The following is a 98019-nucleotide window of genomic DNA, read 5'->3' on the forward strand; positions in this document are numbered from 1 at the left end:
GCGCGGGTAGCCAACGGGGTATCGCCGGGGCCCGCCCGCGCTAATCGCGGGGGGGGGGGGCGGTTGGGGGCGCCCGACGTTCCGTAATGGCCGGTAAATATCTCCATATTGGCTGTAACCTACCCGACATTCCTTTTTCCTAAGCTGCAAGGGTATGCATCCCTTCTGATGCCCGAAAAAGGATCGCGCCTTGAAACAGTCATATGAAACCGTAGCCGAGCAGCCGATCCAGGTGCGCGGCTGCCGCGTCTCCGCGCCTATTCGCCAGCCGTGGGGCGGCGCCTGCCGGATCGTCGAATGGATCGACACGGCGGGGCAGATCTCGCGGCGGGTCGTGGCCGAAGACGCCACGGCCGCCGAAGTCCGCGCGACCATCAACCGTCATGTGGAAGGCCGCAAGCATGTGCTGTACGACGACGAAAAGACGCCGCGTCAGACTTTGCCGCGGCAGACGGTGGCGCGGCGCTGAGGGCTTCTGGGGCGCGGCGCGGACCTGCGCGGCGGGGTTAATGATTGGTTTTGTGCCCCAGTTGCCGCTCATGCCACATGAGGCCAATGCCGCAAATGGCGCGACGAGGCCAGCGCCGCCAACGCCGCCAATGCGGCCAATGAGGCTGACGGGAGCGAACGCGCTTCGTATCAAGCGCCGTTTTGCCGACCAGCCTGGACTGGCCCGCCGAACAAATTCACCCGCGCGCTACCTGATCAACCTGTCTTTCTCGTCTGCACCGTCTGCACTCGCCGCATCGTAAGCCTGCGGATTGAACAGCGGATGCCGCGCGGCTTCGGCCGCCGTCAGCACCGGCGAGACACAGCAGTCGAGCGGCTCCAGCAGCAAAACCCATTCTTCCAGCGGACGCTTGCCGATCACGTCGGCGAATTCCTGGATGAGCGCGGCGGCGTCCGGGCCGCCGATGGCCTGGCCGAGACTCCAGTGGCGCGTGGCCCATTCGGGCCGGTCGAGCGCCATGCAGAGCGTCTCCCAGAACTTCAGTTCGAGCGCGCCGACCGCGAGCCAGCGGTTATCGAGCGTGCGATACAGGTTGTAGCAAGGCACGCCGCCATTCAGCAGACCGGCGCCGACGGCAGGCGCCACGCCTTCGTTAGCGAGCGCGACCTGAGCCACGACGTTGTGCGCGTAGGTGGCATGCGTCATGGAGACATCGACGAAGCGGCCTTCGCCGCCGCGCGACACATGCCATAGCGCCGCGAGAATCTGCGTGACCGCGCTCAAGGCGCCGCCGAGCAGGTCGGCAATCTGGAAATTCGGCAGGATCGGCGCACCGTCACGGCCAGCCAGTTGATCCAGCACGCCCGCGTAGCCGATGTAGTTCAGATCGTGTCCGGCATGATCGACGAACGGACCGCTCGCGCCGTATCCGCTGATCGCGCAGAAGACCAGCCGCGGATTGAGCGCGCGCAGCGTTTCGTAACCGAGGCCCAGCCGCTCCATCACGCCGGGCCGGAAACTCTCGATCAGCACGTCCGCTTCCGCCGCGAGCGCGCACAGCACGTTGCGTCCCGCTTCGGACTTGAGGTCGAGGCGCGTTTCGCGCTTGCCGCGATTCACCAGCCGGTAAAACGCGCCGGGCCGCCCCGCCACGCGATCGCTCGACGACTGCATCATCGTGCGTGTGGGGTCGCCGGCGCCGGGCGCTTCGATCTTTAGCACGTCGGCGCCCAGTTCTGCGAGCCGCAGGGCGGCGACCGGGCCCGGCAGCAGGCGCGTCAGGTCGAGCACGCGCAGCCCTTGCAGTGCGGGCGGCGCGGAGACAGCCGACGAAGCGGCCGAACTCGCTGCCCGTGAAGTAGCCGATGACCTGGCCAAAGCGGCAGCCGGAGATGCGGCCGAAGTCGCCGCCGATGAGGTAGCGGATGAGTTGGCCGAAGTCGCCGCCGGTGAGGTAGCCGAAGACTTGGCCGAAGCCGCCGCCGATGACCCAGCCGATGACCCTGGCGTTGAGACGGATGATGTCGCGGATGACAAAGCCAGCCTCCCGTCGATGCCGGCGCGGACCTGAAACAGCGTGCCGCTAGCCGATTTGTTCGAGTTCCTCATGAGTCTCGAGCCATTCGGCTTCGAGCGTTTCGAGGCGCGCGTTCACATCTGCCTGACGGCGGATCGCCTCCGTCAGTTTGCTTTTCTGCTCGGGCTCGTAACTCGCCGGATCGACGACGAACGCATCGAGCGTCGCCTTCTCCGCGTTGAGCGCGTCCATTTCCTTTTCGATCTTCGTGATCCGGCTTTGCAGCGGTTTTTTCAGGTGCGCGAGCTTTTGACGCGTTTCCGCTTCCAGGCGCCGCTGTTCCTTGCGGTTCACGCCGTTGTCCGCGCCGGCGTCGCCGCCATTGCCCCCGCTCGACGCCGCGCCCGCCTTGAGCGCCGCGCGCTGCTCGGCCGCATGCTGGAGCAGCCAGTCGCGGTAGTCATCGAGGTCGCCATCGAATTCCTGCAGACGATGTTTCGCGACCAGCATGAATTGATCCGTGGTGGCGCGCAGCAAGTGCCGGTCGTGCGACACCAGAATCAGCGTGCCTTCGAACTGCGCGAGCGCCATGGTCAGCGCGTGACGTGTTTCGAGATCCAGGTGGTTCGTCGGTTCGTCGAGCAGCAGCAGGTTCGGCTTTTGCCAGATGATCAGCGCGAGCGCGAGGCGGGCTTTCTCGCCGCCGGAGAAGGGCGCGATCTTCGAGGTCGCCATCTCGCCGGAAAAATTGAAGCTGCCGAGGAAGTCGCGCAATTCCTGCTCGCGCGTGTCCGGCGCGAGGCGAGCGAGGTGCTGCAACGGCGTGTCGTCCGGGCGCAGGGTTTCGAGCTGATGCTGCGCGAAGTAGCCGATGCGCAGCCCCTTGCCTTCGCGCACGTGGCCGCCGAGCGCCTCGAGCGTGCCGGCGAGCGTCTTGATCAGCGTGGACTTGCCCTGGCCGTTCGCGCCGAGCAGGCCGATGCGCTGACCGTTCTGGATCGACAGCATGACGTGATCGACGATCGGAATCTCGACGCCGGGATCGACCTCGCTGCGGTAACCGCAGCGCACGTCTTCCATCACCATCATCGGGTTCGGCGCGGAATCGGGCGTGCGGAATTCGAACGTGAACGGCGAGGACGCATGCGCCGGCGCGATCAGTTCCATCTTTTCCAACGCCTTGACGCGGCTCTGCGCCTGGCGCGCCTTGGTGGCCTGCGCCTTGAAGCGGTTGATGTAGCTCTGCAAATGCTCGACCGTGCGCTGCTGCTTTTCGTACGCACTTTGCTGCAACGCGATCTGCTGCGCGCGCAGCACTTCGAATTGCGAGTAGTTGCCACCGTAACGCTTGATCTGCTGCTGTTCCAGATGCAGCGTGACATTGCAGACCGAGTCGAGGAATTCGCGGTCGTGCGAGATCACGATCAGCGTGCCCGGATAACGGGCCAGCCAGTCTTCCAGCCAGACGATCGCGTCGAGGTCCAGGTGGTTGGTTGGTTCGTCGAGCAGCAGCAGGTCGGAGCGGCACATCAGCGCCTGCGCCAGATTCAGCCGCATGCGCCAGCCGCCCGAGAAGCTGCTGACCGGCTCGCGGGTCTGTTCGAGCGTGAAGCCGAGGCCGAGCAGCAGGGCTTCGGCGCGCGCGGGCGCGGTGTAGCCGTCGGCGTCGGCAAACGCGGCGTGCGCTTCGCCTTCGGCCGCGCCGTCATGCGCGGCGGAGGCGGCGGCAATCGCCGCTTCGATCGCGCGCAACGCGGCGTCGCCATCCAGCGTGTAGGCGAGGGCGGTTTTGTCCGCGGCAGGTGTTTCCTGCGCGACGTGGGCGATCTGCCAGTTCGGCGGGATCGAAAAATCACCGCCGTCCGCATGCAGTTCGCCGAGCAGCACGGCGAACAGCGTCGACTTGCCCGCGCCGTTCGCCCCCACCAGGCCGGCCTTTTCGCCGGGGTTGAGGGTGAACGTGGTGTTGTCGAAGAGCGGCTTGGTGCCGCGCGCGAGGCTGAACTGGTTAAAGCGGATCACGAAGAGGCCGGCTGAAGAAAACCGCTATTTTAGACTGCCGGGCCCGACACAGGGCGCTCAACCGGGATCGGCCATTCGGCCGACTGTACCGGCGAAGCTTTTGGCATAGACTGACGGCTTTCACGGGGGGAGCACATGACATCGATTTATTCGTTTTCGGCAAGCACGTTGGGTGGCGAGGAAGTCAGCCTCGGGCAGTATGAAGGTAAGGTTTTGTTGATCGTCAACACGGCGAGCGAATGCGGGTTCACGCCGCAGTACGCGGGTTTGCAGAAGCTGTTCGACACCTACGCGGCACGCGGGCTCGCGGTGCTCGGGTTTCCCTGCAACCAGTTCGGCAAGCAGGAGCCTGGCGACGCCGCGCAGATCGGCAGCTTCTGCGAAAAGAACTATGGCGTGACGTTCCCGATGTTCGACAAGGTCGACGTGAACGGTGCGAACGCGCATCCGCTGTTCCGCTATCTGACGGGTGAGGCGCCGGGCCTGCTGGGGCTGGAAGCGATCAAATGGAATTTCACCAAGTTCCTGATCGGCCGCGACGGCAACGTGGTGAAGCGCTATGCGCCGCTGACGAAGCCTGAGGCGATCACCGAGGACATCGAAAAGCTGCTGTAAGCCAGCGGCCGCTACAGGATCGGCGAAAAGAGACGCGCCACATGCATCAACACGCGTTTCAAAGCGGTAGCCTTGCGGTACTCGTTGCGGTCGATTTCGCGCGATTCGGCGAAGTCGGCCAGCAACATCGTTTCGACCTCCTTGGCGAAGCCGCGATCCACGGTCAGCACCATGATCTCGAAGTTCAGCCGGAACGAACGATTGTCGAGATTCGCGCTGCCGATTGCCGCGGCCACGCTGTCGATCAGCACCACCTTCTGATGCAGGAAGCCCGGCTGGTAGCGGAAGATCCGGATCCCCGCGCGTAGCGAGTCGTACGCATACAGTTTCGAGGCGGCGAACACCACAAGGTGATCGCGCCGGCTCGGAATCAGAATACGCACGTCCACGCCGCGCAGGGCCGCGAGCCGCAACGCCGCGAACACGGACTCGTCGGGAACCAGATAGGGCGAGGTGATCCAGATCCGCTCGCGCGCCGCGTTGATCGCTTCGACGAAAAAGAGCGAGCAGGTCTCCTGCTTGTCCGCCGGACCGCTCGGCACGACGAGACAGTGCATGCCTTGGCCCGCGGCGGGGTCGGCGACCGGAGCGGGCGGCATGTCGAACTCGGGCAACTGCTGAGTGGCCCAGTGCCAGTCTTCCGTGAACACGAACTGGATGCTGGCGACCGCCGGGCCTCGCACCTCGATATGCGTATCGCGCCACGGCGAGAGCGGCGGCTTGCCGCCGAGATATTCCACGCCCACGTTATGCCCGCCGACAAACGCGCGTTCGCCATCCACCGAAACGATCTTGCGGTGATTGCGGAAGTTTAGTTGCAGACGGTTGACGAAGCGGCGATTGGTGGCGAATGGATGCGTCTCCACGCCGCCCGCGCGCAGCGCCGCCACATAGCGGTGCGGCAGATCGAAGCTGCCGATGCTGTCGTACAGGAAATAGACGCGCACGCCTTGTTGCGCTTTGGCGATCAATGCGTCTTTGAGCATCTCGCCGAGCGCGTCGTCGCGCACGATGAAGAACTGCACGATGACATAGCGGCGCGCGTTCTCGATCGCGTCGAAGATGGCCTCGAAGGTCGCCGCGCCGTTCACCAGCGTGCGTACCGAGTTGCCAGGCAGAAACGGCATGCCGCCGAGGCGGGTGAGCGAATGCACGAGCCGGCCACCGAGCTCCAGCGTAGGCAGTCCCGCCGACGAGGCGCGCGTGTCCCATTCCGGCGGATGCGCGCGCGTGCGCAACAATTCGTTTTCGACGCGGCGTGCGTCCGCGTAGCCGGCAAACTTGCTGCGGCCAAGGAACAGATACGGCACCAGCGTCAGATAAGGCATCGCGACCAGCGACACGGCCCACGCGATCGCGCCTTGCGAAGTGCGGGTATTGAGAATCGCGTGGCATGCCGCGGCCACGCCGAGAATGTGGCAGAGGGCGACCAGCGTGCCGATGTGAAGCAGGTCGAATTGCATAGGCAGGCGTTGGGTTGGCGAAGCGCTGCCCAAGCCGGCTCGATGAGCGCCAGGCAGCTGACCGCGCTCATCTTACCGAACGTGCGTGCGTTGAGGGTGGGGAATGGTCAAGCCACGGTCAAGCTTCAGGGGCGCGTGCCTGAATGCAGTGTGGTCGACGTGGGCAAGACATTTTTTCTTTTTGCCAGGTCGGAAGCGCGCGAGTTGAGCTTGGGGAACCCGGTCGAGAGTTGGGCTCAAAGCGAGCGCTTGTGAGAGCGGCTTCGCCTTGAAGCGACACGCTGAGTTGAGCGCAAAGCGAGCGCCCGGTAAAGCGGCTTCGCTTGGAAGCGCTACGCACAGCGGGACAACTCCCGCCACGCGCACCGCATCCCGAAGAAGCGCTAAAACCTCAAACCGGCAAATCAGCCGCCTGGATCAGGAACACGTTATCGTCGCCGGCACTGGTCGACAGCCAGACGAGATCGAGCCCGCCGAACGCCGCTTCCACGTGCGCCCGCTCGTTGCCGATTTCGACGACCAGTACGCCTTCGTCGGTCAGCCAGTTGCGCGCTTCGGCGATGATCCGGCGCACGATGTCCATGCCGTCGACGCCGCCCGCCAGCGCCATGTCCGGCTCGTGCTTGTATTCGGGCGGCAGTTCCTGCATCGACGCCGCGTTCACATACGGCGGGTTGCTGATGATCACGTCGTAGCGGCGCTCGGCGAGCGGCGCGTACAGATCGCCTTCGAACAGGGCGACGCGGTCGTCGAGCTTGTAGTCCGAGACGTTGCGCGCGGCGACTTCGAGCGCGGGCGCCGACAGATCTACCGCGTCGATATCCGCGTTCTGGAACGCATGCGCGGCGAGGATCGCGAGGCAGCCGGAGCCGGTGCACAACTCCAGCACGGCGCTCACCTGTTCAGGATCTTCCACGTAGGGCTGCAAACCGTCCTGCAGCAATTCGCCGATGAACGAACGCGGCACGATCACGCGCTCGTCCACGTGGAAGCGGAAGCCGTGCATCCACGCTTCCTGCGTGATGTAGGCGGCCGGCACGCGTTCGGTGGCGCGGCGCTCGATCACGTTCAGCACGGCGTCGATTTCAGCCGTGGTCAAACGCGCGTCGAGAAACGGGTCCAGCAGATCGAGCGGCAGATGCAGCGTGTGCAGGACCAGATAGACGGCTTCGTCGTAGGCATTGGCCGAGCCGTGGCCGAACGACAGATCGGCCTGGTTGAAGCGCGAGACCGCGAAACGCAGCAGGTCGCGAACGGTGGAAAACGGGAGCGTCATCGCAAATAGTCCTTGGGTCACGCAATCAGTTGTTCGAGCACGCGGCGATACACGTTCTTCAGCGGCTCGATGTGTGCGACTTCGATATGTTCGTCGATCTTGTGGATGCTGGCGTTCAGCGGGCCGAATTCGATCACCTGCTTGCAGATGCGCGCGATGAAGCGGCCGTCCGAGGTGCCGCCCGTGGTCGACAGTTCCGTGCTCACGCCGGTTTCGTCCTTGATCGCCTTGGCGAGCGCATTCGACAGATCGCCGCGCGGCGTGAGAAACGGCAGGCCGCTCACGGTCCATTGCAGATCGTAGTCGAGATCATGCTTGTCGAGGATCGCGTGCACGCGCGCCTGCAGACCTTCCACCGTGCTTGCCGTCGAGAAGCGGAAGTTGAACATCACGTCCGCATGGCCCGGAATCACATTGGTCGCGCCAGTGCCGCTGTGAATGTTCGACACCTGCCACGTGGTGGGCGGGAAATATTCGTTGCCGTCGTCCCAGCGTTCGGCGACCAGTTCGGCCAGCGCGGGCGCGAGCAGATGCACCGGATTCTTCGCCAGATGCGGATAGGCGATATGGCCTTGCACGCCCTTGACGATCAGCTTGCCGGACATCGAACCGCGCCGGCCGTTCTTCACCATGTCGCCGAATTGCGCGCTCGAAGTCGGTTCGCCGACGATGCAGTAGTCCATGCGCTCGCCGCGCGCCTGCAACGCTTCGACGACCTTCACGGTGCCGTCGGTGGCGGGGCCTTCTTCGTCGCTCGTAATGAGGAAGGCGATCGAGCCGCGGTGCGCCGGGTGCGCGGCGACGAACTCCTCGCTCGCCACCACGAAGCCCGCGATCGACGCTTTCATGTCCGCCGCGCCACGGCCGTACAGCTTGCCGTCACGATGGGTCGGCTCGAACGGTGCCGAGTGCCATTGTTCGAGCGGGCCGGTCGGCACCACGTCGGTATGGCCGGCGAATGCGAGCAGCTTGCCCGCGGTGCCGTCGACGCCGCGTTTGACGGCCCACAGGTTGGTCACGCCGTTCGATTCGATCGTCTCGTGCTCGAAGCCGAGCGCGGACAGGCGCTCGATCAAAAGACGCTGGCAATGCTGATCGTCGGGCGTGACGGACGCGCGCGCGATCAGTTGTTCGGTAAGGGCGAGGGTGCCGGACATGGATTCGATACAGCCACTTTGAAATGAAAAAATGCCGGCTGGCGGTTGAACACCGCAGCCGGCAACAGCTTTTTGAGTCACGCGGCCGAGGCCGCGTTTTACTGCGTGTTGCGTTCGGCGCGAGCGCCGAGACTTGCGCCCGAGCCGGCCGCCCGCTCCGGCGTTCAGCTTCGCGCGCCGGATCAGACGGACAGCGCTGCTCTTACGCGAACAGCGCGGTGTACTCGTCCGCGGAAAAGCCGAGCGACTTGACCCGCCCGTTGACCACCAGCACCGGCCGCTTGATCACCGACGGCTTGTGGATCATCAACGCGATCGCGCCCGACTGCGTATCCGCGGCCGCTTTCATGTCGTCGGACAGCGCGCGCCACGTGGTGCCGCGCCGGTTCAGCAAGGCGTCGAGCTTCACGTCTTTCAGCCAGTCCTGCACGAGCGGTTCGGTCACGCCGTGTTTCTTGAAGTCGTGGAACTCGAACTCGACGCCGTGCTCTTCCAGCCACACACGGGCTTTCTTCACGGTGTCGCAGTTCGGGATGCCGTAGACGACGGTTTTGGTGCCGCGCGCCATCAGTCGCCTCGCAGCAGCTCGTTCAGGCCGACCTTCGCGCGCGTCTTGGCGTCGACCTTCTTGACGATCACGGCGCAGTAGAGGCTGTGCGAGCCGTCTTTCGACGGCAGGTTGCCCGCCACCACCACCGAGCCCGCCGGAATGCGGCCATACGTGACTTCGCCGGTTTCGCGGTCGTAAATCTTGGTGCTCTGGCCGAGGTACACGCCCATCGAGATCACCGAGTTTTCTTCGACGATCACGCCTTCCACCACTTCCGAACGCGCGCCGATAAAGCAGTTGTCTTCGATGATCACAGGGTTCGCCTGCAGCGGCTCCAGCACGCCGCCGATGCCCACGCCACCCGACAGGTGAACGTTCTTGCCGATCTGCGCGCACGAACCGACGGTGGCCCACGTGTCGACCATCGAGCCTTCGTCAACATACGCGCCGATGTTGGTGTACGACGGCATCAGCACGACGTTCTTCGCGATGAACGAGCCGCGGCGCGCGATGGCGGGCGGCACCACGCGGAAGCCGCCGGCGGCGAAGTCTTCAGCGGTGTAGTTGGCGAACTTCGACGGCACCTTGTCGTAGAACTGCGAGTAGCCGCCGGCCGGCATCGGCGCGTTGTCTTCCAGGCGGAACGACAGCAGCACGGCTTTCTTCAGCCACTGATTGACGACCCAGTCGCCATCCTTCTTTTCCGCGACGCGCAGCGCGCCCTTGTCCAGTTGCTCGATAGCGTGGGCGACGGCTTCGCGCACGTCGGCCGGAGCGGCCTTCGGCGACAGTTCGGCGCGGTTTTCCCAGGCGGTGTCAATGATCTGCTGAAGTTGTTGCGACATATGCGTGCTTTATCGAAGAGTTGAAGTCGGAAGAAGGGATGCGGTGCGCGGGGTTGCGATCAACGAAAATTCAACCCGCCAGCGCGTGGCAAAAATCGACGATCCGCTGCGCGCCCTGCGTGCATTCGTCGACGTCGGCGACGAGCGCCATGCGCACGAAATTGCGGCCGGGGTTCACGCCGTGCGCAGTGCGCGCGAGGAACGAGCCCGGCAGAACCGTCACATTATAGTCGGCGTAGAGGCGCTGGGCGAACTCGGTGTCCGTGAGGCCCGTGCGCGAGACGTCCGCCCACAGGTAGAACGCGGCGTCCGGCAGACGCACGTCGAGCACTTCGGCGAGCATCGGCGTCACGGTGGAAAACTTCTGCACGTACTTCGCGCGGTTCTCGCGCACGTGCGTCTCGTCGTTCCAGGCCACGATGCTGGCACTCTGGAATACCGTCGACAAGGCCGCGCCGTGGTATGTCCGGTATAGCAGGAAGTCCTTGAGGATCGCCGCGTCGCCCGCGACGAAGCCCGAGCGCATGCCCGGCACGTTCGAACGCTTGGACAGGCTCGACAGCATGACGAGACGCTCGAAACCGCGGCCGAGCTTGTGCGCCGCTTCCAGGCCGCCGAGCGGCGGGTTGGCTTCGTCGAAATAGATTTCGGAGTAGCACTCGTCCGAGGCGATCACGAAGCCGTAACGGTCCGACAGCGCGAACAGTTCGCGCCAGTCGTCGAGCGTGAGCACCGCGCCGGTCGGATTGCCGGGTGAGCAGACATAGAGCAGTTGCGTGCGCGCCCAGATGTCGGCCGGCACCGCCGAGTAGTCGCAGGCGAAGTTGCGCGCCGGGTCGCTATTCACGAAGTACGGCTGCGCGCCGGCCAGAATCGCGGCGCCCTCGTAGATTTGGTAGAACGGGTTCGGACAGAGTACGATCGCAGGCTCGCCGTCAGCATTCTTTTTCGGATCGATCACGGTTTGCGCGAGCGCGAACAACGCCTCGCGCGAACCCGAAACCGGCAACACCTGGGTGGCCGGATCGACCGGCGGCAGGTTGTAGCGTTGCGTGACCCACTTTGCAATCGACTCGCGCAGCGCCGGCGACCCGATCGTGGCCGGATACGAGGACAAGCCGCCGAGCGAGGCCACCACGGCGTCGCGAATCAGCGCGGGCGTGGGATGTTTCGGTTCGCCGATGCCGAAGCTGATATGCGCGAGGCCGGCGGTCGGCGTGACATCCGCGAAAAGCGCGCGCAGCTTTTCGAACGGGTAGGGCTGAAGGGAGTCGAGTAGCGGATTCACTGGGCGGATCGAGCCTGATCGAAGGTAGGCACAGACGGATGCGGAAAGAAGCGGGGCACGCGCGCCGGTGGTAAAGCGCACAACCGGCGCGAAACACATGGCAGAGCGGCAAGCGGATGATTATAGCGTGGCGCGCATGGCGTGGCGTGGCGCAGCCGCTCACGGGCGGGTATGGCACCGGCGGCACACACAGGCGATCCACGGCCGCGCCGTAAAGGCAAGTTGACGAGTTGAGCACGTGAGGGCATCGCGCCGTTGAGCAACGGCGCAACCCGCCAGGCGGCGCAGGCAATGCGCTGCAGCGGGAACGACGCGAACCGCCGACGGTTCGCGCAAAAAAGAAGCAGGAGCAGCAATGTACGCAGCAGTCTTGGAGACAACCGGACACAACAGGCGCAGGAGCCCCGGAGTCCTCGGTAGGAACGCCACTAGCGCCCTTGCGAGGACCGCCGCAGTCCTCGGCCTGAACGCCACCAGCGCCAGCGCAACGAGCACCGCAGTCCGCGACAGAAACACGCCGAACACCTCCGCAAGGAGCCCCGCACCATGACCAACTGGCTTCGCAACGGTTGGCCGACGCTCGCGATCATGCTGGGCGCGTCGGTGTGGGGCGTGATCTGGTATCCATTGCGCATGCTGGCCGCGCTCGGTGTGACGGGCACGGCAGCCAGTGCGCTGACGAGCGGCGCCGGCTGCCTGTTCGTACTGCTGGTGCGCTATCGCGCGCTCAAGACCGTACGCTGGCACTGGTTGCTGCCGGCGCTCGCGCTGGCAGCGGGCATCACCAACCTCGGTTTCGTGTGGGGCTCGATTCACGGCCAGGTGATGCGCGTGCTGCTGCTGTTCTATCTCACTCCCGCCTGGACGGCGCTCTTCGCGCACTTCATCCTGCACGAACGGCTGACGTGGTCGGGCGCGGGCCTGGCGGCGCTATCGCTGGCCGGCGCGATGACCATGCTGTGGTCGCCGCAACTGGGCATCCCCGTGCCCGGCAATCTCGCCGAATGGGCAGGCCTCGCCGGCGGCATGGGCTTCGCCATGAGCAACGTGCTGATTCTCAAGACCAGCCGCGTGTTGCCGGACATGAAGCCGGAAATGCGCACCGCGACGATCTTCGGCGGCGCGGCGCTGTTCAGTGCCTGTGCCTCGCTGTTCGAGGCGATGCCCACGCCGCCCACTGGCGCGCATCTCGGCACGGCCGCCTGGCTGGTGCTCGGCCTCGGCTTTCTGCTGGCGTCGAACAATATGCTGGTGCAATACGGGCTGTCGCGCGTGCCGGCCAATCGCGCGTCGATCATCATGCTGTTCGAGATCGTGGTCACGGCGCTGTCCGCGTGGCTCTTCGCCGGCGAGACGCCCGGTCCGCGCGAATGGGCGGGTGGCGCGTGCATCGTGCTGGCTTCGGCGCTGTCCAGTTGGGTGCATCGGACCAAGGCCATGCCGCCCGATCCGGCCATTCAGGAGGAGAGTCTCGCCGACGGACGCGCTACCGGCGTCGACGACCGTAAGGACGGCAAAAACCGCCCACGCGCGATGGTATGATTGCCCCTCATTAGCCGGCGCATGCCTCACCGCATGAAGCCGGCACCCGAGGCCCGAGGGTTCGCGGGCCGTGTCGCTTTATCGGCGAACGGCTGGCGTGGCCTTCACGAGCCACCTATTTTTTTCCCTTTTCAAACAGCGAAATCGCCGTGCGTCTGACCTCGATCAAACTCGCTGGCTTCAAGTCATTCGTCGATCCTACGCATTTCCAGGTCCCGGGCCAGCTAGTCGGCGTGGTCGGACCGAATGGGTGCGGCAAGTCCAACATCATCGACGCCGTGCGCTGGGTGCTCGGCGAATCGCGCGCCTCCGAGCTGCGCGGCGAGTCGATGCAGGACGTGATCTTCAATGGCTCAACCGCGCGCAAGCCCGGTAGCCGCGCCAGTGTCGAACTGGTGTTCGACAACGCCGACGGCCGCGCCGCCGGCCAGTGGGGGCAGTATGCCGAAATCGCCGTGAAGCGCGTGCTCACGCGTGACGGCACCTCGAGCTACTACATCAACAATCTGCCGGCGCGCCGCCGCGACATTCAGGACATCTTCCTCGGCACCGGCCTCGGGCCGCGCGCGTACGCGATCATCGGGCAGGGCATGATCGCGCGCCTGATCGAGGCGAAGCCGGAAGAGTTGCGCGTGTTCCTCGAAGAAGCCGCGGGCGTGTCGAAGTACAAGGAACGCCGCCGCGAAACCGAGAACCGTCTGCACGATACGCGTGAGAATCTGACGCGGGTCGAGGACATCGTCCGCGAACTTGGGGCGAACCTCGAGAAACTGGAAGCGCAGGCTGTGGTCGCCACGCGCTACAAGGAATTGCAGGCCGACGGCGAAGAGAAGCAGCGGCTCCTCTGGCTGTTGCGCAAGAACGAAGCCGGCGGCGAGCAGGAGCGCCAGCAACGCGCGATCGAACAGGCCCAGATCGACCTCGAAGCGCATACCGCGAAGCTGCGCGAAGTCGAAGCGCAACTCGAAACGCTGCGCGTCGCGCATTACTCCGCCAGCGACGCGATGCAGGGCGCGCAAGGCGCGCTCTACGAGGCGAATTCGGAAGTCAGCCGGCTCGAAGCCGAGATCAAGTTCATCGTCGAATCGCGCAATCGCGTGCAGGCGCAGATCGCCGCGCTGAACGCGCAGCGTGAGCAATGGCAGTCGCAGGCGCAAAAAGCGCAAGACGATCTCGAAGACGCCGAAGAACAATTGGCCGTCGCTGAAGAAAAAGCCGCACTCGCCGAAGACGAAGCCGCCGCCAAGCACGACGCGATGCCCGCGCTCGAAGCGCGCTGGCGCGATGCGCAGACGGAGTTGAACGCCGAGCGCGGTGGTATCGCGCAGACCGAACAGGCGCTCAAGCTCGAAGCCGCGCATCAGCGCAATGCCGATCAGCAATTGCAGCAACTGCAGGCGCGTCACGAGCGCCTGAAGTCGGAAGCGGGCGGTCTCGACGCCCCCGACGAAGCGCAGCTCGAAGACCTGCGCATGCAGCTCGCCGAGCACGAGGAAATCCTGCACGACGCGCAAACGCGGCTCGCCGACGCGCAGGAAACGCTGCCGCGCCTCGACGGCGAACGCCGCGCCGCGCAGGAGCGCGTGCAGGCGGAAAGCGCGCAGATTCATCAGCTCGACGCGCGCCTCGCCGCGCTCAAGCAGTTGCAGGAAAACGTCCAGACCGAAGGCAAGATCCAGCCGTGGCTCGAGAAGCACGAGCTGGGCAGTCTGCCGCGTCTGTGGAAGAAGCTGCATGTCGAAGCCGGCTGGGAAGCCGCGCTCGAGGCCGTGCTGCGCGAGCGGCTCGCTGCGCTGGAAGTATCGAACCTCGACTGGGTCAAGGCGTTCGCCACCGACGCGCCGCCCGCCAAGCTCGCCTTTTATGCGCCGCCGGTTGCCGGCCAGCCGGCCGCCACGCCGCCTGCGCTGCGGCCGCTGCTGTCGCTGGTGCGGATCGACGACGCGGGCATCCGCGCGGTCCTGAACGACTGGCTCGGCCTCTCGTTCGTCGCCGACGACCTGCAGCAAGCACTCGCGATGCGTTCGCAATTGCCGGAAGGCGGCTCGTTCGTCGTCAAGGCGGGACACGTGGTCACGCGCGTCGGCGTGCAACTGTACGCCGCCGACTCCGAGCAGGCCGGCATGCTGGCCCGTCAGCAGGAAATCGAAAATCTGGCGCGCCAGGTTCGCGCGCAAGCCTTGCTCGCCGACGAAGCGAAGGCCGCCGCGATCCGCGCCGAAGCCGCGCACACGCAAGCCGCCCAGGCGTTGACCGACGTGCGCCAGCAGGCGGAGCGCGCCACGCAGCGCGTGCATGCCTTGCAAATGGACGTGCTCAAGCTCACCCAGGCGCACGAGCGTTACACCCAGCGCAGCACGCAAATTCGCGAGGAACTCGGAGAGATCACCGCGCAGATCGAAGAGCAGCGCGCCATGCGCGCGGAGTCGGAAGCGAACTTCGAGCGTCACGATGGTGAGCTCGCCGAATTGCAGGCACGTTTCGAAGATCATCAACTCGCTTTCGAGGCGCTCGATGAAGCGCTCACCGTCGCGCGCGGCCAGGCGCGCGATCTCGACCGCGCCGCCACCGACGCGCGCTTCGCGGCGCGCAACATGGCGAACCGCATCGACGAATTGAAGCGCAGCATTCAGGTTGCCCACGAGCAGAGCGAGCGGGTCGCGGCGTCGCTTGAAGATGCGCGCGTCGAACTGGAAACCATCAACGAGCAGACCGCGCACACCGGCTTGCAGGACGCGCTCGATATTCGCGCGGTCAAGGAAGAAGCGCTGCACGCCGCGCGCCTCGAACTGGACGATCTCACCACCAAGCTGCGTGCCGCCGACGAAACACGTCTCACGGCCGAGCGCGCGCTGCAACCGCTGCGCGATCGCATCAACGAATTGCAGTTGAAGGAACAGGCGGCACGCCTGAACGGCGAGCAGTTCATCGAGCAACTGGCCGCGGCCGGTGTGGACGAGGCGCAGTTGCAGGCCAAGCTCACGCCGGACATGAAGCCGTCGTACCTGCAGGGTGAAGTCACACGCATCAACAACGCCATTACCGCGTTGGGCCCGGTCAACATGGCCGCGCTCGACGAACTGAAGGCGGCGACCGAGCGCAAGTCGTTCCTCGACGCGCAATCGACCGACCTGAACAGCGCGATCGAAACGCTCGAAGACGCCATCCGCAAGATCGACGCGGAAACGCGCACGCTCCTGCAAGGCACGTTCGACCAGGTGAACCTTCATTTCGGCGAACTGTTCCCACGTCTCTTTGGTGGCGGCCAGGCGAAGCTGATCATGACCGGCGACGAAATTCTCGACGCCGGCGTGCAGGTGATGGCGCAACCACCGGGTAAGAAGAATTCTACGATTCACCTGTTGTCGGGCGGCGAGAAAGCGCTGACTGCCACCGCGCTGGTGTTCGCGATGTTCCAGTTGAATCCTGCGCCGTTCTGTCTGCTGGACGAAGTGGACGCGCCGCTCGACGACGCCAACACGGAACGTTTCGCGAACCTTGTGCGGGCGATGTCGGACAAAACCCAGTTCCTGTTCATCTCGCACAACAAGATCGCGATGGAAATGGCGCAGCAGTTGATCGGCGTGACCATGCAGGAGCAGGGCGTGTCGCGGATCGTTGCCGTCGACATGGAAACGGCTGCCGGTTTCGCCCAGAATATCGTTTGAGTTTCATTTGAGTTTCATTTGAGTTTCGTTTGAGTTTCGTTTGAGTCGAAAATCGCGGGTGTCCGCGTTCAGCGCAGCGGCCGGTGGCCGCGCGGCACGTGGAGCGGGCGCTAAGCCCCGCAGATAAAAGAATTGCTGATGGAGCATGCATGGACGAGTTGACACTCGGTTTGATCGGCGCGGGTGCCGTGGTGGTCGGGGGCGTGGTCGTGTACAACGCGTGGCAGAGCGCGAAGGTGCGCCGCAAGATGCCGCGGCCGATGCCGGCCGATACCGCCGAAAATCTCGCGCGGGACGATCAGGAGGAACAGAGCCCGTTCATCGAACCGGCCCGGCCGACCACGCGCCGCGAGCCGGTGGTGGGCGCCGAAACGGCGGAGCAAACCACGGCGGCGCGCGTCGAACCGACGTTCGGCGGCCAGGCGGCTGGAACGGCGCCGCTCGACACGGCGGCCGATATTCAGGCCGAGACGACCACGCCGAACGGTTACCCGGAAGCCGAGGGCGTGGCTGAAGCTGAAGGCGGCGAGAGCGCAGAGGCCGGCAGGGCCGCGCAAGCCGCCCGCCAGGCCGGCGAACCGGTCGAACCGATTCTGCCCGCCGCTACGACGATCTCGTCGGCGCCGCCGGCTATCGTCGATCGGCGCATCGACTGTATCGTGCCGATCCGTCTGAACGGCCCGGTTGCCGGCGACAAGGTGATTCCGCTTGCGCAGCGGTTGCGCCGCGCGGGCAGCAAGCCGGTGCATATCGAGGGCAAGCTCGAAGGCGGCGCGTGGGAGCTGCTGCAAAACGGCGCGCGCTATGAAGAGTTGCGCGCGGCCGCGCAACTGGCCAATCGCAGCGGCGCGCTCAACGAACTGGAGTTCTCCGAGTTCGTGACCGGCGTGCAGCAGTTTGCCGACGCGCTGGATGCATCGCCGGAATTTCCCGACATGCTCGAAACGGTTGCGATGGCGCGCGAGCTCGACGGCTTTGCCGCGCAGTGCGACGCGCAGTTGTCGATCAACGTGCTCTCCGACGGCGCGCCGTGGTCCGCCAACTACGTGCAGGCGGTGGCGTCGCAAGACGGCTTGCTGCTCTCGCGCGACGGTACGCGTTTCGTCAAGCTCGACGCGCGGCAGAGCCCGGTGTTCATGCTGCAATTCGGCGACACCAACTTCCTGCGCGACGACCTCACCTACAAGGGCGGCCAGATGATCACGCTGGTGCTCGACGTGCCGGTGGCCGACGAAGACATCCTGCCGTTCCGACTGATGTGCGACTACGCAAAATCGTTGGCCGAGCGCATCGGCGGGCGGGTGGTCGACGACGGCCGTCGTCCGTTGCCGGAAACCGCGCTGCTCGCCATCGAAAAGCAGTTGATGACGCTCTACGCGAAGCTCGAACAGGCCGGCATTCCGGCAGGCTCGCCGGCCACGCGGCGTTTGTTCAGCCAGTAAAGTTTTTACGTTTTACCGGTGTCTCCGACGGCCGCACGATGTGCGGCCGTTGTCGTTTCAGGCGGCGGCTGCATGCCTGGCTTTCGACTGGACGCGCAACGCGCCGAAACTGGCCATTCGGCCGATGTAAAGGGGCACGCTTCCTGCGATAATCCAATGTCTGAACTTCACTGAAGAACCTTCCGACAGCATGGCCCGAACCTCCGTCTCATCACCTGCAACCAGCGCCCCGGCCGAGCGTGCCGCGTGGCTGCGCGCGGAACTCGAACGCGCCAACTACGCGTACTACGTGCTCGACCAGCCGGACCTGCCGGACGCGGAATACGACAAGCTGTTCAAGGAACTGGAGAGCATCGAGACGGAGCATCCGGACCTGATCGTGCCCGATTCGCCCACCCAGCGCGTGGGCGGCGAGGCGGCAAGCGGCTTCGAGCCGGTCGTGCACGACCAGCCCATGCTGTCGCTGAACAACGGTTTCACTGATGAAGACATCGTCGCGTTCGACAAGCGCGTCGGCGACGCGCTCGGCAAGAACGCAAGCGAGCCGCCGGTGCCGGTCGATTACGCGGCCGAACTGAAATTCGACGGCCTTGCCATCTCGCTGCGTTACGTTGACGGCGCGTTCGTGCAAGCCTCCACGCGCGGCGACGGCACAACCGGCGAGAACGTCACCGAGAACGTCCGCACAATCCGCTCCATTCCGCTCAAACTCAAGGGCAAACGCGTGCCGCATGTGCTTGATGTGCGCGGCGAAGTGCTGATGTTCAAGCGCGATTTCGAGCGTCTGAACGAACGCCAGCGGGCCGCCGAACAGCGGGAATTCGCCAATCCGCGCAACGCCGCGGCGGGCAGTTTGCGGCAGCTCGATTCGAAGATCACCGCGCACCGGCCGCTGTCGTTTTTCGCTTATGGCATCGGCGTGCTCGAAGGCATGGAGATGCCGGCCACGCACAGCGAACTGCTCGACTGGTACAAGGAACTCGGCTTGCCGGTGAATGGCGAGCGGGCGGTGGTGCAGGGCGCGCAGGGCTTGCTGGGTTTCTTTCATGGCGTCGGCGAGAAGCGCGACAAGCTGCCGTACGACATCGACGGTGTGGTCTACAAAGTCAACCGGCGCGACGAGCAGGATGCGCTCGGCTTCGTGTCGCGCGCGCCGCGTTTCGCGCTGGCGCACAAATTCCCCGCGCAGGAAGCGTTGACCAAACTCGTCGCGATCGACGTGCAGGTCGGCCGGACCGGCGCGATTACGCCGGTGGCGCGGCTGGAACCGGTGTTCGTCGGAGGCGCGACGGTCACGAATGCCACGCTCCACAACGAAGACGAAGTGCGCCGCAAGGACATCCGCATCGGCGACACGGTGATCGTGCGGCGCGCCGGTGACGTGATTCCCGAAGTGGTGAGCGCGCTGCTCGACCGTCGCCCGGACGACGCCCGCGAGTTCGTCATGCCCACGCAATGTCCGGTGTGCGGTTCGAATATCGAGCGGCTGCCGGACGAGGCGATCGCGCGTTGTACCGGCGGCCTGTTCTGTCCCGCGCAGCGCAAGCAGGCGCTGTGGCATTTCGCGCAGCGGCGCGCGCTGGATATCGACGGCCTCGGCGAAAAGATCATCGACCAACTGGTTGAGCAGAACCTCGTCCGCACGCCGGCCGATCTGTTCAACCTCGGTTTTGCGACGCTAGCCGAACTCGACCGCTTTGCCGAAAAGTCCGCGCAGAATCTGCTCGACTCGCTCGAAAAGGGCAAGCACACCACGTTGGCGCGCTTCATCTACGCGCTCGGCATCCGCCATGTGGGCGAATCTACGGCGAAGGATCTGGCCAAGCACTTCGGCTCGCTGGATCCGATCATGGACGCCTCGGTCGAAGCCTTGCTGGAGGTCAACGACGTGGGGCCGGTGGTCGCCGAGTCGATTCATCAGTTCTTCGCCGAGGAGCATAACCGCACGGTGATCGAGCAGTTGCGCGCGCCGGGCAAGGTCACGTGGCCGGAAGGGCCACCCGCGCCCAGAGCGCCACAGGGCGTGCTGGCCGGCAAGACGGTCGTGTTGACCGGCACCTTGCCGAGCCTCGCCCGCGAAGAGGCGAAGGAAATGCTGGAAGCGGCCGGCGCGAAAGTGGCCGGATCCGTATCGAAGAAAACCGACTATGTGGTGGCGGGCGCCGACGCGGGCAGCAAGTTGGCGAAAGCTGAGGAACTCGGCGTCCCCGTACTCGACGAAGATGGTATGCGTAAGCTCCTGGAGGGGCAGTTATGATCCGCGAAATTCTCAAGATGGGCGATCCGCGCCTTTTGCGCATTGCCGATCCGGTCGATCACTTTGACACGCCCGAGTTGCATGAACTCGTCAAAGATATGTTCGAGACCATGCACGACGCTAATGGCGCGGGTCTTGCCGCGCCACAGATCGGCGTCAATCTGCAGGTGGTGATCTTCGGCTTCGGGCACAACGAGCGCTATCCGGACGCGCCGCCGGTGCCGGAAACGGTGCTGATCAACCCGACCATCACGCCGGTCTCGCTGGACATGGAAGAGGGCTGGGAAGGCTGTCTGTCGGTGCCGGGCTTGCGCGGCGCGGTGAGCCGCTTTTCGATGATCAAGTATCACGGCTTCGATCAATTCGGCAAGCCGATCGACCGGGTCGCCGAGGGCTTTCACGCGCGCGTCGTGCAGCACGAGTGCGATCACCTGATCGGCAAGCTGTATCCGATGCGGATCAACGATTTCGCGAAGTTCGGCTTCACGGAGGTGCTGTTTCCGGATATGGACCCGAATAGCGACGATTGAGGCGGCTTGCGCTGCTTCGGTCACTGCGCTGGCATCGTCGGCTAGGCGCAGGGATAAAAAAACCCACGCATTGCGTGGGTTTTTTTGTGGAGCGTCTTCAGACGCCCGGCTTTAGAACGACTCGTCCGGCGCCAGATAGCGCCATTGGCCCGGTGGCAGCGCGCCCAGCATCACTTGGCCCATGCGCACGCGCTTCAGGCCGATCACTTCGAGGCCGACCAGTTCGCACATGCGGCGAATCTGGCGCTTCTTGCCTTCGCGCAGCACGAAACGCAACTGCTCGCCGTTTTGCCAGCTCACCTGCGCGGGCTTCAGCGGCACGTCGTCGAGCGACAGGCCGTGGCGCAACAGCGCAAGACTTTCCGGCGGGAAGTGGCTTTCGACGTCGGTGGCGTGCTCGCCAAACGCCACGCGCACCAGATACTCCTTGTCGATCTCCGAATGGCCGCCGATCAGTTGCTTGGCAATCCGGCCGTCCTGCGTCAGCACCAGCAAGCCGGTCGAATCGATGTCCAGACGGCCGGCCGGCGCGAGCTGGCGCAAATGCGCGACGGAGAAGCGGATCTCCGAGCGATCGCCTTCCCAGCGATTCTCCGGCGTGACCAGCGTGATGGCCGGCTGATAGCCGTCTTCCGCCTGACCCGAGACGAAACCCACCGTCTTGTGGATCAGCACCGTCACCTGGCTCGCCTGCGCGGCTTCGGCGGCGGGGTCGATTTCGATGCGCTGATCCGGACGAACCTTGGTGCCGAGCGTGTCGATGCGCTCGCCGTCCACCAGCACCCAGCCTTTTTCGATCCACTCGTCGGCTTCGCGGCGTGAGCACAGGCCAAGTTCGGACATGAGCTTGGAGAGGCGCAGCGTGCCGGGCGCATCTTCGTAGTCGCGACGCGGCGTGCGCGGAGCGGTATCGGTTTCGCTGGCGCGTTCGGCTCGGGCTGCGCCGCGCGGTTTGTCGGCGCGCGCGGGACGGTCGTCGCCGAAACGGCGGCCCGCGGCGGGCAGCGTCTTGTCGAAACTACGGGCAGGGCGCTCGCCACGGTCGGTGCGCTCGGTGGGTCCGGCGCTGCGGGCCGGACGGTCGCCGAATTCGCGTTTGGCCGGGGCGCGTTCGCCGCGCTCGTCGCGTGGAGCGCGTGCCGGCCGGTCCGTGCGGTCGCCGTAGCCGGTTTTGATGGGCTTCGCGAAGCTGCGTTCGCCACGCTCGGATGCACCGCGCTCGCCTTCGAAACGGCGTGGCGCGCTGTCGCTGCGCGGCCCACGCTCGCCGCCGCGGCGGTCTTGTGGAGCGCCTCGGTCGCTGCTGAAACGCGGTCGATCGGATGCGTCGCGTTCGCGGCGTTCCGGACGCTCGCCACGCGGACCGCCTTCCGACGGACGGCCTGCGCCTGGGCGCGCACCGCTGAACGGACGGCGTTCGCCGTCGTCGCGGCGCGGGGCGCGATCACCAAAGCTGCGCGGGGCGCGTTCGCTGCGATCCGTGTTCCCTTCGAAACGGCGGGGCGCGCCTTCGGCTCGGTCACCGGCTTCACGACGCGGCGCGCGGTCACCACGGTCGGCACCACTTTCGAAGCGGCGCGGAGCGCGCTCGCCGCGATCTGAATTGCCTTCAAAGCGACGCGGAGCACGTTCGGCTCGATCGCCTGCACCTTCAAAACGACGTGGCGCGCGATCGGTGCGATCACCACCGCCCTCAAATCGACGAGGAGCGCGTTCGCCGCGCTCACCACCGCCTTCGAACCGGCGCGGTGCCCGCTCACCGCGATCTCCCGCGCCTTCAAAACGGCGCGGCGCGCTACCGGCACGGTCAGTACCACTCTCAAACCGACGTGGCGCGCCTTGGCTGCGCTCACCATCGGCCCTGCGTGGCGCGCGTTCGCTGCGATCCGCGCCACCTTCAAATCGACGCGGTGCGCGCTCGGCGGCGTCCCGACGGGGGGCGCGGTCGCCACTACCTTCAAACCGACGCGGAGCCCGTTCACCCTCAGTCCTACGCGGCGCGCGTTCGCTACGATCACCACCACCTTCGAACCGGCGCGGCGCGCGCTCACCATCATCCCGACGCGGCGCACGATCACCGCCGCCTTCGAACCGGCGCGGCGCACCACCCGCGCCCTCGCGGCGCGGCGCCCGGTCCGACGCCGTGCGATGCGCGCCACCGGCGTCCCGCTCGCGCGAAAACGACCCTTCGGGTTTTGCAGAACGCGCAGGACGCGCGCCGCCACCAGCCGGCTTGCCGGCGCTTGGCCGCTTGCCGCCGCCCGCCGCGCCAGCGCCTTCACCCCGCGCCCCGCTCGATCCCGGCGTCGCCGGCCTGGGGCCCGCCGGGCGCGTCGGCTTACGCGCCGACGTGCTGCCGGTACGGACAGGGGCGCGTTCGGACGAAGCCGGCCGCGGGTGCTTGGCTGTTAATTTGACTCGCATGAAATCTCACACTGCGATCGCGCGCAGCAGTTCGGTCTCGACCTGAATTTGCAGGCGGCTGTCCGACAGACCGTGTCCATCCAGCAGGAACACGTCTTCGACGCGTTCGCCGAGCGTATTGATCCGCGCCGAAGCGACGCCGACCCGATGCTCGGCCAGCACACGCGCGATCGAATAAAGAAGGCCTGGCCGGTCATTCGCCGACACGGACAGGATGTAATATTGGCCGCGCTCGTCGGCCCGAAGGTCGACGCGCGGGGTAACAGGGAAGGTCCGCGACAGCCGCGACAAACGGCCTTTCGACGGTCCCGGAAGCAGGGTGCCGTCACCAGTGAGGCGGGCGGTCAGTTCCTGTTCGACCAGATTGGCAATATCGCGATAATGCACGTCTTCTTCGGTATGCGCGACGAGGAAATTATCGAGCGCGTACCCGTGACGGGTCGTGCTGACCCGCGCATCGAGCACCGACAGACCGTTGCGGTCGAAATATGCGCAAATGCCGGCGAACAGATCCGGCTGGTCCTTGACGTACACCAGCACCTGGAGCGCCTCGCCGATCGGCGACGGACGGGCCCGCACGATCGGCGTCGGCGTTTCGACATGGCGGTACAGCACGCGCGTTTGCCACGCGATATCCGCCGCATCGTGACGCAGGAAATAGCCGATGTCGAGCTTGTCCCACAGCGCCTTCTGCGCGCCTTCCGGCACGGTTTCGAGGCGTAGCAGTGCGAGCGCTTCTTCCTGGCGCGACTTCAGCTCCGAATGCGCATCCGGCCGCGCGCCGCCGAGCACGGCGAGCGTCGCGCGGTACAGGTCTTCGAGCAGCTTGCCTTTCCACGTGTTCCAGACTTTCGGGCTGGTCCCTCGAATGTCGGCCACGGTCAGCAGATAGAGCGCCGTAAGCCGGCGCTCGGTGCCAACCAGTTCGGCGAAGCGCTTGATGACTTCCGGGTCGCTCGTGTCCTGCTTTTGCGCGACCTGGCTCATCGTCAGATGTTGCTGGACCAGCCACACCACCAGTTCGCCGTCTTCGCCCGTAATGCCGTGATTGCGGCAGAAGCGCCGCGCGTCGGCCATGCCGAGCGTGGAATGGTCGCCGCCGCGGCCTTTGGCGATATCGTGAAACAGCGCCGCCACGTACAGCACCCACGGCCGGTCGAAGTTGGCGATCAACTGGCTGCAGAACGGATATTCGTGCGCGTGTTCGGCCACCGCGAAGCGGCGCAGATTGCGCAGCACCATCAGAATGTGCTGGTCGACGGTGTAGACGTGATACAGATCGTGTTGCATCTGTCCGACGATGCGCCGGAAGTTCAGCAGATAGCGCCCCAGCACACTGGTCTGGTTCATCAGACGCAGCGCATGGGTAATGCCGGCCGGCTGCTTCAGGATGTCCATGAAGAGGCGCCCGTTTTCCGGATCGCGCCGCCAGTGCTGGTCCATCACGTCGCGGGCGTTGTAAATCGCGCGCAGCGTGCGCGCCGACAGGCCCTTCACGCCGGGCGTCTGCTCGTACAGCAGGAAGGCCTCGAGGATCGCGTTCGGCTCGCGCTGGAACACGTCGTCACTGGCGATTTCCAGCATGCCCTGCTTTTCGACGAAGCGGTCCGACAGCACGCGCGTGATGCCGCTCGTGCTGGGGAAGAGCTGCGCTTCGATGTTCTGGATCAGGATCGTGGCGAGCTGCGTGACCGCCTTGGCGGACCAGTAATAGCGGCGCATCAGCTGTTCGCTCGCGCGCTTGGTGGCGGTCGGTTTGTAGCCGAAGCTCTCGGCCACCGCCGTTTGCAGGTCGAACACCATGATGTCCTGACGACGGCCGGCAATCACGTGCAACCGGGCGCGCAGCGCTTTCAGGAAACTCTCGTTACGGCGCAGTTCGCGCGCCTCGCGCTCGGTGATCAGGCCGCGCGCTTCGAGTTCGCGCCAACTGCTGCCGAAACCGGCCGCCTGGGTGATCCACAGGATCAACTGGAGATCGCGCAGGCCGCCCGGGCTTTCCTTGATGTTGGGTTCGAGCGAGTAGGGCGTGTCCTGGAACTTGGCGTGGCGCTGACGCATTTCCAGCACTTTGGCCTGGAAGAAGGCCTTCGGGTCGAGCGCTTCGCGGTAACGCTTCGTGAAGTCATCGAACAGCGCGGCGCTGCCGGTAATGCGCCGTGCCTCGAGCAGCGAGGTGCGCACCGTGACGTCGTTGGCGGCTTCTTCGAGGCATTGCGACACGCTGCGCACGCTGCTGCCAAGCTCCAGCCCCAAATCCCAGGCGAGGCTGATAAAGCGTTCGATGCGCGCTTCGAGATGCTCGATCGGCGCGTCGGGCAGCAGGACCAGAATGTCGATGTCGGAGTGCGGCGCCAGTTCGCCACGCCCGTAGCCGCCTACCGCTACCAGCGCCAGTTCGGCCGGCAGTTCGCAGGTGTTCCAGGCGGCGCGCAGGGAGTCGTCCGTGGCGCGCGCCAATGAGGCCATCAACGCGTCGACGTTGGTGGCCGTCTTGAAGCGTTCCAGCAGTTGGGCTTTGGCCACTTTGTACTCCGCCTTGAGCGACGTGGCAGGGGATTGGGCGACGGCTGGAACACTACTCATTGGCAGGGAGGCGGAGAGGTGGGAAGTCGGTCAGGCCGTGGCCGCGACGACCGGCGGACGCGCGGGCGTGCCGGCGGAAACGGTCAACACGTCGTAGCCGGTTTCGGTGACGAGGACGGTATGTTCCCACTGCGCCGACAGGCTGCGGTCTTTGGTCTTGACGGTCCACTGGTCCGGCATGGTGCGGATGTCGCGGCGGCCGGCATTGATCATCGGCTCGATCGTGAAGATCATGCCGGTCTGCAACTCCAGCCCCGTGCCGGGACGGCCGTAGTGGAGAATCTGCGGGTCTTCGTGAAATACCGTGCCGATGCCGTGGCCGCAGTATTCGCGCACCACGCTGTAGCCCTGGCCTTCCGCATGTTTCTGGATCGCGTAGCCGATGTCGCCGAGATGCGCGCCCGGGCGCACCTGGTCGATACCGAGCCACATGCATTCGAAGGTGGTCTGGACAAGGCGCTTGGCCAGGATCGAGCCCTCGCCGACGATGAACATGCGGCTGGTGTCGCCGAAATAGCCTTCCTTGATCACGGTGACGTCGATATTCAGCGCGTCGCCGTTCTTCAGCGTCTTGTCGCCGGGAATGCCGTGGCAGATCACGTCGTTGACCGAAATGCAGGTGGCTTTCGGATAGGGTGGGTAGCCGGGCGGCTGATAATTCAGCGGCGCCGGAACCGTGCCCTGTTCCTTCAGCATGTATTCGTGGCACAGACGGTCGAGTTCGCCGGTCGTGACGCCGGCCGTAACGAACGGGGTGATGTAGTCGAGCACTTCGCTTGCCAGTTTGCAGGCGACGCGCATCTGCGCGATATCGTGTTCGTTTTTGAGCGTAATAGCCATGAGTCGGGCCTGAAATGCGATTTATTGCAGGATTATCGCACCATATTCCGGCTGCCGCAGCCTTTTGCGACGGGGCCGGCGCCTTTCACGGGCTCCCGGCCGGGCTCGTTCGAGACGGGCGGGGCTCGCGCGGGTGCAACCCGGCGGCCGCGAACAGGGCTACCGGGCAGGTTGAGTCGTGCAATAGTCGCGTGCTATAATCTTTGGCTAAGTCGATCTCTGTCTTACTTTATTCGTCCATGTGGACAAAAAAGCGGCAAGAATGGCTTCTCATACGCCGGTTGCCTGCGCTATGAGGTAAATGCAGAAGCGAAAGCAGAAGCACCAAGGCAGCAGACTCGCAAGCCGGCGCACCCAGGGTGTCCGCCGCGTTCAGCCAGAGAGATGGCAACGCGGTCGATACGGCAGCCGGCTTAAGACCCAACCCTCGCGGAGATTTTCATGGCAGTTACCATGCGTCAAATGCTGGAAGCCGGTGTCCACTTCGGTCACCAAACACGCTTCTGGAACCCGAAGATGGCCCCCTTCATTTTCGGTCATCGCAACAAGATTCACATCATCAACCTCGAAAAGACGCTGCCGATGTACAACGACGCGCTGAAGTACGCGCGTCAACTGGCAGCCAATCGCGGCACGATCCTGTTTGTCGGCACGAAGCGTCAATCGCGCGACACGATCGCTGAAGAAGCGCAACGCGCTGGCATGCCGTTCGTCAACGCACGCTGGCTCGGCGGCATGCTGACCAACTTCAAGACGCTGAAGGTCTCGATCAAGCGCCTGAAGGACATGGAAGCAGCGCTGGAAGCAGGCGAAACCGAACGCATGAGCAAGAAGGAAGCGCTCCTGTTCGAACGCGAAATGGCCAAGCTGGTCAAGTCGATCGGCGGCGTGAAAGACATGGGCGGCATTCCGGACGCGATCTTCGTGGTCGACGTCGGCTACCACAAGATTGCCGTGACCGAAGCGAACAAGCTGGGTATTCCGGTCATCGCCGTGGTCGACACGAACCACTCGCCGGAAGGCATCGACTACGTGATCCCGGGTAACGACGACGCCTCGAAGGCTGTCGCTCTGTACACGGCTGGCGTGGCTGACGCGATCGTCGAAGGCCGTGCGAACGCGGTCAACGAAGTGGTGCAGGCTGCACGTGGTGGCGACGGCGACGAGTTCGTCGAGGTCAACTCGGAAGCGTAAAGCTGCCCCGTGTCCGGCAAAAAAGGGGGCTTTCTACAGGCCCCCTTTTTTTAAGTCGCGACATTGTAGTGGGGCGCTGCCGGCAGTGTCCGAAGCAGTGCTACAAGCGTTGCCCGTAAAAAAGTACGCGCAACGCTGAAACGAATTCTTGCCGCCGGCATCGAAGTCCGGGCGGCGTGTGACAGACGGAACTCAAGGAGCAAATGATGGCGGCAATTACCGCAAGCATGGTTGCAGAACTGCGCGCAAAGACCGACGCGCCGATGATGGAATGCAAGAAGGCGCTGACGGAAGCCGACGGCGACATGGCGCGCGCTGAAGAGCTGCTGCGCGTGAAGCTGGGCAACAAGGCCAGCAAGGCAGCGTCGCGCGTGACGGCTGAAGGCGTGGTCGCATCGTTCATCGGCGGCAACGCGGGTTCGCTGGTCGAGCTGAACTGCGAAACCGACTTCGTCTCGAAGAACGACGACTTCCTGGCTTTCTCGAAGCAGGTCGCTGAGTTGGTCGCTACGCAAAACCCGGCTGACGTCGCCGCGCTGGCGGCACTGCCGCTGGACGGCTCGACGGTCGACGCAGTGCGTCTGGCACTGGTCGGCAAGATCGGTGAAAACCTGTCGATCCGCCGTTTCGTGCGTTTCGAAACCTCGAACAAGCTGGCAGCGTACCTGCACGGCACGCGTATCGGCGTGCTGGTCGAGTACACCGGCGCGGACGAGCAGGTCGGCAAGGACGTCGCGATGCACATCGCCGCGATGAAGCCGGTTTCGCTGTCGTCGGAAGACGTACCGGCGGATCTGATCGCCAAGGAACGCAGCATTGCTGAACAGAAGGCCGCGGAATCGGGCAAGCCGGCTGAAATCGTCGCCAAGATGGTCGACGGCAGCGTGCAGAAGTACCTGAAGGAAGTGTCGCTGCTGAACCAGACGTTCGTTAAGAACGACAAGCAGACGATCGAGCAGATGCTGAAGGCCGGCAACTCGAGCGTGCAGAAGTTCGCGCTGTTCGTGGTCGGCGAAGGCATCGAGAAGAAGCAGGACGACTTCGCAGCTGAAGTGGCCGCTCAAGTCGCTGCTGCAAAGCAACAATAAGTCTCACCCGAGCTTCACTGCAATATCGTTGGACCCGCGGCGGAGCAAGACTTTGCCGCGGTCGGCAGCGCCGCAAGGCTGCGCGCGGGTTGACCCTCGCCGCGCAGCCGCCGCTGGCGAACCCCAGGGTTCGTCAATTTGGCGACGCTTGCCCGAATCAGCATTTCACCCCTACATTAGTCCCTTGTTGTTGCCCTGTTCTGCGCGATCTGGATACCCCTATGCCCACTGCCTATAAACGCGTCCTGCTCAAACTCTCCGGTGAAGCTCTGATGGGCGACGATGCCTTTGGCATCAATCGCGCAACCATCGAACGAATGGTGGCGGACGTGGCCGAAGTGGTCCGTCTCGGAACGCAGCTGGCCGTGGTGATCGGCGGTGGCAATATCTTCCGCGGCGTGGCGGGCGGCGCGGCGGGTATGGATCGCGCCACGGCTGACTACATGGGCATGCTGGCCACCATGATGAACGCGCTGGCGCTGCAGGATGCCATGCGCCACGCCGGCATCGAGGCGCGCGTGCAATCGGCGCTGCGCATGGACCAGGTGGTCGAACCGTACATTCGGCCCCGCGCGATTCGCCAGCTCGAAGAAGGCAAAGTCGTGATTTTCGCGGCCGGCACCGGCAACCCGTTCTTCACGACCGACACGGCCGCCGCATTGCGCGGTTCGGAAATCGGCGCGGAAGTCGTGCTGAAAGCCACCAAGGTGGACGGCGTCTATTCCGCCGACCCCAAGAAAGACCCGAGCGCGACGCGTTACACCACGATCAGTTTTGACGAGGCGATCGGCCGCAATCTGCAAGTCATGGACGCCACGGCATTCGCGCTGTGCCGCGACCAGAAGCTGCCGATCCGGGTGTTTTCGATCGTCAAGCCGGGGGCGCTCAAGCGCATCGTACAAGGCGAGGACGAGGGTACCCTCGTCCACGTGTAAACTCTCGTTCACATAACGTGGGCTTTAGCGCGAGCCCGGGCCGCCGCATCCTGCGCGCGCTGGCCGGCTCGCACCGTTTTGAAGGTTCGGAGGTTTAAAAATGTCTGTGGCTGATATCAGGAAGGGCGCTGAACAAAAGATGCAGCGCTCCATCGACGCGTTCAAGAACGACCTGTCGAAGATCCGCACGGGCCGTGCGCACACGGGCCTGCTCGATCACATCCAGTGCGACTACTACGGTTCGCCGGTGCCCATTTCGCAAGTCGCGAACCTGACGCTGATCGACGCACGCACGATCGGCGTGCAGCCGTGGGAAAAGAAGATGGTGCAGGTCGTCGAAAAGGCGATCCGCGAGTCGGACCTGGGTCTGAACCCGGCCACGCAAGGCGACGTCATTCGCGTGCCGATGCCCGCGCTGACCGAAGAACGCCGCCGCGAACTGACCAAAGTGGTCAAGAGCGAAGCGGAAACGGCCAAGGTCGCGGTGCGCAACCTGCGTCGCGATGCCAATGAGCAACTGAAAAAGCTCGTGAAAGACAAGGAAATTTCGGAAGACGACGAGCGTCGTGCAGGTGACGACGTTCAGAAGTTGACGGACAAGTTCGTCGCCGAAATCGACAAGCTCGTCGTGACGAAAGAAGCCGAGATCATGACGGTCTGAGGCCGGTCGGCTCAGCACTTTCACGTTCTCCACTTCTTTATTTGCAGTCACTGTCCCGACGGCCATGACCTATACCAGCTCAACCGTGCGCGTGCCTGATGTCGCCGCGGTGCCGCGACATATCGCGATCATCATGGACGGCAACGGCCGTTGGGCCACCCAGCGGCGCTTGCCGCGCGTGGCGGGCCATACGCGCGGCGTCGACGCGGTGCGTGCGGCCGTCGAGGCGTGCGCCCGTCAGGGTGTCGAATATCTGACGCTGTTCGCTTTCAGCTCGGAAAACTGGCGCCGTCCGAACGACGAAGTGTCGTTCCTGATGCGCCTGTTCGTGACCGCGCTGGAGCGCGAGATCGGCAAGCTGCACGCGAACGGCATCCGGTTGCGCGTGGTGGGCGATCTGTCGCGCTTCGATACGCGCATCCGCGATCTGATCAAGCGCGCGGAGACCAAGACCGCGCGCAACACCCGTCTTACGCTCACGATCGCCGCGAACTACGGCGGCCGCTGGGACATCATGCAGGCCACCCGCAAGCTCGCCGAACAGTCGGCGCTGGCGGGCAAGGCGGTCGAGGTGACCGAGGAATCGTTCGCCGAGCACCTGTCCATGGCTTATGCGCCTGAGCCGGATCTCTTCATCCGCACCGGCGGCGAGCGCCGTGTCAGCAACTTCCTGCTGTGGCAGCTTGCCTACACCGAGTTCTACTTCACCGACACGTTCTGGCCGGATTTCGACGCAGACGCGCTCGGCCACGCCATCGCTTCGTACGCCGAGCGTGAACGCCGCTTCGGCCGCACCAGTGCTCAACTCGAGCCGCAATCGCAAAACGTCGATTCGCTTCCATGCTAAAAACCCGTGTCATCACGGCGATCATCCTGCTGGCGGTGTTCCTGCCGGTCACGTTGTTCGCGCCGGTGGGCGCGTTCGGCGCGCTGATCGCCTTCGTCGTCGTGTTCGCCGCATGGGAGTGGGCGCGCCTGCTCAAGCTGGGCGGCGCGGGCCCGGTCATTTATGCGCTGGTGGCGGCGGTGGCGCTGGTCGCCAGCACGCGCCTCGGTACCGGGATCGAGCAGGCGCGGCCGCTCTTCCAGGCAGCCGCTATTTTCTGGGTGATCGCCGGTCCGTTCGTGCTGCTGCGCAAGCCCACGCTCGCGCAGGGCGCCTGGCGTCCCTTCCTGTTTCTTGCCGGCATTGTGGTATTCGTCGCGTGCTGGCATGCTCTCGTCGCCGCGCGCATGCAGGGCGTGCCGTTCGTGCTGTCGCTGCTCCTATTGGTATGGCTGGCCGATATCGGCGCATACTTCTCCGGAAAAGCCTTCGGAAAACACAAGCTGGCGCCTGCCATCAGTCCGGGTAAGACTTGGGAGGGCGCGATCGGCGGCTGGCTGGTGGTGATGATCGTCGCGGCGGCGGCGGTCTTTTTGCATGCGTTCGAGCCGACCCTGTATTCTGCGCTGCTGGCGCATTGGGGCGCCGTACGCACGCTGCTCGCGCTGACCCTGCTGGTGGCTTTCAGCGTGGTGGGCGACCTGTTCGAATCGATGATGAAACGCCAGGCCGGTGTGAAAGATTCAAGCGGCCTGTTGCCGGGGCACGGCGGCGTGCTCGACCGCATCGATGCCTTGTTGCCGGTGCTGCCGCTTGCCATGCTGCTGCTCGGCTAGAGAAAGAGATATGCAAAAACGTCTGACATTGCTCGGTTCCACGGGCTCGATTGGAGACAGCACGCTCGACGTCGTCGCGCGTCATCCCGAGCGCTTTTCGGTTTATGCGCTGAGCGCGCATCGCAACGGCGACAAGCTCGTCGAGCAATGCCTGCGCTTTCAGCCTGAAGTCGCGGTGGTCGGCGACGCCGGCACGGCCGCGAGCGTCGCGGCGAAACTGCGTGAGGCGGGTTGCAAAACCGAGGTCACGTACGGGCCGCAGGCGCTCGTCGACGTGTCGAAGAGCGACGGCTGCGATACGGTGGTGGCGGCGATCGTCGGCGCGGCCGGCCTCGCGCCGAGTCTCGCCGCCGCGCGCGCCGGCAAACGCATCCTGCTCGCCAACAAGGAAGCGCTGGTCATGTCGGGCGCGATCTTCATGGACGCGGTGCGCGACAACGGCGCCGTGCTCCTGCCGGTCGACAGCGAACACAACGCGATTTTCCAATGCCTGCCGCGCGAAGCCGCGCTGCACGGTGGCGTCTCCAAGATCATTCTGACCGCGTCGGGCGGCCCGTTCCGCACCCGCGAACCGGCCACGCTTGTCGACGTCACGCCGGAAGAAGCCTGTAAGCATCCGAACTGGGTCATGGGCCGCAAGATTTCGGTCGACTCGGCCACCATGATGAACAAGGGCCTCGAAGTGATCGAGGCGCATTGGCTGTTCGGTCTGCCGGGCGAGCGCATCGACGTGCTGATCCATCCGCAGAGCGTGATTCACTCGCTGGTCTCGTACGCCGACGGTTCGGTGCTCGCGCAACTCGGTAACCCCGACATGCGCACGCCGATCGCGCATGCGCTGGCCTTCCCGGATCGCGTGGATTCGGGCGTCGCGCAACTCGATCTCGCGGAAGTCGCTTCGCTTTCGTTCGAAAAGCCGGACTACACGCGTTTCCCGTGCCTCGCACTCGCCATGAAGGCGCTGGCCGAGGGCGGCGTGGCGAGCGCAGCGCTGAACGCCGCGAACGAAATCGCGGTTGAAGCGTTCCTCGCGCGCCAGATCGGCTTCATGACGATTGCGCAGGTGGTCGACGCGGTACTCAACGCGTTGCCGAACCGCAGCGCCCACGCGCTCGAAGACGTGATCGAAGCGGATGCCGCCGCGCGTCGCGCCGCTGCCGAATTCATCGCGCGTCTGCCCGACGGCGCCCGTCGCACGGAACGCGCCGTCCAGTGAGGCGCTCATGAACCTGCTGATCGAACTGCTCGCCTTCGCGGTCGCGATTGGCGTACTCGTGGTCGTCCACGAATACGGGCATTACAGCGTGGCGCGCCTGTGCGGCGTCAAGGTGCTGCGCTTTTCGATCGGCTTCGGCAAGCCGCTGTTCCAGTGGGTGAGTCCGAAGACGGGCACCGAATGGACCATTGCTGCGTTGCCGCTCGGCGGCTACGTGAAGATGCTCGACGAGCGCGAGACCGGCGCCGAGCCGATCCCCGCTGAAGCATTGCCGCATGCGTTCAACCGGCAGTCCGTGTGGCGCCGTTTTGCGATCGTCGCGGCCGGTCCGGTCGCGAACTTCCTGCTGGCCATCGTGCTGTTCGCGCTGGTCTTCGCCACCGGCGTGACGGAGCCGGCGGCGGTGGTCGCGGCGCCGGCGCCGAACACGCCCGCGGCCGTTGCCGGTTTCGACGGCGGTGAAACGATCGTCGCCGTGCGTGCCGAGAACGCCGGCGAATCCGAGCCGGTGCGCTCCTGGTCGGATCTGCGTTGGAAACTGCTGGGTGCGGCATTCGATCACAAGCGCGTCGTGCTGAGCGCGAAAGATGCGCACGGCACGTCGGATTTCCAGCTCGATCTACGCGGCCTCACCGAGAAAGATGTCGACGACGACTTCATGTCGCATCTCGGTTTCGAGCCGGGTGGTGGCAAGCTGACGGTGGCGGGTGTGCAGCCGGGTAGCGCGGCGCAAAAGGCCGGATTGGTCGCGGGTGATCGTCTGCGTGCCGTCGACGGCATTCCGACCGACAACGCCACGGCCTTCATCGCTTATGTAAAATCGCACGCCGGCAAAGCGGTGACGCTACAGGTCGAGCGTGGCGGTAAGGCGGCGGGCAAGCTCGAAGATGTGAGCATCGTGCCGCAGGCCCAGCGTGACGAAACGACAGGTCAGCAGATCGGCCGCATCGGCGCGGAACTGGCCACGCAAGTGCCGTCGATCGACGTGCATTACGGTCCGGTTGAAAGCCTGCAGTTGGGTGCGCGCCGCACGTGGGATCTCGCGGTGTACTCGGTGCGCATGTTCGGCAGGATGGTGGTCGGCGAGGCGTCGCTGAAGAATCTTTCCGGTCCGGTGACGATCGCCGATTACGCAGGAAAGAGCGCACGTCTAGGTCCTTCTGCATTCCTGTCGTTCCTGGCCCTTGTCAGTATTAGCCTTGGTGTACTGAACCTGTTACCAATTCCGGTATTGGACGGGGGTCATCTGTTATATTATTTGGTTGAAGCTGTGACCGGTAAAGTTGTCTCCGATCGCTGGCAACTCGTTTTTCAGAGGGCGGGTCTCGCCTGCATCGTCGCATTGTCGGCGATCGCGCTGTTCAACGATCTGGCTCGTTTAATCCATTTTTAAAGTGTTCGGCGGCGTTCACGATGGCGACCGCCCGACCTGATGCAGCTATACACACTGGGGAAGCACGTTGTTTAAACCTCATCGCTTTGTTCCAAAGACGGTTATAGCCGCGGCATTCGCCGCGCATGGGCTGGTTGCTCACGCAACGACGCCCTTCGTGGTGCAAGACATCCGGATCGAGGGATTGCAACGCGTCGAACCTGGTACCGTGTTCGCCTATCTGCCCATCAAGCAAGGCGACACCTTCAGCGACGACAAGGCATCGGAGGCCATTCGCGCCCTGTATGCCACGGGCTTCTTCAACGACGTCAAGATCGCGACCGAAGGCAACGTCGTCATCGTGCAGGTGCTGGAACGTCCGGCCATTGGCACGATCGACTTCGCCGGCATTCATGAGTTCGACAAGGAAAACCTGACCAAGGCGCTGCGCGCCGTGGGTTTGTCGCAAGGCCGTTATTACGACAAGGCGTTGGTCGACAAGGCCGAGCAGGAACTGAAGCGTCAGTATCTGACGCGCGGCTACTACGCCGCTGAAGTCACCACCACGATCACGCCGATCGACCGCAATCGCGTGTCGGTGCTGTTCTCGGTGGCCGAAGGTCCGAGCGCGAAGATCCGCCAGATCAACTTCATCGGCAACAAGGCGTTCAGCACGGGCACGCTGCGCGACGAAATGCAGTTGTCCACGCCGAACTGGTTCTCGTGGTACACGAAGAACGACCTGTACGCGAAAGACAAGCTGACCGGCGACCTCGAAAACGTTCGCTCGTATTACCTGAATCGCGGCTATCTCGAGTTCAACATCGAGTCGACCCAGGTGTCGATCACGCCGGACAAGAAGGACATGTATCTGACGGTCACGCTGCACGAAGGCGAGCCGTACACGATTTCGAATATCAAGCTGGCGGGCAATCTGCTCGATCGCGAGCCGGAGCTGGCCAGGCTCATCAAGATCAAACCGGGCGACCGCTTCTCGGCGGAAAAGCTGCAGGCCACCACCAAGGCTATCGTCGACAAGCTGGGCGAATACGGCTATGCGTTCGCCACCGTCAATGCGCAGCCGCAGATTGATCAGGCCAACCACAAGGTCGACCTGACGCTGCAAGTGGACCCGAGCCGCCGCGTCTACGTGCGCCGCATCAACGTGGTCGGCAACACGCGTACGCGTGACGAGGTGGTGCGCCGCGAAATGCGCCAGCTCGAAAGCTCGTGGTTCGATTCGAACCGCCTCGCGCTGTCGAAAGACCGGATCAACCGTCTCGGCTACTTCACGGATGTGGACGTGACCACGGTGCCGGTCGAAGGCACGCCGGACCAGGTCGATGTCGACGTCAAGGTGGCCGAAAAGCCGACCGGCGCGATCACGCTGGGTGCGGGCTTCTCGTCGACCGACAAGGTGGTGCTCTCGGCCGGTGTCTCGCAAGACAACGTGTTCGGTTCGGGTACGAGTCTCTCGGTGAACGTGAATACCGCGAAGACGTACCGTACATTGACCGTTACGCAGGTCGATCCGTACTTTACGGTCGACGGCATCAAGCGCATTACCGACGTCTACTACCGTACGTATCAGCCGCTGTACTACTCGACGGATTCGAGCTTCAAGATCGTCACGATCGGTGGCGATCTGAAGTTCGGTATTCCGTTCTCCGAAGTCGACACCGTGTACTTCGGCGCCGGCCTCGAGCAGAACCAGCTGGACGTCGACGCGAATACGCCGCAGAGCTACATCGACTACGTGAACGAATTCGGCCGCGTGTCGAACAACGTGCCTATTACGGTGGGCTGGTCGCGTGACGCGCGTGACAGCGCACTGGTGCCGAGCCGCGGTTACTTCACGCAGGCGAACGCCGAGTACGGCACGCCGATCGGCGGCACGCAGTACTACAAGGCCGACATCAACGCGCAGTACTATTACTCGTTTGCGCGCGGGTTCGTGCTGGGCTTCAACTTCCAGGGCGGTTACGGTAACGGCCTCGGCGGCAAGCCTTATCCGATTTTCAAGAACTACTACGCGGGCGGTATCGGTTCGGTGCGGGGCTACGAGCCGAGCTCGCTGGGTCCGCGCGACGCCAAGACGAACGACCCGATCGGCGGCTCGAAGCTGCTGGTGGGTAACATCGAGTTGACGTTCCCGCTGCCGGGCACGGGCTACGACCGCACGCTGCGCGTCTTCACGTTCCTCGACGCCGGTAACGTCTGGGGTACGGAAGGCAACAGCATCGGCGCCAACGGCCTGCGTTACGGCTACGGTGTCGGTCTCGCGTGGATCTCGCCGATCGGCCCGCTCAAGCTCAGCCTGGGCTTCCCGCTCACGAAGCACACCGGCGACCAGTATCAGAAGTTCCAGTTCCAGATCGGGACGGCATTCTGATCGGGCTGCAGGCGGTCCGGCCAAACTACAGTATCGAGAGGATGACTTTGCTAACCGGTATGTTTTCGAAACGTGTGGCGTGCGCGCTGGCGCTGGCGATGACCTTGGGTGTCGGGGTCGCGCATGGGCAGGAAGCCAGGATCGCGGCGGTGAATTCCGACCGTATCCTGCGCGAATCCGCTGCCGCGAAGGCCGCGCAGGTCAAGCTCGAGGCCGAGTTCGCCAAGCGTGACAAGGACCTTGCCGACATGGCGCAGAAGCTGAAGTCGATGTCCGATTCCCTCGACAAGAACGGTGCGTCCATGTCGCCCGCCGATCGCGCGCAGAAGCAGCGTGATCTGTCGCAACTGGACACGGACTTCCAGCGCAAGCAACGCGAGTTTCGTGAGGATCTGAACCAGCGCCGCAACGAGGAACTGGCTGCGGTGCTCGACCGCGCCAACAAGGTGATCAAGCAAATCGCCGAGGCGCAGCATTACGATTTGATTGTCCAGGAAGCGGTGTACGTGAGTCCGCGCATCGATATCACCGATCAGGTGCTGAAGGCGCTGGCGGCGTCGGGCAACTGAACGTGGCTGCCGGGCTGAAAGGCCCGGCAGTCGATCTGACGAGTCGGACTGAACAGCAGTAACCATCTTGCATGGGATCGGAGTAAGCGCTAAAGCGCTAACTCTGGTCGACCGCATGTGCATGGGACCAGAGTAAGCGCTAAAGCGCTAACTCTGGTCGACCGCATGTGCATGGGACCAGAGTAAGCGCTAAAGCGCTAACTCTGGTCGACACAGGAGACAGGATAGGCATGGCATTTACGCTCGTGGACATCGTCCAACGGTTCGGCGGTGAAGTAGTCGGAGACGGTTCGCAGCGCGTCGGCAGTCTCGCGCCGCTCGACCAGGCAGGCCCGGACCAACTGGCGTTCCTCGCCAATCCGAAGTACCTGTCGCAGGTCGAAACGACCCGTGCGGGCGCGGTGTTGATCAACGCCGACGACCTCGCCAAGCTCGCTTCCCGCGAGAATCGTAATTTCATCGTCACGCCGAATCCGTACGCTTACTTCGCGCGTGTCGCGCAAACCTTCATCGACCTCGCTGCACCCAAGGCGGCCCCCGGCGTGCATCCGAGCGCGACCATCGACCCGTCGGCGCAGATCGCCACGAGCGCGGTGATCGGCCCGCACGTCACGGTGGAAGCGGGCGCGGTGATCGGCGAGAACGTGCGGCTCGACGCCAATGTCGTGATCGGCCGCGGCACGCGCGTCGGCGCGGGCTCGCATCTTTATCCCAATGTCGCGGTGTATCACGGTTGCAAGCTCGGCGAGCGCGTGATCGTGCACGCAGGCGCGGTGATCGGCTCGGACGGTTTCGGCTTCGCGCCGGATTTCGTCGGCGAGGGTGAGGCGCGTACCGGCAGCTGGGTGAAGATTCCGCAGGTCGGCGGCGTGTCGATCGCGGCAGACGTCGAAATCGGCGCGAACACCACCATCGACCGTGGCGCAATGGCCGACACGATCATCGAAGAGTGCGTGAAGATCGACAACCTCGTGCAGATCGGCCACAACTGCAAGGTCGGCGCTTATACGGTGATCGCCGGCTGCGCGGGCATCGCGGGCAGCACGACGATCGGGCGTCATTGCATGATCGGCGGCGCCGTCGGGATTGCCGGGCACGTCACGCTGGCCGACTATGTAATCGTCACGGCGAAATCGGGCGTCTCGAAGTCGCTGTTGAAGCCTGGTATGTACACCAGTGCCTTCCCGGCCGTGAACCATGCAGACTGGAACAAGAGCGCGGCGTTGCTGCGCAATATCGACAAACTCCGCGATCGTATCAAGGCGCTTGAAAATGTCGCGGCGGAGAAGCAAGACAGCCCGGCGGCCAACGCGGCAAGCAAGGCCGCAGGCGATAAAGTCTGAAACATCAAGGCAACTGGCTAAGCATTTCGCAGGGCAACCTGCTGGCTCCGCGTAAAATGGCGGGCAAGCATCAGGAAGCAAAGTCGGTTGCCGTGACCGGGTGGCGCGGCCGCCGGGTCACGGCGAGCGCCGGCAGCACGCGTTACCAACCCACCTGCACCAGCATCCGCAGTCATCACCGCGCAGTCAATGCGTGAGCAGAAACACCATGAGCACCGAAAAAATCAATCTCGACATTCATAAGATTCTCACGCTGCTGCCACATCGTTACCCGATCCTGCTGGTCGACCGGGTGCTCGAACTCGAGCCGCACAAGAGCATCAAAGCGTTGAAGAACGTGTCGATCAACGAACCGTATTTCCAGGGTCATTTCCCGACCCGTCCGGTGATGCCGGGCGTGCTGATTCTCGAAGCGCTCGCGCAAACGGCGGCCCTGCTGACGTTTTCGGAAGAGCCGAGCGACCCGTCGAACACGCTGTATCTGTTCGTCGGCATCGACAACGCGCGCTTCAAGCGCGTGGTGGAACCGGGCGATCAGTTGATCCTGAACTGCACGTTCGAGCGTCACATGCGCGGCATCTGGAAGTTCAAGGCGCGCGCCGAAGTGGATGGCGTGGTCGCGGCGGAAGCCGACCTGATGTGCGCAGTGCGGCACACGGACAAGGACGCTTAAACGCACTTAAGCGCCTGGCGCTTAAATCAGCGTCCGGGCGGTCGGCGGCGTCATGCGCGCGCTGACCTCCCGCCAGATGCCTATCCAGACAACGCAACAGAATCAGAAGCGAGGACGCATGAGCAGGATTCATCCCACTGCGATCGTCGAACCGGGCGCACAACTCGACGAATCCGTCGAAGTCGGACCATATGCCGTGATCGGCGCACATGTGACGATCGGCGCGCGGACCACGGTCGGTTCGCACAGCGTGATCGAAGGTCACACCACGCTCGGCGAAGACAACCGGATCGGCCACTATGCATCGGTCGGCGGCCGTCCGCAGGACATGAAGTACAAGGACGAGCCGACCCGGCTCGTGATCGGCAACCGCAACACGATCCGCGAGTTCACCACGATCCACACCGGTACGGTGCAGGACTCGGGCGTCACCACGCTCGGCGACGACAACTGGATCATGGCGTACGTGCACATCGGGCACGATTGCCACGTCGGCAACAACGTCATTCTGTCGAGCAACGCACAGATGGCCGGCCACGTCACGATCGGCGACCACGCGATCGTCGGCGGCATGTCGGGCGTGCACCAGTTCGTGCGCATCGGCGCGCATTCCATGCTGGGTGGCGCGTCGGCGCTGGTGCAGGACATTCCGCCGTTCGTGATTGCCGCCGGCAACAAGGCCGAACCGCACGGCATCAATGTGGAAGGCCTGCGCCGCCGCGGTTTCTCGCCGGACGCGATCTCGGCGCTGCGCGCGGCGTATCGCGTGCTGTACAAGAATGGCCTGTCGCTGGAAGAGGCGAAGGTGCAGTTGCGCGAACTCGCGTCCGCGGGCGGCGATGGCGATGCGCCGGTGCAGACGCTGCTCGCGTTCGTCGAAGCGTCGCAACGCGGCATCATCCGCTAACCGATGGCATTGCAACCCAGTCCACTGCGTGTCGCGATGGTGGCCGGCGAGCCGTCCGGCGACCTGCTGGCCGCCTCGCTGCTCGACGGCCTCGCGAGCCGTCTGCCTGCCGGGACCCAGTACTACGGGATCGGCGGCCCGCGCATGATCGCCACGGGCTTCGACGCCCACTTTCCGATGGAAAAGCTGTCGGTGCGCGGTTATGTCGAGGCGCTGAAGCACATCCCCGGGATCCTCGGCATTCGCAACGAACTGAAGCGGCAACTGCTGGCTGAACCGCCGGCGGTGTTCGTCGGCGTCGATGCGCCCGATTTCAACTTCGGGCTCGAGCATCCGCTGCGCGACGCGGGCATCCCGACCGTTCATTTCGTGTGTCCGTCCATCTGGGCGTGGCGCGGCGGCCGCATCAAGAAGATCGCCAAGGCGGTCGACCACATGCTGTGCGTGTTCCCGTTCGAAACGGCACTGCTGGAGAAGGCGGGCGTCGCGGCATCGTACGTGGGCCATCCGCTCGCTGACGAAATTCCGCTCGTACCGGACACGCTCGGCGCGCGCCGGAAGCTGGGTCTCGCGGAAGACGGCCCGATCATCGCGGTGCTGCCGGGCAGCCGGCGCTCGGAGATCGATCTGATCGGCCCGACGTTCTTCGCCGCGATGGAAATGATGCAGCACCAGGAGCCGAGTCTGCGGTTCGTCATGCCGGCGGCCACGCCGGCGCTGCGCGAGATGCTGCGGCCGCTGGTCGATTCTCACCCCGGTCTCGCGCTGACGATTACCGACGGCCAGGCGCAGCTCGCCATGACCGCGGCCGACGCGATCCTCGTGAAGAGCGGCACCGTGACGCTCGAAGCCGCGTTGCTGAAAAAGCCGATGGTGATTTCGTACAAGGTGCCCTGGCTGACCGGCCAGATCATGCGCCGCCAGGGCTATCTGCCGTATGTCGGCCTGCCGAACATTCTGGCGGGGCGCTTCGTGGTACCGGAGATTCTGCAGCACTTCGCCACGCCGCAGGCGCTGGCGGAAGCTACGCTGAAACAGTTGCGCGACGAGACCAACCGGCGCACGCTGACGGAAATCTTCACGGAGATGCATCACGTGCTGAAGCAGAATACCGCGCAGCGCGCGGCGGAAGTCGTGGCGAGCGTCATCGAAAAGCGGAAGGCGCGGCCGTGACCACTGCACGCGCACCTCGCCGTAAAACCGTTGCGGGAGCGGCGGCGCAACAGGTCGGCCTGAACTTCGAGACGCCGGACGACGTTGTCTGCGGCGTCGACGAAGCAGGGCGCGGACCGTTGGCCGGCCCGGTCGTGGCTGCGGCGGTGATTTTCGACCCGTCCAGGCCGATGATTCGCGGTCTCGACGACTCCAAAGTGCTGAGCGCGAAAAAGCGCGACGAACTGTACGACAAGATCGTCGACCGGGCGCTGGCTTACTGCATCGCTTCGGCATCGGTCGAAGAAATCGATTCGCTGAATATCCTGCACGCCACCATGCTGGCCATGAAGCGCGCCGTGGAAGGCCTGTCCGTCGTGCCGACGCTCGTGAAGATCGACGGCAATCGCTGTCCGACGCTGAGCGTGCGCAGCGAAGCGGTGATCGGTGGCGACGCGCTCGTCAAAAGCATCTCGGCGGCGTCGATTCTTGCCAAGGTCACGCGTGACCGGATGCTGCTCGAATTGCATCAGACGTATCCCGTCTACGGCTTCAACGCGCATGCCGGTTACGGCACGCCGCAGCATCTCGCGGCGCTGCGCGAGCATGGGCCTTGCGAGCATCATCGGCGCTCGTTCGCGCCGGTGCGCGAAGCGCATCTGCGCCTGGGCACGGGCGTGCCGCTGCCGGCGGGTGAAGTGATCGTCGTGTCCGAAGTGATGTTCGACGACGACGCTTTTGGCGAACGCAACGCCTTCTGAACGTTACACGAGCGCTTCATGAGCGCCGCGTGTCACCAACCCTTCCTCATTCTCACTGTCTTCGCTGCCTGTGAAAGCCATCACCTCGCGGGACAATCCGCTCTACAAGCGCCTGAAGGCATTGGCCGGCTCGACGCATCAACAGCGCAAGAGCGGCCACGCGCTGCTCGAAGGGTTTCATCTCGCGAGCACGTATCTCGACGTCGCCGGGCAACCGGAAATGTGCATCGTCACCGATGGCGCGCTGCGCCATGACGAAGCGCAGGCGATCGTCTCGCGCATCGAGGATCATCGTCTCGTGACGCTGCCGGACGCGTTGTTCGGGCAGTTGTCGAATGTCGTGCACGGCGTCGGCATTTTGCTGCTGGTTGAAAAGCTCGAAACGCCGCTGCCCGACGAGGTCGCGCAAACCTGCCTCGTGCTCGACGGCGTGCAGGACGCCGGCAACGTCGGCTCGATTCTGCGCAGCGCGGCCGCCGCGGGCATTCAGCAGGTGTTCTGCGCGCCGGGGACGGCATACGCATGGTCGTCGAAAGTCTTGCGCTCGGGCATGGGCGCGCACTTCCTGCTGCAGATTCACGAGGATGTGGAAGCGCAGGCGTTGATCGAGCGGCTCGCGGTGCCGATCGTGATCACGGATTCGCATGGCGCCGAGGCGATCTACGATTGCGATCTGAGCGGACCGCTCGCGTGGGTATTCGGCAACGAAGGGGCGGGCGTCTCGCAGATCTGGCGCGACAAGGTCTCGTTGCGGGTGACGATTCCCCAGCCGGGCGGCATGGAGTCGCTGAATGTGGCGGCCGCGGCGGCCGTGTGCGTGTTCGAACAATGCAGGCAGCAGCGCGGCCGTAGTTGACGTGAAAGACACGCGCGTTCCCGCGCGCGTCTCTGCTTCAGGCCGTCGGGCTCAATAAGAAGGCCTATCCAGCTTGATTTCCTGCAGGATCGTCGTCGCGATCTCTTCGATCGACTTGTGTGTCGACGACAACCACTTGATCCCTTCACGCCGCATCATCGCTTCGGCTTCGTTGATCTCATAACGGCAATTCTCCGGAGCGGCGTACTTGCTGCCGGGCCGGCGCTCGTTGCGAATCTCCGAAAGCCGCTGCGGATCGATCGACAAACCGAACATCTTCTGCCGATGCGCCAGTAGCGGCGTAGGCAATTTGCCGCGTTCGAAATCTTCCGGAATCAGCGGATAGTTCGCCGCTTTCACGCCATACTGCATGGCCAGATAGAGGCTCGTCGGCGTCTTGCCGCTGCGCGATACGCCGACCAGAATCACGTCGGCGTCGGCGAGATTGCGGTTCGATTGACCGTCGTCGTGAGCGAGCGAGAAGTTGATCGCCTCGATCCGGTTCTTGTACTCCTCGGTGTCCGCGTTCTGGTGGCCGCGGCCCATCGCGTGGCTCGACTTCAGTTCCAGTTCCTGTTCGAGCGGCTCGACGAAGGTCTGAAACATGTCCAGCACGAGTGCATTCGAGCCTTTGACGATCTGATTCGACGCGCTGTCCACCAGCGTCGTGAAGACGATCGGACGGCGGCCGTCCTGCACGATCGCTTCGTTGATCTTTTCGAGCGTGGCGTAGGCCTTTTCCGTCGAGTCGACGAAGGGCACGCGAACCAGGCGGAATTTCTGGTCGAACTGGGAGAGGATCGAATGCGCGAAGGTTTCGGCAGTGATCCCGGTACCGTCGGAGACGATGAATACGGTGGGCGGCATCAGTGGGACTGGGGAACGTGAGCGGAAAAAAGCGCTCGAAAGAAACATCGCTATGTCGACGACGCTGCCCGGTGGCTAACCGGAGACTGCAGCGGCGCTCGACCAGCGCGCCGTGGGCACCGCAACTGCGCCCGGATGGCGGCGGGGCCTCGCAAAAGCCCGCTGGCCGGTCCGGGGCGCGATTCGAGGCGCAATTCTCGTCCGACTGTCACATTTTCAAAGTCGGCACGGTAGAATAGCGGCAACCTGTTGGATAAGCAATTGCAGGCGATCGGCGTCTAACTTACCGCGAACGGTCGTTGAACGCCGCGCTTTTGGTCGGTAACTTGCGGCGAACGCGATGGATTGATCGATAAATTCGTCGATTCACCTTCTTCGTCGCGCATCCGGCGCTTCGGGCAATTTGCAGCGATTGCTTCTCCAACAGGTTGTGCAAGACGCGAGGTCACGCTTCCAATGGGCGTCTCGCGTTCGAGCCCACTTGCACAGCCGTGAATTTCTTTCACACTTAGGGGCTTGTATGACTAACGCAGTTACCGTCGCAAAGGATAAGGCGTATGTAGTTCCGTTTGAGCAGTTGCGGATGACCGACGTGGAAATCGTCGGTGGCAAGAACGCGTCGCTTGGCGAGATGATCAGTCAGCTCGCTGAAGCCGGCGTGCGCGTGCCGACCGGTTTCGCCACCACGGCGCTGGCTTTCCGTGACTTCCTGCATCACAACAACCTGACCGAACGCATCGCCAAACGTCTCGAGACGCTCGACGTCGACGACGTGAAGTCGCTCGCCGAAGCGGGCAAGGAGATCCGTCAATGGATCGTCGACGCGCCGTTCCAGCCGCAACTCGAGGCCGATATCCGCGCGGGCTTCGACACCCTGCAAAACAGCTCGCCTGAAGAGCTGTCGTTCGCCGTGCGTTCTTCGGCAACGGCGGAAGACTTGCCGGACGCATCGTTCGCGGGTCAGCAGGAAAGCTACCTCAACGTGGTCGGCGTCGAAGACGTGCTCGATCGCATGAAGCACGTTTTTGCGTCGCTGTACAACGACCGCGCTATCTCCTATCGCGTGCACAAGGGCTTCACTCACGCTGAAGTCGCGTTGTCGGCGGGTGTGCAGCGCATGGTGCGCTCGGACGTCGGCGCGGCCGGCGTGATGTTCACGCTGGACACCGAATCGGGCTTCAAGGACGCTGTTTTCATCACGTCGAGCTATGGTCTCGGTGAAACCGTGGTGCAAGGCGCGGTGAATCCGGACGAGTTCTACGTCTACAAGACCACGCTCGAGCAAGGCAAGTATCCGATCATCCGCCGCTCGATCGGCTCGAAGCTGATCAAGATGGAATTCACCAAGGCGGGCGAAGCCGGCCGCGTGAAGACCGTCGACGTGGCGCACGAGCAGCGCAACCGCTTCTCGATCACGGACGAAGACGTGATCGAACTGGCCAAATATGCCGTCATCATCGAAAAGCACTACGAGCGTCCGATGGACATCGAGTGGGGCAAAGACGGCCGCGACGGCAAGATCTTCATTCTGCAGGCGCGCCCGGAAACGGTGAAGAGCCAGGCGGCAGGCAAGGCCGAGCAGCGCTTCAAGCTGAAGGGCCAATCGAACGTGCTGGCAACCGGCCGCGCAATCGGTCAGAAGATCGGCGCGGGTCCGGTGCGCGTGATTCACGATCCGTCGGAAATGGACCGTGTGCAGCCGGGCGACGTGCTGGTCGCCGACATGACCGACCCGAACTGGGAGCCGGTCATGAAGCGCGCTTCGGCGATCGTCACGAACCGTGGCGGGCGCACCTGCCACGCGGCGATCATCGCGCGTGAGCTGGGTGTGCCGGCGGTGGTCGGCTGCGGCGACGCGACCGACGTGCTGAAGGAAGGCGCGCTGGTCACGGTGTCGTGCGCGGAAGGCGACGAAGGCAAGATCTACGACGGCCTGCTCGAAACCGAAATCACCGAAGTGCAGCGCGGCGAACTGCCGCCGATTGCGGTGAAGATCATGATGAACGTCGGCAACCCGCAGCTGGCCTTCGACTTCTCGCAACTGCCGAACGCCGGCGTGGGTCTGGCGCGGCTCGAGTTCATCATTAACAACAACATCGGCGTTCACCCGAAGGCGATTCTCGAATACCCGAACATTGATCAGGACCTGAAGAAGGCCGTCGAAAGCGTCGCTCGCGGTCACGCATCGCCGCGCGCGTTCTACGTCGACAAGCTGACCGAAGGTATCGCGACGATCGCGGCGGCGTTCTATCCGAAGCCCGTGATCGTGCGTCTGTCGGACTTCAAGTCGAACGAGTACAAGAAGCTGATCGGCGGTTCGCGTTACGAGCCGGACGAAGAAAACCCGATGCTGGGTTTCCGTGGCGCGTCGCGCTACATCGCCGACGACTTCGCCGAAGCGTTCCAGATGGAATGCATCGCGCTGAAAAAGGTGCGTGAAGAGATGGGCCTCGACAACGTCGAGATCATGGTGCCGTTCGTGCGTACGCTGAAGCAGGCGGAGCGCGTGGTCGGGCTGCTGGCGAAGTACGGCCTGAAGCGCGGCGAGAACGGCCTGCGCCTGATCATGATGTGCGAAGTGCCGTCGAACGCGATTCTGGCCGAGGAATTCCTGCAGTTCTTCGACGGTTTCTCTATCGGCTCGAACGACCTGACGCAGCTCACGCTCGGCCTCGACCGCGACTCCGGCATGGAACTGCTGGCGGTGGATTTCGACGAACGCGATCCGGCGGTCAAGTTTCTGTTGAAGCGCGCGATCGACACGTGTCTGCGACTGGACAAGTACGTCGGCATCTGCGGCCAGGGCCCGTCGGATCATCCGGACTTTGCGCAATGGCTGACCGACGAAGGCATCAAGTCGATCTCGCTGAACCCGGATACGATCATCGAGACGTGGCAGCAACTGGCGAAGTCGGCGAAGCAGTAAGGCGAACGGCATGCCGCGTCCTAAGCGGCATGCATAACGTGCGATCCGTACGTCAAATGCCTGTTAAAGCGTGCTGCATGGCCCGTTGAAATGCGCTCGCTTCGTGCTATAAACACCCCGGTAGATCCGGGGTGTTTTGCTTTGTGGAGGTCGACGTGGCGCCAGGTGGATTGTTCTGGTGGATCGGGGCGGGTGTGCTGGTCGTGCTGGAGTTGCTCAGCGGCACTTTCTATCTCTTGATGATCGCGTTGGGCTGCGTGGCGGCCGCCATTGCGCACCTCGCGGGCGCCGCGGCCGACGTGCAGTTCGCGGTCGCGGCCGTGGTGGCGCTGGCGGCGGTCCTGCTGCTCAGGCGTTCGCGGTTTGGCCGCAGAACGCGCAAGGAGGCGTCGCGCAACCCGGACGTCAATCTCGACATTGGTCAAACGCTCACCGTGCCGGTGTGGCACGAGCGCCGGGCGCGCGCCAATTATCGCGGCGCGGCATGGGACGTCGAACTGGCCGCTGGCGAGCCGGAAGACGCGCCTCTCTACGAAATCACGGAGTTGCGCGGCAGTTGCCTCGTCGTCGTGGCGGCGCGTCATTCAAACACCCGGGCTACCGCGGCCTGAGTGTTCGCGCATCACACACGCATCACACACAACTATTCGAACTACGGACCGGAGGGCAGTAATGGATTCGACCATCGTCGGGGCGGTGCTTCTGATCATCGTGATCGTATTGGCGGCGCAGATCATCAAGATCGTGCCGCAGCAGCATGCGTGGGTTCTGGAGCGGCTCGGCCGCTATCACCGTACGCTGACGCCGGGCTTGAGCTTCGCGTTTCCGTTCGTCGACCGGATCGCTTATAAGCACATCCTCAAGGAAATTCCGCTCGAGGTGCCGAGCCAGGTTTGTATCACCCGCGACAACACGCAGTTGCAGGTGGATGGCGTGCTGTACTTTCAGGTCACCGATCCCATGAAGGCGTCGTACGGGTCGAGCAACTTCGTGTTCGCGATCACACAGTTGTCGCAAACCACACTGCGCTCGGTGATCGGCAAGCTCGAACTCGACAAGACCTTCGAGGAGCGCGACTTCATCAACCACAGCATCGTGTCGTCGCTCGATCAAGCTGCGACGAACTGGGGCGTGAAGGTGCTGCGCTACGAGATCAAGGATCTGACGCCGCCCAAGGAAATTCTCCACGCGATGCAGGCGCAAATCACCGCCGAGCGTGAGAAGCGCGCGCTGATCGCCGCTTCGGAAGGGCGCAAGCAGGAGCAGATCAATATCGCGTCGGGCGGTCGTGAGGCGGCGATCCAGAAGTCCGAAGGCGAGCGACAGGCGGCGATCAATCAGGCGCAAGGTCAGGCGTCGGCGATTCTGGCCGTGGCCGAAGCCAACTCGCAAGCGATTCAGAAGATCGCGGCGGCGATTCAGTCGAACGGTGGGATGGAAGCGGTGAACCTCAAGGTGGCTGAACAATACGTGAACGCGTTCGGCAATCTCGCGAAGCAGGGCACCACGCTGATCGTGCCGGGCAACCTCGCGGACATGAGTTCGATGATCGCTTCGGCGCTGACGATCGTGAATAAAGGGAAGGGCGCGACTGAAGTGCGGTGAATGCGCCGGCAGCGCTAAATGCGCCGACTGCGCTGACTGCAGCGACTGCGCTGAACGCACCAAATCGCCGAGCGCGCCGAATACCCCAGGCGCGCCGACTGCGCTGAATGCACAGACCGGACCGAACACGCCGGCAGCGCGGACCGCGTTTTTACCTGCAGAAAAAAATGGCCCGCGGACTGTGCGGGCCATCTCTATTTGAGCGCTTGCGGGTCCGATTGCGCGCCGCTTGCAGGTCGATCACGGCGGCTTTGCGGCAAACGAAGCGCGGCATGTCCGCACACCGCCCGTCGCCGATCAGACGAAACCGCCGATCAGACTAAACCGCCGATCAACTCGGCGAGCGCATCAAACGCGCCTTTTCACGTTCCCAATCGCGTTTCTTCTCGGTCTCGCGCTTGTCGTGCTGCTTCTTACCCTTGGCGAGACCAATCTCGCATTTGACGCGGCCGCCCTTGTAGTGGAAGTTCAACGGCACGAGCGTGTAGCCGCGCTGCTCGACCTTGCCGATCAGTTTGCTGATCTCTTCGCTATGCAGCAGCAGCTTGCGCGTGCGCACCGGGTCGGGATTGATGTGGGTCGAGGCTTCGGGCAGCGGGCTGATGTGCGTGCCGATCAGGAACAGTTCGTTATTCTTGATAACAACGTAACCTTCCTTGATCTGGCCGCGCCCGGCGCGCAGCGCCTTGACCTCCCATCCTTCGAGCACGAGCCCTGCTTCATAGCGTTCTTCGACCGAGTAGTCGTAGAAGGCTTTTCTGTTGTCGATGATGCTCATGAATGGAAAGTGCCCAACTCGTTTAAAATCACGATTTTAGCAAAGCGGGGCAAGGAAAGCCCGCTGCGCTCGTCCACCCTTGCCACGCGCTGTTCAATTTATGGCAGATGTCCAGAAAACCGTGTTGATTCGCCATTCGGCGGAACAGATGTTCGACCTCGTCACCGACGTCGCCGATTACCCCAACTTCCTGCCTTGGTGCGGGGGAGTCGAAATCCGCCGCCGGGACGAAACCGGCATGGAGGCGAAGATCGACATCAACTTCAAGGGCATCAAGCAGCACTTCGCCACGCGCAACAGCATGGAGCGGCCCACGCGCATCGATATGGAGTTCGCGGACGGCCCCTTTCGCAAGTTCACCGGCTTCTGGCGTTTTACGCCATTGCGCGCCGACGCTTGCAAGATCGAATTCGCGCTGCACTACGAATTCACCAACATCATTCTCGAGAAGATCATTGGGCCGGTGTTCAATCACATCGCCAATACCTTCGTCGAATCGTTCGTGAAGCGTGCTGACCAGCGCTACGGTAAGGCATGAGCGCGCGCTTGTCGATTGAAGTCTGCTATGCGTCGGCCGGCGAGCAGGCGTTGATTGCCGTGGAACTGCCCGAAGGCGCCACGCTGCAGCAGGCGCTGGACGCCAGCGGCATCTTGCGGCGTTTCCCGCAGATCGATCTGGACACGCAGAAAGTGGGCGTGTTCGGCAAGCTCAAGCCGCTCGACGCGGTGCTGGCCGATCATGATCGGGTGGAGATTTACCGGCCGCTGCTGGTCGATCCCAAGGTGTCGCGTCAGCGGCGCGTCGAGAAGACCCGCAAGGCGGGCTCGATCGAAGGGCGTCGCTGGCAGAACAAGGATTCGCGGTAGGTGGATTTTGCATGGGCGGGCGCAAGGCGGCGGCCAGGAACTGCGTCCGTCAAAGCTTGGTTCAAGCCGAGCCTGCGGCCGCGAGCTGTTTCCGCCAAGCCTCGCATAGGCCGCACGCCCGGCCGGGAAGTGCTTCGGTCAAGCCTCACTCAGGCCGCGTCTCCGGCCATGTACTGCGTCCACCCAGCCTCAATCAAGCCTCGTCCCCCGGCCATGTCCCGCCTCAAGGCGCCGACACCTGTGGCTTGTCCTTGATCCGCGCAACCCCAGACGTATCGTCGTCCGCGTGCTGGCGCACCGACCAGCACACCCCGGCCACCAGCAGCAGAATCGCCGCCAGTTCCAGCGGACGCGGCAGTCGCTGGTCATAAATGAACGCATAAAGCAGCGCGAAAAGCGTCTCGAACACGATCATCTGGCCGGAGAGTGTCAGCGGCAGCCGTTTCGATGCGGCATTCCACAGTCCGTTGCCGAGCCACGACGCGCCGATCGCGAGCCCCAGATTGAGCATCCAGAAGGTGTGCCAGCGGCCGTCGGCCAGCTCGCCCTGCGGGCCGCCCGCCGGCAACACGGCGACCACGAGCCACAGCGCCGCGCCGAGTGCGCCCGTCACCACGCCCCACAGCACCGACCATTCATTGCCGCTGAAATGCGTCTGGCGTTGCAGATAACGAGCGTTTTCGACCGCGAACCACGTCCAGCATCCCAGCGCGCCGACCGCGCAGGCCAGTCCGATCAGCTTGGTGACGACGCTCACCGGCGTGCTGTCCGCCACCGTAAACACATCGATGTTGATGCAGACGATGCCAGCCATCACCATCGTCAGCGGCCAGGCGAGGCGGGCGAGGGGCACCGCGCCGTGATCGCGCCGGCCCAGCAGCGTCACCGTGACGGGCAGCACGCCGACGATCAGCGACGCCGGCGCGATGCCGATCAGGTGCACGGCCGCCGTCAACAGGAGGTAATAGAGGAGGTTGCCGGCCAAAGCCAGTTTCACCAGCGCGCCGAGATCCTCGCGGGTCAGGCGTTTGACGAGCGAGCGCGCCATCGGCAGCGCGGCGGCCAGCGAGACGATGCCGTACATCGTGTAGCGGCCGGCGCTCAGGAGCGGCGGCGAAAAGTCCGGCAGCACGCGCGGCACCAGAAAAACCATGCCCCATAAGGCCCCGGCCATTACCCCATATGCCACACCGCGCTGCATCGACTGCCCCTGCAAAAAAAACTGGAATGGTCGGCAGAATAGCCGGTTGGCGGGCTGGGCGTCTTGTTCGATCCTGCATTCGGGCGGATTTTGTGCGGTTTGAGCACGCGTTTTCCATAGCCGCACGGGCCCGTGCGGGCTCGGCCGGCCTTGCGAACGCCGACGCGAACGAGCGACATTCGAGCCCGCCGCTGCCACGCTGCGCCCGAACGCGCAAACGAAACCTGATCGAACCCGAGGCGAACAGCCAAGCGAAATCCAGGGGCCCGATGGCGCGAAAAAAACCGCCCGAAATTCGCTAAGCTGCTGTTCGTGCAGTGAAAACCAGGGAGGTATCGCGTATAATTCGCTTTTGCGCCTATAGGATTTGCCATGCGTCTGATCCAAACAGCACTCACGTTCGATGACGTGCTCCTCGTCCCGGCTTTCTCCGATGTTCTGCCGCGCGACACCAGCCTCAAGACCCGGCTGACCCGCAACATTTCCCTGAATATGCCGCTCGTGTCCGCCGCCATGGACACCGTCACCGAAGCACGCCTCGCCATTGCGATGGCGCAAATGGGTGGCGTGGGCATCATCCACAAGAATCTCACCGCAGCCGAACAGGCGCGTGAAGTGGCCAAGGTCAAGCGCTTCGAATCGGGCGTCGTGCGTGATCCGATCACGGTGCCGCCGCAGATGAAGGTGCGCGACGTGATCGCGCTGTCGCAACAGCATGGCATTTCGGGCTTCCCGGTCGTCGAAGGCGCGCAACTGATCGGTATCGTCACGAACCGCGACTTGCGCTTCGAAGAGCGTCTGGATGAGCCGGTGCGCAACATCATGACGCCGCGCGAGCGCCTCGTCACCGTCAAGGAAGGCACGCCGCTCGCCGAGGCCAAGGCGCTGATGCACAGCCACCGGCTGGAGCGCGTGCTGGTCATCAACGACGCATTCGAACTGCGTGGCCTGATGACCGTCAAGGACATCACCAAGCAGACCGAACACCCGGACGCGTGTAAAGACGAACACGGCAAGCTGCGCGCGGGCGCGGCGGTCGGTGTGGGTGCGGACAATGAAGAACGCGTCGAGCTGCTGGTGCAGGCGGGCGTCGACGTGATCGTCGTCGATACCGCGCACGGCCATAGCCAGGGCGTGCTCGAGCGCGTCAAGTGGGTCAAGCAGAACTTCCCGCACGTCGAAGTGATCGGCGGCAACATCGCCACCGCGGCGGCCGCCAAGGCGCTCGTTGAATACGGCGCGGACGGCGTGAAGGTCGGCATCGGCCCGGGCTCGATCTGCACGACGCGGATCGTCGCCGGCGTGGGCGTGCCGCAAGTCACCGCGATCTCCAACGTGTCCGAAGCGCTGAAGGGCACGGGAGTGCCGGTCATCGCCGACGGCGGCGTGCGCTTCTCGGGCGACGTCAGCAAGGCGCTGGCAGCGGGCGCGAATGCCGTGATGATGGGCAGCATGTTCGCCGGCACTGAAGAAGCGCCGGGCGACGTGTTCCTGTATCAGGGCCGCCAGTACAAGTCTTATCGTGGCATGGGCTCGGTCGGCGCGATGAAGGACGGCGCGGCGGACCGCTACTTCCAGGACAACTCCGCGAACATCGACAAGCTGGTGCCGGAAGGTATCGAAGGCCGAGTCGCCTACAAGGGCTCGGTCAACGCGATCCTGTTCCAGCTGATCGGCGGCGTGCGCGCCAGCATGGGCTACTGCGGCTGCCGCACCATCGCCGAGATGAACGACAAGGCCGAGTTCGTGCAGATCACGGGCGCGGGCTTGCGCGAGTCGCATGTGCATGATGTGCAAATCACCAAGGAAGCGCCCAACTACCACGTGGACTAAACGCCAATGAAGCCATTGCTGCGCGCTGTACTCATCCTCGATGCCTTGCTGTTGCTTGCGTTCGGCCTGCTGTTCCTGCTGACGCCGTGGACTTCGCTGTACAACGCGCTGCTTCTGGTGCAAACCCAGCCGGCTCTGGTCGGTCAGGGGTTTGGCGTGGCGCTGATCGGGCTCGCATGGCTGGCCTTGCACGCGTCGGTCGATGGCGCGCTCACGTCCACGGTTGCCAGGGTGATCGGTCATGTGAACTGGCTGACCGGCGTGCTGATGCTGATCTGGCTGCTCGGCCTGCATACGCCGGCGCTGACCGGTTTCGGTCAGATCGTCGCGGTGCTGACAGGCGTGGTGCTGCTGGTGATCGGTCTGGGCGGCGTGCGTTTGTCGGGCGCGGTGCGGCGGCGTGAACGAGTGCGGCTCGCTGAAGCCGTCGTTGCCGAGCGCGCCGAAAAGCAGGCTGCCAAAGACGCCGCGAAAGACGCGGCCAACCGGCGCGAGCCGGGCCGTGTCACAGCGGGCTTTCCGGTCTATCACGCCGAGCCGGTCGTCGAGCCCGTCGTGCCGGTTACGCGGCCTGTCGGTTCTGTGAGTCCTGTTGCAGGGGCGCCGCTTCATCCGGTGGTCGACGAAGCCAGTCTGACGCCGTCCGAACGCGCAGCGCGGGCAGAAGCCGCCGCCGCGCGAGACGAAGCCCGCAACGGCGCCGCCGACGCGCCTGGCGCGCCCCGGCCGCCGTTTCATGGCTGACGCGTTGCGCGCCACGCCGTCCGCCGAAGCATCCGGATCTTGTGCGCGCGCGCTGCGGGCAACCGTCCGCGCCAATCCGCTGCATCGTTACGTTTCATGCTCGATCGTCCCCACGTGGACCGCTTTGAATTCAACGCCGTGCTCCGCGCGCGGTATTCCGTATCCGCTCACTTTTGACTCCGTCCGCTGCCATGCATGACAAGATCCTGATCCTCGACTTCGGTTCGCAAGTCACCCAACTGATTGCACGTCGCGTTCGCGAAGCCAACGTGTATTCGGAAATTCATCCGTACGACGTCGATGCGTCGTTCATTCGCGACTTCGCGCCGAAGGGCGTGATCCTCTCCGGCGGCCCGAGCTCGGTCACCGAAACGGATACGCCGCGCGTGCCGCAAGCCGTATTCGAACTCGGCGTGCCGGTGCTCGGCATCTGCTACGGCATGCAGGCCATGGCCGAGCAACTCGGCGGCAAGGTCGATATCGGCCACCTGCGTGAGTTCGGTTATGCCGAAGTGCGCGCGCGCAATCACACGAGCCTGCTCGAAGGCATCAGCGACTTCACCACGCCGGAAGGCCACGGCATGCTGAAGGTGTGGATGAGCCACGGCGACAAGGTGCTGGAAATGCCGCCGGGCTTCGCGCTGATGGCGTCGACGGAATCGTGCCCGATCGCGGCGATGGCCGACGAACAGCGCCATTTCTACGGCCTGCAATGGCACCCGGAAGTTACGCACACCGTGCAGGGCCGCGCCATGCTCGAACGCTTCGTGCTGCAGATTTGCCGCGCGCAGCCCGACTGGGAAATGGGCCACTACATCGACGAAGCCGTCGCGAAGATTCGCGAGCAGGTCGGTAAAGAGCACGTGATTCTGGGCCTGTCGGGCGGCGTGGATTCGTCGGTGGCGGCGGCGCTCCTGCATCGCGCGATCGGCGATCAACTGACTTGCGTGTTCGTCGATCATGGCCTGTTGCGCCTGAACGAAGCCGAGCAGGTCATGGCGACCTTCGCCGACCACCTCGGCGTAAAGGTGATTCACGTCGACGCAAGCGAAGTGTTCCTGCGCAAGCTGGCCGGCGTGACCGATCCGGAAGCCAAGCGCAAAATCATCGGCGCGGAATTCGTCGAAGTGTTCCAGACCGAAGCCGGCAAGCTGACCGATGCGAAGTGGCTGGCGCAAGGCACGATCTATCCGGACGTGATCGAATCGGCCGGCAAGGGCAAGAAAGCCACGCAGACGATCAAGAGCCACCACAACGTGGGCGGCCTGCCTGAGACGCTGAATCTGAAGCTGCTCGAACCGCTGCGCGAGTTGTTCAAAGACGAAGTCCGCGAACTGGGCGTCAAGCTCGGTTTGCCGCCGGCCATGGTGTACCGTCACCCGTTCCCGGGCCCGGGTCTGGGCGTGCGGATTCTCGGCGAAGTGAAGCGCGATTTCGCGGACCTGCTGCGCCGCGCGGACGCGATTTTCATCGAGACGCTGCGTACCTTCATCGATAAGGAAACCGGCAAGTCCTGGTACGATCTGACGAGCCAGGCGTTCGCGGTGTTTCTGCCGGTGAAGAGTGTCGGCGTGATGGGCGATGGGCGGACTTACGAGTATGTGGTCGCGTTGCGTGCGGTGCAGACGCTGGACTTCATGACCGCGCATTGGGCGCATCTGCCGCATGAGCTGCTCGGGCATGTGTCGAACCGGATCATCAATGAAGTGCGCGGTATTAACCGGGTGGTATACGACATCTCGGGTAAGCCGCCGGCGACGATCGAGTGGGAATGATTTAGACTGCTCCCAAGTCGTTCCGGGAGGTCCGGTTTTCCATGTTTTTCCGTTTAAAAACATGAGGTTATTGTCTGGTGTAGTCTGTTGTGATCCGGGCAATGCCTGGTGGAAATGTCGGTATCGGTGACGGTACCGACGTTTCTTCCTCGGACGGCCTTGTCCGATACCGTCAAATCAGTCTGACGGTATCGGTTGACGGTATACGTTCGAGGAGTCGCTATGCTCACAGACATGCAGTTGCGAGCGCTGAGGCCGGCCCAGAAGATCTACAAGGTTGCCGATCAGCGGGGGCTATATGCGGCAGTGACGCCGTCAGGCGCGGTGAGCTTTCGGTACGACTATCGGGTGAACGGTCGCCGGGAAACCCTGGTTATCGGCCGCTACGATCCATCACTTTCCGCACGGAAGCCACGCAAGCCAGACGAACTCGGATTCGGTATGGCTATTAGCCTCCCGGAAGCCCGGCTTCTACGCGACCAAGCCTACGGAGCAATCCAACGCGGAGAAAGTCCCTCACGCGCGAAAGTCGAGAAACGGGTCGAGGCGACCGAGGCGCTAACGTTTGGTAAGTGGGCGGAGAAATACTTTGTGGAGACTGCTCTTGCCGACTCCACACGAGCGATGCGCAAATCGGTATACGAGCGGAATCTCGCGTCGGAATTTGGCCGGCTGAAGTTGGAAGAGATCACGCCCGCACGACTGATGGCGCGCTGCGAGAAGATCAAGGAAAGGGGCGCCGCGGCCCCTGCCGTGCAGGCGCGCGACATCGTTCTGCAGGTCTACCGTTTCGTGCAGGCGCGGGGACTAAAGGTGGACAATCCTGCGGAGGCCATCCGCCCGTCTGCCATCGCCAGCTTCAGGCCGCGCGATCGGGCACTGTCGCCTGCCGAAATCCACGTGTTTTTCAGTGCACTGGAACAGACGCCGACGATGCCTACGCTGCGCCTTGCTATCAGATTCATGCTGCTCACACTGGTGCGCAAGTCCGAGTTCATTCTGGCGACGTGGGGCGAGATAGATTTCGACACCGCAGTCTGGACAATTCCGAAGGAACGGATGAAGGCCGGTCGCCCCCACATTGTCTATCTGAGCCAACAGGCTCTGGACATTCTGGTCGCATTCAAGACGTGCTTCGGAGCGAGTTCGTACGTGCATCCCGGCCGCTATGAGACGGCCTCCCCAATAAGTATGGCGACTCTGAACCGCGTCATTGACAGCACGGTCAAGCTGATACGCGACGACGGGACAGATTTTGATCCTTTCGCGGTACATGATCTGCGTCGGACGGCCAGCACGCTCTTGCACGAAGCAGGGTTCAACACCGACTGGATCGAGAAATGCCTCGCTCACGAACAGCGTGGCGTGCGCGCAGTCTACAACAAGGCGGAGTATGCAGAGCAGAGGAGGGCGATGCTCCAGGCGTGGGCAGATATGCTGGATGGCTGGATTGCTACGAATCCGAAGGCGAGCGTCCTAACGCTGGCACAGCCTGCCAGGACTCGTGCGTACATCTCTTGAGCTCGAACTTCTGTGTGCTCAGGAATGTACCCGTTTGCACTCGGATCGTCATGTTTGACGCTGGACGACAAGAAACAGAACTTGGTAGTACGTCAAAAATTTTTCTTGATGAATCGGACTCCTGTTTATCGTGTCAAATATCGTTTAACGCCCGAATAGGACTCGAATTGTTGTCATAAGCATTTTAATTAAAAAGAAGAAATATTGCTTGCCGTGCGAAATATACGCACTCGTATACGCAAAAATCCGGATGTTAATGGCGGTTAGAGATTGAACGGAAGTGACCCAAACTCGTCCCAAGCCGCTCCGGAAAGCTGGCTTTTCGTGCTACCTATTTAAAAAATGAGGGCGTTGTGCGTTGCGATTCGCTGTGGCCCCGGCAGGCCACGCGTCAACGTTAGTACCGCTGATGGGCCCGCGATCTTTGGTTCACCGACCGGACCGTTGCGGGCCGTTTAGAAGACGGACTTGACGGGCGGCTTGGCTCGACGTTTTCGCAGCTATTTGCACAGACGAAATCGGACAGTGCTAAGCTAAATCGTTACTTGTCGCAAAGCGATTTGTTTCATAAAGCTTTCGAACATGTCAAACGTAATATCCGAACTGGGGTTTCTTTGCCCCAAGTGCAGCGTCCCAATGGAAGACGGTTGGGAAGTCCTCGCTGTAGGAGAGGTTCACCGCCTCACCTGCCAGTGCTGCGGCACCGAGTTCGACGGTTTGATCGTCGAATGTCTCGCTTGTGGGTCCGAAGACTTTATCACGAGCGTCTCGGAAATCGACCCAGGGGAAATCGCCTGCTCTTCATGCGGTCATCGCAACCGCCCTAGCGGAGCCGACGATGAAGAGTCTTGTTTTTGAGCGTGGACTTAATACCGGTGGGGAACACATCGTGCTTTCTCTGTTCAGTACGGCGCGCGGTTTTTCTCTCGAGCGACGGGTTATTGAAAGGGATCAAACGGCGTCCATCCAGGTTCTTCCGATTACTGCCTTGCGGGACTTACACAGATTCGCGAACGCAGACCCTTATTCCGCAGAATTGGCGCCGTTGTATTACGAAGTTAGGCGTCACCTTGTAGAAAATCGCGTGGTCGAATAGCTAGGCGAGCGCGTGAAGGGGTTGAGGAGGGTGAAGATATGACTGCCCAACAGACGTCCCCTGAAGTAAGCAGACTTTTCGAAAAGATCATGGTCGCCAAGGACGACTCTGAATTAGCCGATTACGTAAGATCGCTCGTCACGGCGCTTGGCGGGGAGTCATATGTGTTCGTTTCCCTCCATCCCGGTGCTACAACGGCTAGCCGCGTCACGCATCGTTTTCTCATTGGCTGCCGTCCCGAATGGTGCCAGATGTATAACGCCAATAAATGGTACATGACGGATCCGTTTTTGGAGTATGCGCGAAACAACACCGAACCGATCACTGGATCGAAGATTCTCGTGGAAACGCAGGGCCAGCGCGAAATGCTCGCGGCGGCAAGCAAAAACGGCTTCAGAAGTGGGATCGTCGTGCCCGTTCATACCAGCACTACAGAACGCATGGGTGTTCTGTACATCGGCTCCGACGATAGTCAGGCAGTAGGGGAAAAGAGGCTCACTGCGCAGCGCTTGTATTTCAGGGCGCTCGCCATGGAATTGCTTGATTGGTCCATCCGAATGGCGAGACGCGAGGTCCTTGAGGCGCACGGTATTACTGAGATGGATCTTCGCGTAGTGGGTTACCTTAAAAGTGGATTTACCGCTGAGGACATCGCTCGTGAGCTTGACGTCTCGGTCCAGACAGTCTACGGGAATTACAAAAAAATTAAGGATAAGTTTGGGGTTTCGCACATATCAGAAGCGGTTAAGTTCGCGGAAGTGAATGACCTTCTGGCGTAACTCGGGTGGAGCGTTTTGGCTCTCACTCACTTTACCGATCGTCGCGGGCATCTCGTTTTCCGTCGGACGCCCGTGGGTATTTGTGGCCGTGGTCCTTTTCGTTCTTCCTGCTCTTGACGCGGCGATAGGGCGTGGCACCCCGCGGTCGGGGCAAGCCAACGAGAAGACAGATGAAGATCAGGTACCCTCCTGGTTCGCCCTAGCTTGGGCTTTAGCTGTAGCAATCGGTGCGTATCGTGCGTCAAACGCGTCATGGATAAATCTGATTGGGTTTGCTGTCGCGTGCGGAATGTTAAGCGCGACCGCGATGGCGCACCTGCATGAACTAACGCACCGACAAGCCCGAATATGGCAACAGGTTAGTGACCTAGCATTTGTCATCGCCGGCTATCCGCATTACCGGGCTGCACACAGATTGCACCATCAACACGTTGGAAATCCGCAGTTCGGCTCGACGGCGTCATTGGGCACATCGGTCTGGCGTCATGTTGGACGCTCCTACGCAGCGGCTCTGATAGCGTCGTTTTCTCGGCATTCCTACCCGTGTGGCAGGGTACCGCGTAGTCTTTTTCGAAATGCACTTTTCTCAATTCTGTTGCTGGTTCTGGCTGCGTTCCTGCAATGGAAGATCGCTCTTTTCTACATCGGATACGCTATTGTTAGCGTGTTTGTCGTTGAGGCCGTCGGGTACATGCAGCATTACGGATTCGACCCGGATCTTTCGCGTACCGCGGTCACTTCGTGGGACGTCGACTTCTGGTTGTCTAATTGCCTCTTGGTGAACAACGGATTCCACAACGCTCATCACCGGGACGGTGAAGTGCCCTATCTGGGTCTTGCTGCGCAACGAGTTACTTTACCCGGAGGCTACTTTCAGATGCTGTTGTTGACGCTTTTCCCGCCGTTTTGGTTTTCGACAATGGACCGGCGAGCAAAGGTCTTACTGAGGCGGTGGCGACGCAGGAACGTCTGCCTCTGCAATCAGACCTCGTGCGATGTTTGTGAGGTGCGCTGAGTCAAGCGTTTCGAGTCGGATCTTGACGGCATGCTCGGTATGCACATAATTTTTCTTCGTCGAACGAAAATACGCGGGGTCGTAGTAGTCCAGCATGATGCTCTTAAAGAGAGCGTCGATATCCCGACGTTCGGCCATTGAAACCCATTTCTCCAACGTCACTCCGCTTACGAGTGCTTTCAGATGAGCAAGTTGAGCGACCAGACCTACGGGGTCCCTCTCGAAGTGGGGATACTCGCCGCGCCACATGGCGATTCTTTCGGGCATTGGAGTCTCGACTGCGAATAGACGTCCGCCATGCATTCTGTGAAACAACGCTTCTGGTAATTGAACGCGCCCGATTCGCTTGCTTTCACTTTCAATCCACACCTGCTTTGCTAGGTCTAGACGACCTATCTCGGCAAGCAGGAGGCTGTCGAACAATTTTTGACTTGGCTGCGCCCGACCCGGAATCGCTCCTATGATTGACCCGCGGTGCGAGGCAAGAGCCTCCAGGTCGATGACCTGCGCACCAGCCTCCCTTAACGCGAGTAGCAAGCGAGTTTTTCCGCAACCGGTGGGACCGGAGAGCACATTGAGTTGCAAGTGTGTAGGGACTTCGTCGAGGGTTTGACGCACCCAGCTTCGATATCCTTTCCAGCCCGCCGGGAGCCGCTCGACCTTGTAGCCGATCGTTTCCAGCGTGTCTGTCCAAAGCTTGCTTCGCTTTCCACCACGGAAACAATAAACGAGAATTGAAATTCGCCGACTAGTCCGAAAAAACGGAAGCTCGAGGTGTCGAGCGATATTTTTTAGGGAGTAAGCAACACCAATCTGATACGCCCGCATAGGGTCGGTGCGGTGCGTAGTACCGACTTCTGCATGCTCATCGTCGAAGACGACCGGAAGGTTTATGGCTCCCGGCAAATGATCTTCGGCGAATTCGCGCGGGCTTCGCGCGTCGATGACCAGATCAAACTTTTTCAGAGCATCCAAATCATACATGTTGGGCTCCCACTATCACGATTCTGACGAAAAGTCAATGCAAAATGGCGTTGTCCCGATCTTGGGAATGCCAGACTAAACTTTCGCTTACTGGGCAGCCAATAGCCGCAACTCTCAGTTCGGTTTGGCAATAATTTCCGTATCGACGGAACGACCGGTGCGACTTCGCTCGAAGCGTACGCCGTTGGAAGTCGGGGCAATGGATATTCAGTTTGGAATATAGGTCCGTTTTGTGCCGACGGGATCGAAGCTCTAGGAAGAAGTTAAACGTTGGGCGCGTTATTGCGCGATGCGCTAGGCCGGTGCCCCGTCAATGTAGGCGCTATCCGATGCGATCATCCCGTGACGGGTTCGAAGAGCAACCGGGGGCAAAGAGTGATGCGGCGTAATGCTGCATGAGGACGTGTCATGGACCACTCACATAACGCCTGCCAGCCACCAGTTGCTCGTGACGGAGCTACGTCAGCGTCTGACATCAACGCATTGCAGCGGCGTGTTGATCAGGCAGAGGCCGATGTTCGTCGGCTAACGGAGCGGTTAAGAGGAAAGGACCGACAGTTAGGCGAAATGGGGAGGGCGCTCTTGCGCACGGTGGCTTTGCATCATGCGATCGAGGAACGACAAGAGGAAGAACTTGAGTCTTTGCGTGCGATGGTTCCGGCGCGGAAAATCTGCCCGTGCGTAAGTGACGGGCCGTCGGAGCATTCCGACGGGATCACGGTTCACTTGCCCTTTATTACCGAGATTCTTTCGGGGATGTTCGATGTCATGCACACTTTCTGGTCCGGTTATGACGAGAACAATCCGCCCAAATCGTCTGTGGTCGCACATGCGATCGACGAACGTTTAAACCTCAGAGCCCAACCCGGTGGCGAAGCGTCGCGCAGCGGACAAACGTACGCGTCAGCGATTCGGCCAGACTGGCTCAAGGAAGCCGACAGTCGGCATCACGTGCGGTCGCGGACCTGACGGGGCACCCTGACGGTAAGACGGATTTGCCCGTCGCTTGATCCCCTTGCTTGAATGAACCCTGTAGGCCGGTACCTCGCCGGCGACAACAACAGGGTTTGTCATGAGCGAAACAATACGTCATTCGCTTGCGATTTTGCGGCGCAAGCAGGTCGAACGTGAAGTGGGGCTGTCGCGATCGACGATCTATCAACGCATCAAGGACGGAACATTTCCCCGGCCTATCCGGCTGGGTGCGCGCGCCGTTGGATGGCGTGCGGGGGACATCGATGGCTTTTTGCGTGATCCCGCGGGCTACCGCTCGCCACTCGCGCCTGACAACGGCGGAGGGGAGAAGACCCATGAGCGAGACTGACGGCGCACTCCGGCTCGACGAGCGTCTGCGCAACTGGGCCAATGCGGACAAGGTTTGGAGTGACGCCGCAGACGCTGCGCGCGTGGAGGCGGCGTGGCGTCGGCTCGCAACACATCACCAAGAATTGTTGCGTATGGCGTACGTGTGGCGCGCCGGCCGTGGCGTTATTTGCAGGCGTCTGAAAATTCCCCAACGACCTTGGTACCGATACGAACTCGAGGTCACGCAAGCGAAGGCCGCGCTCGCTCGATTGCTGCATGAAAAACGAGTCTAAAAATATTTTGGAATGCTTCGGAGTGGTCCGGATCAGGTTGGAGTTAAGGAAAAAATTGACCGGTCGAGAGGGCCTTGCAACACTGATAAATTCATCCTAAAGTTGATCTCAACAATCTGCCCCGGTCAACGTGCATAGCACGACCGAGTACGCGTTAGCGGCCCCGAAGTACTGACCTATCTGCCAATGGCGTGACTGCCTGAATATGGAAAAGCCTGCATTTGCAGGCTTTTTTGCGTTCTAACGAAGCGCATCTCGAGATTTGCCTTTTAACTGCGGTTTGTCTCCCGGCGCCGCGGGCTTCTTGTTCGTCGTCTCAGATACAGGTTGGTGGTTCGGCGCATCACCTGAGGCAAGAGACTGACCATGAAAACGCTTCTAATCGCCACCGAACAGGGTGGTGCCGGCAAGACTGCGATGCTGTGCCAGTTCGCCCATTACCTGCATCTGGTGCGGCGCCTGCGGGTGCTCGTTATCGACGCGGCCGAGCCCCCATGTAGCACCGCCTCGCTGGTGCGGGGGCATAGGGCGGTCGTGCTGCACGGAGAAAAGTCGATCACACAATCCGAGCGGGGAGATGTAGAGGCGCCGGGATTCTGGGTGTTGCCAACGAGTACCGTCCCGTCGTTGACACTGGGGCTTGGCGATGACGGGGCGCGATACTACGCCAATGTCCGGCATCTCCTTTTCATTGTGGCGAAGCTGGCGGATGTCTGCCTGATCGACAGTCCGCCCCTCCCGGATCTGCGCGCCCTTTGCTTCGAATCGACAGCCGACGCAATGTTGAGCCCAGTTCAACTCAATCGGGAGTCGCTTGACAGCCTCGCGGACCTGATCAATGGCCCGCATGGTGTACGGCAGATACGTGCAAAGCTGAACCCCGCACTGCAGTTCGTCGGTCTTCTACCGAACATGGTGGAAGCAACATCGCTGGGACGCGAGAACGCCCGCGCCATCGAGACCCAGTTCGGCCCCTGGCTAATTGCCGATCCGGGGAGACCGAGCGGGTATCTGCACATCCCACGCTTCGTCGCAGTCCAGATGGCACAGGCGGAGGGTGTGCCAGTAGGGGAGGTCGTCGGGAGGGAACCGGCTGCGCGTAGGGCATGGCAGACCATGCTGGCTTGTTTCGAGGCGCTGACCGGGTACTTGCGTCTCAATGAAATCGCCTCCGACGTGGAGGCCTGACATGCGCGCTGCTTTGAAACGACACGCCGCAAGTTGCCGGTTCTTCATTGCGCTCGCGCTGGTTGCCACTTGCGCGTTTCCCTCGGTAAACGCTCTTGCCGACGACTGGGGTTGCCAAGTGATTCTGTGCCTGTCGAACCCCGCTGGTCCGGAACAGTACAGCGAATGCGTGCCGCCGATCGAAAGGCTATGGCGGGCGCTGCGCCACGGCGATCCGTTTCCGACCTGCGATTTCGGTGTTGGTAGCTCGCAAGGAACGTTTGCGGCCAACACCTTTGCGAGCAGTGGTTATTGTCGTGAGTACCTACTGTACTGGGGCGGAGCGGAGCAGAGTGAACTGCTGTGTGGCGCTTCCGGCGCGATCAATGTTGACGTCGACGATCAGCTCTATACCCGTGTCTGGTGGGACGTAAGAGGGCAGGTGCCGACAATCACCGAATTCTATGGTGCCGGGGGTGCGCAGGTGTCCTACAACCCGACACAGTCCGCAGCGCTTTTCCTGCTGCAGGTGGAGCAGCAGGAGAACGGCTTCGGCGGGAGGCACTAAAAATGCTGATCGACTTCATGACGCTTGCCCATCAGTGCGCGCCGCAAATCGACCCGATCACAATGGCGGCGCTTGTGCGCACTGAGTCTGGATTTAACCCCTACGCGATTGGTGTGGTGCATGGCCGACTGATACGGCAACCGTCGAATTTGGTCGAAGCGACCACCACGATGCGCGCACTCGAGGCCGCCGGCTGGAATTTTAGCGTAGGGCTCGCGCAGGTAAACCGCGCCAATTGGCGCGCGTACGGGTTGACGGAGCAAAACGCATTCGAGCCCTGCCGCAACGTGACCGTCGGCGCCAACATTCTCCAACGTTGTTTCACGTCCGTACATCGTGCACAGGTCGATACCCAAGCGGCGCTTCGGGCAAGTCTGTGCTGCTATGAGAGCGGCGATTTTTCGACGGGATATCGCACGGGTTACGTACAACGTGTGGTGAAGAACGCGCAGCAGCCCGTTCCCACGTTCCCGATCACCGTTCCTTCTATCGCGCCGATCCCGGTGTTGCCGGTCGATTCAGGAATCTCTGCTAACCCGGTCCGGCCGTATCCGGTGGCTCGCCGACCGCTGTTGCCCAATCGAGACGATGCATTAACGGATCAGCAGGGAGGTGAGCCGGACAGTAGCGCGGTGGTGTTCTAATCCGCGATTCAGATGATGGCGGGTAGATAGCAGGCGAGAAGGAGTCAATCATGTATTTAGGATTACGTAGAAAAATATATCATCGATGCTCGTTGTTGCGTCGTGTCGTCTTGGAGCGTCAGTTGGCGAAGGAACTTGCCGTATCAGCTTCGACGCTACTGCTCTCGACGTCGGCGTGGGCACAGCTCTCGCAAGTCAATACGCTACTGAACACAATCCAGACGACTCTGCTAGGCATCGGAGGCGTGATCTGCTCGATTTCCATCATCTGGGCAGGTTTCCGGATGATGTTCCAGCACGCCCGGTTCGGCGACATCGCGAACGTCTTCATCGGCGGACTCTTCGTCGGCTGTGCGACGGTGATCGCCGGCATGCTGATCCCGACAATCTGATCCTTGGGAGTCGATTCATGAACCCTCTCAAGGATCCCGTTTTTAAGGGCTGCACCCGTCCTGCGATGCTGTGGGGCGTACCCCTAGTGCCGTTCCTGATGGTCGGCGGCGGCATGCTGATTCCGGCGATCTGGGCGCTGCTAGCGAGTCCCCCGCTGGGCGTCGCCATCCTTTTCCTGATGATTCCGGTGTTCGTCGCGATGCGTGTGATCACGCGCCATGACGATCAGCGCCTCGCTCAGTACGCGCTGCGCCTTCGGATGATGCTCCGTCAGGGCAATCGCTGGTACTGGGGGACGCATGCCTACGTGCCCGTCCGCCTGAAAAGGAGGGCGTGACATGCCCTCCGAGCCCCAACTCGTCGCCGTGGCGAACCGCGAAGTCCCGCTTGCGGGCTACATCCCGTACTCGACGCATGTGACGGACCACGTCATCAAAACACGCGAGGGCGACTACCTGCAGATCTGGAGGATCGCCGGCATCGCGTTCGAGGCAGCCGATCCGGCCAACATCCTCGCGCGGCACGACGGATTCAACCAACTCGTGCGCGGGCTCGCGGGCGGCCACGTAGCGCTCTGGTCACACCGCTTGCGCCGGCGCGTGTCGGATCACTTCGCCATGCCCTACGGCAACCGTTTCTGCCAGGAGCTGGCGACGCGTTATTACGCGAGCTTTTCCGGCTATCGCATGATGGCCAACGAGCTGTATCTGACTCTTGTCTACCGGCCGAACCGCACGAAGCTCGGTCGCGTCTTCAGCCGAGCCGCGCGCCGCACGCGCGAGGATATCCGGCGCGATCAGCACGACGCGCTGAAGGCGATGGCAGAGCTGGCCACCCAGGTCGAATCGAGTCTGAAGCCCTATGATCCGATCGCGCTCGGCGTTTATGCCAGACAGAGCAGCTATACCAGGCGCCCGCGCCGATATTCGTCGACGCTGGAACTGCTTGGCTATCTGGTGAACGCTGCGTGGGAGCCCGAGCCGGTTCCGGCTGGTCCGATCCGTGAGGGGCTGCCAACGTCACGCCTCTTTGTTGGGGCCGAGAAGATCGAGATCCGCATGCCGGCCGCGACCCGCTTTGCCGCGATGCTCGACCTGAAGGACTACCCGGAAGACACAGAGCCCGGAATGATCAATGGCTTGTTGTACGGCGACTTTGAGTACATCGAGACGCAGAGCTTCACCATCCTCGACAAGCCGAGCGCGAAAGAGGCATTGGAACGGCAGCGTAACCAGTTGATTGCCGGCGAGGATGCTGCAGTGTCCCAGGTAGAGGCAATGGAAGCTGCGCTTAATGACCTGATCAACGGAGATTTCGTCCTCGGCGAATACCATTATTCGCTCGCTGTGCTCGGCGACACGTTGGATGAAGTTTCCAAAAGCGTGGCGAAGGCGCGCACGCAACTTGCCGACGCGGGTTTTCAGACGGCACTCATCGATCTCGTTGCGGATGCGGCGTGGTTCGCGCAACTGCCGGGCAACTGGCGTTACAGGCCGCGTGAGGCCAAGCTTACGTCGCGGAACTTCTGCGGACTGGCATGCCTGCACAACTTCGCGACCGGGAAGCGTGATGGTAATCCGTGGGGTGAGGCGATCACGATCGTCAAGACGCCTAGCGGCCAGCCACTCTATCTGAACTTCCACGTCACGCCCGACAAGAAGGACTCACTCGACGAGAAGGCGCTCGCCAACACCCAGATTATCGGTCAGGCCGGCGCGGGCAAGACGGTGCTTGAGCTGTTCCTACTCGCGATGGCGATGAAGTACGGCATCACTGCCGTGCTGTATGACAAGGATCGCGGTACCGAGATTGCGATCCGCGCGATGGGCGGCATGTACACCGTGTTCCGCCGAGGCGAGCCGACCGGTTTGAACCCGTTCCAGATGGAACCAACCGAGGCTGTGCTCGACTTCTGGGAAAGGCTCGTGCGCAAGTTCGTCGATATCGGCGTGCCGCTGCCCGCGAGGGACGAACTCGATATCTCGCGCGCCGTACGGGAAGTTGCCCGCATGGACAAGACGCTGCGACGGCTTTCCATGGTGCGGCAACTCCTGCCGAACGTGGGCGAGAACAGCCTGCATGCGCGCCTCGCCAAATGGTGCTCGGGCGGGCGTCTAGGCTGGGTATTTGACAACCCGTCCGATCGCATTGATCTCGCGTGCTCGGGACTGTTCGGATTCGACGATACCGAGTTGCTTGACGATGCGGAGGTCTCGACGCCGGTCACGATGTACCTGCTGCACTTGACCGAAAATCTGATCGACGGCCGGCGCTTCATCTACGTGATGACCGAATTCTGGAAGCGTCTCTCCGATCCCGTTTTCACCGATTTTGCGAAGAACAAGCAGAAGACGATCCGCAAGCAGAACGGACTCGGGATTTTCGATACGCAATCGCCTGCGGATGTGTTGCACAGCGAGATCGCCAGTGCGCTGATCGAGCAGAGCGCAACGTTCTTCTTCCTGCCGAACCCACGCGCCGATTACGACGATTACGTTTGTGGTTTCAAGCTGACCGAAGCCGAATTCAACATCGTGCGCAATCTCGGCGAGAACAGTCGGCTGTTCCTGGTCAAGCAGGGCCATCGCTCGGCCATTGGGCGACTTGATCTTGCCGGCCTCGGAGACGTACTCGACGTGCTGTCGGGCACGACCGACAACGTGGAGCTTCTCGACACGATCCGCGCGCAGGTGGGCGATGCGCCGGAAGACTGGTTGCCGGTTTTCCACGAGCAGCTTGCCCGGCGGCGCGCGGCGAACGGCGGGCTGCGTTCGCCGTTGCCGCCGGGAGCGGGAGGTGTGCGATGAGTGGCCTCTTTACCGCCGTCGGTGGCACTCTCGAAAACGGTATGTCCACCTACATCACGAACGTGTCATCGGCCCTGTCCAGCGCGCTCGTGCCAGTCATAACCACGGCCGTTACGATCTGGGTTGTTGCCTACGGTCTGGCAGTTGTGCGGGGTGAAGCCCACGAAGCTGTCCCGGCGTTTGCCTGGCGGGGGCTAAAGGTCGCCATCACGCTCGCGTTCGCGCTGAGCGCCGGCATCTACCAGCAGCGGGTCGTGACGGCGATCAATGGTGCAACGGCCGGGCTTGCCCAGACGATCCAGAACGCGGCTAATACGTCGGGCGGCGGTAATTCAGGATGCGGGTCGGTCAATGGCGGCAGCGTGACAGCGCAGAGCGCGACCAGTATCTACCAGACGCTCGACTGCTACGACCAGCAGATCGACCTCGTGATGGACGCCTATTTCGACAAGGCGACGCACGAGGGGATCAGTGTCAGCGGACTTGCCGCCGCTATCGGTGATTTCCTGTGCGGGATCATCGCCGCACTCGGTGGTTCGATCTTCCTCATCGTCCTCGCCTTCGAAGTGGCGATGGCGAGGATGCTGCTCGATCTCGTGCTTGGGCTTGGTCCTATTTTCATTGCCTGCGCGGCATTTGCTCCAACCGCGCGCTTCTTCGAGGCCTGGACCGCGAAGGTCGCCAATTACGCCTTGTTGCAGGTGCTCGTCGCCGCCTTTCTCGGCATGGCGCTCACGGCATTCTCTGCCGATCTGACTCCCCTCAATGCCGCTGGTGCCTTCCCCGGTGCAGACCCGTCGGCTGTGATGCAAGGCATTACCGCTGCTCTCAACGATGCCGCGGCGGGCGCTGCAGCGATCGGTCTGTTCGCAACCGGGGTCTTTCTCGCGATGGTCGGCTGGCAGTTGCCATCAGTTGCATCGGGACTTTCCGGTGGGGCCACGCTTTCCGGGTTTGGCGCGTTCGTGGCGGGTTTTGCCGCACGACGTATGGCCAGCGCACTCGCTCAGGCGTTTTCTCGCAGCGGTGGCGGCTCATCGCCTGGCGGAAAGATTCGCAACCGCACCGGCTCAGGTGGTGGCGGCAGCAGCGGATCAGGCGGAGGGGGTTCGGCGAACGACTCCATGCCCGCTTACCAGCGCGCAGCGCGCACAAACCTGGGTCGGCAGGGCGAATGAATGTGAGGTGATGACCATGACAGGACAAACCAGATTGGCGCGGGCCGCGATCGTGTGGGTGGTGCTCTGTTCCGGCGCTCATGCACAGGGCATTCCTGTGTTCGACGCGCAGAACGTGGTGCAGGCTATCGCGACGGTTGCCCGGCTTGAGCAGGAGGTACAGCAGGAAATCCAGATCTATCAGTCGACGGTCGGCACGCGTGGCTTCGGTGCGCTGCTGGGCAATCCGGTCGTCGCCAGCTCGCTGCCTTCGAACTGGCAGAGCGTCTATACGGCGATCCAGAACGGTGGCTACGCGGGCCTGACGGGCAGCGCCCAGGCGTTGCGCTCGGCGAACCAGATCTACAACTGCCAGGACCAGACCGGCATTGACCAGCAGGTATGCCAGCGCACGCTAAACAAGCCGTTTCAGGACAAGGCGTTCGGCCTTCAGGCGTACCAGACCGAACTGCATGAGCTGAACCAGATCCAGAGCTTGATGCAACAGATCGACGTGACGCAGGACCCTAAGGGGGTGGCCGAGTTGCAGGCGCGTATCCAGGCCGAGACGACGACGGTCGGCAACGAGATGACGAAGCTGCAGCTCTTCCGGATGCTGGCCGATTCCGAGGACAAGCTCGTGGCCGAGCAACAAAGTGAACTGGCGCTGAGTCGGGCTGGCAACACGGCCCGATTGCAGGACCAGATGGTGCCGGCTTCGTTCGGGAACTGAGGAGGATGCCATGCGTGCGCTTACCTCCATCGTCCTCGCGGGGTGCCTAGCCTGGAGTCTGGCGGCCTGCGGCAGCGGGCCGTCGAAACCCGTGTTGCCGGACGGTCTGCACCGCGTGCCCGTCAACGGCATTCTGCCGGTGCCTGAAGTGCCAACTTCTGTGCTTCCGGCACCTGCAGCGCCGGCTTCCCAATATCTACCCGTGTCGTCGGGGGCAGGAGTCCGATCATGAGCGCACCGCACGACTATGGGCGCGTGCTCGATATCGAGGCATCGCTGACCTACCTGCAGGAGCGATCCGAGCGGCGCGGGTGGTATGTAGCCTATGCGGCGCTTGCGGTCGCCGTATTGAGCGCAGCGGCACTTGCGCTGATGGTGCCGTTCTATCGCGTCGTGCCGCTACCAATCGAGGTTGATCGCCTGACCGGCGAAGCCCAGGTGATCGACGTACTCGATGCCCGCCACGTACACACGAAGGATATCCAGGATAAGCACTGGGTCGAGGCATATGTGCGTTCGCGCGAGCGGTATGACTGGGGACTGCTACAGATGGACTACGACAGCGTGCTCGTCATGAGCGATGACGTGGTTGCGCGCGATTTCCGCAGCATCTATGGCGGTCCGGATGCACTGGACCGGCAACTGGGGCCGGGCATCGAGCGGCGCATCCGCATTCTCTCGACTACGCTGCCGCCTGACCAACCCGGGCATGCCGTCGTGCACATCGAACGCACGTCGTTCAGGAGTGGGGTGGTGAACGCGGAGCCGACGCAGCGCTTCGTGATCACGCTCGCCTTTACTTACCGGCCACCCGTATTCACGCGCGAGAGCGTTGCGATCGCCAATCCGTTCGGGTTCAAGGTGACAGCCTACAGTCGTGATCTCGAATATACGCCGCCGGCTGTCTCTATAGCTCCAGCCTCGACGCCGGGAGGCACCCCATGAAAGCGCTCGCTCCTTGTGTCGCACTCGTGGGGCTGCTGCTCACCTACTCCGTGAGCGCTGCCGATTTGCCGGGCTGGTTCGGCGATTCGCGCGTGCGGCAGGTGGTGTACGAGCCGGACGATGTCGTTCGTATTCAGGCACAACGGGGCATTGCCACCCATATCGCTCTCGACCCGCACGAACGGATCCTGGTGGTAGCACCTGGTGATCGAGACGGCTGGCAGGTTGTGGCGAACAAAGGCGATCACGACGTGTACCTGAAACCGCAACTTGCTGCGCACGATTCGAATCTGGAGATCCGTACGGACCGCCGCAGCTACAGCTTCGATCTGGTGGTATTGCCGCTCAAGGCGAAGTTCGGCAACCACGACGTGATGTACCGGGTGACTTTCACCTATCCGGATGAAGTGAAGGCGCTGGCACGCGCGAACACGGATGCTGCGCTTGTTGAGCAACGTCTCGCGCAGCCGCCTGTGGTGCGCAACGTCCACTACTCGATGGAAGTGATACCGCACTCCGATGACATTGCGCCAACATCGGCGTGGGATGACGGACGGTTCACCTACCTCCGGATCCCGAACAACCGGCGGATGCCGGCGGTTTTCCGGGTGGCCGATGACGGTACGGAGAGCGTCGTGGACAAACACGTGCAGGGCGACACGATCGTTGTGCACGAGGTTGCGAAGCGCTTCGTGCTGCGGCTCGCGGACGAAGTGGTCGGAATCTGGAACGACGCTTACGACATGGATGGCGTCCCGCCCCAAGGCGGCACGACTGCCAGCGGCGTGAAACGCGTCTTGCGGAGTCACGGCGATGAATGACGATGCGCCTCGCAATACGATTGAGCCCGATGGCCCGTCAGATCGTGCGCAGTCCGGCCTGGAAATGGGCGGTATCGATTCACCAGGGATGGTCGTGGATCGCAGCATGCCGGCGCTGGGCCAATACCGCAGAGCTCGCCCGCGTGCCTGGTGGTTGACGCCGATTGTGATCGTCCTCATGGTCGGTGCCGGCGCGGTGTGGACCGTGCATGGTTTCCTTGCGCGTCACGATGCAGATGCGAAGGCGCACCGCGATGCTGTGGCCGATACGTCGACCCAGGGGCGTGTGTTCAAGGATGGTCCTACCCCCGCGGTGGGTGTCGCCGCCGCCGCGCCATTTGCTGCAAGCGCTATTGCCGTGCGTCCCGTACAGGTTCCGGGGCCGGGCACAGCACCGGAGCCGGTCGGCGCCGTGCACATTGGGGCACGTCGCAGCTATTACGATGCGCCGTTGCTTGCAGTGGGCGACGCGGGCGGTCACGACACGGCGGCGGCCGAGGTTTCGGGTGTTGCATCGTCGGTCGTGGCCACAGTCTCTGGTGGAATCGGGCCATCAGGAGAGAGGCTGGCTCAGGCAGGCGGCGCATTGGCGCAGGCGCTGTCGCCGACCGCCACACCGCGCGTGCGCGCTGGGATGCTGGGGAATCGCAGCCTCATGCTCGCGCAGGGCGCCAAGATTGACTGTGTGGGCGATACGGCGTTCGATTCCACCGATGCGGGCATGTCTACCTGCACGGTGACGAAGAACGTGTATTCCGACGATGGCCGGGTCGTGCTGATCGAACGAGGCTCGCAGATCAACAGCGAGTACCGCTCTAACCTTTCGCCGGGCCAGAAGCGGATCTTCGTCTTGTCGGCACTGGTCAAGACGCCGTTAGGCGTGACGGTCGAGATCGATTCGCCAGTAGCCGATGCGCTCGGGCGCATGGGCATCGATGGCTTTGTCGACAATCATTGGAGGCCACGCGTTGGTGCCGCGGTGATGCTTGGCATCACCCAGGATGCGATCGGCTATCTAGCCACACGCGGCGGGAACAGCAACGGTTCGGTTGTCTACGCGAGCACGCAGCAGCAGGGCAATGACATGGCCACGCGCGTGCTCGACAGCACGATCAACATCCCGCCGACGCTGACCAAGAACCAGGGCGCGGAGTTCATGATCGTGATCGCGCGAGATCTGGATTTCGGGTCGGTCTATGCGCTGCAGCCGGAGTTCACACCATGAATGTCTGCATGGACAGATCGAATCAGGCAGATGACGCCGTGCTGGCGCGCCTGCCCGACGACGCGTCTGTACGGGAGCTGATGCGGCCGTTCGCGCCGCTGCTCGATGACGCGGGTGTGACCGAACTCGTCATCAACCGGCCACAGCGCGTGCTGGTCGAGACACATCGCGGCTGGCATGGCCACGACTATCGGGAGCTCGATTTCGAACGGCTGATGTCGTTTGCGGTGGCAGTGGCCACGCTCACGAACCAAGAGGTTTCAGCCCTGCATCCTGTGCTCTCGGCGCTGTTGCCGGGCGACGCACGGATCCAAATTGTAGTGCCGCCGGTTGTGCCGCCGCGCACGGTCTCGATCACAATCCGTCGACCGTCCGCTGACGAAAAGACCATCGAAACGTACCGTGACGAGGGACTGTTCGACGAAACGCTATGGCATCGCCCAAACGGGCTCGACGCCGCGTTGCCTTTGTTGCGACCCGGGGATAGCAGACTCGTGCAGTGCCTGGATGCGCGGGATTGGGGCGCATTCTTTGACCTGGCCGTCACTGGGCGGCTGAATATCGTGATCGTCGGTAACACGGGTTGTGGCAAGACCAGTTTCATAAAGACCCTTTCCCGCTTTATCCCGCGGACCGAACGGATCGTGACGATCGAGGATGTCCGGGAGCTTTTTATCCGGCACATCGAAAACTGTGTGCACCTGCTGTACAGCAAAGGCGGTCAAGGCCAGGCGCGCGTCACGCCGGCCGATCTGATCGCGAGCACGATGCGCATGCGCCCCGATCGCGTGCTGCTGGCCGAACTGCGCGGCGCTGAAGCCTACGACTTCCTCAAGCTCCTGACGACAGGGCACGCTGGTTCGATTACGAGCTATCACGCCTCGAATGCGACGGTCGCGATTGAGCGCTTTGCACTGATGGCGAAGGAACACCCCGAGGCTGTGGCCTACGACGATGCCGCGCTGAAGCGTTTGCTTTTTCTCACCATCGATATCGTCGCGCACATGGAAGTGCAGCCGATTTTCAACGGGGCAGGTGAACAGACCGGTAAGCGTTGGGGCATGACCGAAATCTGGTTCGATCCGGTTCGTAGGGTCCAGACGGCGTTTGCGTAGGAGAGAACGGTCATGGTGAAGCTATCTCTCTTCGTGTCCCATCAAGTACGAATGGCCGTCATCACAGTGACCGTGCTGGCAATCCTGTTCGGAGGCTTGGTCGCCGCGCTCTGGCTGGCGTCGTTCTTCCTCTACGCGAGCCTACGGATCAATCCCTTGCATGCCGGCTTGTGGGGGTGGCTCGACGCGGCACTCGCGAGACACGACGGTCTGATGCCGAGTGATGGCCGGCGATTGGCCGGTGCGGCTATCTTTGGCGTTTCGCTGGCGTTCGGTGGGCCGGCGTTCGGCCTGCATGCTCTGTGGGAGCGGTCCGGCCGACGACGCCTCTATGGTAGTGCGCGGTTTGCCAGCGACGCGGAAATCCGCGATGCGGGGCTGCTATGAGCACGCTCGCAAGCATGGATTCGACGCCTGCCATTGTTGTTGGTGTTTGGCGTGGACGTTATCTGCGATTCACCGGTCAGCAGTTCGTCCTGCTGGCGGCGCCCGCGCGTTCGGGCAAGGGCGTTGGCATTGTGATCCCGAATCTGCTGAGTTTCCCGGATTCGGTAGTGGTGCTCGACGTCAAGCAGGAGAATTACGCCATCACCGCGGGTTTCAGGCATGCGTGCGGGCAGGACGTCTATCTATTCAACCCGTTCGCGGAGGATGGTCGCACGCATCGGTACAACCCGCTGTCGGCGATCTCGGATGGATTGTTCCGCGTTGGTGAAATTCTCGCGATTGGTTACGCCCTCTATCCGCCTGGTGGGCACGACGATTTCTGGAAGGATCAGGCGAGGAATCTTTTCCTTGGCATCGTGCTGCTGCTGTGCGAGTGGCGTGATGCGCGCCGCGCTGGCAAGGGTGCGTCGACTCAGGACTATCCGGTCACGATGGGGGAGGTCTTGCGGCAGTCTTCGGGCAATGGCATGCCAGTGAAAGCCTACCTTCAGCGGGCACTCGTTCAGCATCGTAGTCTGCTGACTGGACCGTGTGTCGATGCGCTGAACCGTTTTCTCTCGAACGACGATAAGGTGCTGGCAAGCATTCTCGCGACCTTCAATGCGCCGCTGACAATCTGGGCTAATCCCATCGTCGACGCAGCGACGAGCGCCAACGATTTCGATCTGCGTGATGTGCGCAAACGCCGCATGTCGGTCTATATCGGCATCACGCCCGATCATCTGTCGGAGGCAGCGCTGCTCGTAAATCTCGTGTTCTCGCAACTCGTCAATCTCAATACGAAGCAGTTGCCCGAAGCCGATCCCACGCTGAAATTCCAATGCTTGGTCTTGCTTGACGAAATGACAGCGATCGGAAAAATCCACATCATCGCTCGGGCAGTTGCCTACATGTCGGGCTATAACCTGCGCCTGCTGTCTATCGTCCAGTCGATCGCGCAACTCGAATCTGTCTACGGCCGGCCCGACGCGCGCACCTTCATCACCAATCACGCAATGCAGATTCTCTACGCGCCGCGTGAGCAGAAAGATGCGAACGACTACTCGGAGATGCTTGGCACGTTTACGGACCAGTCACGCAGCGTCAGCCGCTCGAACGGGGTCTTCGGTGGTCGCGGTGGGTCGAGCGAAAGCGTGTCCGAGCAGCGCCGCCCACTCTTGCTGCCGCAGGAACTGAAGGAGCTGGGGCGCGAAAAGGAAATCATCGTGCTCGAAAACACCAAGCCGATCCTGGCCGACAAGATCTGCTACTGGCGCGATCCAGAATTTGTGTCGCGCAAGATGGCGGCACCCTCGGTGCCAGCCATGAATCTGGCGCGTTTCAGCGTCGTGGTCGAACGACGGCTGCGCGAGTTGCGGACAGATGAGATCGATCCGGAAGGCGCGGGCCTCATCAATCCAGCCGCCGAGTATCTGGAAGTGTTGCAGGCATGGGATCCTCGCGATCTCCCGCCGAGCCTCGCTGACATCAGTGAAGACGATGCCGTGGCGTATGTGGAGCGGCATTTTATGCTGCTTGGGGTGCCCGCCGAAAAGGTCCAGACAGCGACCCGCCGCCTGTCGGTTGCCGATCTCGATGCGGCGGAGCTTTCCACGGTTGAACCATCACGAACCCGCCGCACGTTTGCGCGGCGCGTGCCTGCGAATGTTGTGCCGATCCAGGGAGGCGGTCAATGAACGAGCCACATGTAGATGAGGCGGCACGCGCACGCGCAGCGCTGGCGGCAATTCCTGCGGACGATTACGGGACGTGGGTGGACATGGCGTTCGCGCTCAAGCAGGGATTCGGCGACGAGGGCTTCGATATCTGGGATGAGAGGAGCCGCACCGCGGGTAACTATAGCGAACGTGCCGCGCGCACCACGTGGCGCTCAGCCGATGCATCAGGCGGCAAGACCCTTGCCTCGTTGTTCTGGCTCGCGCGCCAGCACGGTTTCGATCTGAAGCGTTCGCAGTATCCGGATCGGATGGCAACTGCCCCCGTGCCTTCCCCCGAGGTGATTGAGCGCCGCACGCGCGAGGAAGAACGCAGGCAGGCCCGTCATGTCGCGGTGGCCCGCGAGGCGGACGCACTCTGGCAGTGGTCGCGTCCAGTGGGGCCGCAACATCCTTACCTGACGCGCAAGCGCCTCGATCCGGTCGAGACCTTACGTGAACTGGATGCGCAGGAGCTACGCTCGCTTCTTGGATACGCGCCGATGAGCGAGGAAGAGCCGCTGGTCGGGCGCGTCCTGATTGTGCCGGTCTGGATCAATGCGATCTCCACGCTGGAGCTGATCGACGAGGACGGCCGGAAATCGTCGCTGGCGGGGGGCGTGAAGAAGGGGGGGTACTGGACGACCGGATCGGCGCCGACTCTGGAGGAGGCATCCGCACCGATCCTGATCGGTGAGGGCATGGCGACGGCTCTGTCCACATACCGTGCGACGGGCTGGTTTGCAGCAGCGGCACTCTCGAGTGGGAATCTCGAACAGGTTGCCGCCTCGTTGCGTGAGCGGTTTCCCGATAGCGATCTGATAGTGCTTGGCGAACTAGGGCGAGGTGACGCGGATGCACGGCGGGCGGCAGAAGGTGCAAGGGCGCATCTGGCGTGGCCGGTCTTTGCCAAAGACAAGCGTATCAACGGCAAGGTTCCGAACGATTTCAGCGACATGGCGATACTGTCGGGTTTCGATGCCGTGGGTGATCATCTGCGTGAAGCGGCCTGTCAGTCCCTTGGGAGAGCGAACAGATTGCGGGATACGGATGTCGTGTCCGACGTGCAGGTAAGTGAGATGGATGAACGGAATGAGGAGGGAGAAATGGAGCGCTCTAAAGAGAGCCCGGCGGACGACACCGAAGAAAATCAGCGTCGTCAGTCACCGGAACGTGGCTTGGCGAAACAGGCGGTGCCCGAATCTGCTGCACCGCCTGCGTCCGATGAGTCGACTGCTCCGGTGGTCCCCGTTGGCGCTCTGCCACGGTTTGCGTCGACGCGTGCGCCGGTCGGCGAGCCATTGTTTGGATTGGATGACGTTCCGGAAGATATGCAGGCACTGGCCGGGCAACGGTTCGGCATACCGCTCAGGATGGCAACGCCGCGCGAGAACGGCGGGCCGTACCGCGGTGAAGTGTTCAATACCGAGCACTACCTGATTCAGGAGGTCTCAACGCGTAGCGTCGTGTTTCACCGGAAGGACCAGATGGAGTTCATCTCTGAGCGTCTGAAATGGATGGACGGGAACGCACGGTTGAATGGCTCCGAGGTGCTGGTCGGGTATGACGGCGATCGATCGAAGGTCTATCCATGGGATCGCGCGCGCGATCTGCTGGAACGGACGGTCGGTTCGCTGAAGAAGTCCGCACGTGAACTGAATTTCAGTCCGAATCTCGAGACGATGCTCGATCAATTGCAAGCGAGATCATGGGCAAGGATTAGAGAGGCACGCGCCGCGGCACTGGAGAAATCGAACGAACACACGTCGTCGCCTGAACCGGTGGCACCTCCCGATCGATAGCGCATCGCGGTCGCGGTGTTCATTTGCAAAACCTGCCCTGAACAGTATGAGGTTGCATCATGTCACGCATGTCTTCGGCCCAGTATTCTGATCCGGTTATCAATGTGATCGAGGAGGATGTGCCGGGCGTGAGTAGCGCGGCAGCTCCATCAGGAGGTAATGACTGTGATGACAGGCTGAACTCGGCCGCATTGGATGCGGTGTCGGCGCGGCGTCGGCGAGAGTTCGATGCGGCTCGGACGAGACTGCGCGATCAGGCGATTCGCGACGACGCTGAGGCACTGCGGCCGCCTGGCGAACGATCGGTCGCCGATGTGCTGCAGCACCATAGCGTCACGGGCCGCGTGCCTGTCGACCAGCCACCGGAGCGTGTCCGCAAACGGTATCTGCGCGCGGGCAACCAGTATTTCCTGAAGGAGGCACCGTATCAGCTCGCTTTCGAGGATCTGGGGCCGTACCTCGTCACCGAGCACAACCGGCCGGACGTGGTGGAGTCGATGGTCGATATGGCGCATGCCAAATCGTGGCAACGCATCCGCGTTTCGGGGCACGAGGTGTTCCGTAGCGAGGTGTGGCTGCAGGCCACGCTGCTCGGGATGGAGGTGCGCGGCTACGAGCCAAAGGCTGCGGATCTGGCTCGCCTCGCCGACGCCCGGCAGGCGCGGCTGAACAATCGCATTGAAGCAGGTCTGAAGCTAGAGCCAACAGCTATCGCTGGTTCGGGAAGGAGCACAGATGAACATTATGCAGCGTCACCATCGCCGCAGGCGCGTGCGCGAGCCGCTTCGAATGACGCATCTCCTGCTGGGCCTACGCACAAGGAGAGCCCAACCCCGCCGCCTGTTCCGGACAGCCAGAATAGTGCGAATGACGATCCGGACGCGCCACGGCGGTACGTCGGAGAACTGCGCGAGCATGGAGGCGCGCCTTATCAGCACAACCCCGCGCGCAGCGACTCGTATTACGTGGTATTCCGCGACGAGGCTGGCGTCGATCACGTGTTGTGGGGCGTGGATCTCGAGCGTGCTGTTCTTGAATCGCTGGCCACGATCGGGCAGCAGGTGACGCTCGAAAACTTGGGCAAGCGACTCGTGACTGTCAAGGTGCCGATTCTGGATGGCGATGGCGCCGTGGTGGGCGAGGAAGAGAAAGACGTGCACCGGAATACGTGGCAGGTCGATGTTGTGCGGCGTGGACGGGCGGCTTCTCAAACTACGTCGCGAGCCGAAACGCCATCAGGTGATGCCGCTCAACCTTATGCCGACGAGCGTCTACAGCCTGTCGCAGAGCCTGTGCCGCAGCGTGGTCGTGGCGCACAGCGGGGGGATGACGAGCGCGGGCTGCACCTGGCTGTCCTGACCGCTGCGATGCGGGAACAGGGCTTTAGCGAACGTTCCATTTCCCGTGTGCAGCAGCGCGCCGCACGCATACTGGACGCTTTCGGGAAGGAGGATATCCCGCTGCCGCCGCCGAAGGTATTCGATGCAAACGCGCCTTCGGGCCGCGATCGTCGGATGCGCGTGGCGGCTGAGCGTGTGCCCGCTCGGGAAGTCGAACGGGCGCCGGCCGGACCGTCAATGCCAGCACGTTAGGGTGTGCCGTGAGAGTCCGTGAGCGCATATGTGTCGAGCTGGGCGCAGTGAGGCCATGCTGGGATGCCTGGTGCGCGCGCCGTGGTGTGTCGGCTGGCGAGGGCGTGCGGCAGTTGATTGCTGCCGCGGTCAACGCAGGGCCCGGCGATCGACCTGTTGCGATCGAATCTGCACTCGCCGAGCCGATAGTCGGGGAGTCGCTCAGTCGGATCGAAATCCGGTTGACCGTCGCAGAGCGGGACGCCGTCGAGTTGCGCGCCGCAACGTGGGGCCTGAACCGCAATCGGTGGGTCGTGGCCCTAATCCGCGCGCAGCTGACACGGGAGCCGCAGTTGGGAGCGCGGGAACTGCTTTCGCTGTCGGCTTCGAACCAGCAGCTTGCTGTCATTAGCCGGTCGTTAGGGCAGCTTGCGCGTGGCGGTGGAGCGGGACTTACGTGCCGGGAGCAGGTTGACTTTGTGGGCATCCGGGAACAAATTGACGCGCATCTGCGTGCTGTCGCGGGTGTGATTCGCGCGAATCTCGACCGATGGAGCCGATAGCATGCCGTATCCAAAAATCTACGTCGACGCGATGCTCCTGAACTGGGGTGATCGACTATTTAACGAGCCGTTCAGGCATGCGAGGGCGTCTCGGCTTTCACGAGCGGGAGTTCGGGACCAGGCCGCGCGCATGCGCGGCCAACTGGCCCGAACTTTGAGGCGTACCCCGGAGGTGATGGTCAAGATCACCAACAAGGCGTCTAGTGCGCAGGGAATAGGGGCTCTACGCCGGCATCTTCGTTACATCTCGCGTAACGGTCAGGTTGATCTGGAAGATCAGAACGGCGACAAAATCTCCGGCGTCGATGCACTACGTGATCTCACGAAAACCTGGCAGTTCGGTGGATGGGGCATACCGGACACCAGCACTCGCCGCGAAGTATTCAATATCCTTCTATCGATGCCACCGGGAACGAACCGGCAGGCCGTGCGCGATGCGGCGCGTGATTTTGCGGCACTTGAGTTTGGCGACGGACGCGCGTACGTCTTTGCAGCGCACGATGATGAGGCTCATCCGCATGTGCATTTGAGTGTGCAAGTGCGGAGACCGGACGGGCACCGGTTGAATCCACGTCACAAGGACCTTCAGAGGTGGCGTGAGTACTTTGCAGAGCAACTTCGGGCGCATGGTGTTGAGGCGAACGCCACCTCTCGGCGAACCCGCGGCGTCACACAACGGTATCCCAAACCTGCAGTCGTGCACATGATGGAGCGTGGCGAGACGCCGGGTTTCTGGCGAGCCGTCCCGACCGACGCGCAACGCGAGACGGGTTGGATTGCACAAGGCGGGGTGTTTTCCGCATGGCGTGCGATGGCCTTTGCGATGGCGGGATCCAGTGCGCGGGAGGATCGTGAACTGGCGGTTGATATGGCTTATTTCGTGGGTGCCATGCCGGTACACGGGGACAAGCTTGCGGCGGAACGAGAGCGAATTACCGGACCGGCGCGGCCGGACCACAGGGCACGGGGAGGAGATTGTCGTTCGAACGATGTCGGGCCGGATGCGGAACGCTGAGGTGAGATGATGATGGACATCCGGTGTACGGTCGTAGGCGCAGACAGCGCCGCTTCGCATAAAGAACTGATCCTCTTCGGCTGCAAGGGTCAGATGACCCGCAGGTATTGTTCCAATGTGTGGTGCGTGGAGGGCGGGACGGCGCGATAAAGCGCACTGGTGCGGAAGGCTAACCGTCACTTAGCGATCGACGAGCCACGCCGGCCCAGCTTTGAAGGATGCGAAAAGCACAATTGCCATAGCAATCAGCAGGAGCGGGAGGCTATAGAGTGCCACGGGGAAGAACAACGCCAACTGCAATGCCGAACCGCCTAGACCGTGGACAAGGTCCGTTTCACGGATGTTTTCATAGACCATCCAGACAATGGGGACGAAGCTCAAAACGACGAGAACGAATCCATTATTAATGGAAGCATGATCGCGTACGTCACTTGCATAGCAATAAAATCCCAGCCCCATGAGGTTGATCGCGAGTGCCGCCAACGAGAATGCGCGAAGCGTGAAAAAGCGATGTCCAAAACGGCGACGGCAGTGGCGGCTGAATAACTGGATACATTTCACAAGGCCAATCAGGGCGCCTACGGTAGTGACACATTTCAGGATTTCCACTACCTCACTCCTCGATCGTTGAACTGTGGAGATATGCGGACGGCTGCCGATGAAGGGCGTGATTCGATGCACGCTGCCCTTGCGTTGCCTTTATCCAATATAGACGCTCGGGTTGGCTGCGACAAAGGCAGTTTGTATCAGTCGCGAAGACGATGGGGCATTGCAAAACGCGGCTGGAGGCTGTCTGAGTGTCGCTATCGACGTACAGCCTTGTCTCTACCAAGCGGTCACGGTGCGCTCGCTCATGAGCGGACCGGGAAAACAGTGACGCGGAAACAATTGTGCGGATGTGACATCGGTTTTTCGGCTTCGCGCTGATCCAGACGATTAAGAGCCGTGAGAGGCGACGGGCGCCAGCCGTAAGATCTCCGCAGGAGTGGCTCGGGCCATATGGGTTGCGGTGAAAATGCGGATTATCACCGCTCAGATACGCCTTTAAACGCAACCCTGATACGTGGAGTTATCAGGATTAGAACCGGTCGTTGACGTTTGACGGAGCGACCGTCGACGGCCTAAGGCGAGCCATCGGCATCGCGCCGAAGGCCGGGTTCAAGCGCCGGTGCCATTCGTAGCCGAAAAGAGGGCGCATCGTTGGTCGATCCTTTCCCGAAAAAACGAAGGGGTCGATAGTTTTAGTTATTTGGAATTGAAGTCGTGCTACGGTAGGTCAATGCATAGGCGTAGGGCATGGAAAGCGCGAATTCGCGTAGGGTTATCCACCGGGCTGCCGCCCGCTTTTCTATAGCGAGAGGCGAGCAGCCCGGTGGATAACCCGGGGCGTAGGCGATTTCGCTTGTTGCACGTTGTCCGTTACTGGGCGATCGACAACACGCTTCCGGGGAGAACGATTCATGGGTGCAGACAGCGCTTTGGTCGAACCGGATTGGGGGCGATACCCGCTGATCGCTTCAAACTGTTACGCACGCCGGTGGATAGATAGTTGCTCATCGCTCGGCCTGGCAAGAAATACAATAACGGCATACTGAGGTTGACCCGCAAAAACGGACATCTATCCTTTGGAGAAGGAGGTGCCGAAATGGGCAAGCATCGTACCCCGTACCCGGCGGAATTTCGGGCGCAAATGGTCGACCTGGTGAAGGCCGGACGCAGGCCGGAGGAACTGGAAAAGGAGTTCGAGCCGACTGAAGTCCGGCAACTGAAGATGGAGCGCGACATCCTCTCTCACGCGGCAGCCTGGTTCGCGAGGGAGACGGGATCCATTCCACCGAAGGGCGGTACGGATTCATGAAAGCGAACCGGGCCCGCTGGCCCATTGCGATGATGGCACGGCTGCTCGGCGTCTCGACGAGCGGCTATTACACGTGGCTGGTGCGAGAGCCCGCGATGCGCACACGTAGCGATGCGCAACTGCTCGCGCACATCCGCACACTACATGCGAGCTCGCGCGGCACGTATGGGGCACCGCGTATCCATGCGCAGCTCGCGCGCGAAGGCGTACACGTGGGTCGCAAGCGGGTGGCGCGTCTCATGCGTATGGCGGGTCTGTGCGGGGCAAGCCGGCGGCGCTGGCCGCGCACCACACGGCCACGCGCAGGCGCCCGGCGTGCGCCTGATCTGGTGCGCCGGCACTTCAGTGCCGAGGCGACAAACGTGCTGTGGGTCGCAGATGCGACCTATGTACCCACGGGTGAAGGATTCCTCTATCTGGCGGTCGTGCTGGATGTGTTCAGCCGTCGCATCGTCGGCTGGGCGATGTCAAACCATCTGTACACCGAACTGATGTTACGCGCGCTGGACATGGCGTTGCAGCAACGACGCCATGAAGGTGTGATTCTACATTCCGACCAGGGCTGCCAATATACATCCATTGCCTTTGGACGGCGCTGCCGCGAAGCAGGCGTACAGCCATCGATGGGCACGGCCGGCGATGCTTACGACAACGCGATGTGCGAGTCGTTCTTCGGCACACTCGAAGCCGAACTGCTCTGTCGTGAACACTTCGCGACCCACGAACAGGCACGGCGGCGCCTCTTCTCGTTTCTGGAGAGCTGGTACAACATACGCCGCCTGCATAGCAGCATCGGCTACTGTTCGCCGCTCGAGTTCGAAAACCTGCATGCGCAAGATCAAAGCTTATCGCCGCGCGGGTTGTCCACCGCCGGGCAGCGTCGTGGTCGTGACAGGAGACCCGCCGCCCGGCCGTGGACAACCCGCGATTCAACCTTATCGGGAGGCGCCGCACCGCATTAGACTCAACTGCAAATCTATCCGTCGAACCGGGTCAACTTCAGAGTTGCCTCCCCCAGATTTCGTCCACTCCCAAAATTAACGATCTCCAACAACATACGCGCGCCGGGGGCGTCGATCGAGAATGCGAAAAAGCGCCAGACAGTGAAGGTCCGGCAAGCCCAGCGGGACTGGCGCCCGCTGGAAGGGGTTTGATACGAAACTGGCCCGCTACCGGGCATTGCCGCGATAGCGAGCCAGTTCTTTAAATACGGGCCCGCAAGGGATGCCGCGCGCTCAGATGACGGTGCTTAATGACTGCATGCGTTCTGCATCTGGCTCGCTTTCGGCAATCAATGCATTAGGGATGGCTGTACATCGCGTTCCAGTCCGCCTTTGACACCGCCGGGCGTCCTGCTACCGACGAACCATTCACCACACCGCCGTAACCATTTGCCGCGCCGTTCTGCGCCGCAACCTTGGCTTCAGCAGCCTGGATTTCAGCCGGATAGGTCGCATCGTTACGTGCTGCCGGGTCATAGCCAGCCTTTTCGAGTTGAACCAGTTCAGCGCGAACCTGCGCACGGGTCACCGGCCGGCTCGATTGGGCGAACACGGCAACCGGCGCTGCAAGGGCAGCGACAACGACGACAGCTTGAATAAGGGACTTCATGGTACTTACCTCCAGATTCTGTTTTGTCCTGCTACGAACACCTTGTTCGTAACCATGACTACAGTTTAGGTAAGCGGACGCTTAAGATTAAGCCCGATGTCAGGAATGGATTGTTGCAATATATAGGGTAAACCCTTGGTAAGCATGGAGGACGTGGCCAAAAATCCACCTTCGAGAGGTGGGCGTAATCCATCTCCCGGGGAAACAGGAAGGAAATACGCTGGCCGAACGGGCTGGGTTCGTACATACCTGTCCCGACACCGCAAATAAACAACACTCCGTAACTGGTATCTGTGCCTCCACGAAATGACAGGCTACGCTTCCGTTCACGGTCGTATTGTTCGCGCGTTGAAAAATTTTCCCAGTCGGCTCACCATTTACTGAGGATTACTAATGAACAAAATACTTATTTCCACCGCCGCTAGCGCACTTTTCGCTGTCGCGGCGTCGTCGGCATTTGCGCAGAGCTCGGTCACGCTGTACGGCATCGTCGATGAAGCCATCCGGTATCAGACGAATGCTGGCCCGGGCGGCAACGACCAGGTCGCCATGACGTCCGGCCCGGAAACCCACAGCCGCTGGGGCTTGCGGGGCAGTGAGGATCTGGGGGACGGCTGGTCCGCAGTCTTCCGCCTTGAAAACGGCTTCGAAGCTTTTAATGGGCAACTACACGTCCCTGGCACCCTGTTCAGTCGGCAAGCTTTCGTGGGTCTGTCGAACAAAACGTGGGGCTCGGTGACCTTTGGCAGGCAATATGCGCCGGCCTACGACACCTTGGGCGATATCTTCGACCCGCTGACCGTTGGCAACTATTGGCAAAACAGCTGGATGTATAACGGCATCGGCCCTTGCCTTGAAGTCAACAACTCGGTCAAGTACAAGGGCAGCTTCGATGGCCTGGATGTCGATGCCCTTTACGGCTTTGGCAACCAGCCGGGCGCGGTCGGTCTCGGCGCCACCTATGCCGTGGAACTGACGTACACGTACGGCCCTGCCATGTTCGACGCAGGCTTCCAGCAGGTCTCCGTTCCGACATCTGCGACTGGCTCTTCGGTTGGCACCAGTGTCGGCAGCTCAATCAATGGCGCCAAGACCAACTTTCTGCACATCAGCGGCGCGTTTCAGGTCACCCACGACATCCGCCTCCTGGCCGGCTGGCTGCGAGGGCAGGACCACACTGGTTTGACTGACAGCTACATGCAGCAATCTGGCGCGCCGACACTGAAGGGTGGCAGCCCCAACCGTATCGACGACACCTATTACGTCGGTGCGAACTGGCACGCCATGCCTGCGCTGCTATTTACGTTCGCCTACTACTACGGGCAGACGCGCAATGCTGAACTGCTCGACGGCACGCTCGGGAGGGGGGTGAACCAGTCGGCCACCGTTCTCGCCGAATACTCGTTCACGAAGCGCACGGAAGTCTACGGGATCACGGACTTCGCGCGCGGCACAGGCGCCTTCTCCGCCGACTACCCCGGCGGGGTCAACGGCGAGGGCGTTCCGACCAACACCATTGGCCGGACCAATCAGGTAGGCGTGGCAATCGGACTTCGCACGATGTTCTAAAGACTCGTTCGTACCCTCCGACGCGGACCCGCGTCGGGTGCACGGGCCAGCGCAACAGCGTCAGCTCACGCGCCCTTTCTGGATGAGGCGAGTTTCCCGCTCCATGCTTTCAACGGTATCTGTTGCGACCCTCGCTATACGACGATGCCACTGGCGTGAGAGCCGGTACACTAAGGGTTCGACCACTCCGTTTGTCTAGTACCAGGCGTGTGGCGCTCCGACGGTCCGCTGTCGAGTGCGTAGCTGACGTTCGACCGTCCATGCGCAGGCCATGGTGAAGCGCTCTAGATGGCCGAACTGGTTCTGTCGCAACAAGACGGTCTGATATGCCGACGTCATGAAAGCAGAGGCGACAGGGACGATGATCAACGGGATGAATGCAGGGCTCGGGCGGGTGCTCAAGCGCTGCATTATCCGCTGGACGCGATGCTGCTGTGCGTGCGCTGGTACGTGGCTTATCCGCTGAGCCTGCGAAATCTCGAAGATATGATGTCGGAGCGCGGCATTTCGGTCGACCATTCAACCGTGCACCGATGGGCGGTGAAGTTGCTGCCAGTGATGGAGAAGCTCTTTCGGCGACGCAAGCGCCCGGTGGGCAAGAGCTGGCGCATGGACGAAACGTATATCAGGATCAATGGCCAGTGGCGATACCTCAACCGGGCCGTGGATAAGGACGGCGCCACCGTCGATTTCCTATTGCGAGCCTAGCGGGACAGGGTTGCGGCACGGCGGCACTTTGAGAAGACAATCAGACACAACGGCGAGCCCGGGACGGTAACCATCGACAAAGGCGGAGCCAACCTGGCGGCGCTCGAGAGCATCAACGCCGGCCAGGAGCAGCCCATCAAGGTTCGTCAGGCGAAGTACCTGAACAATATTCGTGGAGCAGGATCATCGGGCGATCAAACGGCGAACCCGACCCATGAAGGGCTTCAAGGATTTCCGATGTGCTCGCATTCTGCTCGACGGCATAGAGTTGATGCACATGATCGACAAGGGGCAAACGCGGACCGACGGTTCGAACAAGACGCCTGCCGACCAATTTTACTCGCTTGCCAAATAAGGATTCCTATTTGATAAGGATTGCCTTTCCCCACCACGCCTTATCGCGACAAAACCCTGACCGCGGCCGTTCAGGCCCCCGAAGGCGGGTGCAGAGGGGCGCGGCTTTGCAGTTGTTGCGGGTGAAGTGCGGACGCTCGCGCAGCGGCGCGCGGCCGGGGCCAAAGAAATTAAGCTCCCATCGAAAAATCGGTCGGTCACGTCGCGACCGGCTCAACTCTTGTAAGTGACGCGCGGCAAACCATCGGCGACGTTGTACAGGCGGTAAACGCGTCACGGATTTGATGGCCTAGATTACTGCGTCAACCGGCGAGCAGCAGATTGGCATCGAGCAGGTCAATCAGGCAATCAGCCAGATGGACCAAGTGACCCAGCAGAACGCCGCTTTGATCGAAGAAGCTTCTACTGCCGCTCAATCGCCGCGCAATCGCTGGTCTTGCGTGAACGGGTATCGGTATTCAAGCTTGAGAGCGGCGTCAAACCGGCAATCGGTCCGGCAGCAAATTAATTCTGCATCGGCCAGTCCCGCTTGTGCGAGCGCAGTTTCGTGACGCTGCATTATGATATCGGGCGGTTCCTAGCTATCGAACGCCAATGCATCTGAAGCCCAAGAATATCGCACTGCTGCGTCAGCGAGTACGGGCAAGGTATTGATGGACGGCCTGAATTGCTGCTGCTCCTTCGCCGACCGCGGCAGCGACCCGTTTGGTTGAACCGCTCCGCACGTCGCCTACTGCAAAGATGCCTGGGCGGCTGGTCTCGAGAAAGTGCGGTGGTCGGTCTGAACTCCACTTGCTGCCCGTATCTGCGCCGGTCAGTACAAAACCATCCTTGTCCAGGGCGACACAGTCGCCGAGCCACGCCGTACTGGGCTGTGCGCCGAGAAACAGAAAGACATGTCGGATTGACATCTGCTCGAGATGCCCCAGCCGGTCCCAGACGATCGACTCCAATCTCGATTCGCCGCGCAACTCGACAAGCTGCGTCTTCGTGTGCAGCGTGATGTTCGCAGCAGCATTGATCCGGCGAATAAGATAGTCGGACATGCTTGCGCTAAGCCCGTCCGCGCGAATCACGATGTGCACTTGTCGAACGAACCTGGAAAGAAATACCGCAGCTTGCCCAGCGGAATTTCCGCCACCGACGATGATCAGCTCTTCGTTGGTGCAAAAAGCGACCTCCATGAATGTGGCGCTGTAGTAAACGCCGCGCCCTTCGTACTGTTCAAGTCGCTCGATTGACGGCTTCCGATAGCGTGCGCCGCTGGCAATGACAACAGCTCGAGCGTGCACGCATTCGTCATAGTCCAGTCCAAGGCGGAAATATGACGCGTCTTCGCAGTCGATTTGCAGCGCTTCGATGGGAACACCGACTTCGGCGCCGAACTTGCGACATTGAGAAAGGCCCCGCCCGGCCAACGCCGGTCCCGATATGCCTGTCGGAAATCCAAAGTAATTTTCAATTTTGGAACTCGTGCCCGCCTGGCCGCCAGGCGCTTTGGCATCAAGCACTGCGACTCGCAATCCCTCTGATGCCGCATACACGGCGGCCGCTAGACCCGCGGGTCCCGCCCCCACCACTACCAGGTCAAAGTGTTGACCATTCAACCTGTCGGGGCTCAGGCCGATTGCATCTGCGACAGCTCGGTTGCTTGGCTGCTTGAGAACATTGCCCTGAGAAGTGACAACGACCGGTATATCAGCCGCAGTCAGACCGTAGCGAGTTAAGAGATCTTCAGCCTCGGCGTGCTGCACGATGTCGAAGTAGGCCGAAGGTTGGCCGTTGCGGCTGAGGAAGTGGCGAAGGTGCAGCGTGTGGAAGGAGGCTGAACCCCCGATCACCATCAAGGCTGCATGCTGGTCTTCTATGAAGGCGACCCTGCGCAGGATAAAGGCACGCATGATCGTTTCACTCAACTCCGCTTCAGCGACGACTAGCGCGCGGAGCGAGTCTTCGTCGATGACGATAACCTCACAGTCTGTGGCGGCACGAGTCGTAGCGGCAGCGGCTCGGCCAGCGAGCGTGCCAACTTCTCCGGTGAAACTTCCCGGGACGTGACTGCCGAGCAAGACTGGACCGTGCACCGACGCTCTCGATCCTTCGAGCGTTCCCGACACAACGGCAAACATTGGGACGTGCCGCTCGCCCTCCGAGTAGAGAATATCGCCTGCCTTGAGCTTGCGTCGTTCGCCGTAACGCTCCAGGATTGCCATCTGGCTGTCATCCAGCCTCGGATAAACCTGATGATAGCGACTGCCGCCTGCAGAAAGGTCGTTGGAATTGCCTGCCGAGTCCTTGGTCATGACGCACCCGATGTAGTTGGCACTGGTCCTGATCGCTGAATTGGCGACCTTCGCCTCCTCTAGGAGATTGCGAACTTCAGAAGGTATGTTACCCGCGGGCGTGCTTTTGTGACTTATTCATGCTCTGTAAGGCACGAAAGCACTGGTACTGCGATCTATCCACGCCTCGGTGGGCATCGGGTCACCGCAATCTACGCCAGCAGGCGGCCAGTTTCCGCCGGACGACGCGACTGCCTTTATCGTTCAATCGATACCCACTTCGGCCTGCACGGTCATGCCACGCACAGCACTACTTCCTGCTTGTTGGGCGCATGCCGGAGACGACAGTAAATTGTGGGCGATCGTATAATTCATGGCATCGCAAAAAACTGGAGAGGAGTTTTGAGCGATGCGCTGGATTATCCTCGTACTATTGATGCTGTGTGCAATTCTTACCCATCGGCGCGGACGGGTTCGACATGGCAGCTTTTTCAGGCAGCTTACCGACCACTCTACCTTCACAGCTCCACTTAACTGGTTTGCGTATCTGTTCTCCTCCGTGCCCAACACGCCATACCTTTCGCCGCAACAATTTCCGGATTTGGCGATGATAAAGAGAGAATGGCGCGTGTTTCGGGAGGAGGCACTTGCTTTGACAGAAGCAAGCCGCATTCGCGCGGCCGATGGGTATAACGACATCGGGTTCAACTCGTTCTTCCGCACCGGGTGGAAGCGCTTTTATCTGAAGTGGTATGACAATCCGCATCCGTCAGCGGAGGCCCTCTGTCCGCGCACAGTCGAAATCCTGCGGCGCCTTCCGTCCGTTAAGGCGGCGATGTTTGCGATGCTGCCAGCCGGCGGCACACTGAATCCGCATCGTGATCCATTCGCCGGTTCATTGCGTTATCACCTTGGCCTGGTCACGCCGAACGACGATCGCTGTGCCATCGTCGTCGACGGAATCCCATACTCCTGGCGAGACGGGGAGGATGTGGTATTCGACGAGACCTATCTACACCATGCCGCCAACCGCACGGAGCAGGATCGCATTATTCTCTTTTGCGACATTGAGAGGCCAATGAAATTCGCTTGGGCACAGGCGATCATCGGGATGATTGGCGGTCTTTTGCTACGCGCGGCGGCGTTCCCGAATGATCCAGGCGATCGGACGGGTGGCCTCAATCGTGTATTCCGCTATATTTATTCGGTGCGGCTGGCCGGGAAGCGGCAGAAGGCTTGGAATCGAACCGCCTATTACGTCATAAAGTGGTGTCTGTTTGCAGCGATCGCGATAGCCATCGTCTGGCACTGATGTGTTTTTGGGTAAGATTCGTATTCGAACGGTTGCTTGAGAGCAAGTTGTGAGACCGCTGAGGGCGTACTGAGCCAACCGAGTCCGGCAGAGGTCGGTCGATTATCGTCGCCCGCCCTCCCACAAATCCGTCACTCAAACGGCCGGTGTGCCCGCGAGACCTGCCGGGTATCCGATGGAAGCATTTCTTGAGGTTTGTCCGACACCTGCCCATGTCCGCGGATTCTGTACGCGCGATGGCGCGTGCGGACAGGCGTTGAATAAGCCCAAGAACTATTGGCCCAACAAGCACGCTTGAATGGACAAGCCACCCCTCCTATCTGCCGCCGGACTCACGATGGTGTGCCCGGCGACAGTGGGTCGACGTCCGCCCTGGCTTTGACCGCAACGACCCGGCCAGCTAAATGGATTTGTTACGAGTACGCCACTTGCCAGTCATCATTTGTTGCTTTTCCTGAGCACCAGTTGAAAGTCGGTCGGATAGGTCCGCCCCCTTGACGACAAACGCGTGTTATTTTCATTGGCTTGATCATTTCCGACAGGAAAAGTGCAGATCTTTTCGGTTTGCTGCACACTATCGACGGTTGTCACCTTTGCCAGTGTTGTTTACGAACAACAACTACATACCTAGGCAATTGTTTATGACCTTACCTTCATTGCGCGACTGGATCTTTTCTTTAAAAACATTCATCGCTGCGATGACTGCGCTGTACATCGCGTTCTATTTCGATTTGCCACGGCCCTATTGGGCTTTGGCGTCCGTTTACATCGTCTCAAATCCGTTTGTCGGCGCAACACGCTCAAAGGCCCTTTACCGTGTATTGGGCACGCTTCTCGGCGCCGTTGCCGCTGTCGCGCTCGTCCCACCGTTTGCGGAAACCCCGTATTTGCTCAGCGCGGTGATCGCATTGTGGACCGCCGTCTTTGTTTACGTTTCAATTTCGACGCGGACCGCGCGCAGTTATGTATTTCTGCTCGCCAGCTATTCCCTGTCGGTGATCGCTTTGCCTGCATTGGCCGACCCACTGAGCATCTTCGACGTTGCCGTGGCACGCACCGAGGAAATAACGCTCGGCATCGTATGCGCCAATATCATCGGAAGTGTTATCTTGCCGAGCCGGCTCGCGCCGACATTGATCGAACGAACAGATTCTTGGTTCCAGCAGGCTGTGCTCTACGCCACGGTGTCTCTATCAGGTCAAACTGCAGGAAATGCTGTCTCCGGTGGTCGACAGAAGATGGCGGCCACCGTAAGAGGTTTCGAATTGTTACTGAGTCAGTTGGCTTACGATCACGTAAGCCCAGAAATGCTCGCGCGCAGCGAAGAGCTTCATACCCGAATGGAACTCATGCTGCCAATCATGTCGGCGCTTGCTGACACGCTCGAGGCGGCACTGAGCGCCCGGGTTGGGTCAGACACTGACTTCGTTGGGCTCCTGAGCGATATCGCCCAGTGGATGAACCGGCCCCTTTCTGACAATGCCGAGGTGGAGGCATCGCACTTACGTGCCCGCATTGCGCAGATGGAGCCGACTAACAGTGAAATGTCAATTTGGCAGGGCGCGGTGTTATCGGCCGCGCTTTGGCGCATGCGACAACTCGTGGACCTTTGGGGCGACTGCAGGACGCTGCGTTATATCATTGTCCATGAGGCCGGTAGCTGGCGCCCACGATTTCGACACTGGCGGCTCGGCACCAAGCACAGCTATCTCGATCACGGGTTGGCGTGGTTTTCGGCAAGTTCGGCCGGTGCCGTCATCTTCATTTCTTCTTGCCTATGGATCGCCTCGGGCTGGGCTGACGGCGCCGCAGCGGTGTCTCTCGGCGCTATTGGGTCCTGTTTTTTCGCGGCCCTTGACGAGCCTGTCCCCATGATGCTCACCTTCCTAAGATGCTCTGCTCTGGGCGTAGGGATATCAGCCTTCTATCTGTTCGTGGTGTTACCGATTGGGCAGGATTTCGCCGTGCTTGTGATTTTTTTCGCCGCTGTCTTCGTTCCTCTCGGGCTGTTGATGGCGCGCCCGAAATGGGCGTTGGTATCGACTCTCGTGGCGTTGACGACCGCGACGTTTCTCGGGATCGGCGACGCCTACGACGCCAACTTTCTGACGTTTACCAACGGCAACCTCGCTGGTCTTGCGGGGGTGATTTTTGCGTCGATATTAACAGGCGTGATACGTCCGTTCGGTACAAGCGCCGCGATCGGGAGACTGACGCGTTCGACTTGGCGAGACGTTATCCTCAGTGGTGCAGGGTTGACGGACGCCCAGCAACGCGATCTGGGTGCGCGCATGCTTGACCGGTTGATGCAGCTTATTCCTCGAGTCCAGCCGAGCGATGCTGACAAGCACGCCGCGACGGCGAGCTTGCGTGACATGCGTATTGCGCTCAACATGCTGGACCTCCGCCGACTTGCGGGAAAGTTGACGCGCGAGGCATCGATTGCGCTGGATCGGGTACTCGAGCGAGTTGGGCTGCACTATCAGCAATGCTTGGAGTCCGGAGACCGGCAACAAGTACATGACGATCTTGCAGTCGAGATAGACACTGCCGTTGCCCAATTCATGGCGGTTTTCGCTGCCGACTTTGTCATGCCTGGCGGCAAGCAGCGAAGGGAGGCTCTTCATGCTCTAATCGGGCTTCGATTGTCACTGTTTCCAGGCCAGAAGCCTGTCGCCACACCTGTTTGATCCGCGTGTAGTGTTATGCGGTCTTCGCCTGTTGATCGCGCGCTCAGAGCCTGAGAAGTTGACCCAACCCGACCCGCGCGGTGCTATGTGTTTGGTCCCTAGCCGCGCCGAAGGCGTCTGGTCCGGCTACGTCATTTTCCGGCAGCAAATCAGCCTCCTAGCCTTGAAGGACGCAGGGAGCACTCACTGGAAAGGGAGGGCATGACGCAACAAATTCACGGGCGTATTACTCTCCGGCGCGCGATTGTGGCGTATATAGTTCGCGATCTTCCTGGTGAACTGGTTGCATGTAAGGCCACAACTCGTTACTCGATCGTCATCTCTTTGCAACCTCATTCCGGATCATATTGATGACAAGCACTAACTCGAGTGCGGGGATAGCGCCGATGCTGCTGCTTATACAGGCGTTTTGCATCGTTGCTATTTAGAAAAGGGCGATACGGAGTTGGATGCCCTTGATAGGTATTGGTACCGTCTTTTCTTCTGTGGCGTGGGCGCTGCGTCGGCATATTATTACTTGAAATCGACTTGCTTCCCTATCACGCTGGCGTCCATAGCTCACACTCCAGTCGAGTTCGAGTTCGAGTTCGAGTTCGAGTTCGAGTTCGAGTTCGAGTTCGAGTTCGAGTTCGAGATCGAGTTCGAGATCGGAGTAGTAGTTGTTAGTTGCGCAGCCCGCGGCGTGTGAGCACCTCCTGAATCATCGGACACAGTCTCCCAATTAAATAGCGCGTAGGCATACGACTATGTTTTCACGAACAACAAGCGAGAAGCGATCGAAGTGTTGACATGCCGGAGCGCCGGCGGCGATGGTCAGCGGATGAAAAGCTGACGATAGTGCGAGAGACTTTCGAGCCGGGCAAGTCGGTCTCGATGGTTGCACGCCAGCACAGTGTGAATCGGAACCAGCTGCTGCCAACTTTGCCACCCATTGGCGAACGACCCTCCGCGCCGTTGCGAAATCCAATCAACGCATCGTTCATCTGCAGCGGTTCAACGCGAGAGCCGAAGAACTTTTACATGGAATACCAGCGTCTTCCAGATGACTCTGCTCACCAGACGGCTCGCCCCTTGGAACACTATGCTCGCCGTGCAGAGGCGGGCTGCATGATCGCATTGGAGGACTCAATCGTCGCCGACGACATCGCAACGCTGCACTTGACGCTGAGAAGCGGCCTGCTCCCCGGTGTCGCGATATCCGATGTGCTCGGGTATCCTGCCGAGCGACAGGACTCAATGGACCTACTACTCCGAATGGAGCCACTCCCAAAGGGGAAGGTAATCTAATGGCCCAGCCCGCCCCGGCATTCTGGAAGCGCTCAGCTTACTCTAGCGGACGCAAAGATGACTATCGTAGACCGACGCAAAAGTGTCAACGTGCGTCACCACGTTGACGTGGTCGAACACCCGACCATCGTCGGCCGCTGTTTGGGCAGTCTGGCCAGATGTCGAACTCGGTCTTGATCTCATACGCGGTGCCGCTTCCGTTGAGACCCACGCAACCTGCGTTGGACAAGTTGACCCAGAACTCCGTCAAAAGACTTGCCTTCTCCGGCCGATGGACGCCAAAGATCTGCTTCGGGCAATAATGTTCTTGTAGACGTACTCGTGACGGAAATGGCGAGTCAGTCGCACTTAGGCGGGCTCGAACACGTTAGATACGGGTTTGTCCGAACAATCAACACTCGCGGCTACGTCCCTCAGCAATCCACGAACAGCGCGCGAAGGCGCTGGCATCCCGAGGGACCGAAACGTGGGCCGGATAAACTCACCGGCCAACTGCCGCACGGCCTCAATCTCGCGCACAGTAACCGTCACAAACGTTCCCCGTTGTGGAGTGTACTCGCCGCCCATCCAGATTGCGCAAATTGTCGAACGGTCGACAGGTGTTTCCGGTGCAACGCAATGGCCGCGAGCGACACGCCAGGCCCCCGCCAGCAGCCGATACCTGAGCTTTGAAATCGACTCTGTAGCGACGGCGTCGACGCCTTCCAACCGGCGCTTCCTCTTCGATAGTGTTCACGAGTCCACCTATTTTAGGGGAATACGATGCCCCCCATGACCTTCAATGGAACCCAGGATAGGACGGCCGTGCGCTCACTGTGATATCGGACGGTTCTTACACAACGCTCGGTGCGCCGAGGCTTTGGCAACCGTGGGCACAGCGCTTCGTCAGGACGGGCGCTCCAATGCCGCAATGACTCGCTCGGACCACCATTGATCCCAACATTGCATCAGCGCGCCACATCCGGTCAGGCTTTTCCCTAAGCACGATTTCCAGGAGTAATACCTTGATGTGCGGCGCGATAGCGGCACTCACCATGGGTTCTTAACATTCTGACGATGTCCAATCAGATGATGTAGAGATCGACGTACTCGTTCACCGACGTCATCTCCAGCTTCTTCTGATCGAGCGACACGTCCAGGATGGCCTTTTGCTGTTTGGTCGGGAAGCGGCGCGCAAGGTTAGTCCGGAACTTCGTTTCCAGCAGCTGAATGCCTTCCTCACGGCGGCGCTTGTGGCCGATGGGGTATTCGACGACTACCTCGTCGAACTTCATGCCGTCGCTGAATTCGACCGTCAGTGCATTAGCGATCGAACGCTTCTCTGGATCGTGGTAGTCCTTCGTGAACTGCGGATCTTCGACGCAAACCATTCTTTCACGCAGCGAGTCGATGCGCGGGTCCTGCGCAACCGAATCTTCGTAGTCCGCGGCCGTTAGACGACCGTAGGTCAGCGGCACCGCAATCATGTATTGAATGCAGTGGTCGCGGTCGGCCGGATTAGAAAGCGGGCCTTTCTTGTCGATGATGCGGATCGCGGCTTCGTGCGTACGGATCGTGACCTTCGCGATGTCCTCTACGATCTTGCCGTGAGCGTGGAGTTGCGCGTGCAACGTCATCGCCGCTTCCGCTGCAGTTTGCGCGTGAAATTCGGCGGGAAACGAGATCTTGAACAGCACGTTTTCCATCACGTACGAGCCGTACGGGCGCTGGAACTTGAACGCGTTGCCCTTGAACAGCACGTCGTAGAAGCCCCAGGTCTTCGCGGTGAGCACCGACGGGTAGCCCATCTCGCCGGTCTTCGCAACCAGCGCGAGACGCACGGCGCGCGAAGTTGCGTCGCCTGCCGCCCACGATTTGCGCGAACCGGTGTTCGGTGCGTGGCGGTACGTGCGGAGCGAGTGGCCGTCGACTAACGCGAGCGACACCGCGTTGATCAGCTCGTCGCGCGTCAGGCCGATCATCTGGCCGACAACCGCGGTCGACGCAAGCTTGACGAGCAGCACGTGATCGAGCCCAACCTTGTTGAACGAGTTCTCCAGCGCGATGCAGCCCTGGATTTCATGTGCCTTGACCATGCCGACCAACACGGCCTTCATCGTCAGCGGGTTTTTGCCGGCGGCGATGGCGTTACGCGAGAGCCAATCGGCGGTCGCCAGAATGCCGCCAAGGTTGTCTGACGGATGACCCCATTCGGCGGCGAGCCACGTGTCGTTGAAGTCGAGCCAGCGGATCATCGCGCCGATATTGAACGCGGCCTGTACCGGGTCGAGCTGGAACTGGGTGCCCGGAACTTTTGCACCATTGGGGACGATCGTGCCAGGTACGATCGGTCCCAGCAGCTTGGTACAGGCCGGGTAGGTCAGTGCTTCTAGACCGCAGCCGAGCGTGTCGATCAGGCAGTTGCGCGCGGTCTCCAGCGCGAGCGCGCTGTCGACTTTGTAGTCGAGGACGTAATCGACGATATCAACGAGGACTTTATCCGGATCGGGCCGGACATTGGAAAGGTGGCTCATGGTCTGCTCCATCAAAGAAAGCGCGCGGACTTCCAGGCGGGAAGTCGGGCCGGACAACATTGCGCCTTCATCAGGGGCGCAATGCAGCAACATGCGTCGGACACAAAAATAGCCTTGGCCCGTGGGTTCAGGCGAACCAAGGCCCAACTGCATCGCGCCGCTCTCGTTGCGCGCGATGGAGGAGACAAGGCAGGTCGCGCTCAGCCACGTTTTGCAATGGGCACGAACGGCAGATCGTCAGGACCGGTGTAATTCGCGCTCGGACGGATGATCTTGTTGTCGACACGTTGCTCGATGATGTGCGCGCTCCAACCCGCCGTGCGAGC

At 62.0% G+C, this 98019-nt stretch carries 78 protein-coding genes and 4 pseudogenes; 62 read left to right on the top strand and 20 right to left on the bottom strand.

Features of this window, described 5'->3' with window-relative positions; all coding sequences use genetic code 11:
• Positions 1 to 190 precede the first annotated feature (190 nt).
• Positions 191 to 469 (top strand): DUF2866 domain-containing protein, encoded by a 279-nt coding sequence (locus tag PQR32_RS30695; RefSeq protein ID WP_408203878.1) that lies wholly within the window; start codon positions 191 to 193, stop codon positions 467 to 469.
• A gap of 228 nt (positions 470 to 697) precedes the next feature.
• Here PQR32_RS30695 and PQR32_RS30700 read toward each other — a convergent pair whose 3' ends face one another.
• Entirely contained in the window at positions 698 to 1756 is a 1059-nt protein-coding gene (locus PQR32_RS30700) for a CaiB/BaiF CoA transferase family protein (RefSeq protein ID WP_408236171.1), read from the bottom strand.
• Positions 1757 to 2033: 277 nt separating this feature from the next.
• Positions 2034 to 3989 (bottom strand): ATP-binding cassette domain-containing protein, encoded by a 1956-nt coding sequence (locus PQR32_RS30705; protein ID WP_408235997.1) that lies wholly within the window; start codon positions 3987 to 3989, stop codon positions 2034 to 2036.
• Positions 3990 to 4124: 135 nt separating this feature from the next.
• Here PQR32_RS30705 and PQR32_RS30710 point away from each other — a divergent pair, with 135 nt between their 5' ends.
• A complete protein-coding gene (locus tag PQR32_RS30710; protein WP_408236000.1) occupies positions 4125 to 4604 on the top strand; it encodes a glutathione peroxidase in 480 nt (159 codons plus the stop codon).
• Positions 4605 to 4615: 11 nt separating this feature from the next.
• On the opposite strand, the gene cls is transcribed toward PQR32_RS30710, so the two are convergent.
• The 6 genes from cls to dapC form a co-directional block, all read right to left on the bottom strand.
• Positions 4616 to 6067 (bottom strand): cardiolipin synthase, encoded by a 1452-nt coding sequence (gene cls, locus PQR32_RS30715; RefSeq protein WP_408236003.1) that lies wholly within the window; start codon positions 6065 to 6067, stop codon positions 4616 to 4618.
• 391 nt (positions 6068 to 6458) lie between these two features.
• The gene (gene prmB, locus PQR32_RS30720; RefSeq protein ID WP_408236006.1) at positions 6459 to 7343 is read right to left on the bottom strand and encodes a 50S ribosomal protein L3 N(5)-glutamine methyltransferase; all 885 of its coding nucleotides are present in this window, start codon (positions 7341 to 7343) and stop codon (positions 6459 to 6461) included.
• Between the two features lie 17 nt (positions 7344 to 7360).
• Positions 7361 to 8500 (bottom strand): succinyl-diaminopimelate desuccinylase, encoded by a 1140-nt coding sequence (dapE, locus tag PQR32_RS30725; protein ID WP_408236009.1) that lies wholly within the window; start codon positions 8498 to 8500, stop codon positions 7361 to 7363.
• A gap of 202 nt (positions 8501 to 8702) precedes the next feature.
• A complete protein-coding gene (locus PQR32_RS30730) occupies positions 8703 to 9068 on the bottom strand; it encodes an ArsC family reductase (protein WP_012433461.1) in 366 nt (121 codons plus the stop codon).
• Complete coding sequence (dapD, locus tag PQR32_RS30735; protein ID WP_128595311.1) at positions 9068 to 9895, bottom strand: 2,3,4,5-tetrahydropyridine-2,6-dicarboxylate N-succinyltransferase; 828 nt, start codon at positions 9893 to 9895, stop codon at positions 9068 to 9070. The genes PQR32_RS30730 and dapD overlap by 1 nt, the downstream gene beginning before the upstream one ends.
• A gap of 70 nt (positions 9896 to 9965) precedes the next feature.
• Positions 9966 to 11183 carry a succinyldiaminopimelate transaminase gene (gene dapC / locus PQR32_RS30740; RefSeq protein WP_408236013.1) on the bottom strand — a complete coding sequence of 406 codons (1218 nt, stop codon included), beginning with the start codon at positions 11181 to 11183 and terminating at the stop codon, positions 9966 to 9968.
• 546 nt (positions 11184 to 11729) lie between these two features.
• On the opposite strand from dapC, the gene PQR32_RS30745 reads away from it, so the two are divergent.
• The 5 genes from PQR32_RS30745 to def all read left to right on the top strand — a co-directional run bounded on the left by PQR32_RS30745 (position 11730) and on the right by def (position 20622).
• Positions 11730 to 12725: a DMT family transporter gene (locus PQR32_RS30745; protein ID WP_408236016.1), complete on the top strand. Its 996-nt coding sequence runs from the start codon at positions 11730 to 11732 to the stop codon at positions 12723 to 12725.
• A 149-nt stretch (positions 12726 to 12874) separates the two neighbouring features.
• Positions 12875 to 16393: a chromosome segregation protein SMC gene (gene smc, locus PQR32_RS30750; protein ID WP_408236019.1), complete on the top strand. Its 3519-nt coding sequence runs from the start codon at positions 12875 to 12877 to the stop codon at positions 16391 to 16393.
• Between the two features lie 149 nt (positions 16394 to 16542).
• The gene (locus PQR32_RS30755) at positions 16543 to 17835 is read left to right on the top strand and encodes a cell division protein ZipA C-terminal FtsZ-binding domain-containing protein (protein WP_408236022.1); all 1293 of its coding nucleotides are present in this window, start codon (positions 16543 to 16545) and stop codon (positions 17833 to 17835) included.
• Positions 17836 to 18025: 190 nt separating this feature from the next.
• Complete coding sequence (gene ligA / locus PQR32_RS30760) at positions 18026 to 20092, top strand: NAD-dependent DNA ligase LigA (RefSeq protein WP_408236025.1); 2067 nt, start codon at positions 18026 to 18028, stop codon at positions 20090 to 20092.
• Complete coding sequence (def, locus tag PQR32_RS30765; protein ID WP_408236028.1) at positions 20089 to 20622, top strand: peptide deformylase; 534 nt, start codon at positions 20089 to 20091, stop codon at positions 20620 to 20622. The genes ligA and def overlap by 4 nt, the downstream gene beginning before the upstream one ends.
• Positions 20623 to 20733: 111 nt before the next feature.
• Here def and PQR32_RS42280 read toward each other — a convergent pair whose 3' ends face one another.
• The 3 genes from PQR32_RS42280 to map are packed head-to-tail and all read right to left on the bottom strand — an operon-like array spanning position 20734 to position 26472.
• The gene (locus PQR32_RS42280) at positions 20734 to 23046 is read right to left on the bottom strand and encodes a pseudouridine synthase (RefSeq protein ID WP_459252008.1); all 2313 of its coding nucleotides are present in this window, start codon (positions 23044 to 23046) and stop codon (positions 20734 to 20736) included.
• Between the two features lie 6 nt (positions 23047 to 23052).
• Positions 23053 to 25632, bottom strand: a complete 2580-nt coding sequence (locus PQR32_RS30780; RefSeq protein ID WP_408236031.1) for a [protein-PII] uridylyltransferase — start codon at positions 25630 to 25632, stop codon at positions 23053 to 23055.
• Between the two features lie 30 nt (positions 25633 to 25662).
• Positions 25663 to 26472, bottom strand: coding sequence for a type I methionyl aminopeptidase (gene map / locus PQR32_RS30785; RefSeq protein WP_408236034.1), 810 nt, complete (start codon positions 26470 to 26472; stop codon positions 25663 to 25665).
• Positions 26473 to 26913: 441 nt separating this feature from the next.
• On the opposite strand from map, the gene rpsB reads away from it, so the two are divergent.
• The 16 genes from rpsB (at position 26914) to PQR32_RS30865 (ending at position 43253) form a co-directional block, all read left to right on the top strand.
• Complete coding sequence (gene rpsB / locus PQR32_RS30790) at positions 26914 to 27666, top strand: 30S ribosomal protein S2 (RefSeq protein WP_012433448.1); 753 nt, start codon at positions 26914 to 26916, stop codon at positions 27664 to 27666.
• A gap of 206 nt (positions 27667 to 27872) precedes the next feature.
• The gene (gene tsf, locus PQR32_RS30795; protein WP_132373927.1) at positions 27873 to 28754 is read left to right on the top strand and encodes a translation elongation factor Ts; all 882 of its coding nucleotides are present in this window, start codon (positions 27873 to 27875) and stop codon (positions 28752 to 28754) included.
• Positions 28755 to 28975: 221 nt separating this feature from the next.
• Positions 28976 to 29689 carry a UMP kinase gene (gene pyrH, locus PQR32_RS30800; RefSeq protein WP_011488865.1) on the top strand — a complete coding sequence of 238 codons (714 nt, stop codon included), beginning with the start codon at positions 28976 to 28978 and terminating at the stop codon, positions 29687 to 29689.
• A gap of 100 nt (positions 29690 to 29789) precedes the next feature.
• The gene (frr, locus tag PQR32_RS30805) at positions 29790 to 30350 is read left to right on the top strand and encodes a ribosome recycling factor (RefSeq protein WP_012433445.1); all 561 of its coding nucleotides are present in this window, start codon (positions 29790 to 29792) and stop codon (positions 30348 to 30350) included.
• 64 nt (positions 30351 to 30414) lie between these two features.
• Positions 30415 to 31197, top strand: a complete 783-nt coding sequence (uppS, locus tag PQR32_RS30810; protein WP_091793334.1) for a polyprenyl diphosphate synthase — start codon at positions 30415 to 30417, stop codon at positions 31195 to 31197.
• Positions 31191 to 32012 (top strand): phosphatidate cytidylyltransferase, encoded by an 822-nt coding sequence (locus tag PQR32_RS30815; RefSeq protein WP_310814775.1) that lies wholly within the window; start codon positions 31191 to 31193, stop codon positions 32010 to 32012. The genes uppS and PQR32_RS30815 overlap by 7 nt, the downstream gene beginning before the upstream one ends.
• 10 nt (positions 32013 to 32022) lie before the next feature.
• A complete protein-coding gene (locus PQR32_RS30820) occupies positions 32023 to 33228 on the top strand; it encodes a 1-deoxy-D-xylulose-5-phosphate reductoisomerase (protein WP_408236039.1) in 1206 nt (401 codons plus the stop codon).
• Between the two features lie 7 nt (positions 33229 to 33235).
• On the top strand, positions 33236 to 34621 hold the full coding sequence (rseP, locus tag PQR32_RS30825; RefSeq protein WP_408236042.1) for an RIP metalloprotease RseP: 1386 nt from the start codon (positions 33236 to 33238) through the stop codon (positions 34619 to 34621).
• A 67-nt stretch (positions 34622 to 34688) separates the two neighbouring features.
• A complete protein-coding gene (gene bamA / locus PQR32_RS30830) occupies positions 34689 to 36992 on the top strand; it encodes an outer membrane protein assembly factor BamA (protein ID WP_408236045.1) in 2304 nt (767 codons plus the stop codon).
• 47 nt (positions 36993 to 37039) lie between these two features.
• Positions 37040 to 37561: an OmpH/Skp family outer membrane protein gene (locus PQR32_RS30835; RefSeq protein WP_181916899.1), complete on the top strand. Its 522-nt coding sequence runs from the start codon at positions 37040 to 37042 to the stop codon at positions 37559 to 37561.
• Positions 37562 to 37791: 230 nt separating this feature from the next.
• On the top strand, positions 37792 to 38904 hold the full coding sequence (lpxD, locus tag PQR32_RS30840; protein ID WP_408236048.1) for a UDP-3-O-(3-hydroxymyristoyl)glucosamine N-acyltransferase: 1113 nt from the start codon (positions 37792 to 37794) through the stop codon (positions 38902 to 38904).
• A 208-nt stretch (positions 38905 to 39112) separates the two neighbouring features.
• The gene (gene fabZ / locus PQR32_RS30845) at positions 39113 to 39577 is read left to right on the top strand and encodes a 3-hydroxyacyl-ACP dehydratase FabZ (protein ID WP_006048683.1); all 465 of its coding nucleotides are present in this window, start codon (positions 39113 to 39115) and stop codon (positions 39575 to 39577) included.
• A 118-nt stretch (positions 39578 to 39695) separates the two neighbouring features.
• Positions 39696 to 40484, top strand: a complete 789-nt coding sequence (gene lpxA / locus PQR32_RS30850) for an acyl-ACP--UDP-N-acetylglucosamine O-acyltransferase (RefSeq protein WP_408236051.1) — start codon at positions 39696 to 39698, stop codon at positions 40482 to 40484.
• A gap of 3 nt (positions 40485 to 40487) precedes the next feature.
• Positions 40488 to 41657: a lipid-A-disaccharide synthase gene (gene lpxB, locus PQR32_RS30855; RefSeq protein WP_408236054.1), complete on the top strand. Its 1170-nt coding sequence runs from the start codon at positions 40488 to 40490 to the stop codon at positions 41655 to 41657.
• The gene (gene rnhB, locus PQR32_RS30860) at positions 41654 to 42397 is read left to right on the top strand and encodes a ribonuclease HII (protein ID WP_408236057.1); all 744 of its coding nucleotides are present in this window, start codon (positions 41654 to 41656) and stop codon (positions 42395 to 42397) included. The genes lpxB and rnhB overlap by 4 nt, the downstream gene beginning before the upstream one ends.
• Before the next feature lie 70 nt (positions 42398 to 42467).
• Positions 42468 to 43253, top strand: a complete 786-nt coding sequence (locus PQR32_RS30865; protein ID WP_408236060.1) for a TrmH family RNA methyltransferase — start codon at positions 42468 to 42470, stop codon at positions 43251 to 43253.
• A 51-nt stretch (positions 43254 to 43304) separates the two neighbouring features.
• Here PQR32_RS30865 and ppsR read toward each other — a convergent pair whose 3' ends face one another.
• On the bottom strand, positions 43305 to 44120 hold the full coding sequence (ppsR, locus tag PQR32_RS30870; RefSeq protein ID WP_012433432.1) for a posphoenolpyruvate synthetase regulatory kinase/phosphorylase PpsR: 816 nt from the start codon (positions 44118 to 44120) through the stop codon (positions 43305 to 43307).
• 520 nt (positions 44121 to 44640) lie between these two features.
• On the opposite strand from ppsR, the gene ppsA reads away from it, so the two are divergent.
• From ppsA to PQR32_RS30885, 3 genes are all read left to right on the top strand, one after another.
• The gene (gene ppsA, locus PQR32_RS30875) at positions 44641 to 47046 is read left to right on the top strand and encodes a phosphoenolpyruvate synthase (RefSeq protein WP_408236064.1); all 2406 of its coding nucleotides are present in this window, start codon (positions 44641 to 44643) and stop codon (positions 47044 to 47046) included.
• Positions 47047 to 47201: 155 nt separating this feature from the next.
• Positions 47202 to 47657: an NfeD family protein gene (locus PQR32_RS30880; protein WP_408236067.1), complete on the top strand. Its 456-nt coding sequence runs from the start codon at positions 47202 to 47204 to the stop codon at positions 47655 to 47657.
• Between the two features lie 61 nt (positions 47658 to 47718).
• Positions 47719 to 48651 (top strand): SPFH domain-containing protein, encoded by a 933-nt coding sequence (locus tag PQR32_RS30885; protein ID WP_168794362.1) that lies wholly within the window; start codon positions 47719 to 47721, stop codon positions 48649 to 48651.
• Positions 48652 to 48982: 331 nt separating this feature from the next.
• Here the strand turns inward: PQR32_RS30885 and smpB are convergent, their stop codons facing one another.
• On the bottom strand, positions 48983 to 49429 hold the full coding sequence (smpB, locus tag PQR32_RS30890) for an SsrA-binding protein SmpB (RefSeq protein WP_042323149.1): 447 nt from the start codon (positions 49427 to 49429) through the stop codon (positions 48983 to 48985).
• 100 nt (positions 49430 to 49529) lie between these two features.
• Here smpB and PQR32_RS30895 point away from each other — a divergent pair, with 100 nt between their 5' ends.
• Both PQR32_RS30895 and PQR32_RS30900 read left to right on the top strand, forming a co-directional pair.
• Positions 49530 to 49967, top strand: a complete 438-nt coding sequence (locus PQR32_RS30895) for a type II toxin-antitoxin system RatA family toxin (protein ID WP_012433427.1) — start codon at positions 49530 to 49532, stop codon at positions 49965 to 49967.
• Positions 49964 to 50296 (top strand): RnfH family protein, encoded by a 333-nt coding sequence (locus tag PQR32_RS30900; RefSeq protein ID WP_408203935.1) that lies wholly within the window; start codon positions 49964 to 49966, stop codon positions 50294 to 50296. The genes PQR32_RS30895 and PQR32_RS30900 overlap by 4 nt, the downstream gene beginning before the upstream one ends.
• Before the next feature lie 223 nt (positions 50297 to 50519).
• Here PQR32_RS30900 and PQR32_RS30905 read toward each other — a convergent pair whose 3' ends face one another.
• Entirely contained in the window at positions 50520 to 51497 is a 978-nt protein-coding gene (locus tag PQR32_RS30905) for a DMT family transporter (protein ID WP_408236070.1), read from the bottom strand.
• Between the two features lie 372 nt (positions 51498 to 51869).
• Between PQR32_RS30905 and guaB the strand changes: the two genes are divergently transcribed.
• The 6 genes from guaB to PQR32_RS30935 all read left to right on the top strand — a co-directional run bounded on the left by guaB (position 51870) and on the right by PQR32_RS30935 (position 60260).
• Positions 51870 to 53330 carry an IMP dehydrogenase gene (gene guaB, locus PQR32_RS30910; RefSeq protein ID WP_012433424.1) on the top strand — a complete coding sequence of 487 codons (1461 nt, stop codon included), beginning with the start codon at positions 51870 to 51872 and terminating at the stop codon, positions 53328 to 53330.
• Positions 53331 to 53336: 6 nt separating this feature from the next.
• A complete protein-coding gene (locus PQR32_RS30915; RefSeq protein WP_408236073.1) occupies positions 53337 to 54074 on the top strand; it encodes a hypothetical protein in 738 nt (245 codons plus the stop codon).
• A gap of 191 nt (positions 54075 to 54265) precedes the next feature.
• The gene (gene guaA / locus PQR32_RS30920; RefSeq protein WP_408236076.1) at positions 54266 to 55849 is read left to right on the top strand and encodes a glutamine-hydrolyzing GMP synthase; all 1584 of its coding nucleotides are present in this window, start codon (positions 54266 to 54268) and stop codon (positions 55847 to 55849) included.
• A 222-nt stretch (positions 55850 to 56071) separates the two neighbouring features.
• Positions 56072 to 57370: a tyrosine-type recombinase/integrase gene (locus PQR32_RS30925; RefSeq protein WP_408236079.1), complete on the top strand. Its 1299-nt coding sequence runs from the start codon at positions 56072 to 56074 to the stop codon at positions 57368 to 57370.
• A gap of 1134 nt (positions 57371 to 58504) precedes the next feature.
• Positions 58505 to 59245 carry a helix-turn-helix transcriptional regulator gene (locus tag PQR32_RS30930; protein ID WP_408236082.1) on the top strand — a complete coding sequence of 247 codons (741 nt, stop codon included), beginning with the start codon at positions 58505 to 58507 and terminating at the stop codon, positions 59243 to 59245.
• Entirely contained in the window at positions 59229 to 60260 is a 1032-nt protein-coding gene (locus PQR32_RS30935) for a fatty acid desaturase (protein ID WP_408236085.1), read from the top strand. Before PQR32_RS30930 ends, PQR32_RS30935 begins: the two co-directional genes overlap by 17 nt.
• Here PQR32_RS30935 and mnmH read toward each other — a convergent pair.
• On the bottom strand, positions 60186 to 61244 hold the full coding sequence (mnmH, locus tag PQR32_RS30940; protein ID WP_408236088.1) for a tRNA 2-selenouridine(34) synthase MnmH: 1059 nt from the start codon (positions 61242 to 61244) through the stop codon (positions 60186 to 60188). The genes PQR32_RS30935 and mnmH overlap by 75 nt on opposite strands.
• 408 nt (positions 61245 to 61652) lie before the next feature.
• Between mnmH and PQR32_RS30945 the strand changes: the two genes are divergently transcribed.
• The 20 genes from PQR32_RS30945 (at position 61653) to PQR32_RS31040 (ending at position 81509) form a co-directional block, all read left to right on the top strand.
• The gene (locus tag PQR32_RS30945) at positions 61653 to 62213 is read left to right on the top strand and encodes a hypothetical protein (RefSeq protein WP_408236091.1); all 561 of its coding nucleotides are present in this window, start codon (positions 61653 to 61655) and stop codon (positions 62211 to 62213) included.
• Positions 62214 to 62316: 103 nt separating this feature from the next.
• On the top strand, positions 62317 to 62568 hold the full coding sequence (locus tag PQR32_RS30950) for a helix-turn-helix transcriptional regulator (protein WP_408236094.1): 252 nt from the start codon (positions 62317 to 62319) through the stop codon (positions 62566 to 62568).
• Positions 62555 to 62842 carry a hypothetical protein gene (locus PQR32_RS30955; protein ID WP_408236097.1) on the top strand — a complete coding sequence of 96 codons (288 nt, stop codon included), beginning with the start codon at positions 62555 to 62557 and terminating at the stop codon, positions 62840 to 62842. The genes PQR32_RS30950 and PQR32_RS30955 overlap by 14 nt, the downstream gene beginning before the upstream one ends.
• 366 nt (positions 62843 to 63208) lie before the next feature.
• On the top strand, positions 63209 to 64030 hold the full coding sequence (locus PQR32_RS30960; protein WP_408236100.1) for a ParA family protein: 822 nt from the start codon (positions 63209 to 63211) through the stop codon (positions 64028 to 64030).
• 1 nt (position 64031) lies between these two features.
• Positions 64032 to 64577, top strand: coding sequence for a hypothetical protein (locus PQR32_RS30965; protein ID WP_408236103.1), 546 nt, complete (start codon positions 64032 to 64034; stop codon positions 64575 to 64577).
• Between the two features lie 2 nt (positions 64578 to 64579).
• On the top strand, positions 64580 to 65221 hold the full coding sequence (locus tag PQR32_RS30970; RefSeq protein ID WP_408236106.1) for a lytic transglycosylase domain-containing protein: 642 nt from the start codon (positions 64580 to 64582) through the stop codon (positions 65219 to 65221).
• Positions 65222 to 65343: 122 nt separating this feature from the next.
• A complete protein-coding gene (locus PQR32_RS30975; RefSeq protein WP_408236109.1) occupies positions 65344 to 65613 on the top strand; it encodes a TrbC/VirB2 family protein in 270 nt (89 codons plus the stop codon).
• Positions 65614 to 65630: 17 nt separating this feature from the next.
• On the top strand, positions 65631 to 65951 hold the full coding sequence (locus PQR32_RS30980) for a VirB3 family type IV secretion system protein (protein ID WP_201084268.1): 321 nt from the start codon (positions 65631 to 65633) through the stop codon (positions 65949 to 65951).
• Position 65952: 1 nt separating this feature from the next.
• Positions 65953 to 68421 (top strand): VirB4 family type IV secretion/conjugal transfer ATPase, encoded by a 2469-nt coding sequence (locus PQR32_RS30985; RefSeq protein ID WP_408236112.1) that lies wholly within the window; start codon positions 65953 to 65955, stop codon positions 68419 to 68421.
• Positions 68418 to 69599: a TrbL/VirB6 family protein gene (locus tag PQR32_RS30990; RefSeq protein WP_408236115.1), complete on the top strand. Its 1182-nt coding sequence runs from the start codon at positions 68418 to 68420 to the stop codon at positions 69597 to 69599. The genes PQR32_RS30985 and PQR32_RS30990 overlap by 4 nt, the downstream gene beginning before the upstream one ends.
• Before the next feature lie 16 nt (positions 69600 to 69615).
• Positions 69616 to 70311 carry a P-type DNA transfer protein VirB5 gene (gene virB5 / locus PQR32_RS30995; RefSeq protein ID WP_408236118.1) on the top strand — a complete coding sequence of 232 codons (696 nt, stop codon included), beginning with the start codon at positions 69616 to 69618 and terminating at the stop codon, positions 70309 to 70311.
• Between the two features lie 228 nt (positions 70312 to 70539).
• Positions 70540 to 71256: a VirB8 family type IV secretion system protein gene (locus tag PQR32_RS31000; protein ID WP_408236120.1), complete on the top strand. Its 717-nt coding sequence runs from the start codon at positions 70540 to 70542 to the stop codon at positions 71254 to 71256.
• A complete protein-coding gene (locus PQR32_RS31005; RefSeq protein WP_408236123.1) occupies positions 71253 to 72077 on the top strand; it encodes a TrbG/VirB9 family P-type conjugative transfer protein in 825 nt (274 codons plus the stop codon). The genes PQR32_RS31000 and PQR32_RS31005 overlap by 4 nt, the downstream gene beginning before the upstream one ends.
• The gene (gene virB10 / locus PQR32_RS31010) at positions 72070 to 73302 is read left to right on the top strand and encodes a type IV secretion system protein VirB10 (protein ID WP_408236126.1); all 1233 of its coding nucleotides are present in this window, start codon (positions 72070 to 72072) and stop codon (positions 73300 to 73302) included. Before PQR32_RS31005 ends, virB10 begins: the two co-directional genes overlap by 8 nt.
• Positions 73299 to 74417 (top strand): P-type DNA transfer ATPase VirB11, encoded by a 1119-nt coding sequence (gene virB11, locus PQR32_RS31015; RefSeq protein ID WP_408236129.1) that lies wholly within the window; start codon positions 73299 to 73301, stop codon positions 74415 to 74417. Before virB10 ends, virB11 begins: the two co-directional genes overlap by 4 nt.
• Before the next feature lie 12 nt (positions 74418 to 74429).
• The gene (locus PQR32_RS31020) at positions 74430 to 74804 is read left to right on the top strand and encodes a hypothetical protein (RefSeq protein WP_408236132.1); all 375 of its coding nucleotides are present in this window, start codon (positions 74430 to 74432) and stop codon (positions 74802 to 74804) included.
• The gene (locus PQR32_RS31025) at positions 74801 to 76540 is read left to right on the top strand and encodes a type IV secretory system conjugative DNA transfer family protein (protein ID WP_408236135.1); all 1740 of its coding nucleotides are present in this window, start codon (positions 74801 to 74803) and stop codon (positions 76538 to 76540) included. The genes PQR32_RS31020 and PQR32_RS31025 overlap by 4 nt, the downstream gene beginning before the upstream one ends.
• Entirely contained in the window at positions 76537 to 78360 is a 1824-nt protein-coding gene (locus PQR32_RS31030) for a PriCT-2 domain-containing protein (protein ID WP_408236138.1), read from the top strand. The genes PQR32_RS31025 and PQR32_RS31030 overlap by 4 nt, the downstream gene beginning before the upstream one ends.
• A gap of 59 nt (positions 78361 to 78419) precedes the next feature.
• Positions 78420 to 79952: an LPD7 domain-containing protein gene (locus PQR32_RS31035; RefSeq protein WP_408236141.1), complete on the top strand. Its 1533-nt coding sequence runs from the start codon at positions 78420 to 78422 to the stop codon at positions 79950 to 79952.
• A gap of 543 nt (positions 79953 to 80495) precedes the next feature.
• Positions 80496 to 81509 (top strand): relaxase/mobilization nuclease domain-containing protein, encoded by a 1014-nt coding sequence (locus tag PQR32_RS31040; protein WP_408236144.1) that lies wholly within the window; start codon positions 80496 to 80498, stop codon positions 81507 to 81509.
• A gap of 180 nt (positions 81510 to 81689) precedes the next feature.
• Here the strand turns inward: PQR32_RS31040 and PQR32_RS31045 are convergent, their stop codons facing one another.
• Complete coding sequence (locus PQR32_RS31045; RefSeq protein ID WP_408236147.1) at positions 81690 to 82118, bottom strand: hypothetical protein; 429 nt, start codon at positions 82116 to 82118, stop codon at positions 81690 to 81692.
• Positions 82119 to 83154: 1036 nt separating this feature from the next.
• Here PQR32_RS31045 and PQR32_RS31050 point away from each other — a divergent pair.
• A pseudogene (locus tag PQR32_RS31050) lies at positions 83155 to 84197 on the top strand (IS3 family transposase); the annotation flags it as partial.
• 469 nt (positions 84198 to 84666) lie between these two features.
• On the opposite strand, the gene PQR32_RS31055 reads toward PQR32_RS31050, so the two are convergent.
• Entirely contained in the window at positions 84667 to 84978 is a 312-nt protein-coding gene (locus PQR32_RS31055; RefSeq protein ID WP_408236150.1) for a DUF4148 domain-containing protein, read from the bottom strand.
• Positions 84979 to 85371: 393 nt separating this feature from the next.
• Between PQR32_RS31055 and PQR32_RS31060 the strand changes: the two genes are divergently transcribed.
• The 3 genes and pseudogenes from PQR32_RS31060 to PQR32_RS31070 form a co-directional block, all read left to right on the top strand.
• Positions 85372 to 86547 (top strand): porin, encoded by a 1176-nt coding sequence (locus PQR32_RS31060; protein WP_408236153.1) that lies wholly within the window; start codon positions 85372 to 85374, stop codon positions 86545 to 86547.
• Between the two features lie 426 nt (positions 86548 to 86973).
• A pseudogene (locus tag PQR32_RS31065) lies at positions 86974 to 87610 on the top strand (IS6 family transposase).
• Between the two features lie 81 nt (positions 87611 to 87691).
• Positions 87692 to 88117, top strand: a pseudogene (locus PQR32_RS31070) (methyl-accepting chemotaxis protein); the annotation flags it as partial.
• A gap of 121 nt (positions 88118 to 88238) precedes the next feature.
• Here PQR32_RS31070 and PQR32_RS31075 read toward each other — a convergent pair.
• Positions 88239 to 89912, bottom strand: a complete 1674-nt coding sequence (locus PQR32_RS31075; protein ID WP_408236156.1) for an FAD-dependent oxidoreductase — start codon at positions 89910 to 89912, stop codon at positions 88239 to 88241.
• 388 nt (positions 89913 to 90300) lie between these two features.
• Here PQR32_RS31075 and PQR32_RS31080 point away from each other — a divergent pair, with 388 nt between their 5' ends.
• From PQR32_RS31080 to PQR32_RS31095, 4 genes and pseudogenes are all read left to right on the top strand, one after another.
• Positions 90301 to 91203: an aspartyl/asparaginyl beta-hydroxylase domain-containing protein gene (locus tag PQR32_RS31080; protein WP_408236159.1), complete on the top strand. Its 903-nt coding sequence runs from the start codon at positions 90301 to 90303 to the stop codon at positions 91201 to 91203.
• A 641-nt stretch (positions 91204 to 91844) separates the two neighbouring features.
• Complete coding sequence (locus PQR32_RS31085; RefSeq protein ID WP_408236162.1) at positions 91845 to 93893, top strand: FUSC family protein; 2049 nt, start codon at positions 91845 to 91847, stop codon at positions 93891 to 93893.
• Between the two features lie 517 nt (positions 93894 to 94410).
• A complete protein-coding gene (locus tag PQR32_RS31090) occupies positions 94411 to 94581 on the top strand; it encodes a hypothetical protein (RefSeq protein ID WP_408236165.1) in 171 nt (56 codons plus the stop codon).
• Positions 94582 to 94668: 87 nt separating this feature from the next.
• Positions 94669 to 94805, top strand: a pseudogene (locus PQR32_RS31095) (transposase); the annotation flags it as partial.
• A 1439-nt stretch (positions 94806 to 96244) separates the two neighbouring features.
• On the opposite strand, the gene PQR32_RS31100 reads toward PQR32_RS31095, so the two are convergent.
• Together PQR32_RS31100 and PQR32_RS31105 are read right to left on the bottom strand one after the other, a co-directional pair.
• On the bottom strand, positions 96245 to 97693 hold the full coding sequence (locus PQR32_RS31100) for a bifunctional 2-methylcitrate dehydratase/aconitate hydratase (RefSeq protein WP_408236168.1): 1449 nt from the start codon (positions 97691 to 97693) through the stop codon (positions 96245 to 96247).
• 200 nt (positions 97694 to 97893) lie between these two features.
• On the bottom strand, positions 97894 to 98019 hold a 126-nt coding region (locus tag PQR32_RS31105), incomplete at its 5' end, for a citrate/2-methylcitrate synthase (protein ID WP_408236177.1).

The sequence above is a fragment of the Paraburkholderia dipogonis genome (assembly GCF_046027395.1).
GTDB classification, from domain to species: Bacteria; Pseudomonadota; Gammaproteobacteria; order Burkholderiales; family Burkholderiaceae; genus Paraburkholderia; species Paraburkholderia dipogonis_A.

Excerpts from the sequence above, each read along its gene's own strand:
- PQR32_RS30710 (WP_408236000.1), top strand. The coding sequence starts at position 4,125 with ATGACATCGATTTATTCGTTTTCGGCAAGCACGTTGGGTGGCGAGGAA.
- cls (WP_408236003.1), bottom strand. The coding sequence starts at position 6,067 with ATGCAATTCGACCTGCTTCACATCGGCACGCTGGTCGCCCTCTGCCAC.
- prmB (WP_408236006.1), bottom strand. The coding sequence starts at position 7,343 with ATGACGCTCCCGTTTTCCACCGTTCGCGACCTGCTGCGTTTCGCGGTC.
- dapE (WP_408236009.1), bottom strand. The coding sequence starts at position 8,500 with ATGTCCGGCACCCTCGCCCTTACCGAACAACTGATCGCGCGCGCGTCC.
- PQR32_RS30730 (WP_012433461.1), bottom strand. The coding sequence starts at position 9,068 with ATGGCGCGCGGCACCAAAACCGTCGTCTACGGCATCCCGAACTGCGAC.
- dapD (WP_128595311.1), bottom strand. The coding sequence starts at position 9,895 with ATGTCGCAACAACTTCAGCAGATCATTGACACCGCCTGGGAAAACCGC.
- PQR32_RS30745 (WP_408236016.1), top strand. The coding sequence starts at position 11,730 with ATGACCAACTGGCTTCGCAACGGTTGGCCGACGCTCGCGATCATGCTG.
- PQR32_RS30755 (WP_408236022.1), top strand. The coding sequence starts at position 16,543 with ATGGACGAGTTGACACTCGGTTTGATCGGCGCGGGTGCCGTGGTGGTC.
- ligA (WP_408236025.1), top strand. The coding sequence starts at position 18,026 with ATGGCCCGAACCTCCGTCTCATCACCTGCAACCAGCGCCCCGGCCGAG.
- def (WP_408236028.1), top strand. The coding sequence starts at position 20,089 with ATGATCCGCGAAATTCTCAAGATGGGCGATCCGCGCCTTTTGCGCATT.
- PQR32_RS42280 (WP_459252008.1), bottom strand. The coding sequence starts at position 23,046 with ATGCGAGTCAAATTAACAGCCAAGCACCCGCGGCCGGCTTCGTCCGAA.
- PQR32_RS30780 (WP_408236031.1), bottom strand. The coding sequence starts at position 25,632 with ATGAGTAGTGTTCCAGCCGTCGCCCAATCCCCTGCCACGTCGCTCAAG.
- map (WP_408236034.1), bottom strand. The coding sequence starts at position 26,472 with ATGGCTATTACGCTCAAAAACGAACACGATATCGCGCAGATGCGCGTC.
- rpsB (WP_012433448.1), top strand. The coding sequence starts at position 26,914 with ATGGCAGTTACCATGCGTCAAATGCTGGAAGCCGGTGTCCACTTCGGT.
- tsf (WP_132373927.1), top strand. The coding sequence starts at position 27,873 with ATGGCGGCAATTACCGCAAGCATGGTTGCAGAACTGCGCGCAAAGACC.
- pyrH (WP_011488865.1), top strand. The coding sequence starts at position 28,976 with ATGCCCACTGCCTATAAACGCGTCCTGCTCAAACTCTCCGGTGAAGCT.
- frr (WP_012433445.1), top strand. The coding sequence starts at position 29,790 with ATGTCTGTGGCTGATATCAGGAAGGGCGCTGAACAAAAGATGCAGCGC.
- uppS (WP_091793334.1), top strand. The coding sequence starts at position 30,415 with ATGACCTATACCAGCTCAACCGTGCGCGTGCCTGATGTCGCCGCGGTG.
- PQR32_RS30815 (WP_310814775.1), top strand. The coding sequence starts at position 31,191 with ATGCTAAAAACCCGTGTCATCACGGCGATCATCCTGCTGGCGGTGTTC.
- PQR32_RS30820 (WP_408236039.1), top strand. The coding sequence starts at position 32,023 with ATGCAAAAACGTCTGACATTGCTCGGTTCCACGGGCTCGATTGGAGAC.
- rseP (WP_408236042.1), top strand. The coding sequence starts at position 33,236 with ATGAACCTGCTGATCGAACTGCTCGCCTTCGCGGTCGCGATTGGCGTA.
- lpxD (WP_408236048.1), top strand. The coding sequence starts at position 37,792 with ATGGCATTTACGCTCGTGGACATCGTCCAACGGTTCGGCGGTGAAGTA.
- fabZ (WP_006048683.1), top strand. The coding sequence starts at position 39,113 with ATGAGCACCGAAAAAATCAATCTCGACATTCATAAGATTCTCACGCTG.
- lpxA (WP_408236051.1), top strand. The coding sequence starts at position 39,696 with ATGAGCAGGATTCATCCCACTGCGATCGTCGAACCGGGCGCACAACTC.
- lpxB (WP_408236054.1), top strand. The coding sequence starts at position 40,488 with ATGGCATTGCAACCCAGTCCACTGCGTGTCGCGATGGTGGCCGGCGAG.
- ppsR (WP_012433432.1), bottom strand. The coding sequence starts at position 44,120 with ATGCCGCCCACCGTATTCATCGTCTCCGACGGTACCGGGATCACTGCC.
- ppsA (WP_408236064.1), top strand. The coding sequence starts at position 44,641 with ATGACTAACGCAGTTACCGTCGCAAAGGATAAGGCGTATGTAGTTCCG.
- PQR32_RS30885 (WP_168794362.1), top strand. The coding sequence starts at position 47,719 with ATGGATTCGACCATCGTCGGGGCGGTGCTTCTGATCATCGTGATCGTA.
- smpB (WP_042323149.1), bottom strand. The coding sequence starts at position 49,429 with ATGAGCATCATCGACAACAGAAAAGCCTTCTACGACTACTCGGTCGAA.
- PQR32_RS30895 (WP_012433427.1), top strand. The coding sequence starts at position 49,530 with ATGGCAGATGTCCAGAAAACCGTGTTGATTCGCCATTCGGCGGAACAG.
- PQR32_RS30900 (WP_408203935.1), top strand. The coding sequence starts at position 49,964 with ATGAGCGCGCGCTTGTCGATTGAAGTCTGCTATGCGTCGGCCGGCGAG.
- PQR32_RS30905 (WP_408236070.1), bottom strand. The coding sequence starts at position 51,497 with ATGCAGCGCGGTGTGGCATATGGGGTAATGGCCGGGGCCTTATGGGGC.
- guaB (WP_012433424.1), top strand. The coding sequence starts at position 51,870 with ATGCGTCTGATCCAAACAGCACTCACGTTCGATGACGTGCTCCTCGTC.
- PQR32_RS30915 (WP_408236073.1), top strand. The coding sequence starts at position 53,337 with ATGAAGCCATTGCTGCGCGCTGTACTCATCCTCGATGCCTTGCTGTTG.
- guaA (WP_408236076.1), top strand. The coding sequence starts at position 54,266 with ATGCATGACAAGATCCTGATCCTCGACTTCGGTTCGCAAGTCACCCAA.
- PQR32_RS30925 (WP_408236079.1), top strand. The coding sequence starts at position 56,072 with ATGCTCACAGACATGCAGTTGCGAGCGCTGAGGCCGGCCCAGAAGATC.
- PQR32_RS30930 (WP_408236082.1), top strand. The coding sequence starts at position 58,505 with ATGACTGCCCAACAGACGTCCCCTGAAGTAAGCAGACTTTTCGAAAAG.
- PQR32_RS30935 (WP_408236085.1), top strand. The coding sequence starts at position 59,229 with ATGACCTTCTGGCGTAACTCGGGTGGAGCGTTTTGGCTCTCACTCACT.
- mnmH (WP_408236088.1), bottom strand. The coding sequence starts at position 61,244 with ATGTATGATTTGGATGCTCTGAAAAAGTTTGATCTGGTCATCGACGCG.
- PQR32_RS30945 (WP_408236091.1), top strand. The coding sequence starts at position 61,653 with ATGGACCACTCACATAACGCCTGCCAGCCACCAGTTGCTCGTGACGGA.
- PQR32_RS30950 (WP_408236094.1), top strand. The coding sequence starts at position 62,317 with ATGAGCGAAACAATACGTCATTCGCTTGCGATTTTGCGGCGCAAGCAG.
- PQR32_RS30955 (WP_408236097.1), top strand. The coding sequence starts at position 62,555 with ATGAGCGAGACTGACGGCGCACTCCGGCTCGACGAGCGTCTGCGCAAC.
- PQR32_RS30960 (WP_408236100.1), top strand. The coding sequence starts at position 63,209 with ATGAAAACGCTTCTAATCGCCACCGAACAGGGTGGTGCCGGCAAGACT.
- PQR32_RS30965 (WP_408236103.1), top strand. The coding sequence starts at position 64,032 with ATGCGCGCTGCTTTGAAACGACACGCCGCAAGTTGCCGGTTCTTCATT.
- PQR32_RS30970 (WP_408236106.1), top strand. The coding sequence starts at position 64,580 with ATGCTGATCGACTTCATGACGCTTGCCCATCAGTGCGCGCCGCAAATC.
- PQR32_RS30980 (WP_201084268.1), top strand. The coding sequence starts at position 65,631 with ATGAACCCTCTCAAGGATCCCGTTTTTAAGGGCTGCACCCGTCCTGCG.
- PQR32_RS30985 (WP_408236112.1), top strand. The coding sequence starts at position 65,953 with ATGCCCTCCGAGCCCCAACTCGTCGCCGTGGCGAACCGCGAAGTCCCG.
- PQR32_RS30990 (WP_408236115.1), top strand. The coding sequence starts at position 68,418 with ATGAGTGGCCTCTTTACCGCCGTCGGTGGCACTCTCGAAAACGGTATG.
- virB5 (WP_408236118.1), top strand. The coding sequence starts at position 69,616 with ATGACAGGACAAACCAGATTGGCGCGGGCCGCGATCGTGTGGGTGGTG.
- PQR32_RS31000 (WP_408236120.1), top strand. The coding sequence starts at position 70,540 with ATGAGCGCACCGCACGACTATGGGCGCGTGCTCGATATCGAGGCATCG.
- PQR32_RS31005 (WP_408236123.1), top strand. The coding sequence starts at position 71,253 with ATGAAAGCGCTCGCTCCTTGTGTCGCACTCGTGGGGCTGCTGCTCACC.
- virB10 (WP_408236126.1), top strand. The coding sequence starts at position 72,070 with ATGAATGACGATGCGCCTCGCAATACGATTGAGCCCGATGGCCCGTCA.
- virB11 (WP_408236129.1), top strand. The coding sequence starts at position 73,299 with ATGAATGTCTGCATGGACAGATCGAATCAGGCAGATGACGCCGTGCTG.
- PQR32_RS31020 (WP_408236132.1), top strand. The coding sequence starts at position 74,430 with ATGGTGAAGCTATCTCTCTTCGTGTCCCATCAAGTACGAATGGCCGTC.
- PQR32_RS31025 (WP_408236135.1), top strand. The coding sequence starts at position 74,801 with ATGAGCACGCTCGCAAGCATGGATTCGACGCCTGCCATTGTTGTTGGT.
- PQR32_RS31030 (WP_408236138.1), top strand. The coding sequence starts at position 76,537 with ATGAACGAGCCACATGTAGATGAGGCGGCACGCGCACGCGCAGCGCTG.
- PQR32_RS31035 (WP_408236141.1), top strand. The coding sequence starts at position 78,420 with ATGTCACGCATGTCTTCGGCCCAGTATTCTGATCCGGTTATCAATGTG.
- PQR32_RS31040 (WP_408236144.1), top strand. The coding sequence starts at position 80,496 with ATGCCGTATCCAAAAATCTACGTCGACGCGATGCTCCTGAACTGGGGT.
- PQR32_RS31055 (WP_408236150.1), bottom strand. The coding sequence starts at position 84,978 with ATGAAGTCCCTTATTCAAGCTGTCGTCGTTGTCGCTGCCCTTGCAGCG.
- PQR32_RS31060 (WP_408236153.1), top strand. The coding sequence starts at position 85,372 with ATGAACAAAATACTTATTTCCACCGCCGCTAGCGCACTTTTCGCTGTC.
- PQR32_RS31075 (WP_408236156.1), bottom strand. The coding sequence starts at position 89,912 with ATGACCAAGGACTCGGCAGGCAATTCCAACGACCTTTCTGCAGGCGGC.
- PQR32_RS31080 (WP_408236159.1), top strand. The coding sequence starts at position 90,301 with ATGCGCTGGATTATCCTCGTACTATTGATGCTGTGTGCAATTCTTACC.
- PQR32_RS31085 (WP_408236162.1), top strand. The coding sequence starts at position 91,845 with ATGACCTTACCTTCATTGCGCGACTGGATCTTTTCTTTAAAAACATTC.
- PQR32_RS31100 (WP_408236168.1), bottom strand. The coding sequence starts at position 97,693 with ATGAGCCACCTTTCCAATGTCCGGCCCGATCCGGATAAAGTCCTCGTT.